The 115,343-nt window shown below is 71.8% G+C and carries 93 protein-coding genes, 3 tRNA genes and 1 pseudogene (2 of these 97 running past the window's edge); 25 read left to right on the top strand and 72 right to left on the bottom strand.

Annotation, left to right across the window (positions count from 1 at the left end; translation table 11 throughout):
- The 19 genes and pseudogenes from IE95_RS0111165 to IE95_RS0111070 all read right to left on the bottom strand — a co-directional run.
- Positions 1–227, bottom strand: the 5' end (the start) of a protein-coding gene (locus IE95_RS0111165; protein ID WP_030151708.1) for a Nif3-like dinuclear metal center hexameric protein. Its footprint begins 670 nt before the window's first position; only the first 227 of its 897 coding nucleotides appear in the window; the start codon lies at positions 225–227; the stop codon falls past the left edge of the window.
- A 34-nt stretch (positions 228–261) separates the two neighbouring features.
- A complete protein-coding gene (locus IE95_RS0111160) occupies positions 262–2,034 on the bottom strand; it encodes a bifunctional 3'-5' exonuclease/DNA polymerase (RefSeq protein WP_051703007.1) in 1,773 nt (590 codons plus the stop codon).
- Positions 2,035–2,270: 236 nt separating this feature from the next.
- A complete protein-coding gene (locus IE95_RS0111155) occupies positions 2,271–3,125 on the bottom strand; it encodes a carbonic anhydrase (RefSeq protein ID WP_030151706.1) in 855 nt (284 codons plus the stop codon).
- A gap of 287 nt (positions 3,126–3,412) precedes the next feature.
- Positions 3,413–5,521 (bottom strand): SWIM zinc finger family protein, encoded by a 2,109-nt coding sequence (locus IE95_RS0111150; protein ID WP_030151705.1) that lies wholly within the window; start codon positions 5,519–5,521, stop codon positions 3,413–3,415.
- Positions 5,518–6,702 (bottom strand): VWA domain-containing protein, encoded by a 1,185-nt coding sequence (locus IE95_RS21080; protein WP_030151704.1) that lies wholly within the window; start codon positions 6,700–6,702, stop codon positions 5,518–5,520. Before IE95_RS21080 ends, IE95_RS0111150 begins: the two co-directional genes overlap by 4 nt.
- Positions 6,699–9,317, bottom strand: a complete 2,619-nt coding sequence (locus IE95_RS21075) for a DUF5682 family protein (protein ID WP_051703006.1) — start codon at positions 9,315–9,317, stop codon at positions 6,699–6,701. Before IE95_RS21075 ends, IE95_RS21080 begins: the two co-directional genes overlap by 4 nt.
- 53 nt (positions 9,318–9,370) lie before the next feature.
- The gene (locus IE95_RS0111135; RefSeq protein WP_084690133.1) at positions 9,371–10,528 is read right to left on the bottom strand and encodes an AAA family ATPase; all 1,158 of its coding nucleotides are present in this window, start codon (positions 10,526–10,528) and stop codon (positions 9,371–9,373) included.
- Positions 10,522–14,319: a DUF4132 domain-containing protein gene (locus IE95_RS0111130; RefSeq protein WP_030151702.1), complete on the bottom strand. Its 3,798-nt coding sequence runs from the start codon at positions 14,317–14,319 to the stop codon at positions 10,522–10,524. Before IE95_RS0111130 ends, IE95_RS0111135 begins: the two co-directional genes overlap by 7 nt.
- A gap of 248 nt (positions 14,320–14,567) precedes the next feature.
- Positions 14,568–15,116 (bottom strand): putative immunity protein, encoded by a 549-nt coding sequence (locus IE95_RS0111120; protein ID WP_030151701.1) that lies wholly within the window; start codon positions 15,114–15,116, stop codon positions 14,568–14,570.
- A 1,298-nt stretch (positions 15,117–16,414) separates the two neighbouring features.
- The gene (locus IE95_RS0111115) at positions 16,415–17,599 is read right to left on the bottom strand and encodes an ApeA N-terminal domain 1-containing protein (protein WP_030151700.1); all 1,185 of its coding nucleotides are present in this window, start codon (positions 17,597–17,599) and stop codon (positions 16,415–16,417) included.
- Positions 17,596–18,297: a TatD family hydrolase gene (locus IE95_RS19625; protein WP_206053258.1), complete on the bottom strand. Its 702-nt coding sequence runs from the start codon at positions 18,295–18,297 to the stop codon at positions 17,596–17,598. The genes IE95_RS0111115 and IE95_RS19625 overlap by 4 nt, the downstream gene beginning before the upstream one ends.
- 86 nt (positions 18,298–18,383) lie before the next feature.
- Entirely contained in the window at positions 18,384–19,682 is a 1,299-nt protein-coding gene (locus IE95_RS0111105) for an adenine nucleotide alpha hydrolase family protein (RefSeq protein WP_030151698.1), read from the bottom strand.
- The gene (locus IE95_RS0111100) at positions 19,679–20,311 is read right to left on the bottom strand and encodes a hypothetical protein (protein ID WP_206053259.1); all 633 of its coding nucleotides are present in this window, start codon (positions 20,309–20,311) and stop codon (positions 19,679–19,681) included. Before IE95_RS0111100 ends, IE95_RS0111105 begins: the two co-directional genes overlap by 4 nt.
- A 202-nt stretch (positions 20,312–20,513) precedes the next feature.
- The gene (locus tag IE95_RS0111095) at positions 20,514–22,397 is read right to left on the bottom strand and encodes a KAP family P-loop NTPase fold protein (protein ID WP_030151696.1); all 1,884 of its coding nucleotides are present in this window, start codon (positions 22,395–22,397) and stop codon (positions 20,514–20,516) included.
- Positions 22,394–23,104: a Hachiman antiphage defense system protein HamA gene (locus IE95_RS0111090; protein ID WP_051703005.1), complete on the bottom strand. Its 711-nt coding sequence runs from the start codon at positions 23,102–23,104 to the stop codon at positions 22,394–22,396. The genes IE95_RS0111095 and IE95_RS0111090 overlap by 4 nt, the downstream gene beginning before the upstream one ends.
- A gap of 66 nt (positions 23,105–23,170) precedes the next feature.
- A pseudogene (locus IE95_RS20155) lies at positions 23,171–23,356 on the bottom strand (transposase); the annotation flags it as partial.
- Positions 23,357–23,911: 555 nt separating this feature from the next.
- Positions 23,912–23,988, bottom strand: a tRNA-Val gene (locus IE95_RS0111080).
- Between the two features lie 174 nt (positions 23,989–24,162).
- Positions 24,163–24,645 (bottom strand): peroxiredoxin, encoded by a 483-nt coding sequence (locus IE95_RS0111075; RefSeq protein WP_428829409.1) that lies wholly within the window; start codon positions 24,643–24,645, stop codon positions 24,163–24,165.
- Complete coding sequence (locus IE95_RS0111070) at positions 24,629–25,042, bottom strand: DUF3052 domain-containing protein (protein ID WP_030151692.1); 414 nt, start codon at positions 25,040–25,042, stop codon at positions 24,629–24,631. The genes IE95_RS0111075 and IE95_RS0111070 overlap by 17 nt, the downstream gene beginning before the upstream one ends.
- Before the next feature lie 519 nt (positions 25,043–25,561).
- Between IE95_RS0111070 and aceE the strand changes: the two genes are divergently transcribed.
- Positions 25,562–28,324: a pyruvate dehydrogenase (acetyl-transferring), homodimeric type gene (aceE, locus tag IE95_RS0111065; protein WP_030151691.1), complete on the top strand. Its 2,763-nt coding sequence runs from the start codon at positions 25,562–25,564 to the stop codon at positions 28,322–28,324.
- Positions 28,325–28,465: 141 nt separating this feature from the next.
- On the opposite strand, the gene IE95_RS0111060 is transcribed toward aceE, so the two are convergent.
- On the bottom strand, positions 28,466–29,152 hold the full coding sequence (locus tag IE95_RS0111060; RefSeq protein WP_030151690.1) for a hypothetical protein: 687 nt from the start codon (positions 29,150–29,152) through the stop codon (positions 28,466–28,468).
- A 166-nt stretch (positions 29,153–29,318) separates the two neighbouring features.
- Between IE95_RS0111060 and IE95_RS0111055 the strand changes: the two genes are divergently transcribed.
- The 7 genes from IE95_RS0111055 to IE95_RS0111025 all read left to right on the top strand — a co-directional run bounded on the left by IE95_RS0111055 (position 29,319) and on the right by IE95_RS0111025 (position 36,525).
- Positions 29,319–30,431, top strand: a complete 1,113-nt coding sequence (locus IE95_RS0111055; protein ID WP_084690151.1) for a PucR family transcriptional regulator — start codon at positions 29,319–29,321, stop codon at positions 30,429–30,431.
- A gap of 161 nt (positions 30,432–30,592) precedes the next feature.
- Positions 30,593–31,633 carry an ACP S-malonyltransferase gene (locus IE95_RS0111050; protein ID WP_051703004.1) on the top strand — a complete coding sequence of 347 codons (1,041 nt, stop codon included), beginning with the start codon at positions 30,593–30,595 and terminating at the stop codon, positions 31,631–31,633.
- The gene (locus IE95_RS0111045) at positions 31,630–32,637 is read left to right on the top strand and encodes a beta-ketoacyl-ACP synthase III (RefSeq protein ID WP_030151687.1); all 1,008 of its coding nucleotides are present in this window, start codon (positions 31,630–31,632) and stop codon (positions 32,635–32,637) included. The genes IE95_RS0111050 and IE95_RS0111045 overlap by 4 nt, the downstream gene beginning before the upstream one ends.
- A gap of 137 nt (positions 32,638–32,774) precedes the next feature.
- Positions 32,775–33,023, top strand: a complete 249-nt coding sequence (locus tag IE95_RS0111040) for an acyl carrier protein (RefSeq protein ID WP_030151686.1) — start codon at positions 32,775–32,777, stop codon at positions 33,021–33,023.
- Between the two features lie 109 nt (positions 33,024–33,132).
- Positions 33,133–34,377, top strand: coding sequence for a beta-ketoacyl-ACP synthase II (fabF, locus tag IE95_RS0111035; RefSeq protein ID WP_030151685.1), 1,245 nt, complete (start codon positions 33,133–33,135; stop codon positions 34,375–34,377).
- 205 nt (positions 34,378–34,582) lie between these two features.
- Positions 34,583–35,341, top strand: a complete 759-nt coding sequence (locus tag IE95_RS0111030; protein WP_129429466.1) for a DUF5819 family protein — start codon at positions 34,583–34,585, stop codon at positions 35,339–35,341.
- Entirely contained in the window at positions 35,338–36,525 is a 1,188-nt protein-coding gene (locus IE95_RS0111025) for an HTTM domain-containing protein (protein WP_129429467.1), read from the top strand. The genes IE95_RS0111030 and IE95_RS0111025 overlap by 4 nt, the downstream gene beginning before the upstream one ends.
- A 69-nt stretch (positions 36,526–36,594) precedes the next feature.
- On the opposite strand, the gene IE95_RS0111020 is transcribed toward IE95_RS0111025, so the two are convergent.
- The 5 genes from IE95_RS0111020 to IE95_RS0111000 all read right to left on the bottom strand — a co-directional run bounded on the left by IE95_RS0111020 (position 36,595) and on the right by IE95_RS0111000 (position 39,643).
- A complete protein-coding gene (locus IE95_RS0111020) occupies positions 36,595–37,095 on the bottom strand; it encodes a DUF3145 domain-containing protein (RefSeq protein WP_030151682.1) in 501 nt (166 codons plus the stop codon).
- A 310-nt stretch (positions 37,096–37,405) separates the two neighbouring features.
- Positions 37,406–37,891: a peptide deformylase gene (gene def, locus IE95_RS0111015; RefSeq protein WP_030151681.1), complete on the bottom strand. Its 486-nt coding sequence runs from the start codon at positions 37,889–37,891 to the stop codon at positions 37,406–37,408.
- Positions 37,892–37,924: 33 nt separating this feature from the next.
- Positions 37,925–38,740 carry a DUF1206 domain-containing protein gene (locus tag IE95_RS0111010; RefSeq protein WP_030151680.1) on the bottom strand — a complete coding sequence of 272 codons (816 nt, stop codon included), beginning with the start codon at positions 38,738–38,740 and terminating at the stop codon, positions 37,925–37,927.
- Positions 38,741–39,008: 268 nt separating this feature from the next.
- Positions 39,009–39,359 (bottom strand): DUF488 domain-containing protein, encoded by a 351-nt coding sequence (locus tag IE95_RS0111005; RefSeq protein ID WP_030151679.1) that lies wholly within the window; start codon positions 39,357–39,359, stop codon positions 39,009–39,011.
- A 210-nt stretch (positions 39,360–39,569) separates the two neighbouring features.
- Positions 39,570–39,643: transfer RNA gene (locus tag IE95_RS0111000), tRNA-Ile, on the bottom strand.
- A 63-nt stretch (positions 39,644–39,706) separates the two neighbouring features.
- Here IE95_RS0111000 and IE95_RS0110995 point away from each other — a divergent pair.
- Positions 39,707–40,213, top strand: coding sequence for a hypothetical protein (locus IE95_RS0110995; protein WP_030151678.1), 507 nt, complete (start codon positions 39,707–39,709; stop codon positions 40,211–40,213).
- Between the two features lie 54 nt (positions 40,214–40,267).
- Positions 40,268–40,340 (top strand) — tRNA-Asn (locus IE95_RS0110990).
- Positions 40,341–40,450: 110 nt separating this feature from the next.
- On the opposite strand, the gene IE95_RS0110985 is transcribed toward IE95_RS0110990, so the two are convergent.
- The 3 genes from IE95_RS0110985 to IE95_RS0110975 all read right to left on the bottom strand — a co-directional run bounded on the left by IE95_RS0110985 (position 40,451) and on the right by IE95_RS0110975 (position 43,932).
- Positions 40,451–40,834 carry a hypothetical protein gene (locus IE95_RS0110985; RefSeq protein WP_030151677.1) on the bottom strand — a complete coding sequence of 128 codons (384 nt, stop codon included), beginning with the start codon at positions 40,832–40,834 and terminating at the stop codon, positions 40,451–40,453.
- Between the two features lie 209 nt (positions 40,835–41,043).
- Positions 41,044–42,984 carry a DNA primase gene (gene dnaG / locus IE95_RS0110980; RefSeq protein ID WP_030151676.1) on the bottom strand — a complete coding sequence of 647 codons (1,941 nt, stop codon included), beginning with the start codon at positions 42,982–42,984 and terminating at the stop codon, positions 41,044–41,046.
- 66 nt (positions 42,985–43,050) lie between these two features.
- Positions 43,051–43,932 (bottom strand): helix-turn-helix domain-containing protein, encoded by an 882-nt coding sequence (locus IE95_RS0110975; RefSeq protein ID WP_164984099.1) that lies wholly within the window; start codon positions 43,930–43,932, stop codon positions 43,051–43,053.
- 88 nt (positions 43,933–44,020) lie between these two features.
- Between IE95_RS0110975 and IE95_RS0110970 the strand changes: the two genes are divergently transcribed.
- A complete protein-coding gene (locus IE95_RS0110970) occupies positions 44,021–44,476 on the top strand; it encodes a VOC family protein (RefSeq protein ID WP_129429471.1) in 456 nt (151 codons plus the stop codon).
- 68 nt (positions 44,477–44,544) lie between these two features.
- Here the strand turns inward: IE95_RS0110970 and IE95_RS0110965 are convergent, their stop codons facing one another.
- From IE95_RS0110965 to IE95_RS0110945, 5 genes are all read right to left on the bottom strand, one after another.
- Positions 44,545–45,810: a deoxyguanosinetriphosphate triphosphohydrolase gene (locus IE95_RS0110965; RefSeq protein WP_030151673.1), complete on the bottom strand. Its 1,266-nt coding sequence runs from the start codon at positions 45,808–45,810 to the stop codon at positions 44,545–44,547.
- An 84-nt stretch (positions 45,811–45,894) separates the two neighbouring features.
- Positions 45,895–47,787: a glycoside hydrolase family 13 protein gene (locus tag IE95_RS0110960; protein WP_084690131.1), complete on the bottom strand. Its 1,893-nt coding sequence runs from the start codon at positions 47,785–47,787 to the stop codon at positions 45,895–45,897.
- Between the two features lie 3 nt (positions 47,788–47,790).
- Positions 47,791–48,723, bottom strand: coding sequence for a sugar ABC transporter permease (locus IE95_RS0110955; RefSeq protein ID WP_030151671.1), 933 nt, complete (start codon positions 48,721–48,723; stop codon positions 47,791–47,793).
- A 1-nt stretch (position 48,724) separates the two neighbouring features.
- Positions 48,725–50,377 carry an ABC transporter permease subunit gene (locus IE95_RS0110950; RefSeq protein WP_030151670.1) on the bottom strand — a complete coding sequence of 551 codons (1,653 nt, stop codon included), beginning with the start codon at positions 50,375–50,377 and terminating at the stop codon, positions 48,725–48,727.
- 132 nt (positions 50,378–50,509) lie between these two features.
- Positions 50,510–51,739 (bottom strand): sugar ABC transporter substrate-binding protein, encoded by a 1,230-nt coding sequence (locus tag IE95_RS0110945; RefSeq protein WP_030151669.1) that lies wholly within the window; start codon positions 51,737–51,739, stop codon positions 50,510–50,512.
- Positions 51,740–51,977: 238 nt separating this feature from the next.
- Here IE95_RS0110945 and IE95_RS0110940 point away from each other — a divergent pair, with 238 nt between their 5' ends.
- Entirely contained in the window at positions 51,978–53,015 is a 1,038-nt protein-coding gene (locus IE95_RS0110940; protein WP_240666151.1) for a LacI family DNA-binding transcriptional regulator, read from the top strand.
- Positions 53,016–53,231: 216 nt separating this feature from the next.
- The gene (locus tag IE95_RS0110935; RefSeq protein ID WP_030151667.1) at positions 53,232–55,037 is read left to right on the top strand and encodes a glycoside hydrolase family 13 protein; all 1,806 of its coding nucleotides are present in this window, start codon (positions 53,232–53,234) and stop codon (positions 55,035–55,037) included.
- 95 nt (positions 55,038–55,132) lie between these two features.
- Here IE95_RS0110935 and dusB read toward each other — a convergent pair whose 3' ends face one another.
- Complete coding sequence (gene dusB / locus IE95_RS0110930; protein ID WP_030151666.1) at positions 55,133–56,344, bottom strand: tRNA dihydrouridine synthase DusB; 1,212 nt, start codon at positions 56,342–56,344, stop codon at positions 55,133–55,135.
- Between the two features lie 118 nt (positions 56,345–56,462).
- Positions 56,463–57,851, bottom strand: coding sequence for a glycine--tRNA ligase (locus IE95_RS0110925; protein WP_030151665.1), 1,389 nt, complete (start codon positions 57,849–57,851; stop codon positions 56,463–56,465).
- 289 nt (positions 57,852–58,140) lie between these two features.
- Here IE95_RS0110925 and IE95_RS0110920 point away from each other — a divergent pair, with 289 nt between their 5' ends.
- The 5 genes from IE95_RS0110920 to IE95_RS20150 are packed head-to-tail and all read left to right on the top strand — an operon-like array spanning position 58,141 to position 62,144.
- A complete protein-coding gene (locus tag IE95_RS0110920; protein ID WP_030151664.1) occupies positions 58,141–59,163 on the top strand; it encodes a metal ABC transporter substrate-binding protein in 1,023 nt (340 codons plus the stop codon).
- Positions 59,160–60,041, top strand: a complete 882-nt coding sequence (locus IE95_RS0110915; protein ID WP_084690127.1) for a metal ABC transporter ATP-binding protein — start codon at positions 59,160–59,162, stop codon at positions 60,039–60,041. The genes IE95_RS0110920 and IE95_RS0110915 overlap by 4 nt, the downstream gene beginning before the upstream one ends.
- The gene (locus IE95_RS0110910) at positions 60,038–60,970 is read left to right on the top strand and encodes a metal ABC transporter permease (RefSeq protein ID WP_420819378.1); all 933 of its coding nucleotides are present in this window, start codon (positions 60,038–60,040) and stop codon (positions 60,968–60,970) included. The genes IE95_RS0110915 and IE95_RS0110910 overlap by 4 nt, the downstream gene beginning before the upstream one ends.
- Positions 60,958–61,353 carry a Fur family transcriptional regulator gene (locus IE95_RS0110905; RefSeq protein ID WP_030151661.1) on the top strand — a complete coding sequence of 132 codons (396 nt, stop codon included), beginning with the start codon at positions 60,958–60,960 and terminating at the stop codon, positions 61,351–61,353. Before IE95_RS0110910 ends, IE95_RS0110905 begins: the two co-directional genes overlap by 13 nt.
- The gene (locus IE95_RS20150) at positions 61,350–62,144 is read left to right on the top strand and encodes a DedA family protein (protein ID WP_240666152.1); all 795 of its coding nucleotides are present in this window, start codon (positions 61,350–61,352) and stop codon (positions 62,142–62,144) included. Before IE95_RS0110905 ends, IE95_RS20150 begins: the two co-directional genes overlap by 4 nt.
- A 5-nt stretch (positions 62,145–62,149) precedes the next feature.
- On the opposite strand, the gene IE95_RS0110895 is transcribed toward IE95_RS20150, so the two are convergent.
- The 17 genes from IE95_RS0110895 to IE95_RS0110815 form a co-directional block, all read right to left on the bottom strand.
- Positions 62,150–62,527, bottom strand: coding sequence for a VOC family protein (locus IE95_RS0110895; protein WP_030151659.1), 378 nt, complete (start codon positions 62,525–62,527; stop codon positions 62,150–62,152).
- Positions 62,528–62,591: 64 nt separating this feature from the next.
- The gene (locus tag IE95_RS0110890) at positions 62,592–63,380 is read right to left on the bottom strand and encodes an isoprenyl transferase (protein WP_030151658.1); all 789 of its coding nucleotides are present in this window, start codon (positions 63,378–63,380) and stop codon (positions 62,592–62,594) included.
- Positions 63,380–64,144, bottom strand: coding sequence for a DNA repair protein RecO (gene recO / locus IE95_RS0110885; protein ID WP_051703001.1), 765 nt, complete (start codon positions 64,142–64,144; stop codon positions 63,380–63,382). The genes IE95_RS0110890 and recO overlap by 1 nt, the downstream gene beginning before the upstream one ends.
- Before the next feature lie 123 nt (positions 64,145–64,267).
- Positions 64,268–66,043, bottom strand: a complete 1,776-nt coding sequence (gene leuA, locus IE95_RS0110880; RefSeq protein ID WP_420819379.1) for a 2-isopropylmalate synthase — start codon at positions 66,041–66,043, stop codon at positions 64,268–64,270.
- 248 nt (positions 66,044–66,291) lie between these two features.
- Positions 66,292–68,310 carry a DUF7937 domain-containing protein gene (locus IE95_RS19620; RefSeq protein WP_030151655.1) on the bottom strand — a complete coding sequence of 673 codons (2,019 nt, stop codon included), beginning with the start codon at positions 68,308–68,310 and terminating at the stop codon, positions 66,292–66,294.
- Positions 68,311–68,397: 87 nt separating this feature from the next.
- Positions 68,398–69,987: an outer membrane protein assembly factor BamB family protein gene (locus IE95_RS0110870; protein WP_030151654.1), complete on the bottom strand. Its 1,590-nt coding sequence runs from the start codon at positions 69,985–69,987 to the stop codon at positions 68,398–68,400.
- A gap of 87 nt (positions 69,988–70,074) precedes the next feature.
- Positions 70,075–71,658: an outer membrane protein assembly factor BamB family protein gene (locus IE95_RS0110865; RefSeq protein ID WP_129429472.1), complete on the bottom strand. Its 1,584-nt coding sequence runs from the start codon at positions 71,656–71,658 to the stop codon at positions 70,075–70,077.
- 23 nt (positions 71,659–71,681) lie between these two features.
- Entirely contained in the window at positions 71,682–73,226 is a 1,545-nt protein-coding gene (locus IE95_RS0110860) for an alpha/beta hydrolase family protein (RefSeq protein ID WP_030151652.1), read from the bottom strand.
- A gap of 69 nt (positions 73,227–73,295) precedes the next feature.
- Entirely contained in the window at positions 73,296–74,243 is a 948-nt protein-coding gene (gene era / locus IE95_RS0110855; RefSeq protein ID WP_030151651.1) for a GTPase Era, read from the bottom strand.
- Positions 74,240–75,715, bottom strand: a complete 1,476-nt coding sequence (locus tag IE95_RS0110850; protein ID WP_084690125.1) for a hemolysin family protein — start codon at positions 75,713–75,715, stop codon at positions 74,240–74,242. The genes era and IE95_RS0110850 overlap by 4 nt, the downstream gene beginning before the upstream one ends.
- Entirely contained in the window at positions 75,712–76,164 is a 453-nt protein-coding gene (gene ybeY, locus IE95_RS0110845) for an rRNA maturation RNase YbeY (protein ID WP_030151649.1), read from the bottom strand. Before ybeY ends, IE95_RS0110850 begins: the two co-directional genes overlap by 4 nt.
- Positions 76,164–77,291 carry a PhoH family protein gene (locus IE95_RS0110840; protein WP_051703000.1) on the bottom strand — a complete coding sequence of 376 codons (1,128 nt, stop codon included), beginning with the start codon at positions 77,289–77,291 and terminating at the stop codon, positions 76,164–76,166. Before IE95_RS0110840 ends, ybeY begins: the two co-directional genes overlap by 1 nt.
- 142 nt (positions 77,292–77,433) lie before the next feature.
- On the bottom strand, positions 77,434–77,802 hold the full coding sequence (locus IE95_RS0110835) for a histidine triad nucleotide-binding protein (RefSeq protein ID WP_030151647.1): 369 nt from the start codon (positions 77,800–77,802) through the stop codon (positions 77,434–77,436).
- A 70-nt stretch (positions 77,803–77,872) separates the two neighbouring features.
- Entirely contained in the window at positions 77,873–78,709 is an 837-nt protein-coding gene (locus IE95_RS0110830; protein ID WP_030151646.1) for a 16S rRNA (uracil(1498)-N(3))-methyltransferase, read from the bottom strand.
- A gap of 2 nt (positions 78,710–78,711) precedes the next feature.
- Positions 78,712–79,824, bottom strand: coding sequence for a molecular chaperone DnaJ (dnaJ, locus tag IE95_RS0110825; RefSeq protein WP_030151645.1), 1,113 nt, complete (start codon positions 79,822–79,824; stop codon positions 78,712–78,714).
- A gap of 115 nt (positions 79,825–79,939) precedes the next feature.
- Positions 79,940–80,956, bottom strand: a complete 1,017-nt coding sequence (gene hrcA, locus IE95_RS0110820) for a heat-inducible transcriptional repressor HrcA (RefSeq protein ID WP_030151644.1) — start codon at positions 80,954–80,956, stop codon at positions 79,940–79,942.
- Positions 80,957–81,080: 124 nt separating this feature from the next.
- The gene (locus IE95_RS0110815; RefSeq protein WP_129429473.1) at positions 81,081–82,541 is read right to left on the bottom strand and encodes an MFS transporter; all 1,461 of its coding nucleotides are present in this window, start codon (positions 82,539–82,541) and stop codon (positions 81,081–81,083) included.
- Positions 82,542–82,686: 145 nt separating this feature from the next.
- Here IE95_RS0110815 and IE95_RS0110810 point away from each other — a divergent pair, with 145 nt between their 5' ends.
- Entirely contained in the window at positions 82,687–83,553 is an 867-nt protein-coding gene (locus IE95_RS0110810; RefSeq protein WP_030151642.1) for a DUF3097 domain-containing protein, read from the top strand.
- Positions 83,554–83,658: 105 nt separating this feature from the next.
- Here the strand turns inward: IE95_RS0110810 and IE95_RS19615 are convergent, their stop codons facing one another.
- The 5 genes from IE95_RS19615 to lepA form a co-directional block, all read right to left on the bottom strand.
- Positions 83,659–84,210 (bottom strand): DUF4870 domain-containing protein, encoded by a 552-nt coding sequence (locus IE95_RS19615; RefSeq protein ID WP_051702999.1) that lies wholly within the window; start codon positions 84,208–84,210, stop codon positions 83,659–83,661.
- A 237-nt stretch (positions 84,211–84,447) separates the two neighbouring features.
- The gene (locus IE95_RS0110800; RefSeq protein ID WP_030151640.1) at positions 84,448–85,467 is read right to left on the bottom strand and encodes a DUF2189 domain-containing protein; all 1,020 of its coding nucleotides are present in this window, start codon (positions 85,465–85,467) and stop codon (positions 84,448–84,450) included.
- A 161-nt stretch (positions 85,468–85,628) separates the two neighbouring features.
- A complete protein-coding gene (locus IE95_RS0110795) occupies positions 85,629–87,521 on the bottom strand; it encodes an acyltransferase family protein (protein ID WP_051702998.1) in 1,893 nt (630 codons plus the stop codon).
- Positions 87,522–87,700: 179 nt separating this feature from the next.
- A complete protein-coding gene (hemW, locus tag IE95_RS18910; protein WP_036571809.1) occupies positions 87,701–89,116 on the bottom strand; it encodes a radical SAM family heme chaperone HemW in 1,416 nt (471 codons plus the stop codon).
- A 76-nt stretch (positions 89,117–89,192) separates the two neighbouring features.
- Positions 89,193–91,115 (bottom strand): translation elongation factor 4, encoded by a 1,923-nt coding sequence (gene lepA / locus IE95_RS0110785; protein ID WP_030151637.1) that lies wholly within the window; start codon positions 91,113–91,115, stop codon positions 89,193–89,195.
- Between the two features lie 251 nt (positions 91,116–91,366).
- Here lepA and IE95_RS0110780 point away from each other — a divergent pair, with 251 nt between their 5' ends.
- Positions 91,367–92,044, top strand: coding sequence for a type II toxin-antitoxin system PemK/MazF family toxin (locus IE95_RS0110780; protein WP_030151636.1), 678 nt, complete (start codon positions 91,367–91,369; stop codon positions 92,042–92,044).
- Between the two features lie 268 nt (positions 92,045–92,312).
- Positions 92,313–92,573: a 30S ribosomal protein S20 gene (gene rpsT / locus IE95_RS0110775; protein ID WP_030151635.1), complete on the top strand. Its 261-nt coding sequence runs from the start codon at positions 92,313–92,315 to the stop codon at positions 92,571–92,573.
- 166 nt (positions 92,574–92,739) lie between these two features.
- On the opposite strand, the gene holA is transcribed toward rpsT, so the two are convergent.
- From holA to IE95_RS0110745, 5 genes are all read right to left on the bottom strand, one after another.
- Positions 92,740–93,756, bottom strand: a complete 1,017-nt coding sequence (holA, locus tag IE95_RS0110770; protein WP_051702997.1) for a DNA polymerase III subunit delta — start codon at positions 93,754–93,756, stop codon at positions 92,740–92,742.
- Between the two features lie 201 nt (positions 93,757–93,957).
- Positions 93,958–94,428, bottom strand: coding sequence for an NUDIX hydrolase (locus tag IE95_RS19610; protein ID WP_051702996.1), 471 nt, complete (start codon positions 94,426–94,428; stop codon positions 93,958–93,960).
- Between the two features lie 181 nt (positions 94,429–94,609).
- Positions 94,610–97,339: a ComEC/Rec2 family competence protein gene (locus IE95_RS0110755; protein ID WP_248700176.1), complete on the bottom strand. Its 2,730-nt coding sequence runs from the start codon at positions 97,337–97,339 to the stop codon at positions 94,610–94,612.
- Positions 97,340–97,343: 4 nt separating this feature from the next.
- Positions 97,344–98,339, bottom strand: coding sequence for a ComEA family DNA-binding protein (locus IE95_RS21070; RefSeq protein ID WP_240666155.1), 996 nt, complete (start codon positions 98,337–98,339; stop codon positions 97,344–97,346).
- Between the two features lie 108 nt (positions 98,340–98,447).
- Positions 98,448–99,302 (bottom strand): DegV family protein, encoded by an 855-nt coding sequence (locus IE95_RS0110745; RefSeq protein WP_030151630.1) that lies wholly within the window; start codon positions 99,300–99,302, stop codon positions 98,448–98,450.
- 83 nt (positions 99,303–99,385) lie between these two features.
- Between IE95_RS0110745 and IE95_RS0110740 the strand changes: the two genes are divergently transcribed.
- The gene (locus IE95_RS0110740) at positions 99,386–101,269 is read left to right on the top strand and encodes a helicase HerA-like domain-containing protein (protein ID WP_030151629.1); all 1,884 of its coding nucleotides are present in this window, start codon (positions 99,386–99,388) and stop codon (positions 101,267–101,269) included.
- Between the two features lie 141 nt (positions 101,270–101,410).
- Positions 101,411–102,100 carry an endonuclease domain-containing protein gene (locus IE95_RS0110735; protein ID WP_157283426.1) on the top strand — a complete coding sequence of 230 codons (690 nt, stop codon included), beginning with the start codon at positions 101,411–101,413 and terminating at the stop codon, positions 102,098–102,100.
- Between the two features lie 66 nt (positions 102,101–102,166).
- Here the strand turns inward: IE95_RS0110735 and leuS are convergent, their stop codons facing one another.
- Positions 102,167–105,121, bottom strand: coding sequence for a leucine--tRNA ligase (gene leuS / locus IE95_RS0110730; protein ID WP_084690123.1), 2,955 nt, complete (start codon positions 105,119–105,121; stop codon positions 102,167–102,169).
- A gap of 162 nt (positions 105,122–105,283) precedes the next feature.
- Positions 105,284–105,994 carry a vitamin K epoxide reductase family protein gene (locus IE95_RS0110725; RefSeq protein ID WP_164984100.1) on the bottom strand — a complete coding sequence of 237 codons (711 nt, stop codon included), beginning with the start codon at positions 105,992–105,994 and terminating at the stop codon, positions 105,284–105,286.
- A gap of 184 nt (positions 105,995–106,178) precedes the next feature.
- On the opposite strand from IE95_RS0110725, the gene IE95_RS0110720 reads away from it, so the two are divergent.
- Positions 106,179–106,415, top strand: coding sequence for a PLD nuclease N-terminal domain-containing protein (locus IE95_RS0110720; protein WP_030151625.1), 237 nt, complete (start codon positions 106,179–106,181; stop codon positions 106,413–106,415).
- 55 nt (positions 106,416–106,470) lie between these two features.
- Here IE95_RS0110720 and IE95_RS0110715 read toward each other — a convergent pair whose 3' ends face one another.
- The 7 genes from IE95_RS0110715 to IE95_RS0110685 form a co-directional block, all read right to left on the bottom strand.
- Positions 106,471–107,772 carry an MFS transporter gene (locus IE95_RS0110715; RefSeq protein WP_084690120.1) on the bottom strand — a complete coding sequence of 434 codons (1,302 nt, stop codon included), beginning with the start codon at positions 107,770–107,772 and terminating at the stop codon, positions 106,471–106,473.
- Between the two features lie 99 nt (positions 107,773–107,871).
- Complete coding sequence (locus IE95_RS0110710) at positions 107,872–108,591, bottom strand: metal-dependent transcriptional regulator (protein WP_051702994.1); 720 nt, start codon at positions 108,589–108,591, stop codon at positions 107,872–107,874.
- A 96-nt stretch (positions 108,592–108,687) separates the two neighbouring features.
- On the bottom strand, positions 108,688–109,590 hold the full coding sequence (locus tag IE95_RS0110705; protein WP_036571807.1) for a metal ABC transporter permease: 903 nt from the start codon (positions 109,588–109,590) through the stop codon (positions 108,688–108,690).
- A complete protein-coding gene (locus IE95_RS0110700) occupies positions 109,587–110,369 on the bottom strand; it encodes a metal ABC transporter ATP-binding protein (protein ID WP_030151621.1) in 783 nt (260 codons plus the stop codon). The genes IE95_RS0110705 and IE95_RS0110700 overlap by 4 nt, the downstream gene beginning before the upstream one ends.
- 110 nt (positions 110,370–110,479) lie before the next feature.
- On the bottom strand, positions 110,480–111,448 hold the full coding sequence (locus tag IE95_RS0110695; RefSeq protein ID WP_030151620.1) for a metal ABC transporter substrate-binding protein: 969 nt from the start codon (positions 111,446–111,448) through the stop codon (positions 110,480–110,482).
- Between the two features lie 113 nt (positions 111,449–111,561).
- Positions 111,562–112,278: a YceI family protein gene (locus IE95_RS0110690; protein ID WP_030151619.1), complete on the bottom strand. Its 717-nt coding sequence runs from the start codon at positions 112,276–112,278 to the stop codon at positions 111,562–111,564.
- A 300-nt stretch (positions 112,279–112,578) separates the two neighbouring features.
- On the bottom strand, positions 112,579–114,153 hold the full coding sequence (locus IE95_RS0110685) for an MFS transporter (protein WP_420819380.1): 1,575 nt from the start codon (positions 114,151–114,153) through the stop codon (positions 112,579–112,581).
- Between the two features lie 104 nt (positions 114,154–114,257).
- On the opposite strand from IE95_RS0110685, the gene IE95_RS0110680 reads away from it, so the two are divergent.
- Entirely contained in the window at positions 114,258–114,827 is a 570-nt protein-coding gene (locus tag IE95_RS0110680) for a TetR/AcrR family transcriptional regulator (RefSeq protein WP_030151617.1), read from the top strand.
- Between the two features lie 347 nt (positions 114,828–115,174).
- Here IE95_RS0110680 and IE95_RS0110675 read toward each other — a convergent pair whose 3' ends face one another.
- Positions 115,175–115,343, bottom strand: partial view of an SGNH/GDSL hydrolase family protein gene (locus tag IE95_RS0110675; RefSeq protein ID WP_084690117.1) — the 3' end only. Its footprint extends 464 nt past the window's final position; 169 of the gene's 633 nt are visible here — the last part of the coding sequence; the start codon falls outside the window, past its right edge; it ends in the stop codon at positions 115,175–115,177.

Here is a 115,343-nt window from a genome sequence, read left to right as displayed (position 1 = left end):
ACGGGCCGCAGGAAGAGCGGGTGGTGGGTCACGATCAGGTCGGCGCCCCACTCGATCGCCTCGTCGGCGACGGTCGCGACGGGGTCGACCGCGAAGAGGATCTTGCGCACGGGCTGGGCCGGGTCCCCGGCGACGAGCCCGACGGCGTCCCACCCCTCCGCGGTCGACGGCGGGTAGAGGGCTTCGAGGGTCCGGACGACGTCGGCTAGCGTGGGGGGTGCGGTCACGGGACCAGGCTATCCGCCGCGCGGTGACGGGCGCCTACTTCGCCTGCGAGTAGTCGTCGACGATCGCGACCGTGAGCGGGAAGTCGACCGGGAAGTCGCCGAAGAGCAGCTTCCCGGCCTCTGCGCCCGCGGCCCGGATCTCGTCCGCGACCTGCTCGGCGAGCTCCGCGGGGGTGTGCACGATGATCTCGTCGTGCAGGAAGAAGACCATGTGCGGCTGCTCGGTGAAAGGGGCGGGGGCCAGCCCGGGTGTCGCCGCCCGGGGCATCGCGGCGAGGCGCCCGCGCAGCGACGCCATCCAGCACAGCGCCCACTCGGCGGCCGTCCCCTGCACCACGAAGTTCCGGGTGAACCGGCCCCAGGCGCGGGTCTGGCTGCGGGCGCGGGACTGGGCGTCGCTCGACGCGGACTCGTCGTACGCGCTGCCCTGCGTCTCGTCCCAGCCAGACCCGGGCGGGGGCGAGCTCCGGCCGAGGCGCGTGGTGACGATCTCGCCGCGCTCGCCCGCCCGCGCGGCCTGCTCGACGAGGTCGAGCGCGCGCGGGAACGCCTTCGCAAGCCGTGGGAGCATGCGCCCGCTCTCGCCCGTCGTCCCGCCGTACATGGCGCCGAGCATGCCGATCTTGGCCTGGGCGCGGGTCTCGACCGCACCCGTGTCGACGATGCCCTGGTACATGTCACCGCCGCGGCCCGCCTCGGCCATGACGAGGTCGCCCGCGAGGCCCGCGAGCACCCGGGGTTCGAGCTGTGCGGCGTCGGCGACGACAAGCTTCCACCCGGGGTCCGCGACGACGGCCGAGCGGACCTGGTGCGGGAGCTGGAGGGCTCCCCCGCCGTTCGCGGCCCAGCGCCCGGTCACGACTCCCCCGACGACGTACTCGGGCCGGAAGCGGCCGTCCCGCACCCAGGTGTCGAGCCAGTTCCAGCCGTTGGCGGTCAGGAGTCGGCTGAGCTTCTTGTACTCGAGGAGCGGCGCGACGACGGGGTGGTCGACGCGTTCGAGGTCCCACTTGCGGGTCGACTTCACACCGACGCCCGCGTACTCGAGGGCTTTGAGGAGCTCGGGCGCCGAGTCGGGGTTGAGCGCAGGCGCGTCGAGCGCCGCACGCACGCGCTCGGCCAGGGCCTCGAGCCGCGCGGGCCGCAGCCCGAGCGGCGGCCGTGCCCCCAGGATGCCGGTGAGCATCGCGTCGTGCAGGTCCTCGCGCCACGGCAGTCCGGCGTGGCTCATCTCGGCGGCCACGAGCGCACCCGCGGACTCGGCGGCGATCAGCAGCCGCAGCCGCCCCGGGCCCGACGACGTCGCGACCGCCTCGAGCTGTCGGCGCAGCTCCCCCACGGGGTCGGGTGGGGTGACTGCCCGCCGGTCGCCGAGGTCGAAGAGCGCGTCCGGGCGTTCGACACCTGGGACGGGGGCCGTGGGGACCGGGTGCATGTCGTCCCAGGCGTCGCGCGGCCCCTGCGTCAGGGGCGTGCCCGTCGTGAGGACCGATCGTCGCAGGATGGCCCGGGTCAGGCGCAGGTCGTGCGCACGCTCGACGCGCAGGCCCGCTGCGAGGGCGGCCGGGTACCAGAGGTTGGTGTCGTCCCAGACCCAGCGGGTCGTGGGTGTCTCGGCCTGGGGCGCACCGGTGGTGGTCGCGGCCACCGCAGGGCTCGGGGTCGGGGGGACGGTCTGCTCGCGGACGGCTCCCGGCCAGGTTGTGCGGCGCGGGGCGGGGTGCAGCCGACCGCCCTGGGGGTCGAGGTCCTCGACGTCGACGACGCCCGGGTCGGCGGACGACGTGCGGAGCGGGACCGAGTACACGCCTCGGAGTCTGCCGTGAGGGTCTGACATCGGGGGCTTCCCACGTGCCGTCTGGCGTGACCGCCGACGCGCGCCGTCATCGTCACGGATATTGTCGGCAATTCCTGAACGATGGAACCAGAAATCCGGCCCCTTGTGAGAGAGTTCTCATTCTCACCTCCGGATCCGGCAAAAGAAGGACGTCCGGCCGCCGACCAGAAGTCGGCGACCGGACGCCTTTTCGGCCGGGCGAGGCGTCAGTCCACGTCGACCTCGAACAGGCTCCTGCCGTTGAGCGGCTGCACCGGACGGCTGTTCTCCGGGTGCACCGCGGTGAAGGCGCCGAGCTGGGCCTTCGAGATCATCCGGGGACGCTCGTAGACGCTCCAGTGCACGCCCTCGCTGCACGGCGGCGTCGTCAGCGACCCGTCGTAGCGGATCAGGTCCGACCACGCGGGCACCAGGTTGGCCGGGTTGATCCGGACCGGCTGGGGCGCGACCGACGACGTCGCGGCGGCAGCCGCCGGGATCGCGTCGAAGAAGCCGGCGAGAGCCGTGTTCTCCCGGCCGAGGTCGAGCAGCACCCCGATCACCGCAAGCTTGCCCTCGGCGCTCTGGTGCACCAGATGGAGCTCCATCGCAGCCGGCTCGCCGTCGATCGTGTGCTCGCTCGGGGTGTGCAGGTGGAACTGCCGGAGCTCGTAGCGGGTCCCGTCGAGCGTGATGGCGTTGGTCCCGACCGCGGTCAGGTCGGCCTGGATGGTCTCCCCGGTGTCGCGGACCGTGAACGCGGCGCGCTCGTAGTCGAGCACGGGCGCATTGACCTTGCGGCTCTCCGTGAGGGAGCGCAGCGGGATGTCGACGGGCGACTGCTTGCTCGTCGGCGTCGATGCGCAGGTCGAGGCGATCTCGCCCCAGTGCTCGGGGCCGGTCGCCCCTTCGTAGGACCACCCTCCGCCCGGCGTGGCGAGCTCGAGAGCGCCCGTCGAGATGCCCGCCGGGGCGACCGTGCTCGTGGGCGCGCTCGCAGGCGCCGCCCACGCGGAGACGCCGCCTGTCAGGGCGAGCGCCGCGGCGGTCAGCGGAACGTAGAAAGTTGCGTACTTCGTCATACGGAACTCCGATCACAGGTATCGGTCACACATGGCAGAAGAATCGGTGGTGCCGAATCCTTCCGGCCGGATACGTCTTCCCCCGTCCGGCCCGCAGGACACTATGCGCACAATTCGTCGACCATTGAGGCGCAAACAGAACATCGACAGGTCCACCACGCCATCTTCACATCGCCTCGGGCAACAAAGAATGCGCTTCACAACACCGACGACACCGTGACGAAAATGACCAGAACTCTGCGAGGTGCGGATTCACCACCCTCGAACCTGGCTGTGACCGCCCTGCGCTAGGTGTCCGCGAGCGCCGCCGCTCGTCCGAGCACGAACCGCGCTCGCAGGAGCGTCGAGGTCGTCACGTCGGCGGCCAGCGACTCGATCGTGCGGCCCACGGTCACCATGCCGAGGTCGTGAGCGAGGCGCGCACGGTCGCTGAGCACGCCCTGCTGGTGCGCGGTGAGCCGGCGGCGTCCGGTCGCGCCGAGCGAGTCCACGACCTCGAGCGCGGGTTCGCCCACGCGGGCCACCGGGCCACGGGCGACCGGTTCGGCCACGTGGACGGTCGAGCCCCGGTGCAGCGCCGCGATCCGTGCCCTCAGTCGACGCAGCGCCGTCCAGCTCACCGCACGGAACACCGGGGACATCGACGGTGAGAAGAGCTCGACGCTCCCCTGGCCCGTCCGCAGGAACACCCCGACGGGCTCGTCCGCCCCCGACGAGGCGTCGCGCTCGACGAGCACCGCGACCACCTGCTTGCGCGACGCCACGACCGACAGCAGCGCCTCGACGCTGCGCTCGTGCTCGACGCCCACGCGCAGGACGTGCGTGACGCCGTCGGCGGACGTGACCGGCCAGGTGACGTCACGGCGGACCTCGTCGACCCCGACGGCCCCGGTCTCGCGCACCATCACGAGCCGGACGCGGCGCCGAGCCCGGCCGAAACCGACCGTCCCCGTCGTCACGCCGTCCAGGTGCTGCGCGATCTCCTGCAGGTCACGGACGTCGAAGCCCCCGCCGGGCACGAGGCTCGTGCGTGAGGTCGTGCTGAGCGACCCGTCCGGCCGCAACTCTGCCTCGGCGAGCTCGAACGGACCTGCGCACACCGCGGCGACCGACGCCTTCCAGAGCAGCGGCAGGTCGACGTCACGGCGGAAGCTCGGGTCCGCGCCCGAGGGCCGCGCGACCGTCGCGGTCCGCAGAGTCCGGTGACGCGTGTCCCAGGCCGTGAGCGTCAGGCCGCGCGCCCCGCTGGGCGCCTGCCACCACCGCACGCCGAGCGGGACGAGGCGGCCGGGGAGGTCGTCGCCGGGTTCCACGTCGGTGGCGCGCCGCACCGGCGCCCCCAGGAGGTCGGGGAGCGCCCCGCCGGGGGCGTCCCGCAGCGCCGCCGCGAGCGCCCACGCCTCGGCGAGTGCGCCGAGCGCGTCGGCCTCGTTCACGTCGTCGTCACGCGACGCGAGGCCGTCGACGAGGCCTGCCGCGACGAGCAGCAGCCGGTGGAGCAGCAGCAGGCCGACGAGCCGTGCGCGAGCAGCAGCTCCGCGCAGCGTGTCGGCGGCGTCGGCACCGAGGTGGGACAGCCCGGCGTCGACCACGTGCCCGACGACGGCGCTCGCCTCCTCGATCCCGGCACGCTGGGCCGTGGTCAGCTCGCCCGATCGTTCGGCCTCGATCTCGCGGGGCCACGGCCACGACCGGCCCTCGCGGGCGAAGACCCGGACGACGGCCTCGAGGCGTGCTGCGGCCTGGTCGCCGGCCGAGCGCGCACCGGCGACGACCATGCCCGCGAACCCCGCGGGGGCCACGAAGACGACCTGGGTCAGGGCGCCGGTGCCGTCCGTCCACGTGATCGTGAGCCGCGCACCGTCGGCCGCGACCTCGCACGCGGTCGGCTCCCCCGGGCCTTCCTGCGCGAGCCCGGCGAGCAGCGCCGCCGGGAGCCGTTCGACGACCCGGCGCAGCGCGGGCCTGCCCGCGGCCCGGCACACAACGCCGGGTTCGAGCGCGAGGAGGTCGGCCAGGGCGTCCGGGGCGGTCGCACGGTCGGTGGCGGGGGCCCGGCCCGTGGTGGACGCCCCGTCGACGACCGCATCGGTCGGCTTCGGCTCCCCCGGCGTCCCACCGGTCATCCGTTCCCGGGCCCACAGGCACGCCGCGACCACGTGCTGGCACACGCCCGCCGTCGGGCACGAGCACGACGCCGCCACCGGACCCTTGGGCCCGAGCCGCACCACCGCGCTCCCGCACGCGACCACGACCTCGGCCGCGGACTCCGACGCGAGCGACACGTCGCCCGCCGCGAGGTCCTTGCGGGCGCGACGCAGCAGTCCGGCGTTGGCGAGCGCGACGAGCGCGGCGTCGTCGTACCCCGCGAAGACCGCGAGCCAGTCCGGCGTCATACGAGCACCTCCCCGAGCCACTCGGCGAACCGGTCCGGCGTGAGGGCGGCGACGTGCATGCCGCACTCGGCGAGGCGGCGGGCCGTCCCGTGGTCGTAGACGGGCTCGGCAGCCTCGTCGAGGGCCGCCAACCCCACCATCCTGACCCCGGACTCCGCGAGGCGCCGCACGCCCGCGAGGAGCTGGGTGACCGAGCCGCCCTCCTCGAAGTCGCTCACGAGCACCACGACCGTGCGGCTCGGGTTCGTGACCTGCTGCTCGGCGTAGCGCACCGCCTTGGCGATGTCGGTACCACCACCCAGCTGTGCGGTCAGCAGGACCGCGACCGGGTCGTGCGCGAGGTGCGAGAGGTCGACCACGTTCGTGTCGAAGACCGCGAGCCTGACCGTGATCCCCGGCAGCGCCGACATGATCCCCGCGCACACCGCGCTGTAGAGCAACGAGGCCGCCATGGAGCCCGACTGGTCGACGAGCAGCACGACCTCCCAGGTGAGCGTGCGCCGCGCCCTGGACACGAACCGCACGTCCTGCACGATCAGCCGCCCGGACTCCGGGTCGTAGCGCGAGAGGTTGGCCTGGAGGGTGCGTTTGCCGTCGAAGTTCTGGCTGACCTTGTGCATCGAGCGTCGCGACCTGTCCTTGCGGCCGGTGAGCGCGGTCGCGAACTGCGGGCGCAGCCGTCGCACGATGTCTTCCACGACGCGCGCGATGACCGTGCGGAGCCCGGCGGCGGCACGCTCGTCGAGGCGTCCGCGCACCTGCAGGAGCGCGGTCGCGAGCTCCCGGCTGGGCTCGAGGGCCTCGGCCGCTTCCGGGTCGGCGAGCAGGTCCGTGAGCCGGTACCGGCTGACGGCGTCGACCTGCATGCGCTCGAACGTCTCGCGCGGGAACAGCGTGCGCGCCTGGCCGAGCCAGTCGAGCGCCTTGAGCGCCGACGGGTCGAGACTCCCGCCGCCGCCGCGCCCGCCCGGCCCCTTGCCCAGGCGGTGCCCGCGCTCGACGTACTCGCGGTCGTAGAGGTACTGCAGCGCGCGCTCGACACCGGCGTCGGACGGGTCCTGCGGGAGCTCCTGGGCGGCGTAGCGGCCCAGGACGAGCCGCCAGCGGCGCGCGGCCTCGAGCTCTTCGGCGGTCGCCGCCGGGGCGGCGCTCGCCCCTGGGCGGGCGGTCGGGACGGTCACGGCAGGTTCTCCTGGTCGGGCAGAGGGGTGGTAGGGGTCCGCTGCGACGCGCCGAAGGCCCACGCTCCGAGCCCGTCGCGCGCGAGCATCGCGGTGAGCTCGCGTTCGAGCGCGAGCCCCGCGTGGAGGTCCTGCTCGGTCGCGGCCAGGTGCACGTCGATCCGTTCGGCCCGGGAGCCCGTGCGTGTCGCGACCTGCTGCGCGAGCCGGTGCGTCTCGGCGGGCTTGAGCCACGTGAACGCGCGGCGCAGGTCCGGCAGGACGGCCAGGAACGCGTCCCCGTCGAGGTCCCGCAGACCTGCGTGGACGGCGTCGAAGAGCTCGGGGGTGTGCAGCAGGAGGTCGGGGGCGACGCGCAGCAGCCCGCCCAGGAAGCGGACGGCGGCGACCGGGTCGGCGCCCGGGCTGAGCTGGGCACGCACCTCGGCGACCAGGACGTCGTCGTCGAGAGCGTCCTCGGTCGCGGCGAGAGCCACGAGCGCACCCCGGACGCCGGGGGCAGCGCCACGGTCCTCGCGGAGCCGGGCGAGCTCGCGGAGCACGGGTTCCGTCCGACCCGTCGTGCGCGTGGGGGCGCCGCCGGGCGGGGGCGCGTCCTCGCGGGGGTGTGCGCCGCCGTCGGGCACTGCTGGGAGCGTGGCGCGGCTCGCCTCCCGCAGGAGGTCGCGCAAGGCGACGAGCGTCCCGACGGCGGCGGGTTCCGCGTCCGCGTCGACCGCACCGATGCCCGGGACGAGGTAGGCGACCGTTGCGAGGCCGTGGTCGAGCAGGTCCAGCAGGTCGTCCGCGTGGTCCTCCAGGCCCAGCTCGACGCGCGCGTCCCACAGGTCCACGAGGCGGTGCAGCCCGCCCACGACGGACTCGAGCGACGGGTCGACGTCGAGCGTCGAGCGCAGGAGCGCGACCAGGCGGTCGAGGTGCTCCGACAGTCCCGCGACGACGGCCTGGGCCACGAGGCGCGCCACGCCGAGCGCCGAGCGTCCCGTCGTGGCGAGCTCGTGCTCGAGGCGGTGGAGGCGGTACACCGCGACGGCCTGGAGAGTCGCCCCCTGGTGCGACAGCTCGACCAGGGAAGCCTCGACGAGCGGCGTCCAGGCGTACTCCCACTCCTCGATCAGGAGGCCCAGGCCGCGCCCCGCGACGTGGTCGGGTCCCGAGACCTGGTGCGCGAACCCGCTGCCGACGAAGTCCATGAGCGCCAGGAACGCCCGGCGCTCCCGGTGGCGTGGCGTGCGGCGGGCGTCGAGACGCGTGCGACGCGGCGTCGAGTCCGTCACCACGAGGCGCAGCTCCTCGGCCCGTTCCCTCGCGCGCTGCACGAGCGGCGGCGTCGCGGTGCCGGGCGGCACCTCCCCGAGCGCGCGCCCGCCGAACACCTCGGCGACCGCCTGCCCGAGCGGGCGTCCGATACCCACGTCGAGCCCGCCGTCGTCCTTGACGAAGCACGACGTGAGCGCGTCGAGGAGGTCCGTGCGTCCCGGCCAGGGGCGCTCGCGCAGGTCCGCGAGCCGGGCCGCCTGCTCGGCCGCCGACGCGATCTCGGCCAGGCTCACCTGCGCCCCGCGCGCGGTCGCGGCCGCGGCGACGTCGACCAGCAGCGACGTGCCCAGCGCGCCCGGCCCACCCGGCTCCCGGTGCGCGGCCCAGAGGCGCTCGTAGAAGCCGGGCGACGGAATACCCGCGCCGTAGCCCCGCAGCCCGTCGAGCCGCTCGTGGTCGTAGCGGATGAGCCAGGCGTCGGCCGACGCCGGCGGGCCGTAGCCCCCGGCAGGACGGCGGCTCACGACGGCCTCGCCCTCGGGCGTGCCCGTGAGCGCCTCGACGAGCGCGAGCGTGTGGAACGCACCGGTCACCACGACCACGGGCCCCTCGACCCTGGCCCGGTGCTCGGCGACCCGGGCCGACATGAGGGCCTCGCGCGCGAGCGACCCGTCGGCGTCGAGCACCTCCTCCTCGTAGTCGAGGCGCGCGAGCCCCGCCCATGCGAACACGTCGTCGAAGAGCTCGCGCCAGTCCGCGAGCCGCTCGCTCGTACGCGCCTCGAAGAGGTGGTCCCACACCTCGTCGTGGTCGCGGCACCCCAGCCGCTCGGCGACCGCTGCGATCGTCCGGGAGTGCGCGAGGTTGCGCTCGGACTGGAGCGTGCGGGCGAACGCGTCGTCGACCGCTCCCTCCGGGCCGTCACCGGCGCCGCTGGGCGCGTCCTCGACGTTCGTGCCGTCGTCGGGCGCACCTCGTCCGGCCGCGTCGCCGGACCGCTCGCCCGCCGCACGCGCGAGCCACGACCGGTCGACGAACGCGACCTCCGCGCCCAGCCGGGCCCCGGTGCGCAGCGCGACCCACTCGGGCGAGAACTCGGCGAGCGGGTAGAAGCCCGCGCCGCCGCCCTCGGTCCCCAGGCTCAGGACCGCGACGGGCGGGCGCGTGCGGGGGTCGAGCAGCGCGGGCAGCAGTCGCCCGTACTCCTCGGGCCCCTCGACGAGCACGACGGCGGGCCGCACCTCCTCGATGAGCGCCCCGACCGCGAGCGCGCACGCCGGGCTGTGGTGCCTGACAGGCGCGAGATAGACCCCGTCGGCCCGCAGACGCTCGACCGAAGCGGCGGCACGCTGCATGCGCGCGGGCGCCCGTCCCCACGCCGCTCGTGCCACCGGTGCCGAGGCCCGCGCTACCGCCACAGGGACTCTGCCGCCGAGAGGAAGGACTTCCAGCGGGGGTCGCGTCGCGCCCGTTCGCGCACCACGTTGTCGACGTAGTGCCGCAGCCGCCGGGCGTCCTCCTCGTCGCCCTTGGAGGCCACGCCCGCGAGCTGGCGCGCGACCTCGGCCGGGGTCACGGTGCCGTCGCCCAGGTAGCGGGCCTCGAGCGACGCGGCGAACGCGACGTTCACGGCCTCGGCCGTCGACATGACGGTCTCGGGGCGCTTGACGGGCGCGCCGTTGCTCGTGGCCCCGGTCCGCAGGTCCTGGAACGCCGTGACGAGGACGTCCAGGACGTCTCGCGCGAGCGGCGGGCGCTCGCTCGCCGGGCCGAGCTCGGCCGTGAGCTGGGCCTCGATGAGGTCGATCTCGAACTGGCGGTCCGTGAGGGGCCTGATGGTCTCGAAGTTGAACCGTCGCTTGAGCGCCGCCGACATCTCGTGGACTCCCCGGTCCTTGAGGTTCGCGGTCGCGAGCACGTTGAACCCGGGGCGGGCCGAGACCCGCGCCTCGCTGCCGAGCTCGGGGATCATGAGCTGCTTCTCGGAGAGGATCGAGACGAGGGTGTCCTGGATCTCGGGCGCGCAGCGCGTGATCTCCTCGAACCGGACGACCTTGCCCGCGCTCATCGCCTGCTGGACGGCCGACGGGACGAGCGAGCGTTCGCTGGGCCCCTCGGCGATGAGCAGCGCGTAGTTCCACGAGTAGCGGACGTGGTCCTCGGTCGTGCCCGCGGTGCCCTGGACGGTGAGGTTCGACGTCCCGCTCACCGCGGCCGCGAGCAGCTCGGACAGCATCGACTTCGCGGTGCCGGGCTCCCCCACGAGCATGAGTCCCTGACGTCCCAGCAGGGACACGACGGCGCGGTCCACGAGGGGGTCGTCGCCGTAGAACTTCCGGCGCACCCCGAGCTCCGCGTCGCCCACGACGAAGGCACGCACGGCCCGCGGGCTGAGCCGCCAGCCGGGGGGAAGGTCGGAGCCCTTCGCCCGGTCGGCTGCTTCGAGGACCGCGAGCTCGTCCGCGAAGCGCACCTCGGCGGGCGGGCGGATCTCCCGAGCGGGTCCGCGGTCGAGGACTGCTGCCTCTTCGTGGGTGCTCACTGAGGTGGTCGGTGTGGTCACCATGCGCTCTTCTTCTCCCAGGCGGCGTCGAAGCTGCCACCGGCAGCGACGGTCAGGTAGTCGCGGTAGGACTCCGCGACGAGCACGGACGGCAGGTCCGCGAGGCGCGCCTCGGCGCTCTGCCCGTAGGCCCGGGTCGAGCGGCGGAACACGAGGTCGGTGATCGCCGCGGGGATGTTCTCCTCGGGCAGGAACGCGCCCGTGAACTCGATGACCGCGGTGATCCCGACGCTCGGGTACGCCTTCTCGTAGCCCGAGAACCAGCCGCCGTCCTCGGCCTGGCTGCGCGCGTAGCCGAGCTTGGTCGCCCGCCCGCGGACCGTGAAGCTGTCCGTGAGCCAGCCCTTGCGGTCGCTGATCGCGGTCGCGGTCCGGTCTGTCACGGGCATCGTCACCTGGAGCTGGTCGAACAGCGGCCGGATCTCGTAGTCGGCGAGGTGCTCGCGCCAGCGGCCGGCCTGGTCCGCGCCGAGCAGCACGCCGTGCGCGACCGAGATCGTCGCTCCCTGCGCGAGGGTCACGTCCTCGTCGTCGACGTCGATGAGCGCTCCGGCGTCCCCCGGGCGGAACGCCCGCTGGTCCGGTCCGGGGTTCTCGAGCCACACGAGCCCGGCCGCGAGGCGGGACATGACGGGGTGCCCGGCCACGAACTCGAGCCAGTCGGCGACGGGCCACTCGCGCCCCGTGCACATGGCCTCGTAGAGGCGCTGGGTCTGGAGCGCGACGACGGCCTTGAGCACCTTGCGGCTCGTCGAGAGCCGCGACTTGGCGGCCTTGACCTGGTCGGGGTCGTCGTCCGCGCGGGGCGCGGGCAGCGCCTTGACGACCTTGCCCGCCTCGTTGGTGAGCTCGAGCGTGAACGTGGGCGTGATGCGCCCCGTGTACTCGCGCGACCCGAGGTCGAGGTGCAGGATCCCGTCGTCCTCGAAGCCCGCCGTCTGCACCGTGCGGTCGGCGAGCTCCTCGGCGGACCAGCCCCGTCGCTCGGCCAGGTCCTCGGCGAGCTGCTGCGCGACGGCCTGCACCGTGGCCTGGCGGTGACGCCGCGCCACGGACAGCAGGAGCTGGATCGACGCGGGGTCGCCGTTCGCCGCGAGCGCCCGGACGAGGGCCTCGATCTGGGCGCGGCGCGTGATGTGCGCCTTGAGGTACTGCTGCACGGCGCGCGTCAGCTCGGCGCCCGGCATGCCGACGGTCAGCGCGAGCAGCCCCTTGTCGGCGATGGCCGAGCCGAGGTAGTTCGCCTGGTGCTCGCGGAACGCGTCCTGGTGGTGCTGGTCGACGGTCCGCGAGGCCTCGGCCTCGTAGTACTGGGGGTGCTGCTTGTACCAGTGCTGGTAGCGGTCGTACCGCTGCTGGGCCTCGCCGTCCGCGTAGGCCCGGCTCTCCGCGGCCGTGGGGCCCTGGGTGTCCTTGCCGATCCACGCGTCGAGCACGTACCGGCCGAGCGCCGCGCGGCTCTCGTCGTCGAGCAGGGACTCGTAGCGCGCGATCAGGCCCAGCCCGCTGGGGTCCTTGAGCTTGACCGCGAGCACGACCCACCACCGCACGACGTCGACCGGCACGGGTGCGCCGTCGGCGGCCCAGCGGAGCGCGGGCAGACCGTCGAGCGGGAACCAGGCCATGCTCGCAGGTGCCTTGGCCTTGAGGCCCTTGGTCGCCTCGGCGAGCAGCGTCGCGGGTGCGAGGTCGGCGGAGATGTCGTCGCCGAGCGACTCGAGGGCCCCGAGGAGCGCGGCGCGGGCCACCTCTCGACGTTCTGTGGCGAGCGCGGCCCGCAACGCCGGGATCGCGGCCGGGTCGCCGAGGCGCTGGAGCCAGACAGCGGCCGTGACGCGGATCTCGGCCTTCCCGTCGCGCAGGCCCTGCTCGGCCAGCTCGCGGGCCCCGGCGTGCGACTCGAGCACCTTCTGCGCCGCGACGCGGTGCGTCTTGCCCTCGCCCAGCGCGAGCTCGGCCAGCCGAGGCAGGTAGCGGGTCGGGATCGTCGGGAAGGCGCCGAGGATCGCGAGGGCGACCTCGAGCCGCTCCGAGCGGCTGTAGCTGTCGACCTTCGTCGGGGGGCGCAGGCCGAGGTGCGTCTCCAGCGCGGCCGGGTGCTCGGCGTAGTAAGGCCACAGGTGCTCGGGGGCGAACGTCCCGCGGGCGAACCAGGAGTCAAACACGAGCTCGGCGACGGCCGCCTCGGAGTCCTGGACGCCGGACCGCTCGACCCCGTCGGCGAGGACCCGGAGGTCGACGGCCATGTCGGTCGTCGCGTTGAGCTGGTACCAGGGGTAACGCTGCCGGCCGCCGCCGTGCGAGCGCGCGAAGCGGATGTCGTGCAGCATTGTCAGGCCGTCGAGCCGGCTCCGGATCGCGGGTGCCTGGAGCTCGACGAGAACGGTGCGTGGCGGCACCTTGGTCAGGGCGCCCGAGAGGTACTGCGCGACCTGCGTGAGGTGGTCGTCGGTGATGGCCGCGAGGTCCTTGACGGTTCCCCGGGCGTGCGACAGGCGCCAGCTCTGGGCCTCGGCCTTCGGGAGCGCCTCGAGCGCGGCGAGCTCGTCGCGGGACGCGGCGAGCTTACGGTCGACGGCGTCGCGGGCCGAGCGTACGAACGGCTCTCCGAGGGCGACCTCGGGCAGGGGCGTGAACGGCGGGACGTCGAGGGGCTCGTCGCCGACGACCGTCGCGACGTCGAGGGCCGTGGCCCGCTCGATCGCGTTCGACAGCAGCGTGCCGCGAGCGCCACGGTCGTCGGCGGCGTGCGCGCGCCGCAGGGCGTCGACGCCGCCCTCGACCCCGACGAGGTGGGTCACGAGTCCCCCGAGCCGGCTCGCGGGCATCGTGGTGAGCAGGGGTTCGAGGAGCTCGACCTGGCGCTCGGCGGGCAGGGCGGCGAGGTTCCCGGCGGCCTGCTCGCGCACGGACTTCGCGCTGTCGGTCGCGAGCTGGGCGACGAGCCCGACGAACGCGTCGAGCGCAGCGGGCCGGGTCCGCAGGAACTGCAGGAGCTCGACCTTGCCGGTCGCGCGCAGCGCCACGGCCACGTCGCTGGTCTCCTGGACGTGCGCGACCAGGTACTCCTCGACGCCGGGCTGCGCCGCGAACACTGCTAGCGGGTCGCCGTAGTAGTCCGCGGTGACGGGGCGGTCGAAGATCCCGGCCACGACGGCGGTCGGGATGCTCTCCTGCGCGACGCCGCCGTCGCGCAGGATCGCGGTCAGGAGCTCGGGGGTCCACTGGCTGCGCACGCCCGGCTTGCCGTTCTTACCGGTGGTGCGGCGGTCGCCGCACGTCTTGGCGACGTCGGTCAGGAGGGCCGCGAACCAGGCCGGGAGCCGGTCGGAGGCGCGTGAGACGTCGGGCGAGACGGCCGCGAGCAGGCGGCCCAGGCGCACGAGCACGTCGATGCCTACGGGCTCGGTCAGCGTGTAGAGGTTGCTGCGGGCGGTGGCACCCTTGTCGACGTTCCAGCCGGGCACGCGCTCCTTGATGGCCTTGTCCTCGGCCTGGGTCGTGTACGTCCAGGCGCCGAGCGTCGCGGGCCGGTTGAGCAGCCGGTCCGGCGCGTCGTCGCCGCGCTGCGACAGCTCGGTCACGAGCTCCGGCCCGTCGCCCGTGTGGACGTAGGCGATGGCACGGGCCGCGAGACCTTCGGTGGCCGCGTCCAGGATCTTCAGCCCGTCGACCAGCCGGCCCGAGGGCTCGGCGCGCCGCCGACCCTCTGCGCGGGCACCGGGCGCCGTGCCGCCGCCCTCGACCGCACCGTCGTGGTCTCCCTGGAGCCAACCCTTGATCTTGTCGAACACGCGTGCCCACCGTCTCCTCCGGGCCGCCGGACCGCGTCCGGAGGCCGCCGCGCTCCGTCGGCGCGGCGTCGTCGGTCACAGTAGGAGAAGCCACCGACACGCACCGTTGCTGTCAGTGGAGGACCGTCGCGGCAGCCGCCTCGCCGGTGTCCCGGGACCGGCGGTACCCGTCGGTGGCACGCTCGCCGCTCGACCGCGGGAGCTCCCGCGGCACTGCGGGTCGAGGGCGCACAGCGCGGGAGGGCGCGTCAGGCCGAGGAAGGGGGCCGCGACAGATCGGCCTGGATCTCGCGGATGGTCGTGGCGAGCACTCCTGACGCCAGCAACCCGGAACCCAGCGGTCCGGACGCGTCCTCCCCGAGCGCGGGCAGGCTCGCCAGGGCGGCGCGGACGTCCGTGGGCAGGTGAGCCAGCTGCCAGCGGACCTCGTCACGGCGGCCGGCTTCCTGGTCGGGCGCGGCGAGGGCAGCGGCCTTCGCCGCATAGGCGGCCGCTCCGAGAGCATGTGCGCCCATGTGCGCGACCCCCGAGGCCTGGCCGGCCGCCCGCGCGGCCGCGACGGCGGCCGGAGCCTTCACCGAGTGAGCCGCCCGCCCAGCGACGAACCGGCGGCGAATCTCGTCGGCAGTCCCGAGGTCACCGCGTCCGAACGCCCGGGCACGCTCGACCCCGTCCCGCGCACGGTCGTCTCCCGAGGCCTCGGCCTCGAACAGGGGAAGGACCCGCTCCGCGCAGTCGGCCGCCCACAGGGCGACCAGGCGGCGGTCGGCCTCGTCGAGGGTCTGCCGAGATGCCATGTGCCCACTCTGACACAGGCACGACGCGCCGCGTCGGCGGGACGTGGTCCCGGTACCAGGAGCACTGCCGACGTCTGAGATGGTGGGGCTCCTACGGACTTACTGCAATCAAAACGAGACAGTCCGTCAACTCGATGGGCCGGAGGCAGAAGCCCGAGGTCAGATCAGAGGTGCAGCGCCGCGACGCATGCCGCGGCTTCCGCGATCGGCGCGCAAAGGGAACCAGTTGCCTACTGAGACGGAGCGGACCATCGTGGCCGAGTACCAGGCAGGGCAGACGATGAAAGCGATCGCAACGAAGAACGGCATTCATCGCGCCACGGTCAACGAGGTACTCGATAGGACGGGCACGGCGAAGCGGCCGAAAGACATGAGTCCGAGCCAAGTCGACATGGCCGCACGTCTCTATAGTCTGGCCTCTCGCTTGCGAGTATCGGCGCGCAGCTCAAGTTCGATGCCACAACGATTCGCACGATGCTTCTACGAAGCGGCATAACGATGCGTGACTCACATGGACGGTACTGACCGAAACTCACGCTAGAACCCGTAAAGATGCTATCGGGCATTGAAGGCTGCTGGCCCACCCTCAAGGACATTCTCGACGTGGGAACGTATGGCCACATCATCCAGGGAGCCGATCCCGTCCGCTGCAGCCCGGCCGTTCTGGCCATCTGCTTCGAGAGCCACGATCAACTCGGCATGCGGAGTCAACCTTCCAGTGATCCGTGACAGCGAACAGCTCGATGTCCTGCGCCTCGCACTCGTCGAGTAGCGCCTTATTGTAGTCAGCCACCGTACTGTACGTAGCCGACGGCACGTTCTTCCCTTGGTACTCGTAGGGGTTCACCTGGAGTGCGGCCCGCACCTATCGTGCCACGGGGCCAGTCTTATCGTTCATCTCGTCTCCCAACCCTTCTCGGAGCTGACGGGCATCGTTGCCCGCGCACGCGCTACCTGTCCATCTCTGACAGCAGACACCAACCGATCGGTCGGCTGAATCCTGCGGCATGAAGCCGTCTCCATCCCCTCAGCGCTCCCCCTTCTTGGCCGCACGCTTCTGCACGCTGAGCGGAGCGCCAAGCAACCGGATAGCTTCAGAACGCACCGCCCGCTCGAGGATGTCAGCCACGACTGCCAGGTGCTCGGGATCGAACGATCCTGAGCCGTGAGACAGCGTGTTCCTTGCTCTCGTGAGCGCGGTTGAAGTGGCAGTGTGTCCTTGCCGTTGTGCTGCGCGCGGACGGCCCTGACCAGTTCGCTCTTCGCGAGTGCATCGGAGGCCTCATCCGGCAACCGTTTCAACAGATCAGCAAGCGCTGAATCGAGACCCTGGTGCGTTTCCTTGCGGAGGTGCTTGTTGATGAAGGAAAATCTGTCTTCTCCAGCAGTTCCTGAGCTCGCGCGATCACACCCTCTCGTTTCGCCCCGAACTTCTCCTTATCCGCCTCGTGCTTGGCTCGATTCTCAAATCCATACGATCCCTCGAGCGCCTGCAGTAGGAGCAGGAACCGCGAGCGGGGATGTTGGTCGCTGGCCGTCGCCATTGCGCCGTAGGTCTCAAAGAGTGGGTGCCTGGCGGCGACCTGGCGCTGCCAGGCATGCAACAGGTCGAGCAAGCTCACGCCGTCGCCCGCGAGACTTACTGCCGAGCGGATCTCCTCAACTGCCGCCCGCGTCGAGTTCACGGGTACGTGGGTGATATCCCAACCGAACACCTGGTCGCGGTGAGAGCGGGGTGCTGCCTCAGTAGCGACTGAGAGAAGGTATCGAACCTCGCGCGGCGCGGCGGTCAGGAGCGAGATGAGTTGTCGGAGTGGTCGAACCCACTCGAGCCACCAATCGACAACCGTCATAGGTTCCTCCGAAGTCAGACGCAGGACAGGACCGAAGGCCATCCGAAATTCGTAGCCGTCGACCGCGCGAACGGTGTAGTCAAACCCGAAGGTCATCGACTGTCTGCCCGCCCTCCAGGCGAACTTCGCCTCCTTGTTTACAGTGGCTGTCCAGACTGGCTCATCGCCGGCCGTCATCGGCATCTTCACGTGCGAGATGGGGGCTACTCCTGCAACCGACTCCAACCCCTCAATCTGAAGTTCGATTGAGACATACTTCCGATGCGCCAAGGAGTCGAAACTATCGAGGGACAGGACAGCGAATGCACCGATCGCCAGACCGTTTCCGGCGAAGCTGTAGCTGAGTTCTCCATTCATCAGCGCCACGTAGGCGCCACTGGACAGCCGACCGGTGAGGATGTCGAAACGATGGCGCTGCGGGAAGGATGCGACGCCGGTCATTCCCTCAGACACCCATTCGATTGGCAGGTCGCCATAGAGGACGCCAGTCGGGTATTTTCCCTGATCAACAGTGAGAAGACCCGGGATCCCGATGCGGCCACCTTTGCGATCCGGCACCTGCCATGTGATGAGGTACTCGCCGGCCTCGAATGGGAGCTTGACCGCTGAGGTCTCCTTGGGGGGTTTCATCGCATCACCCCATTCGTCCGCGCAAACGCGATCATCCGTTGCACAGCAGCCGGAAGAAGCCCGACAACATCTGTCTCGTCCACAAGGCCAACCAGGTTCGTCCAGACCTTTCCGCGAACGGCTCGCGCATCGATCTTGTAGACCTCCGCGAGAGCCTTCTCAACATCATCGACAGCCCCAGGCTGTCGCGGCGCAGCCGACGTTCGGTCGCCAGAGGGATGGTCAGTCTCGGTAATGATCCGCTCGAGTTGGATCAGGGCGACGTCCGCCGGATATTTCACACCTGCCGCGTTGATTGAGAACCAGCAGCCAAGCTCGACTGCTCGGCGCGTCTGCGCCTCGTCGCCGCGCCACCAGTGGAGGACCGCACCCCTGATTGGCGTCCGCTCGAGCGCGTCTAGTACGCGTCCTGGGGCACCGGAACTGTGAATGGATGCGATGCGGGGTGTGCCCTGCAGTGTGCTGAGGATTGAAGCGAACACCCGCTCCTGCTCCTCAAGCGGCACTTTGGAGCGCCTATCCACCCCAATCTCGCTCACAAAGGCCGTTGAGGCAAGCAGTGACGCGAACCTCCCGATGTCGAAGCCCTGCTGCGCCTGCACCACGCCCGGATGACAGCCCACGCCCCAGATCGTGACCTGGTCACGACGGCCCCTGACGGACTCGTACTCATCCAGGGACCTGGTGGCTGCGAACACGACCGCTCCAAGCCGTTCGAGGTCGGCTGCTCCGGTCTTCGCGCTAATGTGTGCGTGCAGATCGAGAGGCGGAAGCTGGGGTGCCATCAGAAGAGACCCCGCAGTTCCTCGACTCCCCGCTGCGACAGAGCAAGGGCATCCTGTGCCGCGTAGCCCTCGGGTAGTGACATGGCCATCACGTCGCGTGCACGAATACCCCGGTCGACGAAGTCCCGGAGAGGCTCAACGATCGACTTCTGCCGGACGAACGTGTTGTAACGACCACCCTGATCGTTCACGAGGTAGATGGTTGTATCGGGGACACCAGAAGCAATGAAAGCTGCACGGCGGACTAGGCACCCGAAGCACACGCCACAGGACGACCCCACGGGAGCGCCGCTGTAGCGCGCATCCGTGTGCGAGCAGGAGTTGGTGTTGCTGAGGTAGGTCGAGGCGGCTTCGACGCCAACTGCGTCCGCCACGCGGCAGAACATCTCTCCCTTCGTGAGGTTCTCGAACGGGTTCTCAATAAGGCCATGTCCGCCGACGCTCTGCATCAGGGTGGATAGTTCGCGCAGGAAGCGCGGATGGGTTGTGTGCGTTGACAGGCTGCCGCGACGATCGGGACCGAGCGGCGGGTTGAGCGAGGCGAAGCCATTCTCGGCAATCCAGAGAGTCGAGCCAGCACGCTCAGCGAGGGCGAGCCCCAGAGCCAGGAAGAGCAGCGAGCGGGAACGAGTCGATGTCTCGCTGCGGAACGAAGGGCCGTCCAAACGCTTCGATCCGCGATGAAGATGGAACTGGTGATGCACCTGCCAGATGCCAGGTACCAGTTCAAAGATCGCGGCGACGACACCCTGCTGCACCGGGGAGATCGCGGTTGAGCTGTACTGCGACACCAGTGATTGTGAGCGACCCTTGCCCAGTTCAACCGCTGACACAAGCGCACCAGCGGCAGAGTCGGCACCGCCGCTCAGGAGTACCGTCCGGTCGTGGTGCTGTTCCTCGATCGGCAGCCCGGTCTCCTCGGCTTCAGGCGCCTGTGTAAAACGGAACGTCCAGTGGTCGCCCGACAGGAAGCCGACCGTGCTGGCCAGCTGCTCGCCGTGCGACGCCCAGACACTGGGATCACCTACCTCCACAGTGAGCTCGAACTCCCTCGCGTTCCAGCTCGAGCCACCGCTCTTTCGAAGTACGGAGCGATCGGCGGCAAGTACTCCCAGGGCGATTCGGACAAGGTCGACGTTGCGCGGATTCACCACGCCGAAGTCGGTCAGGTGCGGATCGACGCCGCCAGTGAAGGTCGTCCGGCCGTTGCGCGTCCAGAGGAACACCTCGTCGAAGGTGCCGCCCAGCAGGGCAGCATCAGCGGTGGCCTCGGAAAGCGTGAGTAGTAGCCGACTCATGACGTAACTCCGAAGATCTGCCCGATGTCCCGGATACCGTTCTCGATAGCCTGCGCCATCTGCTGCTCGGTAGCTCCGCCTGGGTTCAGGGTCGCCTGGGCCGCGTACTCCGCCGCGACGTCACGAATCTGACGCTCCAGGCTGCGGCGCTTCTCGAAGCTGGCCTCCTTCGCGTAGACCGTCGCGGATACCTCGGTCAGCGCGGTCTCTGCGATCGTCGTCTCGATCGACTTCCTGACGACGTCTTCCGGCGTCGGCGGCTGATCCGTTGGCTGCTCCAGGATCCATTCGACGACGGTTGCAACGATGTCGCGTTCCTCAGCATCTGCCAGTGTGCTGTCGGCCTGGGCTTCGAAGGCGGTCTCGATGATCTTGAGCCCGATGGCAACGGGATCGCCGAGCGCCTGCAACTCGTCGTAATTGAGCCCGGCCTCGCTCAGTGCCTCGCGGTTACCGGACGAATAGGCAAGCGCCAGTCGCCCGGCCCGTCCGGCTGCCCTCGATACCCGTCCGACGGATCGGGTCGCACCGCCTGATGAGCGACCACCGCTTCCACCTCGGGAACCACCACCTCCGCCACCGCCAGGGCCATCACTACCGCCGCCGCGTCCGCGCGAGTTGAGCAGCACGCGGAGCGCCGGCCCGAGGTCAACCTTCGGAGGTTGACCGGGAGTGCCCGGACGTGTCGGTTCGGAGGGCCGGTCAGAGCCGTCGGCACTGCCTGCGTCAGTCCCATCGGCGCCACCGGTGTCTCCGGTCGCGTCGAGCCATGCCGTGATGTTGTCGCGGAGATCCCCGGCGTCTCTACCGCCGCTGCCGCCGAAAGAGCCGCTAGTTCCCATTGCCGCTCCACGCTTTCTCGACGATGCTCACGGCTTGCTGGAGTTGCTGGTCGTCGGATCCTGTCCTCCATGCCTCAAGCACCGGCCGATAGATCGTCTGATCCAGCGGTCGAAGTTTGATGATCGTGGCTGGTTCAACGCTCGCCGCAGGAAGCCCCCGGAGCGCCACCACGACGTTCGGCTGGGTAGTTGGCTGCTGAGCCGCGAGGCGGAGCAGGCTCTCTACCGTAAACTTCTGCAGAGTGGGCTGGTCGCGAGAACGGCGTCCAAGATGGCCGACCATAACCTGGGCGTCGCCCTCGGGCAGTAGCCTCAGCGTCTCATCGGTGACACCCGCTCGGTCGAGCTTCAGGCTCGACGTCAGCGCGACTGCCAGGTCGCGAAGACGCTCAGGTAGCCCAGTGTCGATGACCTCGATCTTGGCGAATGAGGCTGCCAGATAGAGGTAGCCCGATATAGCAGAGGTGTCGAGTGCAGGCGGGAGCTTCGCCCAGCGCCGGAGCGTGTCACTGAAGTCGTCGTCGCGAGCTGGCTCCTGTTCCGGCGCCGGAGTGACCGCCTTCTTCTTGGCGCGTCCCTCGTCTGGCTCCTCACCCTCGGATGCCTCTGGTGTCGTCTCCTCGATCTCCTCAACGCGACCGTTAGCGGCAACATCGAGCGCGTCGAGCTTGTCGCGTAGCTGGTTGGATGCAAGCCAGCCAAGTACCGTCTCGAAGTCATCGGTGAGAATACGCTCCAGCACCATGAGCTTCGCGACCTCGTCTGCCTCCAGCTCGAACCCACGACGTCGTGCAACTGCTTGGCGCACATTCAGATCGTTCAGGAATCGCTTGATCCGTCGCGGATTGCCGTGGAACTTCTCGTAGAGGATCGGTGTCAGGCGTGTGGCTGTGACTAGATGCTCAGCCAGATCGGTGCCATCATCGATCTCCAGATCGTCCAGGCTGCCGCCAGCAATGCGCAGTTCATCGCACTTGGTAACGAAGGCCGCATATGCCGCCTCGTCATCGCCGAGCTCGACCTTCGAGAGCAATAGGAAAAGGTACGCCTCGGTGTCGAACCGGCTCAGCGCAGGGAGCGGGATGGTCGTCTGGACGATCTTGTGCAAGTAGAGCTTGGCGGGATCCTCGTCCTCGTTCTTCGGAGCCGCTGTCTTGAGCTTCTGCTGGATAGCTTCCGCTACACGGTCCTCATCGGCAGCGATGACGAAAGACATGCCCTCGGCCGAAAGAAACAGCCGGATCGCCTCAAGGGTCTCGACCACGGTGTCCGGCAGACAGCGATCGAGATCATCGACGAGCACAACAACACGCGACAAGTGGGCCAGTGCAGGATCAGCCAACAACGCCTCGAACTCCTCACGGAAGGCAGCCATGCCTTTCTCGCTGTCGAGGCTGTCGGGCTCGTCGCTAACCAGGCCAAAGACGTCATCGATGTTCGGCAGCTGCATCGTGATAGCGGTCTTAGCGGCCATCTTGACCGCCTTCGACCAGTTCACCTTGCGGACGAGCTTCTTGAAGGCTTCGAGACCGGCCTGACCAACCGGATCCGTCTCGTCGAACTCCTTGCTGAGCGCGCCCAGTACCTCAGCGATGAGACTCTCCTTGGGGCCAACTGCCGGGTCGTAGAGCCAGGGCTGCGTCGGGATGACCAGCACCTCACGCTCACTAACCGAAGAACGCTCTTTGATCTCGGACTTGATCAGTTCGAGGACGCTCGTCTTACCGCTACCCCAAGTACCGGAAAGGCCGATTGCCACGGGATCGAGTCCGTCATCGAAGATCGCATCTGCAGCCGTCTCTGCAACTGCACGAAAGGCCAGCAGGTCTTGGGTTGCCGGTTCATCTGACCATAGCGGGTAGGACGACGTCACGACACACCTCCATCGGCGTTGCTGTCGACTCCGCCGATCAGCAGCCCGGCTTTGTCGGTCGTGTAGTTGTAGTCAACCGGCCCGATTAGTGCCGCATCGAAGTGATGCTCGGCGAAACGAATGCGCATTGCCTCGTCCCAGTCGGGATCAGCAAGCGTCCCTTGGATGGCGAGTTCCTTTAGCCAGTTGAGCGTCTTGTCGAGTCGTCCACTGCGGTCAGTCTCGGAACCTTTGAGAGTAGAGACGATTGGCTTGGAGTTGCCGCTGCTGGGCTTCGACTTCACCTCGGCGCACTCGGCGTGGTCCTCTTCCGAGGCCTCCGGCCATGCTGGCAGGAAGAAGCGCACGACGTCCGACGTCGGGGCCGACTTGTTCCGGTCGTTCTTGAACCGCCACTTTAGTGGATCGATGGCCCCGTCCTGCTTCGACGCTAGGTAGAAGGCCGCGATCATCTCGCCGAAGTCTCCGGACATCACCGAGGGGTTGTCAGGCACGTAGGTTCCCGCCAACGCCCCCGGCTCTATGCCCTGGGCCGCACGCGCCTCAAGGTGCTCGTCGGCGACGTAGCGCCGTCGCACCGGCACCCCCAGTAGGGCCGCCCACGCTTCAACGCTCTCCGGTGAGACCTCTACGAGGAAGTGCTTATCCTTGTCCGTCTCCACCAGGAGTGCCGTCAGTTCGTCGAAGTCAAGGCCGAGCGCGTCCATGGCCCTCCATCTGCCTGTGCCTCGTGTCCGGTGTGATCAGGGCAGACTAGCCGAAACCGGCTCTTCCTACCGGAGGTGGGTGTGGGCGAGTCCGCCGCCGATGAGGAGGATGCGTGGGCGGTGCTGTTCGCGGTTGCGCAGGCCGCGGGCGATGCGGCAGTGGGGTTCGATCAGTCCGTTGATCGCTTCGGTGCCACCGTTGTTCGCGCGGCAGGTGTCGAAGGAGGCCAGGAACGCCTGCCTGGCACGACGGCGCAGGTCCGCCTTGAGCTGTGCGTGCCAGGTCGAGACGTCGGTCACCGTCACGTCGTCGAGGTATTTGCGCCCTATCGTCGGGTCGACGCACCGCGCCACCATCCGGGTGTGGTTGCAGTACGTCCCAGGAGCCAGCGTCCGCGACTCGACGTACTCGGCCGCCCACTGCGACACCGTGATCCGGCGGACCGCCTCCCAATGGTCCGGCGTCCGCCATACGCCCCGGTCGATCAGCTTGCGCTCCTCGACGAGCCACATCTGCGCCGAGAGCTTGTCCCCGAACGTCTGGGAATACCGCTTGCCGTCCGGCCCGCGGTAGCAAGCCCGCGCGCTCACGTTCCGATTTGTCGTCTTGCTCCGCGAGACTCGACCGAGCCGAAACTCTCCCTACCGTCCATCGCGACCACCGCCCCTCAGGCGGGAGGTGTACGACGTGCGCCACCGCCGTGGGGCTCTGGCGGGGCCCGCGGGGCCCAATTCGGTCCCCTCGCGTCCGATTCAGTCCACGACGACGATCGACAAAATCGCAGGTCAGGGCATCATTCTCCCTGATGGTGGGCCCGGAGGGACTCGAACCCCCGACATCCACGGTGTAAGCGTGGCGCTCTAACCAACTGAGCTACAGGCCCCAGAACAGCGGTGCACAGCCTACCGGGTCACCGGCCCTGCCTCGCACATCCGCCGCAGATCGGGCATCCCGTGCCCGACGGCGTGCGGCCGCCACGGGTGCAGTCGGGCCAGAGACGACCGACGGGCGCACCACGGCACGAGGCCACGGCACGCCCGTCGAGAGAGCTGCGGGGTCAGAGCTCCGCGAGCGCCGCCCGGTACCCCGCGAGGTCCCGGCGCTGCCCGCGCGGGTTCACGACGGACCACCGCACGACGCCTTCTGCGTCGATCAGGAAGCTGCCGCGGATCGCGAGGCCGCGCTCGTCGTCGAACACCCCGTACTGGCGGGCGACCTCGCCGTGCGGCCAGAAGTCCGAGAGGAGGTCGAACGTGTACCCCTCCTGCGCGGCCCAGGCCTTGAGCGAGAAGACGGGGTCGCACGAGATCGCGTAGAGCGAGACGCCCGCGGTCTCGAAGTCCGCGATGTTGTCGCGGAGCTCGCACAGCTCGCTCGTGCACGTGCCCGAGAAGGCGAACGGCACGAACACGAGCAGGACGGGCCGGCCGCGCAGGTCCGCGAGGCGGACCGGGGTGCCGTGCGTGTCGGTGAGCGTGAAGTCGGGGGCGAGGTCGCCCGGCCGGATCGTCAGCTCGGGGGCCTCAGCGGCCACGGCCACGCGTGCCGAGCTTGGTCGCGGACCAGTCCGGTGCGATCGCGAACGTGCTCGTGGCGTGCAGGCCGGCCGTGGTCGCGGCCTCCTGGAGGTCGTTGTGACCCACGTGGCCGTCGCGGCCCGCCTTGGGCGTGAAGATCCAGATGAGACCGCCGTCGTCGAGGACCGTCTGGACGTCGACGAGCATGTCGGTCAGGTCGCCGTCGTCCTCGCGCCACCAGACCACGACACCGTCGGTGACGTCTCCGTAGTCCTCGTCCACCAGCTCGGAGCCGACGAGCTCCTCGATCTCGGCGCGGAGGTCGTCGTCGACGTCCTCACCCCAACCGAACTCCTGCACCACATGGCCAGAGAGGAACCCCAGGCGTCCTGCACCCTGGGGGTCCGGCGTCGCTCCCACTTGTGTCTCTTTCCCTTCTTCGTACTGCTCGATGATCTGTGACCTGCTTGGCAAAGGTAGCCCACACCACTCCCGCGTGCCTCAGCAGGGGCGGGTGCGTCGCTCGGGCCTCTTCACCGTGCAGTTGCACCAGTGTTGCGGTGTTCGGCACTCGGCACAACGTCGGCGCGCCTCGGAAGGTGCCCGGAGCGCCTGGCGGGTGCTGCGCCGTCGGGCACGACGACGCCAGATCGTGCCCCCGCGGCGGACACCGCGAAGGACCGCCGCAGCCTCTCCTCCACCCTCTGCGCACCGGACGCACACACTCCTGTGTCGTGGAGATCACGCTCTCTTGACCCCCTTGTGGTGTGACTTCCAGGCCGCGGGGTAACAGAATGGTTCGACCACCCGAGAGTGTGGAGGCACAGTCGCCACCAGCGGCTGCTACCGCCGCGCAGGAGTGGCTGGAGGTGAGCGGGCACGGTGTACCGCGCCGTGATTCAATCCGAATACCGCTCCGAACAAGATATGAGGTTGCTGGTGGCTTCGTTTGACGAGACCGGACCGCTGATCAACGGTCTGCTCAGCCAAGTACCGGACATCGACCCCGCTGAGACGAGCGAGTGGGTCGAGTCCCTGGACGGACTGATCGACGACCGTGGCGGCCCCCGCGCCCGCTACGTCCTGCTCAACATGCTCAAGCGAGCACGCGAGCGCAACGTGGCGATCCCGACGTCGGTGAACACCCCCTACGTCAACACCATCGGTGTGCACGAAGAGCCGTACTTCCCCGGTGACGAGGCCATGGAGCGTCGTTACCGCAGCTGGAACCGGTGGAACGCGGCCGTCATGGTCACGCGCGCGCAGCGTCCCGGGATCGGGGTCGGCGGGCACATCTCGTCCTACGCGTCCGTCGCGACGCTGTACGAGGTGGGCCTGAACCACTTCTTCCGCGGCAAGGACCACCCGGGCGGCGGTGACCAGGTCTACTTCCAGGGTCACGCGAGCCCCGGCGTCTACGCCCGCGCGTTCCTCGAGGGCCGCCTCTCGGCGGACCAGCTCGACGGGTTCCGCCAGGAGAAGTCGCACGCTGGCGGCGGTCTGCCGTCCTACCCGCACCCGCGCCTCATGCCGGACTTCTGGGAGTTCCCCACGGTCTCCATGGGCCTCGGCCCGGCCTCGGCGATCTACCAGGCGTGGACCAACCGCTACCTGCACAACCGCGGCATCAAGGACACGAGCCAGCAGAACGTCTGGGCCTTCCTCGGCGACGGTGAGATGGACGAGCCGGAGAGCCGTGGCATGCTGCAGCTCGCCGCGCAGCAGGGTCTGGACAACCTGAACTTCGTGGTCAACTGCAACCTGCAGCGCCTCGACGGCCCGGTCCGCGGCAACGGCAAGATCATCCAGGAGCTCGAGGCGCAGTTCCGCGGCGCCGGCTGGAACGTCATCAAGGTCATCTGGGGCCGCGAGTGGGACACCCTGCTCAACGCCGACAAGGACCGTGCGCTCGTCAACCTGATGAACGTCACGCCCGACGGCGACTACCAGACGTACCGTGCCGAGAGCGGCGCGTTCATCCGCGAGCACTTCTTCGGGCGCGACCCGCGCACCAAGGCGCTCGTCGAGAACATGTCGGACGACGACATCTGGGCCCTCAGGCGTGGCGGCCACGACTACCGCAAGCTCTACGCGGCGTACGCGGCGGCCACGGCCCACACGGGCCAGCCGACGGTCATCCTGGCGCACACGGTCAAGGGCTACGGCCTGGGCTCGGGCTTCGCGGGGCGCAACTCGACGCACCAGATGAAGAAGGTCGGCCTGGCGGACCTCAAGACGCTGCGCGACTCGCTGCGCATCCCGATCACGGACGAGGAGCTCGACGCCAACCCGTACGAGCCCCCGTACTACCACCCGGGCGCCGACGCGCCGGAGATCCAGTACATGCAGGAGCGCCGCCGCCAGCTCGGCGGGTACGTGCCCGAGCGTCGTGCGGAGCCGGCACCTGTCACGCTGCCGGGCGACAAGACGTACGAGATCCTCAAGAAGGGCTCGGGCAACCAGGAGATCGCCTCCACCATGGCGTTCGTCCGTCTGCTCAAGGACCTCATCAAGGACAAGGAGATCGGCAAGCGCATCGTGCCGATCATCCCGGACGAGGCCCGGACCTTCGGTCTGGACTCGATCTTCCCGTCCGCGAAGATCTTCAACACGCAGGGCCAGAACTACCTCGCCGTGGACCGCGAGCTCATGCTGAGCTACAAGGAGTCCGAGGCCGGGCAGATCATGCACACCGGCATCAACGAGGCCGGTTCCGCGGCCGCGTTCCAGTCGGTCGGCACCTCGTACGCCACGCAGGGCGAGGTGATGATCCCGTTCTACATCTTCTACTCGATGTTCGGGTTCCAGCGCACGGGCGACCAGTTCTGGGCCGCGGGCGACCAGCTCACGCGCGGTTTCATCATCGGCGCGACGGCCGGACGCACCACGCTCACCGGTGAGGGCCTGCAGCACGCGGACGGTCACTCGCCGCTGCTCGCGGGCACCAACTCGGCGATCGTCCAGTACGACCCGATCTACGGCTACGAGATCCGCCACATCGTGCGCGACGGCATCGAGCGCATGTACGGACCGGGCAAGGACGGTCACGGCGAGGACGGGCGCGACCAGAACGTCATGTACTACCTGACGGTCTACAACGAGCCCATGCAGCAGCCGGTCGAGCCCGAGGACGTCGACGTAGAGGGCATCCTGCGCGGCATCCACCGCATCAAGGTCTCCGAGGCCTCGGGGCCCAAGGCGCAGATCCTCGCCTCGGGCGTGGGCGTGCCGTGGGCGCTGGAGGCGCAGGAGCTCCTCGAGAAGGACTGGGGTGTCTCCGCGGACGTCTGGAGCGTCACGAGCTGGAACGAGCTGCGCCGCGACGGCCTGGCCGCCGAGCAGGACGCGTTCCTCAACCCGGCCGCGACGCCGCGCGTGCCGTACCTGACGGCCAAGCTCCAGGGCGCCGAGGGTCCGTTCGTCGCGACGAGCGACTACGACCACCTCGTCCCCGACCAGGTCCGCCAGTGGATCCCGGGCGACTACGCGGTGCTCGGCGCGGACGGCTTCGGCTTCTCCGACACGCGTGCCGCGGCCCGTCGTCACTTCAAGATCGACGGCCCCTCGGTCGTGGTCCGCGTGCTGCAGCAGCTCGCGAAGCAGGGCAAGGTCCCCGCGGAGGCCTCGGCCCAGGCGATCGAGAAGTACCGTCTGATGGACGTCACGGCCGGCACGTCCGGCAACGCGGGCGGCGACTCCTGACCGTCCCCCGCCCGTAGTGCCCGACGGCGCCGCTCACCTGGCGAGGTGAGCGGCGCCGTCGGCGTTCGTGGGGTCGGGTGACGCGGCTGCCCCAGGGGCCGCCGGGCGCTCGGGCGAGCGGCGCCGTCGGGCGTGCGCGGGCTACGTGCCCGACCGGTGCTGCTCGGCCTGCGCGATCGCGAGCTTCAGCTCGGACTGCAGCGGCGCGACGAGAGCCGCGTCCGGGTGCATCGTGAGCGACGCGAGGTGGTGCTTGGCCTCGAAGATGCGGTCGGCCTCGATCGCGGCCAGGACGAGCTGGCGGCCCGCCGCGGGCGTGTGCTCCTTGGCCCGCCAGTGCCCCACCCCCAGCCCCAGCGCCTCGACCGGCAGGCCCGCCTCGCGCAGGATCTCCATGCTCTCGGCGAGCGCCAGGCCCGACGGGTCGCGCTCGGCGGCCGTCGCGAACCGGCGCAGCGCCGCCTCCTGGTCGTCCTCGAGCGAGAGCCTGCCCAGCTCGACGAGCGGGTACCACCCGCGCGGGTGACCCGCGAGCTCCTCCGCGAGCGCCCAGACGGCGAGGTCGGCGGCGCGCTGCTTCTCGCTCTCGTCGGCGGGGGCCGCGAGCGGGTCGGCCGACACGTGCGACTCGGCCGCACGCCGTCGGACGATCTCCGCGAGCGCCTGGAAGGCGCGCTCGTCGTTGGGGTCGTCGACGAGCATCGCGCGCAGGGCGTCCTCGTGCACGGTGTCGCCGCGGCGGTCGGCGCTGGTGGGACGGCGCGCGCCCACGGTCGACGCCGAGGACGGGCGGCGCATGAGCTGTCGGAGTCGGGGCATCAAGGCCATGGATCGACACTAGCGGCTCCGGTGCGCCTCGCCCCCGGAAGGTCGCACCGCGCGGTACCCGGCTTTGTGGACTCCCCACAACGAAGCCGACCGGACGCCGTATGCTCGGGGCGTGCCGATCACGGGGAACACCGACAACCTGCAGCGACTTCGGGACGGCAGCGGGATGCTCGCCGCCGCCGCCCTGCGGCGTCTCGACGAGGACCTCCCGTGGTACCGGGCGCTGCCCGCCGAGGACCGCTCGTACGTGGGTCTCGTCGCCCAGTCGGGCATCACGGCGTTCGTGACCTGGTACGCGAACCCGGCCTCGCCGCCGCACGGCGTCAGCGAGATCTTCGCCGCGGCGCCCTCGGAGCTGACCCGGTCGATCTCGTTGCAGCACACCCTGCAGCTCGTGCGCATCGTCGTCGAGGTCGTCGAGGCGTACTCCGACCGCCTCGCGATCCCCGGCGGCGAGCGTGACCTGCGCGAGGCCGTGCTGCGCTACTCGCGCGAGGTCGCGTTCTCGGCCGCCGAGGTCTACGCGCGCGCGGCCGAGGTCCGCGGCGCGTGGGACGCCCGCCTCGAGGCCCTGATCGTGGACGCGCTCATCCGCGGCGACGGCGACGACTCGCTGCGTTCGCGCGTCTCGGCCCTCGGCTGGGGCGGGCAGGGATCCACACTGGTCATGGTGGGCACCGCGACGTCGGCCCTCGACGACCTGCGCACGGCCGAGCTGCGCCGCGCGACCCGGCGCGCCGCCGGGGACGCGCTCGTCGGGATCCACGGCGACCGGCTCGTCCTCGTGCTCGGCGGGGCGGGCGACCTGCAGGCCGCGGCCGCGTCGCTGCTCCCCCGGTTCGGTCCGGGCCCCGTCGTGATCGGTCCCACGGTTCCCTCGCTCGACGACGCCGCCCGCTCGGCCCAGGCCGCGCTCGCGGGACTGGCCGCGGCGCCGGCGTGGCCCCAGGCCCCGCGGCCGGTCCTCGCGGACGACCTGCTGCCCGAGCGCGTCCTGACGGGCGACACCACGGCCCGCCGCACCCTCGTCGTCCAGGCGTACCGCCCGCTGCTCGAGAGCACGGGTGCGATCCTCGAGACCTTGTCCGCGTACCTCGGCACGGGCCGCTCGCTCGAGGCCGCCTCGCGCAGCCTCTACGTGCACCCCAACACGGTCCGCTACCGCCTGCGCAAGGTCGCCGAGATCACGGGCTGGGACCCGCTCGACGCGCGCGAGTCGTTCGTGCTCCAGGTCGCGCTCGCCCTCGGGCAGCTCTCCGCGGGGCCGTCGGGTCGCTGAACGCGCCGCGGGGCGCCCGCCGGCCCGCCCGCGTGCCGCGCCTGCCTGCCATGGTGAGCGGCGCCGTCGGGCGTCTGTTGTAGGTTCGGCACAAACGGCCCGGACAAGGTTGGTGCGCGTCGTGACGTCCCGGCGGGCGACCGGGTTGACACAGTTGACGGGTGCTAGCCGTCTTGTGCCCTGGACAGGGCTCCCAGTCCCCCGGAATGCTCGCCCCCTGGCTCGAGCTGCCCGGGGTCCCCGCGCAGCTCGACGCGTTCTCCGCCGCGTCCGGCCTCGACCTGCGTGCCCACGGCACCACGTCGGACGCCGAGACCATCCGTGACACCGCGGTGGCTCAGCCGCTCATCGTGTCGGCCTCGCTGGTCGCGCTGCGCGCGATCCTCGACGGCCGCGACACGTGCGAGGTCGCCGACGTGACCGCGGGCCACTCGGTCGGCGAGTTCGCAGCCGCGGCAGTCGCGGGCGTGTTCGAGGACGCCGCCGCGGTGGGCCTCGTGACGGCCCGCGCCCGCTTCATGGCCGAGGCCGCCGCCGCGACCCCGACCGGCATGGCCGCGGTCGTGGGCGGCGACGCCGAGGAGGTCCTCGCCGCGATCGAGGCCGCAGGCCTGTGGCCGGCGAACGTCAACGGCGGCGGGCAGGTCGTCGCCGCAGGATCGCTCGAGGGCATCACGGCCCTGGGCGCGAACCCGCCTGCCAAGGCGCGCGTGATCCCGCTCCAGGTCGCGGGCGCGTTCCACACACCGTTCATGCAGCCCGCGCTCGACGCGTTCGCCCCGGTCGCCGCCGGGTGGGACGCCACGGACCCGCGCCTGCCGTTCCTCTCGAACGCCGACGGCGCCTCGTACGCGAGCATCTCGGGTGCGGAGTCCGGTGGCCTGTTCGGGGTCAAGGACGACGTGCTCTCGCGCCTCACGGCCCAGATCGCGGCCCCGGTCCGCTGGGACCTGTGCCAGGAGACGCTCGCGGCGCTCGGCGTAACCGCGATCCTCGAGCTCGCCCCGGGCGGGGTCCTCACGGGCCTCGCACGCCGCACGCTTCCCGGTGTCGAGACGGTCGCGGTCAAGTCGACCGCGGACATCGACAAGGCCCGCGACCTCGTCGCGCATCACAGCGACGCCGCAGGCGCCTCGGCGCAGACCGGTGCCGAGAATGCCGCCGACGGTGCGGTCGCCCCCGCCGGGGAGACCACCGCGTGAGCGCGCTGACCATCCGTCAGGCCGCAGGGGCCGAGTACTCGCGCGTCCTCGGCATCGGCGGGGTCCGCGGCGAGAACGTCGTGACGAACGACGACCTCGCCGGGCCGATCGACTCGTCCGACGAGTGGATCCGCCAGCGGACCGGCATCGTCACACGCCGTCGTGCCGGCGCCGGGGTCGACGTGATCGACCTGGCGGAGACCGCAGCGCTCAAGGCGGTCGCGTCCGCAGGCCTGACAGGTGCCGACATCGACGCGGTGCTGTTCGCGACCACGACCTACTTCCACCAGACGCCCGCCGCCGCGGCGGTGCTCGCGGACCGGATCGGCGCGACCCCCGCGGCCGCGTTCGACGTCTCGGCCGCGTGCGCAGGCTACACCTACGGCATCGCGCAGGCCGACGCCCTGGTGCGCTCGGGCGCCGCCCAGCACGTCCTCGTGGTGGGCGCGGAGAAGATGAGCGACTTCGTCGACCCGACGGACCGCACCATCTCGTTCCTGCTGGGCGACGGCGCGGGCGCCGCGGTCGTCGGCCCGTCGGACACCCCCGGCATCGGCCCGACGATCTGGGGCTCGGACGGTGGCAAGGCTCCCGCGATCCGCCAGACCCACGCGTGGTCGGACCTGCGCGAGCACCCCGAGCTCGGGTGGCCGACCCTGCGCCAGGACGGGCAGACCGTCTTCAAGTGGGCCGCGTTCCAGATGGCGCCGATCGCCGAGAAGGCCCTCGCCGCCGCCGGGGTCACCGCCCAGGACGTCCAGGCCTTCATCCCGCACCAGGCCAACATGCGGATCATCGACCAGATGATCAAGCAGCTCGGCCTGCCCGAGTCCGTCGCGGTCGCCCGCGACATCGCGGAGACCGGCAACACCTCGGCCGCCTCGATCCCGCTCGCAACCGAGCGCCTGCTCGCCGAGGGGCTCGCGAGGTCGGGAGACCTCGCGCTCCAGATCGGGTTCGGCGCCGGGCTCGTCTACGCGGCGCAGGTGATCGTCCTCCCGTAGGGGAGAATCATCCTGTCCGTCCCCCGGCCCGTGCTCCCCACGGTCCGACCAGGGCGGGCGACGCACGACCTTTCCACCGTTCCACAGCTAGTTCCCGGTGCCGGACGGCCCCGGCACCCATCACAAGGAGAAACCCCATGGCTTACACCGAGCAGGAAGTCCTCGCTGGTCTCGCGGAGATCGTCAGCGAAGAGACCGGCCTCCCCACGGACGCCGTCCTCGCCGAGAAGTCCTTCACGGACGACCTCGACATCGACTCGCTGTCGATGATGACGATCGTCACGCACGCCGAGGACAAGTTCGGCGTCCGCATCCCCGACGAAGAGGTCAAGAACCTCGCGACCGTCGGCGACGCCGTGTCCTTCATCACGGGCGCGCAGGCCTGATCTTCTGATCTGCGCCAGGTCCCGTGGACCTGGCCGGTGCGGGCCGGCGGTCGACGAACCGCCGGCCTGCCCGCCCCCCTCTCTTCCCTCTCAGACACCTGGAGCTGCCATGACCTCCCTCCGCGACGTCGTCGTCACCGGCCTCGGCGCCACCACGCCGCTCGGTGGGGACGTGGCCTCCACGTGGGCCGCCGCCCTCGCCGGGCAGTCCGGCGCCCGCCCGCTCGAGAACGACTGGGCCGAGCGCTACGAGATCCCGGTGACGTTCGCCGCCCAGATCAAGGTCAAGCCCGAGGACGTCCTCCCGCGCCCCGAGATCAAGCGCATGGACCCCTCGACGCAGTACGCGATGATCGCGGCGCGCGAGGCCTGGGCCGACGCGGGCAGTCCTGAGGTCGACGGCGACCGCCTGGGGGCGGTCGTGTCGTCGGGCATCGGTGGCATCTGGACCACGCTCGACGGCTGGGACACCCTCAAGGAGCGCGGCGCACGGCGCATGCTGCCCATGACGGTCCCCATGCTCATGCCCAACTCCCCCGCCGCGTACGTCTCGCTCGAGTTCGGGGCCCGTGCAGGTGCGCACGCGCTCGTCTCGGCCTGCGCGTCGGGCGCCGAGGCCATCGGCTACGGCATCGACATGATCCGCGCGGGTCGTGCCGACGTCGTCGTGGCCGGTGGCACCGAGGCCACGATCCACCCCATGCCGATCGCCGCGTTCGCGGCCTCGCGCACGCTGTCGCTGCGCAACGACGACCCGCAGGGCGCCTCGCGCCCCTACGACGTCGACCGTGACGGCTTCGTCATCGGTGAGGGTGCGGGCGTCGTCGTGCTGGAGAGCGCCGAGCACGCCGCGGCGCGCGGCGCACGCGTCTACGCCCGGATCGGTGGCGTGGGCCTGTCGGCCGACGCCTACCACATCACGTCACCGGACCCCGAGGGTCGCGGCCAGGTCGCGGCGATGACCCGCGCTCTCGCCGAGGCGCAGGTCGAGGCGCGCGACGTCGTGCACGTCAACGCCCACGCGACCTCGACCAAGGTCGGCGACCTCACGGAGACCCGCTCGATCCGGACCGTGCTGGGCGACGACGCGGACCACGTCCTGCTCTCGGCGACCAAGTCCATGACCGGTCACCTGCTGGGTGGTGCGGGCGCGCTCGAGACCATCTTCACGGTCAAGGCCGTGCACGAGCGCCTGGCTCCCCCGACGATCAACGTCGCGCAGCCGGACCCCGAGCTCCAGGTCCCCCTGGTGCGCGACGTCCCGGCCGAGCTCCCCGCGGGCGACATCGCCGCGATCAACAACTCGTTCGGGTTCGGCGGGCACAACGTGGCCCTCGTGGTGACGAACGCCTGACCCCTTCCGGGGCGTGAGCCCGGAGACGTGACGACGCCCGGGGGTGGACCGCGGTCCGCCCCCGGGCGTCGTCGTGCTCTGGTCGTGCGCGGTGTGTCGTGCTCGCGTCGTCCGCGAGGTCGCCCGGGATTCCGTGGGATCGTTAGCACCGGTTATCATTCCCCGAACGCGGTCGTTCGGACCGTCCTCGATGTGGAGGTACACGGTGAGCTCCGCGGGTTCCCGCACGGTCGTGCAACGCACCGCCCTGGTCGTCGTGGCCGCACTGGTCGCGTTCCACATGTTCTCGACCTTCCTCTGGGCCGCGCCCACGTCGGCGATCAACGACAAGGCCTCCCCGGTCACGTCCAAGCACATGTACCCCCTGTTCGCGCAGAACTGGCAGATCTTCGCGCCGGACCCGCAGTCGGTCGACCTGCGCGTGTGGGTGCGTGCGACCACCCAGGACGCGGCAGGAGTCGAGACCGTCTCCGAGTGGGCCAACCTGGGGGACGTCTTCAACGAGCAGGTCCGGCACCAGATCCTGCCGACGCGCACCTGGCGCATCCCGGTCAGCATGAACCGCTTCTACACGACGTCGTACAGCGCCCTCGAGGGCCAGCAGCAGGCCGTGGTCCACTCGGACCACGTCTCGGACGACGGGACCAGGGGGCGGCAGGACCTCACGCGGGCGCTCCTGGGCACGGGCATGAGCGTCAGCGGCATGGACTCGTACCTGCTGTCCGAGGACTCGCTCTACGAGTTCGGCACCCTCGCCGCGATGGACCTGTGGCCGGACGACGAGCTCGTCGCGATCCAGATGAGCACGTCCACGCAAGGCGTCGTGCCGTTCGAGCAGCGGCTCACGCCCGGCATCCAGCGCCCGGAGGAACAGTTCACCCGGCTGGGGTGGCGCGACCCGTCGCCGGTCACCCCCGAGGCCCGGGCGGGCTTCAGCGGCGTCTTCGGAGAGTGGGTCTCATGAGCAACGACACCGGTGCCGCCGGCATGACGGGTCTGTGGGCGGGCGCGACCGGGTGGCTGCGCAGCACCTGGGCGGCCGGCGAGTCCTGGATGCTCGACTCCCGCAAAGCGTCCTACGGCGTCGCGGTGCTGCGCATCGGCTTCGGTCTGGTCATCGCCGTGCAGCTCGTGGCCAACTGGGGCGACCGCAGCCTGGCGTGGGGTGCGGGGCGCTCGTTCGCGCAGGGTCGCGTCGAGGTCGACGAGTTCCCGTCGTGGCTCGACACGTTCTTCAACGGCTCGGCCCCGCCGTGGGCGTTCGACCTGCAGTACCTCGCGCTCATCGCGCTCTCGGTGCTGCTGGTGCTGGGCTGGCGCTCGCGCATCGTCATCCCGGTGCTGCTGGTGCTGTACATCGCGCTGTTCCGCACCAACGCGTACATCGGTGACGGCGGCATACAGCTCATGCGCATGGTGCTGCTGTACATGGTCTTCGTGGACACGTCGGGCCGGTGGTCCCTCGACGCCCGACGGCGGCGCGCGGCCGAGGCGGCCGGCAAGCCCTCGCGGTCCGCGTCCTGGGCATGGCTCGCCACTCTGCTGCACAACGGAGCCGTGGTGCTCATCGCGTTCCAGATCTTCGTGGTCTACGTGGCCTCGGCCATGTACAAGATCCAGGGAGGGATGTGGCAGCACGGCACCGCGATCTACTACGTGTTCCAGCTCGACGAGTTCTCGACCTGGCCCGCCCTGACCGAGGTCATGGGGCGTTCGGGCGTGCTGATCGCGATCCTCAGCTACAGCGCGGTGTTCGTGCAGCTCTTCTTCCCGTTCCTGCTGCTTCGTCGCTCGACCCGCATCCTCGCCCTCGTCGCGATCACGGGCATGCACCTGGGGATCGGTGTGCTCATGGGTCTCATGTACTTCTCGATGACGATGATCGCCATCGACGCCATCTTCATCCGGGACGTGACGTACCAGGCGGTGGAACGTCGTCTGGCACCGGTGCTGCGGCGCGGGTGGGACCGAGTGCGGCGGCGCCCCGCCACGCCGTCGGCTCCTGCCTCGCCGGGCGGTGACGGCGTCCTCCAGCCGGTCGGTGCCGTCACGGGCCCTGGCTCGGACGGGACGGACGAGGCGGAGGAGTCGTCGACGTCCCACCCGTCGGCGACTCCCCCACGAACGACGATGCCTGCCGGTTCCTAGTTGCCGGCAGGCATCGGGCGACGGTGAGGTCGCCGGGTCCCCCGTGGGGGTGAAGGCGGTGAGGCAGGGTCAGCCCACGCGGTGGAGCCAGCGCACGTTCGAGCCCTCGCCCGCGTGGCGGAAGGGCTCGAGCTCGTCGTCCCACGCCTTGCCGAGGGCCAGGTGCAGGGCGTCACGCATGGCACGGTTGTCGTGCGCGACCTCGAGGGCGGCACGCACCCGGTCCTCAGGGATCACGACGTTGCCGTGCACGTCGGTCACCGCGTGGAAGATCCCGAGGTCGGGAGTGTGGGACCAGCGGGCGCCATCGGCCCCGTGGCTGGCGTCCTCGGTGACCTCGTAGCGCAGGTGGGACCACCCGCGCAGCGCCGAGGCGAGGCGGGCACCGGTCCCCTGCGCTCCCTGCCAGGCGAGCTCGGCCCGGTAGAGGTCGCGAGCGGCAGGCTGCTCGGTCCAGTCCAGCGTGACACGCACGCCCAGGACGTTCCCAGCAGCCCACTCGAGGTGCGGGCTCAGCGCCCGGGGCGCCGAGTGCACGAAAAGAACACCGCGTGTGATGGCACCGGTCATGTCGTTCCTCCCTAGGTCGAGGTTTCGTCTTCCCCAACGTCCTCACCAGGGGTGGATCATCATGCCTGATCAACCAGCGGTATACGAGCCATATCTTGCCTGAGAGTCGACCGAATCGCGAGGGGAGGACTCCCCATGGCAATTCTCGTTCGACTGCGGTAGAGCTCCCCGGTGCGTTGCTCCCCCTATGCGGTCACGTCGCACGACAGTCGTGCTCGCTCGGGTGGACGCGACGTCCCCCTCGCCGCCGGGGCCCCGGGGGCAGGCCCGGGGAGGCCCCGGGTCGGGAGGGGGAACGTCGTCGTGCATCTCAGAGCTGGGCGCGCATCTCCCGCATGGCCTTCTTGCGGACCGCGCGGTCCAGCCGGTCGAGGTAGAGCATGCCGTCCAGGTGGTCCGTCTCGTGCTGGAGGCAACGAGCCATGAGCTCGGTCCCCTCGACCGTGATCTCGTTGCCGTCGAGGTCCATGCCCACGACCCTTGCGTACCAGGCGCGACGCGTGGGGTACCAGAGCCCGGGGACCGACAGGCAGCCCTCGTCACCGTCCTGGATCTCGTCCGAGAGCTCGACGATCTTCGGGTTGAGGACGTACCCGATCTCGTCCTCGATGTTCCACGAGAAGGCGCGCAGGTTGACACCGATCTGGTTGGCGGCCAGGCCGGCCCGGCCCTCGTGGTCGACGGTCTCGACCAGGTCAGCGACGAGCGAGCGCACCCGGTCGTCGATGGTGGTGATCTCGTCGCACGGTGTGCGGAGCACGGGGTCCGGGATCACACGGATCTCTCTCATCGCCATGGGCGCCATTCTTCCATGGCGCCCATGGCCGTCTCACATCCGTGCGTACCGGGCTCGGGCGAACGAGTACACGCCGTAGGCGGCGAAGCCGACGCCTGTGGCGGCCAGCAGGAAGGCACCGAAGGGCTGATCGCCGATGGTTCGCAGCGCCGCGTCGAGGCCGCTCGCCTTCGCCGGGTCGGCCGTCACCGCGGCGGCCACCACGAGCGCTCCGAGCACACCGAGCGCGATCCCCTTGGCGATGTACCCGACCCGCCCGAGGACGACGACGGCGTGACCGACCTGACCGCCGGCGTTGCCCTCGAGGTCCTGGAGGAAGCGCTTCTTCCAGCCCTTGACCACGTGGTAGACGCCCGCGACGACGATGCCGACCCCGACAGCACCGACGAGCAGCCGGCCTGCGCCGTTCGCGAGGAGCGACGCCGTGAGCGTGTCCTGCTGCCCACCGCTGCCCGAGCCGCTCACGACCTGGAACGTCAGTGCCCCCAGCGCCAGGTAGACGACGGCCTTGCCTGCGGACTTCGCGCGGAAAGCGGACCGCTCCTTCGCGTCGCCGCTCGTCCCCGCGATCGCCTCGAGGATCTGCCAGAGCCCGAGTGCGACGAAGGCGACGACCGCGAACCACAGCACGAACGCGCCACCGGTCGTCTCGGCGATCTCCCGGAGCGCGCCGGTCTGGTCGGCCTCTCCGCCGCCCGATCCGGTCGCGATCCGCACCGCGATGATCCCGATCATGATGTGCAGCAGACCGCTCACGGCGTACCCGGCGCGGGCCAGGACCCGCAGGCCCGTGCTCTGCTGGAGCCGCTGGGCGGTCCCTGACGTGGTGTGGTTGGTACCGGTGGGCACGATGCGTCTCCTTCTTGTCGAGCGGACGTGGCATCGTGTCACGACCCGGCGCGACTCGCTCGCCGAACGGGACGATCCAGGCCTCCGGGAGGTATGGGACGTTTCGAGACGAGTCGGCTGCTGGTGAGGCTCTGAAGCCGGCCGAGAAGGCCCGCGGCGTCTGGTCCTCGATGTCGAGAACGGGGTTGAGGTCGCCCTACCGCCCGAGGCGCTCTCTACCTCGTTCTCGACCGCACGGAACCTCGTGCTCGGCATGGACCGGCACCTGTCAGCCCGTCGTCGCCAGGTAGTCGCGCAGCACCACTGCCTGGTTGTCCTGCTCGTCCTTGGCCCCGTACAGCAGGGTCACGACCGACTGCTCGGCGACGATCGCCCGCAGGTCGGCGATCGCGGGGTTCTGGTCGAGCTCGGCACGGTAGCGCGCGACGAACTCGTCGAACAGCGCGTGGTCGTGGTGGAACCAGGTGCGCAGCGCGGTCGACGGCGCGACCTCCTTGAGCCACACGTCCACCTGGGCCCGTTCCTTGCTCAACCCCCGCGGCCACAGCCGGTCGACCAGGACGCGGCAGCCGTCCTCGGGCGTGGGGTCCGCGTAGACGCGGCGGATCTGGAGGACCATGCTTCCCATGGAACGCCGAGGAGCGACGCCCCGCACGACAAGACCGGGGACGCTGGACGGGCCGTTTCGTCGGACGTGCAGTCCGGGCTGTCGACCGCCATCCGTGCACGACCCGAACGGCACACTCGGTGTCAGCCGTCTGGTCGGACCCGGCAACCCCGGGAGAACGACCCGCGACGCAGCGCGTGGGGCACGGGTCGTTCCCGGAGGTAGGGCAGGTGGGGCTTGAACCCACGACCGGCGGATTATGAGTCCGATGCTCTGACCGACTGAGCTACTGCCCCTCGGCGGACAAGCGTACCGGCAGGCGGGCGCCGCACGGGCGTGCGGGCAGTACCGTGTCTGGCATGGCTCTGTTCGCCCGCACATCCCTGCCCGACGACGCCCGCAGGTCCCTGCGCCTCGCCCCGAAGGACGCCGTGCTCGCCTCCGCACGGCTCGTCGACGGCTCGTGGGCGGTCGCGACCCGAACCGTCCTGGCCACGACGGGGGGCGCCACGACCTCGCGCCCGTGGTGCGACGTGGACAAGGCGGGCTACGATCCGGCCACCGCGTCGATCACGATCGAGTGGGTCGACGGCGCCACTCCCCTGGTCCTGCACCTCGCCGACGTCAAGCGCACGGCGCTGGCCCAGACGGTCCGAGAGCGGGTGCAGTCGTCGGTGGTCCTCGCGGAGGTCGTGACCCTCGGTGGCGGGCGGACCGCCAAGGTCGCCGTACGCCGCGACAGCGACGGCTCGCTCTTCTCCCAGGTCGTCGCCGAGGCGGGCGTGGACCTGGAAGATGCCCGGACGCGGGCTGTGATCGACGCCGCGGAGGACCGCGTCCGATCGATGTCCGGACTACCCCTCTGATGCTGATAGAGTTTTCTCCGGTCGCCCAACCGGAGCACTTCGGAGGGTGAACGGTCCCGCGTAGCTCAGCTGGCAGAGCATCCGACTGTTAATCGGACGGTCGTAGGTTCAAGTCCTACCGCGGGAGCAGGACACGAGGCCCCTGGTCTGCGGAAACGCAGACCAGGGGCCTTCTGCATCTCTCCAGGCCCGGACTGATCTGGGGCGCCCGGCCCCCCTGCTGCAGAGGTGTGACCTTCATCGCATGGCGCCGGACGCGCGCTCGATACCCGCCGGGCTCACCTCAGGACCTGCCTCTCCAGGAGTGGGCGGCTCGACCCGTCGGGGCAAGATCGCGACGCGGAACGCGAGGTAGCGGTCCATGTTGGCGACGGCGCGGCAAGCGCCCAGCAGGAAGGCCACCGCCCCGCACAGGGCTCCGAGCCCACTGACGGCGGCGAGCGCGGCGGCCGCGACCGCGTCACCCGGGGTCGCGCCGTAGAACGAGGCGTAGTCGGATCCTCCCAGCCCGACGGCGAGGGACGCGCAGAACAGGATCAGCGCGGTGACAAGACCAGCGAGCCCCGCGACGATCAGGGCGGCACTTCGGTCGACGACGGGCACAGCGACGGCACGGGACATGGTTGATCTCCTCGGATGAGCTGACGGTGCGGGATCTCCCGCGTGGTGCCGGCCGGCGGACACCATCCTGGTCCGCGCCTGGCGCCTGTGCCGGTCGTCCACAGGTTCGTTCTCGCGTTCGCGTCGCGCGACCAGGCCACACCCGCGCCAGCGTCACCCTCGGCGGGCGGGCACGTCACCCTCGGCGGGCGGGCGCAAACCTCAGGTCCTCAGACCCTTTCGCGCAGCTCCCGGCGCTCCTTCTCGACCGACAGCAGCTCGGCGAACGCCGCACCGTAGGCGTCGGGGTCGGCGGCCGGGTCGAGGCGTTGCAGGCGGCTCTTGGCGTCCGCGACGCGCCGCGTGAGGCCCAGGTCCACGAACGCCTTGACCACGCCCTGGACGTATCCCTGGATGACGTTCTCGCGGTCCTCGGGCAGCGGCGCGACCGCGAGCTGGTTGACGATGCCCCGCACGGTCTCGGGGGCCTGCTCGATCACGTGCTCGACCCACTGCCCGGCAGGGTGCGCGGCAGCGCCCGCCATGCCCCCGGCAGCCCGGATCGCGTCGTGCACGGCCCGCCAGGCGGGTGTCGCGAAGGCCGTCTCGGAGAACTTGTCGAACTCCTCGGCTGGGACGAAGTGCGGGTATTGGAGCGCGACGACGAGCGCCTGCCGCTCAAGACGGGCCACGGGGTCGCGCGGGTCAGGCGGGGAGAAGACCGGACCCGACGGCGCCGCGGGGGCTGCGTCGTCGGGCCCGGGAGGCGCGGGGCGGGCTGGCGCCGGGAGCGTCTGGGGGACGCCCGCCTTTCCCGCTGCGGCGACCGCGCGGCGCACCGACTCGGAGTCCATGCCGATCCAGCCGGCGAGCATGCGCGCGTACTCGGGGCGCAGGGCCGTGTCACGGATGCCCGCGACGACCGGGGCCGCGGCGCGCAGCGCGGCCACCCGCCCCTCGGCGGTGTCGAGGTCGAACGTGGCGAGCGTGGTGCGGATGACGAACTCGAACAGGGGCTGTCGCCCGTCCACGAGCGCCCGCACGCCCTCGGGGCCGCGCGCCATGCGCAGCTCGCACGGGTCCATGCCGCTGGGCTCGACCGCGACGAACGTCTGGGCGTAGAAGCGCTGGTCCTCGCCGAACGCGCGGACGGCGGCCTTCTGACCGGCGGCGTCGCCGTCGAACGTGAAGACGACCTCTCCCCCGAGCGACGCGCCCGACGCGAGCTGGAGCCCGCCGCCTGCGGTCGTGTCCCCGAGGAGGCGGCGCACGATGCGCGCGTGGTCCGAGCCGAACGCCGTGCCGCACGTCGCGACGGCCGTCGTGACGCCCGACAGGTGCGCGGCCATGACGTCGGTGTACCCCTCGACGACCACGACGCGCTTGTTCTTGGCGATCTCACGCTTGGCGAGGTCGATCCCGTAGAGCACCTGGGACTTCTTGTAGAGCGTGGTCTCGGGGGTGTTGAGGTACTTGGGGCCCTGGTCCTCGTCGAAGAGCTTGCGCGCCCCGAACCCGATGGTCTCGCCCGTGACGTCGCGGATGGGCCACACGAGGCGGCCGCGGAAGCGGTCGTAGATGCCGCGCTGTCCCTGGCTCATGAGGCCCGACGCGATGAGCTCCGCCTCGGTGAAGCCGCGCCCGCGCAGGTGCCGCAGGAGCGCGTCCCAGCCGGTCGGGGCGAAGCCGACGCCGAAGCGCTCGGCGTCCGCGCGGTCGAAGCTGCGCTCGGCGAGAAAGGCGCGCGCGACCGCGGCGCCCGGTCCGAAGAGCTGCTCGGAGAAGAACTGCGAGGCCACGCGGTGCGCCTCCAGGAGCCGCTGGCGCTTGCCGGGCTCCTCGCGCGGGCGCTGCGGGCCGCCCGACTCCTCGTACCGGAGCTGGATGCCGACGCGGTCGGCCAGGTACTCGACGGCCTCCGTGAAGGTCATGCCGTCGATCTTCTGCACGAACGAGATGACGTCGCCGCCCTCGTTGCAGCCGAAGCAGTGCCAGCGCCCGACCTGGGGGCGGACGTGGAAGGACGGCGAGCGCTCGTCGTGGAAGGGGCACAACCCCTTGAGGGAGCCCACGCCAGCGGGCTTGAGAGTCACGTGCGAGGACACGATCTCGTCGATCCTCGCGCGTTCGCGCACCGCGTCGACGTCCTCGCGTCGGATCAGACCTGCCACGTGACGAGTGTAGGTGTCTTCGCGCCCCCTCGGGGCGGGCCTCGCTCTCGCGTTCCTCCCTCGTCGTCAGGCCAACAGGAGCGCCAGCGCCCTGGCCTGCGAGGCCGCGCACCGGCGCGCGTACGCGCTCGGCGTGTGACCTGTCGTGGAGACGAAGTCCACAGCGAGGTGCGCCTGGTCGTAGTACCCGACGTCGACCGCGAGCGCCGCGAGGTCCTGCCCGGGGTCGGTCGCCAGGCGCTCGGCGGCGAGGTGGACGCGGTGGCGTTGCAGGACCCACTTGGGCCCGACGCCGAGCCGCTCTCCCAGGAGGCGTTGCAGGCTGCGGGTGCTCGTCCCCGCGACGCGCGCGAGGTCGCTGACGCGGGCGTGCGGGCCGAGGTCTCCCGAGGTCACGGCGTCGAGCGCGCGGGAGACCTGGGGCAGCGCGGGGTCCGGGGCGAGCCGGTCGCGCAGGAGGTCCGCGAGGACACCGACCGCGGCCTGGTGCTGGCCGCGCTCGGCGAGCGCGAGGGCGCGCTCCCCCGCCTCGTCCGCCCCCGGACCCAGGACGTCCGACGCCGGCACGGACGTCCCGCGCGGGACGGCGAGCGCGCCGGGGCGCAGCTTGGCGGCGACGACGACGCCCGCCCCGGTGAGGGTGCGGTCGAACAGGGCGTCGGGGATGCCGTGCGCCGCGAAGCCGCTCGGCTCGGCGACGAGGTTGACGCAGGGGTGCGGGATCACGGTCTGGGTGAACGACTCCCCGACCGGCAGGTCCCAGCGCACGAGCCAGAACCAGTCGACGCGGTCCGCGAGGTCGACCGGTGCGGGCAGTCGCTCGAGCGCGAACGCCCGGCGCGCGGCCGCCGGGTCCACCACGCCGTACGTGGTGGACGGGACGCCGGGAGCGCCCGCGCCGGCGGGACTGCTCGGGGCTCCGGGTGCGCCCCCAGGTTCGTGTCGCATTCCTCCAAGACTGCCACCGAGCACCGACAGGACGATGGATCCGACGCACCACGAACCGGCAACACCCACCACTGGAGGAACCATGGACATGTCAGCCCTGCACCCGAACCTTGCCGTCTCCGACGCGCGGGCCGCGATCGACTTCTACGTCGCGGCGTTCGGCGCCGAGGTCGACGACGTCATCTCGGCCGGGGACGCGGTCATTCACTCGGACCTGCGGCTGCCCACCGCGTCGGGGTTCTCGACGTTCACGGTCGCCCAGGAGTTCCCGGGCGCGGGTTCGGTGGCACCGGATCCCGAGGGGCCGACGCCTGTGTCGTTCACGCTGCCCGTCCCCGACACCGACGCCGCCTACGCCCGGGCCATCGCGGCGGGGGCGGTGAGCACCGCTGAGCCCGCGGACTGGTTCGAGGGCTTCCGACAGGCCTCGGTACGCTGCCCCTTCGGGCACCGGTGGTACTTCACGACGGTCGCCGACTCGGTCACGGCCGAGGACGTGCAGCGCGCGAGCGACGTCTGGATGAGCGAGCAACCCGCGGGCTGAGCCTGACCCGCACGAAGCCGACGGCCGACGCCGTTGACGCCGTGATGGCCCTGACCTCTGGACGGGACTCAACGCGTCCTGCCGACCCACCTCTCGTGGAGCTGGTAGGCGCTCACGTCGGTGAGCGACGCGACCTGGTCGACGACGACCCGGAGGCGAGCGGCGTCGTCGGGCGCCTCGACCCAGTCCGCCGCGAACGGCGCCTCGAGCGCGTCCGGCGCCTTGTCGACCAGGACCTCGACGAGGTTCGCCAGGACCTCGCGCTGACGGTGGTGCAGCGGCTCCTCCTCGCGCGGGGCCATGACGTACGCGACCGCCATGCCCTTGAGCGCGAGGATCTCGGCGGACGTCGCCTCCGGGACGACCAGGCGCGCCGAGTAGCGCGTGAGGGGACCGTCGCCGTACTCCTCGCGCGTCGCGGCCTGCGCCGACCCGCTGAAGCGCCCGATGAGCTGGCTCGTCGAGTCCTTGAGGGCCGCGAGCGCCCGGCGCGACCCGTCGAACCCGCGCATCAGGTGGCCGGTGGACTCGAGCCGGGAGATCGCTGCGTCGAGCTCGTCCGCGGTGTACGCGTCGCCGTACCAGGCGCGGACCGCAGCCACGACCCGCGCCCGCTCGTCGGGGTCCGCGAGGACCGCGAGGTCGAGCTTGCCGCCCACGATCGCGTCCTCGACGTCGTGCACCGAGTAGGAGATGTCGTCGGCCAGGTCCATGACCTGCGCCTCCATGCACTTGACGTGCTCGGGGGCCCCTTCGCGCAGCCACGTGTAGACGGGCACGTCGTCGGGGTAGACGCCGAACTTGTGCGTCGTGGAGCCGTCCGCGCGCAGCGGCCCCTCGCCCCGGCGCCACGGGTACTTGACGCTCGCGTCGAGGCTCGCACGGGTCAGGTTGAGGCCTACCGGGGTACCGTCCGCGGCGAAGACCTTGGGCTCGAGACGCGTCAGGAGCCGCAGCGTCTGGGCGTTGCCCTCGAAGCCGCCGTGGTCCGCCATGATCTCCGCGAGCGCCCGCTCACCGTTGTGCCCGAACGGCGGGTGCCCCAGGTCGTGGGCCAGGCACGCGGTGTCGACGACGTCCGGGTCGCACCCGAGCGCACGCCCCATCTCCCGGCCCACCTGCGCGACCTCGAGGCTGTGCGTCAGGCGCGTGCGCACGAAGTCGTCGGAGCCCGGCCCCAGCACCTGGGTCTTGGCGCCGAGCCGACGCAGCGCCGAGGAGTGGACCACACGCGCCCGGTCGCGCTCGAAGGGCGTGCGGGCCTTGCTCTTGGGCGGCTCGGGAACCCATCGCTCGACGTCGTGGGCCGAGTATCCGAGGGCGCTTCCTGGCATCGTGTGGGGCACGGGTCCCACCCTATCGACGCGGCGGGTCACCGTGGTGCTCGTCCCCAGGGCTCCGTCGCGGGCCGCTGCGGCTCAGGCCAGCCGCCACACCCCGACGCCCGGGCCGTCGCCCGCCACGTCAAGGCCCGCGGCCGAGACGTCGAGGCCCAGGTCGCCGTACAGCCGCTCGGCGTCGGCCCCGTCGAGCAGGTGGCGCGGCAGGCGCGCCCCGGCCCAGTCGTCCCGCGCGACGACGACGAGCACGCGCTCGTCGGTCGTCTCGCGCAGGTAGGCCACGGCGTCGTCGTCGACCACGAGCCAGCGCAGTCCGCCCTCGCGCAGCGCCCGGCTCCCCCGGCGCAGCGCGACGAGCCGCCGGTAGACCTCGAACGTGCCGGGGTCCCAGCGGTCGGGGCGGTCCCACGGCATGGTCGCGCGCGCGTGCTCGCCGTTGGTGCCCGTGAGCCCCACCTCGTCGCCCGCGAACATCACGGGCGTGCCGGGGTAGGTCAGCAGGAGCGTCGCGGCGACCTCGACCATCTCGGCCGAGCCCACGATCGAGCGCAGGCGAGGGGTGTCGTGCGACCCGAGCATGTTCCACTGTCGCGACGTGACCGACCACGGCAGCACGGCGTCGAAGTCGCGCATGGTCTCGACCATGCTGCGCCCGCCGCGACGCGGCGTCGTGACGGGCAGCCCGAGGAACGGGACGGTCGAGCCGTGCGGCGCGAGCCACGTCCAGATCGGGCGCGTGAACGCCGAGTAGTTCATGTTGGCGTGCCAGCCGTCGCCCGCGAGGTCGAGCGAGGCGTCGTGGAAGTGCTCGCTCACCAGGACCGCGTCGGGGTTGATCGCGGCCATGGTCGCGCGGATCCGGCGCGCGATCTCGAGCGTGCGGTCCTCGTCGGCGTAGCGCCCCGTCATGTTCGCGACGTCGATGCGCCACCCGTCGAGCGCGAAGGGCTCCCCCAGGTAGCGCCCGACGACGGAGCCCGGCCCGTCGATCATCCTCGCCCCGAGCGTGGGCGAGCCGTAGTTGAGCTTGGGCAGCGACGCGTGCTCGAGCCAGCCCACGTACCCGGGCTCGCCCGGCGTCCAGTAGAACCAGTCGCGTTCGACGCTCGACTCGTCGGCGTGCGCGCGCTCGAACCACTCGTGGCCCGCGCCCGTGTGGTTGGTCGTGAGGTCACCGAGCAGCCGCATCCCGCGCGCGTGCACGGCCCGCGAGAGCGACGCGTACGCCTCGTCGCCGCCCAGCAGCGGGTCGACGTGGTCGAACGTGCTCGCGTCGTAGCGGTGGTTGGAGCGCCCCGGGAAGACCGGGGTCAGGTAGACCGTCCCGACGCCGAGCGCCTCGAGGTGGTCCAGGCGCTCCTCGATGCCCCGCAGGTCACCGCCGTAGTACTGCGTCCCGACGCCGGGGCCGGCCGCGAGCGGCTCGTCGTCCCAGTCGGCCGGCTGGGCCCAGTCCGGGAGCGGCCGCGCGTCAGCCTCGGCCGAGCGGGCGAACCGGTCCGGGAAGACCTGGTACACGACGCCGTCGCCCATCCACGACGGGGCAGGCGGGTGGACCGTGAGCCGGAAGTCCGCGGCGTCCGGCACGTCACGGTCGAAGAGCCCGCGGCCGTTGAGCCACCGGTACCCGCCCGGGACGTCCAGGAAGAACCGGTAGCTCGTGACCGGGTTGTGGACCAGGACGTCGGCCACGTACCAGGACTCGTGCTCGTCCTGCCGTTCGAGGCGAGCCTCCGAGAGCCGCGGCTCGCCGTCGCGCACGGTCCGCAGCCACACGGCCCGGACCTGCGCGTCGGCACCGCCGGGAACCCGTGGCACACGGACCCGGACCGGGACCACGTCCCCCAGGGCAGGCGTACCGCCGGGGACGTAGACCTCGGAGCCGTCGTGGTGCGCGGCCAGGGCGACCACCTCGCGGGGCGAGGTGGTCCTCCCGGCGGGCGTGACGTCGTCGGGCACGGTGGTGCTCATGCCTCAGCCCTTGACCGAGCCGGCCGTCAGGCCGCCCACGATGTACTTCTGCAGGTAGAGGAACAGCGCCAGCACCGGGAGCGTCGAGATGACCGCGCCCGCGGTGAACAGGCCCCAGTTCGCCTCGCGTAGCGACGAGACCCACCCGTACAGGCCGACCGCGAGCGTCCAGTTCGACTCCGAGGTCAGGATGATGCGCGCGATCATGAACTCGCCGTACGTGCTGATGAAGGACAGCAGCGCCACGACGGCCAGGATCGGTGCCACGAGACGCAGGATGATCGTCCAGTAGATCTGGGCGTGCGTCGCGCCGTCGAGCTTCGCGGCCTCGTCGAGCTCGCGCGGGACCGTGTTGAAGAACCCGTACATGAGGAACGTGTTCACGCCCAGCGCGCCACCGAGGTACACGCAGATCAGCGCCAGCTTGCTGTCCAGGCCGAGAGCCGGGACCACGTCGCCGAGGCTCAGGAGCAGCAGGAAGATCGCGATGAACGCGAGCATCTGCGGGAACATCTGGATGATGAGCAGCGACGTCAGGCCCGTGCGGCGACCCGTGAAGCGGAACCGTGAGAACGCGTACGCCGCGGCGGCACCCATGAGGACGGTGCCGACCGACGTCGCGACCGCGATCACGAGCGTGTTGAGCATCCACGTCCAGAACAGCGAGTCGCCGAGCTCCGCGTAGTTCGCCGAGCTGACGTCGGCGAAGAGCGTGTTGGAGCCCGTGAGGGTGCCGTTCTCGGACAGCGACGCCGACAGGACGTAGACCAGCGGGAACCCCGCGAACACGACCGCGACGACGCCCACGAGGTGACGCCAGCCGAGCTCGCTGAACCAGCGGCCGGGCTTCATGCGCGTGCGGCCCCCAGGAACGGACGCGCCACCGGAGGACGAGCCCGCCGAGCCGACGGGAGCGGAGACAGAGGTGGTCGCCATGTCAGTTGATCTCCTCGAACTTGCGGGTGCTCCGGAAGGCCAGGGCAGAGATGGTGCCGACGATCACGAAGATGACGATCGACAGCGCGCTCGCGAGCCCGAAGTTCTTCGGAGCCGACCCGTCGACCCCGGAGATCTGGTAGACCATCGAGATCAGGATGTCGGTGTGCCCCAGCGGCACCGAGGCGTCCCCGAACCGTGGACCACCCCCGGTGAGCATGTAGATGAGCGTGAAGTTGTTGAAGTTGAACGCGAACGACGAGATCAGCAGGGGCGCGGTCGAGATGAGCAGCAGCGGCAGCGTGACCGAGCGCCACGTGCGCCAGCGGCCGGCGCCGTCGATCTTCGCGGCCTCCATGACGTCCGACGGCAGCGACTGCAGGGCACCCGTGCAGATCAGGAACATGTAGGGGAAGCCCAGCCACAGGTTCACGAACAGCACCGAGAGCTTCGCGAGCACCGGGTCCGTGAGCCACTGGATCTCCGCCCCGCCCAGCAGGACCTCGTTGACGAAGCCGAACCGCGTGTTGAGCAGACCCGACCACAGCAGCGCCGCGAGGAAGCCCGGGATCGCGTACGGCAGGATCATGAGCACGCGGTAGATCTTGCGACCGCGCATGCGCACGTCGTTGAACGTGATCGCGAGGAACAGGCCCAGCAGGAACGTGGTCGCCACGGACCCGATCGCGAACACGAACGTCCACGCGAGGATCTTGACGAAGGGCTGCGCGTAGCGCCCGTCGGAGAAGGCGGTGACGAAGTTGTCGAACCCGACCGCCACGCGCCACCCGACGGCGAGCGTCGTGCCGTCCGCGGCCTCGAACTGGCCGTCGTCGTTGGGGGTGTAGACGGTGCCGGTCGTCGTGTCCGTCATGGTGTCGGCCGCGTCGTCGTACTCGAGCGTCGACGTGTACACGAACCCGGTCATCGCGTCCGGGGTACGGATGGACCCGGCCTCCGGGTCGTCGGACACAGGAACGCGGAGGTTCGTGACCTCCTCCTGGCGCTGGAGCACCTGACCGCGCTCGAGGACCGTGTACCCGGGGACCTCCGTCGCGCGGCCGGCCTCGACCGTCGCGTCGTCGACCACGGTCAGGGGCTGCTCGGCCGAGCCGACCTCGACGTCGCCGTCGGGCGTGACGATCGCGAAGGCGAGGGTGCCGCCGTCCTCGACGACCGTGAGCGGGGCCGACTCGGAGCCTTCGACGCGGCGCTCGTTCTGGACGAGCAGGGCCTCGATCGCCTGCTCCTTGGTCGAGTTGTGACCCGTGCCGTAGTTGGTGAAGGCGATGTAACCCGTGTAGGCCACCACGAAGATCTGGTAGGCCAGCAGGAAGATCAGGCCAGGCAGGATGTACTTGAGCGGCAGCGCGCGCTTGGAGAAGTAGACCCAGTTGGCCGCGACCAGCATGGCCGCCGACGCGGCGAGGATGCCGTACGACTCGGCCGTCCACGCGGACCAGACCACGTACACGCCCAGCGCGTCGATGACCGCCATGAGGGCGAGCTTGGCGAAGAACCCGGGGCTGTAGTTCCGGGCGTGCGACCCGTCGCGGTCCCGGCGCGGGCGCGCCCTGCGCGGCCCCTCGGGCGGCCCGGAGTCCTCCGGAGCGCCGACGGCGGTGTCGGTGGGCGTGATCTGTGGGGCGGACATCGAGCCTCCGTAGTCGTGCGACACGGGTACCGGCCCGCGTCATGGGGCTGGCGCAGCGCCGCTCGTGCGGGGTGCGCCGACGACCCGCGGCCGTGGCGCCCGGTGGGGCGCCACGGCCAGGGTGTCAGGTGATCAGGAACCGATCGCTGCCTGGATGTCGGCGATCATCTTGTCCCAGGTGGTGATCGGGTCGGCGCCGCCGACGATCGCTGCCTCGGTCACGCCCCAGAAGCTCCACACGGACGCCATCTCGGGGATGGAGGGCATGGGCAGGGCGTCGGCACCGACGGCACGGAAGCCGGCGATGATCGGGTCCTCCGCGGCGGCCTTGTCGGCCGAGACGGTGAGGGCCGGCGAACGGTTGCCCGCCTTGTACAGGGCCGTCTGGGCCTCCTCGGTCGAGAGGAAGTTGACGAGGAAGTCGTTGGCGACGAGCGCGTTCTTGCTCTGGTTGCTCAGGTAGAAGCCCTGGACGCCCACGAACGGCTGGGCGGCCTGGCCACCGGCACTGGGGATCGGGTCGATCGCGAGGTTCAGACCCTCGAACGACTCGATCATCCACGGGCCGCCGACGATGAAGGGCGACTCGCCGTTCTTGAAGGCCTCGACCGCGATGTCGTACGTCGTGTCCTGGCTGAGCGTGCCGGCTGCGCCCTGCGCGCCGAGCCACGTCGCGAAGGCCTGCCCCTCGGGGCCGCCCATCGCGAGCTCGGAGCTGTAGGAGCCGTCGTCGTTCTGCGTGAACACCGGGGCGCCGAACGAGGTCTGCAGGGGGTAGTGGGTGTAGGGGTCCCCGTCGGCGCCGTCCGACTGGACGAGGATGGGGAACCTGGTCCCGGCGGCCTGACCGGCGGCGACGGCCTCGTCCCACGTGGCGGGTGCTGCCGGTGCGAGCGCGGTGTTGCGGATGAGGGCGATGTTCTCGGTCGCGTAGGGCAGGCCGTAGACCTGTCCGTCCTGCGTGAAGGCCTCGATCGAGACCTTCTCGAACTCGGCGGCCTTGTCGCCCAGCTCGAGCGGTGCGACGACACCGTTGGTCGTGAACTCGCCGAGCCAGTCGTGCGCGCCGACCGTGATGTCGGGGCCCTTGCCCGTGGGGACCTGCGCGAGGAAGTCCGCGCGGATGTCGTCGAAGTTCTTGAGGACGACCTCGACCGTGGTGCCGGTCTCGGTCTCGAAGGCCTTCGCCGCGTCGGTGACCGCGGCCTGGCGGGTCTCGTCGACCCAGACCGTCAGCGCACCGGTCGAGCCGGCCGTGTCCTCGGACCCCGTGGTCGGGTCGTCTCCGCTACCGCCGCCGGAGCAGGCTGTGAGCGCCAGCGTGGTGCCGAGCGCTGCGGCAAGAAGGATGCTCCGTCGCATCTGAGTCACTCCCAAGCATTCGAGATGTCAGCCGAGGGTGGCGAACCTGCCGTCCTCGGCCCTGATGGGGACGACCGTACGATGCCGGGTAGCCATGATGCAAGCGCTTGCGGTAACTTTCATGCAACGCATTGCACATCACGGTGAAACAGCTCATCGCGCACCGCCTCCGGGACTGCGACATCCAGCCCGCGAGCAACCAGGACGAGGAGGTCCGGTGTCCCCTACACTCCCCCACGTGCGTACCCGTCTCACAGATCTGGCCGAGCAGGCCGGCGTCAGCACTGCGACGGTCTCGCGCGTCCTCAACGGCAAGGTCGGCGTCGCGAGCGAGACGCGCCAGGCCGTCCTCGCCGCACTCGACCTCCTCGGGTACGAACGCCCGGAGAAGCTCCGCAACCGGTCGGCCGGCCTGGTGGGACTGATCGTCCCGGAGCTCACGAACCCCGTCTTCCCCGCGTTCGCCCAGGTCGTCGAGTCGCTGCTCTCGGAGCACGGATACACGCCCCTGCTGTGCACGCAGTCACCGGGCGGCACCACCGAGGACGAGTACGTCGAGATGCTGCTCGACCACGCGGTCGACGGCATCGTCTTCATCTCGGGCCTGCACGCCGACACCCAGGCGAGCCACGAGCGCTACGAGCGCCTGCGCAGCCGCGGCATGCCCATCGTGCTGGTCAACGGCTACGCGCCGGGCGTGGACGCCCCGTTCGTCTCGCCCGACGACGTCGCGAGCGTCGAGCTCTCGGTCCGTCACCTGCAGTCGCTGGGCCACCGCAGGATCGGTCTCGCGATCGGTCCGGGACGCTTCGTCCCGGCTCAGCGCAAGCTCGCGAGCTTCGCGGACGCCCTCGTGCGGCACGGGCTGATCGAGGACACCGACCGGGCCTCCGAGCACATCGTGGTCACGCTCTTCACGGTCGAGGGCGGGCAGGCCGCGGCCGGTGAGCTCATCGACTCGGGGCACACCGCGATCGTGTGCGGCTCGGACCTCATGGCGCTCGGCGCCATCCGTGCCGCACGGTCGCGCGGGCTGCGCGTCCCCGAGGACGTGTCGGTCGTCGGCTACGACGACTCCCCGCTCATCGCGTTCACCGACCCGCCGCTCACGACCGTGCGCCAGCCGGTCGCCGCGATGGGACAGGCGGCCATCAGCGCGCTGCTCACGGAGATCTCCGGAGAGCGGGCCCCGCGCTCGGAGCTGCTGTTCCAGCCGGAGCTGATCGTGCGCGGATCGACGGGCGCCGCGCCGAGCGCTCGACTCGACAACCCCTAGCCGTAAGCGCTTACACTCGGACGACGGCTCGACGCGGCAGTCCTCCTGTCGCACCCCGGTCGCCGTTCCGGTGCCTCGTCGCCGTTCCGGTGTTCCCGGGGCGCCTCGCGCCCGGATCCCCGCTCGGACCGTCGCACCGCAGCCGGTGCGACGCCCCGGCGGCACCCAGAGCTCGCAGCACCCCGCCACACCCCGCACAGTGAGGACCTGTACTCCATGTCTCGTATCGATTCGACCGCGCCGACCGAGGTCGACTCCGCCACGGCGCTCACCGCCACCCAGCTCGTCCACGCGGCCCACGAAGGCCCCGGCGAGTGGTGGCGCGACGCCGTGATCTACCAGGTCTACCCGCGCTCCTTCGCGGACGGCAACGGTGACGGGATCGGCGACCTGCCCGGGGTGACCGCCCGCCTGCCGCACCTCAAGGCCCTGGGGATCGACGCCGTCTGGCTCTCGCCCTTCTACCGGTCCCCGCAGAAGGACGCCGGCTACGACGTGTCCGACTACCGCGACGTCGACCCGCTGTTCGGCACGCTCGCCGACTTCGACGAGATGCTCGCGACGGCGCACGGCATGGGCATCCGCGTGATCGTCGACGTCGTCCCGAACCACACCTCGGACCAGCACGCCTGGTTCGTCGAAGCCCTCGCCGCGCCCGAGGGCTCCCCCGCACGTGCTCGCTACCTCTTCCGCGAGGGCAAGGGCGAGAACGGCGAGCTGCCCCCCAACAACTGGCAGTCCATCTTCGGCGGCCCGGCCTGGACCCGCGTGACCGCGGGCGCCGACGCGCACGTCGTGACCGGCGCCGAGGGCGAGGTGCCCGGTCAGTGGTACCTGCACATGTTCGACTCGACCCAGCCCGACCTCGACTGGACCAACCCCGAGGTCCGCGCCGAGTTCGAGGACGTCCTGCGCTTCTGGCTCGACAAGGGCGTGGACGGCTTCCGCATCGACGTCGCGCACGGCATGGTCAAGGCCGACGGCCTGCCCGACTGGGACGGCACCGTCTCGATGGTCGAGGGCACCGACACGGGCGCCCCCGAGGACGGCTCGACCGGCGCCGGCAACTCGGGCCCCATGTTCGACCAGGACGGCGTGCACGACATCTACCGCGCGTGGCACAAGGTCCTCGCCGAGTACGACGGCGACCGCGCCCTCGTGGCCGAGGCCTGGGTCGAGCCGCTCTCGCGCCTCGCCCGCTACGTGCGCCCCGACGAGATGCACCAGGCCTTCAACTTCTCGTTCCTCACCACGGCCTGGGACGCGGCCCCGCTGCGTGCGGTCGTCGCGGCCTCGCTCGACGCGTCCGACGAGGTCGGCGCACCCACGACGTGGGTCCTGTCGAACCACGACGTCGTGCGCCACCCCTCGCGCCTGGGCCTCGCCGAGCCGGGCCTGCGCCCCAACGGGATCTTCGCGCACGAGCCCCAGCCCGACGAGGAGCTCGGTCTGCGCCGCGCCCGCGCCGCGAGCCTGCTCATGCTCGGCCTGCCGGGCAGCTCGTACCTGTACCAGGGCGAGGAGCTCGGCCTGCCCGAGCACACCTCGCTCCCGAACGAGGTCCGCGAGGACCCCGCATTCTTCCGCACCGAGGGCGCCGAGGCGGGTCGCGACGGCTGCCGCGTGCCGCTCCCCTGGGAGGCAGAGGCCCCGGGTCTCGGGTTCGGCCCCACGGGCAAGACCTGGCTCCCCCAGCCCGAGTCGTACAGGACCCTCGCGGCCGACGCGCAGTACGGCGTCGCCGGCTCGACGTTCGAGATGTACAAGGCCGCGCTCGAGATCCGCAAGGCCGAGAACCTCGGCGCGGGCTCGCTCGCCTGGGTCGACGCCTACGCGAACTCCACGGACGTCATCGCGTTCCGCAACGGTGACGTGGTCGTCCTGGCGAACCTGGGCTCCGAGCCCGTCGTCCTGCCCCGCGGCACGCAGGTCCTGGTCGAGAGCGGCCCGACGGTCACCGACCGCAGCGCCGACCCGCAGGTCCGCGTCCCAGCGGACACCACGGTGTGGTTCCGCGCGTGACCCGGTAGCACTGGCGGCTCGACGGCCCGCATGACGACGGCCCGGTGCCGGAGGACGTCCTCCGGCACCGGGCCGTCGTCATGACTGCCGGGTCGTCAGCCGCCGGAGACGCTCAGCTCGGCCTCGCGCAGCTTCTCCTCGAACTCCTCGGAGAGCTCGCGCGAGTCGAGCCAGCCGTACGGCAGGTGGGGCTTCTTGGGCGACCCCGCGCGTCCGCGCTGCCCCTCGGCGGCCTCGCCCGGGTAGGGCTGGTCGAGGTCGAGCGCGTCGAGCTTGCCGCGCAGCTCCTCGAGGGTCGAGACCATCGCGAGGCCCTGACGCGCCTCGCCACCCACCGCGTATCCCTTGAGGTACCAGGCCATGTGCTTGCGCAGGTCGCGCATGCCCTTGCCCTCGTCCCCGCCGAAGTACTCGATCATGAGCTCGCCGTGGCGGTAGACGGTCTCGGCGACCTCACGCAGCCCGGGCGTCACGCGCGCGTCCGAGCCGGAGAAGGCCGCGGCCAGGTCCGCGAAGAGCCAGGGCCGCCCCTGGCACCCGCGCCCGACGACGACGCCGTCGCACCCCGTCTCTCGCACCATGCGCACGGCGTCCTCGGCCGACCAGATGTCACCGTTGCCGAGGACCGGGATCTCGGTCACGGTCTCCTTGAGGCGCGCGATGGCCGACCAGTCCGCGGTGCCGCTGTAGTAGTCGGCGGCGGTCCGCGCGTGCAGGGCCACGGCCGCGACACCCTCGCGCTGGGCGATGAGTCCGGCCTCGAGGTACGTCAGGTGGTCCTCGTCGATGCCCTTGCGCATCTTGATCGTGACGGGCACGCCGTACGGCTCGGCGGCCTTGACCGCGGCACGCACGATCGAGGTGAACAGGTCCCGCTTCCACGGCAGCGCCGAGCCGCCGCCCTTGCGCGTGACCTTGGGCACGGGGCAACCGAAGTTGAGGTCGACGTGGTCAGCCCGGTCCTCGCCCGCGATGATCGTGACCGCGGCGCCGACCGTCGCGGGGTCCACGCCGTAGACCTGGGCCGAGCGGGTCTTCTCGTCGTCCTCGAACGTGACGATGCGCAGCGACTCCTCGTTGCGCTCGACGAGCGCGCGGCTGGTCACCATCTCGGCGACGTACAGGCCCGCGCCGTGCTCGCGGCACAGCCGGCGGAAGGCGGCGTTGGTCACGCCCGCCATGGGGGCCAGGACCACGGGGGTCTCGACGACGTGGGGCCCGATCCGCAGGGGCGGCAGCACGTGTCCGGTTGCGGGCGCCGGGGTCTCGGGCGCACGCGTGGCGTCGGAAAGGGTGGGGAGGGTCACCGGCCCATCCTCCCACCATCACCCCGGATGCCGAAAAACGCTGAGTGCGGAGTTCTTGCGCGACACGCCGGGCGTGTCGCGCAAGAACTCCGCACTCAGCGGTAGATCAGTCCGTGCGTCAGGCGCCGAGGAGGCGCGCTGCCAGGTACGCGGTGACCTGGTCGAGCGCGACGCGCTCCTGCGCCATGGTGTCGCGGTGGCGGATCGTCACGGCCTGGTCGTCGAGCGTGTCGAAGTCGACCGTGATGCAGAACGGCGTGCCGATCTCGTCCTGACGGCGGTAGCGGCGGCCGATCGCCCCGGCGTCGTCGAAGTCGACGTTCCAGAACGTGCGCAGCTCGGCGGCCAGGTCGCGCGCCTTGGGCGAGAGCTGCTCGTTGCGGCTGAGCGGAAGGACCGCGGCCTTGACGGGCGCGAGGCGCGGGTCGAGCCTGAGCACCGTGCGGACGTCGGTGCCGCCCTTCGCGTTGGGCGCCTCCTCCTCGTGGTAGGACTCGACGAGGAAGGCCATGAGCGAACGCGTCAGGCCCGCGGCGGGCTCGATGACGTACGGCACGTACTTCTCGTTCGTGACCGGGTCACGGTAGGTGAGGTCCTTGCCGGAGTGCTCGGAGTGCGTCTTGAGGTCGAAGTCGGTGCGGTTCGCGACGCCCTCGAGCTCGCCCCACTCGGAGCCCTTGAAGCCGAAGCGGTACTCGATGTCCACCGTGCGGGTCGAGTAGTGCGACAGCTTCTCCTTCGGGTGCTCGTAGAGACGCAGGTTGTCGCGGTCGATGCCGAGGTCGACGTACCAGTTGGTGCGCAGGTCGATCCAGTACTGGTGCCACTCCTCGTCCGTCCCGGGCTCGACGAAGAACTCCATCTCCATCTGCTCGAACTCGCGCGTGCGGAAGATGAAGTTGCCCGGCGTGATCTCGTTGCGGAACGACTTGCCGATCTGGCCGATGCCGAACGGCGGCTTCTTGCGGGCCGCGCCGACGACGTTCTGGAAGTTCACGAAGATGCCCTGCGCGGTCTCGGGGCGCAGGTAGTGCATCCCGGACTCGTCCTCGACGGGGCCGAGGTACGTCTTGAGCATCATGTTGAAGTCGCGGGGCTCGGTCCACTGGCCGCGCGTGCCGCAGTTGGGGCACACGATCTCGGCGAGGCCGCCCTCGGGGGCGCGGCCCTTCTTCTCCTCGAACTCCTCGATCATCTGGTCCTCGCGGAACCGCTTGTGGCACGAGAGGCACTCGGTGAGCGGGTCGGTGAAGACGCCGACGTGGCCCGAGGCGACCCAGACCTCGCGCGGGAGGATCACCGAGGAGTCGAGGCCCACCACGTCGTCACGGCTCGTGACCATGGTGCGCCACCACTGCTTCTTGATGTTCTCCTTGAGCTCGGTCCCGAGCGGCCCGTAGTCCCAGGCGGACCGGGTACCGCCGTAGATCTCGCCCGAGGGGAAGACGAACCCGCGCCGCTTGGCGAGGGAGACGACGGCATCGAGTCGAGAAGGCGCAGTGGCCACAGTTGATCACTCCAGGGAATCGTGCGTACCCCGCACGTGGCTTCGTGCGGGACGTTGCGGGACGCCGGTGCCCCGGTCGTCGCTGCGAGGAGGACGGGCCCTGGGCACCAACGTCCCAGGCTACTCGGTCTTTCCCGGCGCGGCGGCGCGCGGCGGGCGGCACGGGGTGAGACGCCGGCCCGACGGCGAGCGGCGCCGTCGGGCCGGCGGGTGCGGCCGGTCGGGGTGTCGGCCAGGCCACACCGACCCTTGTTGACATTCGTTATCAATATCAGTGACGATGGATGCCATGCCCCGCAACCTCTCCCGCTCCCGCGCTGCCCTCGCCACGTCCGTCGCCCTCGCGGCGGCCCTCACCCTGACGGCCTGCGGCTCCGGGGGCGCGTCGGGCGGCGGCGGGTCCGACGACACCGCGGGCGGCGACGCCACGGGCGACACGCAGGTGCTCGCCTCGTTCTACCCCCTGCAGTTCGTGGCCGAGCGCGTGGGCGGCGACCGGGTCTCGGTCTCCAACCTCACGCCGCCCGCCGCGGAACCCCACGACCTCGAGCTCTCCCCCGCCCAGGCCCGCTCGATCGGCACGGCCGACCTCGTGGTCTACCAGTCCGGCTTCCAGGCAGCGGTCGACGAGGCCGTCGAGGCGCGCGACCCGGCGCACCTCGTCGACGCGACCCAGGCCGCGGGTCTCGAGGAGCACCCGGGCGAGTCAACCACCGCCGGAAGCGGCGACGCCGAGGACGAGCACGCCACGCACGACGACCACGCCGACGACGGTCACGACCACTCCTCGGAGGGGGGCCTCGACCCGCACTTCTGGCTCGACCCCGCCCGCCTGGTCCCGGTCGCCGAGCAGGTCGCGGCCGAGCTGACCGCGGTCGACCCCGACGGCGCCGACGAGTACGCGGCCAACCTGGACGCCCTCACGGCCGACCTGACCGCGCTCGACGCCGAGTACGAGGCCGGCCTCGCGAGCTGCGCGAGCCCCTACCTCGTCACGTCGCACGAGGCGTTCGGGTACCTCGCCGAGCGCTACGGGCTCGAGCAGGTCGGGATCACGGGGATCGACCCCGAGGCAGAGCCCTCCCCCGCCCGGCTGCGCGAGGTCGCCGACATCATCCGCGACCACGGAGTGACCACGATCTTCTTCGAGACCCTCACGAGCCCCAAGGTCACCCAGACCCTCGCGCAGGACGTCGGCGTCCAGGCCGCGGTGCTCGACCCGCTCGAGGGCCTGAGCACGGACGGGACCGACTACCTTGGCGTCATGCAGACCAACCTGGAGGCGCTGCGCACCGGCCTGACCTGCGCATGAGCACCTCACCCCTGACGTCTCCGGAAACCCCCACGGCTCCCCCGGCGGTGCCGCCGGCGATCGAGGCCCGCGGCGTGCACGTGCGCCTCGGCAGCAGCGACATCCTGCGCGGCGTCGACCTCACGGTCGCCCGTGGCGAGGTCGTCGCGCTGCTCGGCGCGAACGGCTCGGGCAAGTCGACGCTCGTGAAGTCGCTCGTGGGCATCGTCCCGCTCGCGGCGGGCCACGTCCGGCTGCTCGGCTCCGACCTCGGCCCACGGGTCCCCTGGGCGCACCTGGGCTACGTCCCGCAGCGCGTCTCGGCGCAGACAGGCGTCCCGTCGACCGCCGAGGAGGTCGTCGCCTCAGGACTGCTCCACGGCCGCCGCATCCGCCTGCCGCGCGGCTGGCGTGCCACGGCGCGCGAGGCGCTCGACCGTGTCGGCCTCGCCGACCGGGCGCAGAGCGCCGTGCACGAGCTCTCGGGCGGCCAGCAGCAGCGGGTGCTCATCGCCCGCGCGCTGGCACGCAGCCCCGAGCTGCTCATCCTCGACGAGCCCGTCGCGGGGGTCGACCAGCCCAGCCAGGAGGCGTTCGCCGCGACGCTCACCGAGCTCACGCGCGGTGGCATGACGGTCCTGGTCGTCCTGCACGAGCTGGGCGCGCTCGCGCCCCTCATCCAGCGGTGCGTGGTCCTGCGCCACGGCCTCGTGGTGCACGACGGCGAACCGCCGCACGCCACGGCCGCGCACGCCGGACCGGACCACGAGCACCTGCACCCGCACGGGGACGACGCCGAACGCGGCACCTCCACCGGGATCGACATGGGCCTGACCGACGCCCCGCTCACGCACCACACCCCGACCCCCGCCCGCATCGACCGTGGAGCCGCCTCGTGAACGCCCTCGACGAGCTGGTCGTGATGCTCACCGACCCCTTCATGCAGCGCGCGCTGATCGCGGCCGTGCTGGTGGGCGTGACCGCGCCGGTCATGGGGACCTACCTCGTGCAGCGCAAGCTGTCGCTGCTCGGCGACGGGATCGGGCACGTCGCCCTCACGGGCGTGGCCCTGGGCTGGCTCGTCGGCGGCGCCATGGGCGTCGTGCCCGACGACGCGCTCGCTATCCCCGGCGCGGTCGTCGCTGCCGTGATCGGCTCGGTGGTCATCGAGATCGTGCGTGAGCGCGGCCGCACGAGCGGCGACGTGGCGCTGGCCCTGATGTTCTACGGCGGCATCGCGGGCGGCGTGCTGCTGATCGGCGTCGCCGGGGGCAGCTCGGGCAACCTCATGCAGTACCTGTTCGGCTCGATCTCGAGCGTCTCCCCGACCGACCTGTGGCTGACCCTGGTCCTGGGCGTGCTCATCCTCGCGGTCGGCATGGGGCTGCGCGCCGCGCTGTTCGCCGTGAGCTACGACGAGGAGTTCTCGCGGGCCTCGGGACTGCCCGTGCGGGCCCTGAACATCGCGATCGCCGTCATCGCGGCCCTGACCGTGACCGTGGCCATGCGCGTGGTGGGTCTGCTGCTCGTGAGCGCGCTCATGATCGTGCCCGTCGCGATCGCGCAGCTCGTGACGATCTCGTTCCGGCGGACCATGGCGCTGGCCATGGTGATCGGCGTCGTGGTCTGCGTGGTCGGGCTGTCCGTCACGTACTGGCAGACTCTGTCCCCGGGGGCCACGATCGTCGTCCTGGCGATCGCCCTCTACGCGGTCGTGGCGGTCGCGCGACCCGTGCTCGTGCGGCGCAGGCCGCGCACGGCGCACGACCCGCACCCCGACATCCCCGACGACGTCCACGTGGAAGGTGGCGAGCGATGCAGCGCATGACCCGTCAACGGGCAGCGGTCTCCGAGGCTCTGGAGGACCTGCCCGACTTCCGCAGCGCGCAACAGCTCCACGAGCTGCTGCGCGCTCGCGGCGATGCCGTGGGTCTGGCGACGGTCTACCGGACCCTGCAGACCATGGCCGACGGCGGCGACGTCGACGTCCTGCGCACCGAGGACGGCGAGAACCTGTACCGCAAGTGCGAGCGCACCGAGCACCACCACCACCTGGTGTGCCGCTCGTGCGGCACGGCGGTCGAGATCGACGGCCCGACCGTCGAGACCTGGGCCTCCCAGGTGGGCGCCGTCCACGGCTTCACGGACATCCAGCACACGATCGAGCTGTTCGGCACGTGCGAGGCGTGCCGCTCCCAGCAGACGTCGTGAGCACCCCCCTCCTCCTGGGCCCGACGGCGTCGCTCGCCTCCGCGCCGCACCTCGCGCAGGAGGTCGTCACGGCAGCCGACGGGTCGACGGGGATCTTCACGATCGACGGGGTCCCGTACTGGATCATCTACGCCGCGGCCTTCGCGATCGTGTTCGTCCGCGCGCAGGCCACGTACTGGGTCGGTCGCGGCGTGGCCCGCGGCACGGGCAACACCCGTTGGGCCCAGCGCCTCGAGGGCGAACGTGCTCAGCGGGCGATCGCCACGATCAACAGGTGGGGGCCCATCGCGGTCACGTTGTCGTTCTTCACGGTCGGGGTCCAGACCGTCATCAACCTGACGGCGGGCTACACCCGCATGCGGCTCCCGCGCTACCTCGCGGCGCTGCTCCCGGGGTGCGCCATCTGGGCCGCCATCTGGACGACCGTCGGGATCGCGGCGTTCAACACGGCCGTGCTGCTCGCAGCCGGGAGCCCCGTCGGCCTGGCCGTGCTCGTGCTGCTCGTCGTCGGGCTCGTGGCGTGGATCCTCGTCGCCTCACGGCGTCGCCGTGCCCGTGCCGCGCAGGGCGACCAGGACGCCGCGACCCTCGCGTCGCCGTCGGGCCGCGACGACGGCCCGGCCGCGACCGAGGCGACGGACGCACCGCCCCGGACGACCGGGAGCAACCCGTTCGGCGACGTGGCGGACCTGCTGCTCGAGGCGCCCGACGAGGACACGAACGTGCGTCGCACGCATGGCGACACCACACCGGACCCCTCGGCCACGCCCACCGACACCGAGCGCGGCTGACCCTCTCAGGAGATCTCGGTCGCGCTCTCGTCGGGCTCGCCCACGCAGAACTGGTTGCCCTGCGGGTCCGCGAGCACCGACCACCGGTAGCCGGGGATCGTGTGCTCGGCGACCAGCGAGGCACCGTCGGCCAGCAGTCGCGAGACCTCTGCCGCGCGGTCTGCGGTCGACGCGTCGAGGTGGATCTTGTTCTTGCCGGGCGTCGGGTCCTCGACCTTCTGGAAGCCCAGGACAGGCCCCTTGCCCTCCTGCGGGGGGACGACCTCGAGGAACCAGCCGTCGGCCTCGTCGATCACCTTCCCGCCCGTCTGCCGGGCCCACCACTGCGCCAGAGGGCGCGGGTCGGTCGAGTCCACCGTGACCATACCGATCGAAAGTGTCATACCCGGCAGGGTAGCGAGGGACACCGACACGCGCAGACCGTCGAGGCCCGCGCGTCAGAGGGTGTCAGGGGATCTCGGTCGACTTGTCGATCGCCCCGCCGTAGCGCCGGTCACGACTCGCGTACTCCTCGACCGCGCGCCACAGGCTGCGCCGGTCGACGTCCGGCCAGTGCTCGGGCAGGAAGACCATCTCGGCGTACGCGGCCTGCCAGATCATGAAGTTCGACGTGCGCTGCTCCCCCGAGGACCGCACGAACAGGTCCACGTCCGGCAGGTCCGGCTCGTCGAGGTACTTCGCGACCGTCTTCTCGGAGACCTTCCTCGGGTCGAGCCGGCCCGCCGCGACCTCCTGGGCGATCGCCTGCGCCGCGTCCGCGATCTCGGCACGCCCGCCGTAGTTCACGCACATCGTCAGGGTGCACGTGTCGTTGTCCTTGGTCAGCCGCTCAGCGTCCTCGAGCTCCTTGATGACCGAGCCCCACAGGCGCGGGCGACGCCCCGCCCAGCGCATGCGCACGCCCCAGCTGCTCATCTCGTCGCGGCGGCGGCGGATCACGTCCCGGTTGAACTGCATGAGGAAGCGGACCTCCTCGGGCGAACGCTTCCAGTTCTCGGTCGAGAACGCGTACGCCGAGACGTGCTTGACACCGATCTCGATCGCGCCCGCCACGACGTCGAGCAGCGCGGCCTCGCCCGCCTTGTGCCCCTCGGTGCGCGGGAGCCCCCGCTCGTTGGCCCACCGGCCGTTGCCGTCCATGACGATCGCGACGTGGTTCGGCACGAACCGGGCCGGGATGTTCGGCGCCGTGGCCCCCGACGGGTGCGGCGGCGGCGGTTGGATCGGTCGCCCCATCAGGCCTCTCCCCCGGCCCGCGAGGTACCCGCGTCGTCTCGTTCCACCATCCGCAGTGATCGCAACGTTCTCTCCAGGTGATATTGGCTGTAGGCGGCCACAAGGCCGCTGGCTTCCTTGCGGTGGCGCACGTCCGAGGCGTCCGCCACGTCCCACTCGCCCGCGAGCAGCGCCGCGAGCAGGGAGAAGGTCTCGGGAGCCGGGGACGTCGATCCCGGCGGCCTGCACCGCGAGCAGACCGCCCCGCCCAGGGCCACCGCGAACGACCGGTGCGGGCCGGGCTCGCCGCAGCGCGAGCAGTCGGTGAAGCTCGGTGCCCACCCCGCGACCGCGAAGGCGCGCAGGAGGTACGAGTCGAGCACGAGGCCGGGTGCGTGCACGTGCCCGGCGAGCGACCGCAGGGCTCCGGCGAGCAGCCAGAACTGCTGGACGGCGGGCTCCCTCTCGGCCTCGACGAGGCGCTCGGCCGTCTCCAGCATCGCGGCTCCCGCGGTGTACAGACCGTAGTCCTCGCAGATCGCACGCGCGTAGGGCCCCACCGTCTCCGCCTGCGTCACGACGTCGAGCGACCTGCCCACGTGGAGCTGGACGTCGACGAACATGAACGGCTCGAGGCGCGCCCCGAAACGCGAGGACGTGCGGCGCACCCCCTTGCCCACGGCCCGGACCTTGCCGTTCTCGCGCGTGAGCAGGGTGACGATGCGGTCCGCCTCACCCAGCTTCTGGGCGCGCAGGACGATCGCTTCGTCTCGGTAGAGGACCACACCCCCATTGTCCGTCATGCCACCGACGTCCCGGTGCACGTCTCGTGCCCGCTGAGTGCGGAGTTCTTGCGCGACACGCCCGGCGTGTCGCGCAAGAACTCCGCACTCAGCGGAAGGGCAGGGTCAGACCGCGGAGCGCTCCGCACGGTTCACGGCCGAGACGATCGCCTTGAGCGAGGCCGTGGTGATCGACGGGTCGATGCCGACCCCCCACAGGACGTCGTCGCCCACCTGGCACTCGACGTACGCGGCAGCCGTCGCGTCGCCGCCCTCCGAGAGCGCGTGCTCGGCGTAGTCCAGCACGCGGACCTCGACGCCGACGTGCGCGATCGCGTCGACGAACGCCGCGACCGGTCCGTTGCCCGACCCCTCGAGCGTCAGGAGCTCGCCACGGTCCAGCACGTCGACGGCCAGGGTGTCCGGGCCGTCCTCCGACGACACCGCACGGGTCCCGCGCAGCGCCAGCCGGCCCCACTGCTCCAGGCCCGACTCGGGGGCGGCCGGCAGGTACTCGTCCGAGAAGATCCGCCAGATGTCGTCGCCCGTGACCTCCTGCCCGCCCGCGTCCGTGAACGCCTGGACGACGCGCGAGAACTCGATCTGCAGCCGGCGCGGCAGGTCCAGGTGACGCTCGGACTGCAGCAGGTACGAGATGCCGCCCTTGCCCGACTGCGAGTTGACGCGGATCACGGCCTCGTACGACCGGCCCACGTCCTTGGGGTCGATCGGCAGGTACGGCACGCCCCACACCAGGTCGTCGACGCCCTTGCCCGCAGCCTCGGCCTCCGCGGCCATGGCGTCGAGGCCCTTCTTGATCGCGTCCTGGTGCGAGCCCGAGAACGCGGTGAAGACCAGGTCCCCCGCGTACGGGTGCCGCTCGTGCACGGCGATCTGGTTGCAGTGCTCGACCGTGCGACGGATGCGGTCCATGTCGGAGAAGTCGATCTCGGGGTCGATGCCCTGGCTGAACAGGTTCATGCCGAGAGTCACCAGGCAGACGTTGCCCGTGCGCTCGCCGTTGCCGAACAGGCAGCCCTCGATGCGGTCCGCACCGGCCTGGTAGCCCAGCTCCGCAGCGGCCACGGCCGTCCCGCGGTCGTTGTGCGGGTGCAGCGACAGGACGACGTTCTCACGGTGGGCGAGGTGGCGGTTCATCCACTCGATCGAGTCGGCGTAGACGTTGGGCGTCGCCATCTCGACCGTCGCGGGCAGGTTGATGATGACCTTGCGGTCGGGCGTCGGCTCGAAGACCTCGATGACCTCGTTGCAGATCTCGACCGCGAACTCGAGCTCCGTGCCCGTGTACGACTCGGGCGAGTACTCGTAGAAGACCGTGGTCTCCGGGATGGTCTCCTCGAACTTGCGGCACAGCTTCGCACCGTTCACCGCGATCGCGACGATGCCCTCACGGTCCGTGCGGAAGACCACGTCACGCTGGAGCCGCGACGTCGAGTTGTACAGGTGCACGATCGCCTGCTTCGCCCCGCGCAGCGACTCGTACGTGCGGGCGATCAGGTGCTCGCGGGACTGCGTCAGGACCTGGATCACGACGTCGTCCGGGATGTGCCCCTCCTCGATGAGCAGGCGCACGAAGTCGAAGTCCGTCTGCGAGGCGGACGGGAAACCGACCTCGATCTCCTTGTAGCCCATGTCGACGAGCAGCTGGAACATCTTCAGCTTGCGCTCGGCGTTCATGGGCTCGATCAGCGCCTGGTTGCCGTCACGCAGATCCACCGCGCACCAGCGCGGGGCCTTCTCGATGCGCTTGTCCGGCCACGTCCGGTCCGGCAGCGACACGTCGAACTGCTGGTGGAAAGGCTCGTACTTGTGCACGGGCATACCGGACGGCTGCTGTGCCGAACGGGTGCTGGTCTCGGGAGTCTGGGCCGTGGTGCTCATCATGTCCTTCGCGATCTCTTCGTCGGTGCTGTTCAGCCGGCACACCAGACCACCGCGACGAGGATGCGGCCTAGAGGGCCTCGTCGCGGCAACGAAGGAGGAGCAGCTGAGTCACGTGCACGCTGCCACTGTACTCCCGTCCGGCGCGATGGTCAGGGACGTCCCGGTGGACGACACGCGAGAGGCGAGCCGACGGCGTCACTCGCGTGGCGCCGTCGGCCCGCCTCAGCGCGGGACCACCAGAGCGGTCAGCGGCGCGAACGCAGCGCCGCGTCGACCGCGGGGTCGCCCAGGTTGCCGAGCCACTCGAGCAGCGCGGGGTACGTCGACGGGTTCGCAGCGACCTGGGGCCGCAGGTGCGGCGCCTCCTGGACGATCTGCGCGAGCACCTCGAGCGGCGTGGACGGGTCCAACGCCTGCGCTGCGCTGAAGCCGGCCGGCTGCGGGTCCTGGTACGGCGGCAGGACCGCGGTGTCCCCCACGGACTGGGCCGCGTAGCCGGGGCGGGCCGCGTAGCCCGAGCGCTCGGGCACGACCGGCTGCACCGGGTGCGAGGACGAGCCTCCCTGCGCGGGCAGGACCTGCGTCGGCTGGTACTGCTCGACCGGGCGGACCGTCTGCGGCCGAGGGTCCTGCCGGACCGGTTGCGTCGGCTCCTGGCTCGGCTGGTACCGGACCTGCTGCACGGGCTGGGACTGCTGCGCCTGGGCCGGTGCCTGGGCGGGCGTAGGGCGCGACGGGGCAGCGAGCGGGTCGGGCTCGTGCTCGCCCGCCTCGGGACCGTAGCCGTCCGGACCGGTCGCGTAGCTGCCGCTGCCGTACGGACCCGCGACCGGCTCGCGCGCGGGCTTGGGGCGGGCCGGGCGCGGCGCGGGCGGCTGCCAGACGTACGCGCTCGGGGCGGCGTCCGACCCGATCGGCGACGCGGGCCGGTTCTCCGCGAAGTGAGTCCTGACCTCGGCCGGGACCGTGAGCGCGAACACCACGAGGAGGGGCAGCCCGTAGGCGAGCAGCAGGAGCGACGTCCCGAACCCCGCACCGGGCTGGTTCGTCGCGACGATCAGCAGGACGATGCCGAGGATCGCGACGACGCCCGCCGCCCCCAGCGCGAGCGTCCGCCCGGACACCGCGTCCCGCGCGAGCGACCGACGGGCCACGAACGCTGCACCCGCGGAGAGCAGCCCGAACACGATCGACAGGATCAGGACCGACCCTCGACCGCCGTCCGCGAGCGTGAGGACGCCGGACAGCGCGGTCCCGACCGCGACGACCACCACGAGGTCGAGCGTGTGCACCGCGACCGCGACCCAGGTCGAGACGGGCGACGACGGCGAGGCCGTGGTGCGGGCGAGAGCGGGCGACGACGCGACCGCTGCCGCGGCCGGGACCAGCAGCAGCCCGAACTGCCCGAGCGCGAAGGAGTCGAAGCTGACCAGCACGTTGCTGGTGTTGAGCACGAACAGGACCACCAGGGCGACCCCCAGCCCGACGAGCACCAGACGCCAGGCCTCGTCACGTCGCACGATCCCCCACACCGGCCACCCGACGAGCGCCACGGTCACGGCCCCGGCGACGAGGAACCGGAGCGTCAGCAGGGCGGACACCCCCAGGGAGAAGGTCAGGAGGAAGGCGATCAGGGCACCGACGACCGCCACGCCGGCGATCACCGTCAGGATCGACGACCACAGTCGTGACGCCGCACCGTCCTGCTCGACCGGACCGAGCTCTGCCTGCCGCGGCTGAGCCGCGAGGAGCGCGCCCGCGAGGCCGAGCGAGAGCGCCGTCCCGACGCCGCCCCACCCGTTGTCGACCGACCGGTTCACCAGGTCCAGGACGACGTAGACCGCAGCCAGGAGCACGTACGGGGCGTTCGCGACGAGGCGCGCGAGGCGGGTCGTGTGCACCGTCCACGTCGTGGGGAGAGCGCCGGTCCGCGCCAGGTACGGCAGGGCGAGCGAGAGGAGCGAGACGACCGTGACGAGGATGACCTCGAGCTTGTCCGACGCCTTGTGCCCGGCGTCCCACGGCATGGTGAGCGAGACGAAGAGGAGCAGTGCCGCCACGCCGTCCCGCACGTAGTCGCTCACAGGGATGCCGACGAACGGGTTGCTCCCGGCAGCCGGTCCCGGCCCCTGCGCGGCACCACCCGCCGGCTCGGCGACGGACACCTTCGCGGCCCCGCCCGACGACGGGGCCTCCTCGGCCCCTTCCGCAGGAGTCCGTGGCAGCTGATCGGGGCCGGGCCCGGGGTCGGTCTCGTTGGTCATCGCGCTCTCCCTACAGATCACCCCGGGCTCGGTGGCGGTCGAGCACCGGATCAGGCCACGACGGCCCCGTCAGTTTCTACCGGTAGATCACCGATGGCTCAAGTCTCCCACTCTGCCCCTGCGCGTCCCGCGCCCCAGTCGCACGACCTCGGTCCTCGTCACGGCGAACAGCACCCCCTGCGCGGAGACGACCTCGTAGTAGTCCCCGTCGAGCGTCGTGCGCCACTCGGTGCGTCCGTCGAAGAGACTCACCGACAGGATGCTCGTCGAGGCGCCGTCCGTCTCGCCGAGCTCGTCGCCGACGGTCGCCAGCAGCACGGAGTCCCCGTCGGTGAACGCCCGGACGATCTCCGCGGGCAGCCAGCGCTGCCACACCTCGCGGCCCGTCCTGGTCTCGAGCGCGATCAACCGCGACCCCGACTCCATCACGACGACGTCGTCCGTCTGGAGCCAGAGGACCTCGGGCCACTCCTCCCGGTGCCACAGCCGGTGCCCTGTGCTCGCGTCGTACCCCGTGAAGCCGGGCATCCGGACCACGAGCACCCGAGGAGGCCCCCCGTCGGCGACGTGGGGCACGAACGGCTCCCCAGCCATGCTGAACCGCGGCCGACCGTCCGGCCCGACCACGTCCACCCGGTCCTCCTGCCCGGCCTGTCGGTCGTCGACCACCCTGGCCGTCGACCCTCCCGGGAGCCCGCCCTCGCGCAACCAGCCGGGTGCCTGCGCACCGGCGTGCTCGGCGGACGGCTCCCCCTCCGTTCCGAAGGTCTCCGACGCGTCACCGGAGCGGACGTGCAGCCGCCCGCGCGTCGCGACCAGGCCGAGACCTTCGACGGGTGTGTCTCCCGAGGAGGTCTCCACCCCCGTCGACCGGACCGCGTCCCCGGGAGCCGGCGCCGTGTCGACGGTGCGGACCCGCTCGACGGCCCCGTCGAGCGCGCCCTCCCACGTCACGACCACGCCGTCCGGCCCGCGGCCCGCGGTCGCGACGCGCCCTCCCGCGAGCGGCGTGGCCGCCTCGACACCGTCGGGCAGCACCCGGGTCCCGACGACCTGCCCGGCCCGGTCGAGAACCGTCACGAGGAAACCGAACCCGTCGTCGTGGGGGCCGACCCCGCCCGACGCGCCCCGGTCCGTGACGCACACGAGCGGCGCACCGCGCACGGCAGGGTCGAGGAGGTCGGGCCCGCACACCGTCGTCCCGGGTGGGAGGCGGGCGGTCCACAGCTCGTCGCCCGTGGCGACGTCCCGCGCCGTCACCGTCCCCTCGGGTCCGGTGAGCACCACCTGCCCGTCGACGGCCGCGGGAATCCCCCCTCCTGTCGGGGCCCGCCACAGGGTCGTGGGCTCGGAGGCCACGGGCCAGAGCCCGCCGACCTGCGCGGCCACCCGGTCGGCGCGCACCCGTTCCACGACCACCCCGACCGCGAACGACGCTCCCACGCCGCCGACCAGGAGGGCCACGGCGAGGACCACGCGACCCGTCGGGCGTCTCGCGCGGACGCGCTCGCCGGGTGTTCCAGACCCTGCGGCGGCCGTGTCCCCTCGGTCCGCTCCGGCGCCCCTCGTCGCCCGTCCGACGGCGTCCGTCCGCCCCGCGTCGAAGTCGTCGTCGAGCTCGGCCACCTCGACCAGCTCGACGGCGTGGGCGTCATGCTCACGACGTCGTGGAGCCACGTCTCCACGGTAGTCCCGATGCGCCGACCGGGCGGGGCGGGAGGCGCCTCAGAACACGGGGTGGGCCGCACAGGACGACGGGACCGGTCAGCCGATGCCGAGCACGTCGCCGTCGGAGGTCCCGACGACGAGCGTCCCGTCGACGCCGGCCGCCCAGACCACGGAGTCCGCGAAGTCCTTCACCCACACCTCGTGCCCGGAGCCCACGGCGATCGCCGTGAGTCGCATCCCACCCGTCGGGCTGCTCTCGACGAGGTACAGGTCCGTGCCGTCCGTGTGTGCCGAGGCGAAGCTCCGTACGCCGGGGGCCTCCCAGAGCTGGGCTCCCGACCGCAGGTCGACCGCTCGCAGGCGACCGGCGTCCGACAGGATGCCGACGTCACCCACCCGGGCGAGCGGGGCGTCGAGCCTCCCCTCGCTCTCCCACAGGATCCGACCGGTCTCCGCGTCGAGCGCCGCCAGCCGCGGCGCGTCGATCGCACCGGAGCTGTCCATGACTCCTCCACCGGCGGCCACGAGGAGGGCGCCTGCCGGCGTGCCGTCCGTCGCTCCGAACTCCTGGACCCGTCCCTGAGCGACGAAGGCCTCGTTCCCGTCGGGGTCGAGGACGGACGACGTGCCGTCGAGCCGGTGGACGACCGACCGGCCGTCCCCCAGCACCGTGGTCCACGAGTCGCGCACGCCCTCCGGCTGCACGTCTCCCTCGGCATCGAGCGTCGTGCTGACACCCGCGCCGTCCAGCAAGAGCAGGTCCCCGGTTCCCCACAACCCCACGTGGTCGCCGTGCTCGCCGTCCTGGTCACGGACCGCCGCGACCTCCCTCGACCAGCGCGGCTCCCCCGTGGCCAGGTCCTGCAGGTCCACCACGACCTGGTCGCCCTTCCCCCACCGCACCGTGACCAGCCCGTCCGCGAAGACCTCGGCCCCCAAGGTCCCCTCTCCGAACACGTGGGACGACGTGACGTCACCGGTCGTCGTGTCCAGCACCTCGAGGCCCACGAGATGTTCCTCGAAGGCCGTCTCGCTGAAGAGCGAGGTCTGTCGGAGCACGAACGTCGTACAGATCAAAGGCCCCGTCATGCTCGGCCACTGACCGCTGCCCGCGCACTCCGTCCGCCTCGTCCCCGGGGCCACCGACCCGAACGACGACGAGGCGCGCCACAGCTCCTCGCCCGTCACCGGGTCGAAACCCGTCACGTCGGGACCCGCCACCACGATGGTCCCGTCGACCACGACGGGCGGGGACCATGGCGTCACCGACGCATCCGATCCGACCGCGCCCGGTTCAATTCTCCACAGCACGCTCGCGTCCGGACCCAGCGGCCTGACGCCCCCTGCGACGACGACCCGTTCGAGGCGCGCGGACTCGTTCATCGAGCCACGGACGAAGCCGACGACGAGGAGGACGACGACCGCGAGGCCGGTCCCCACGAGGAGACGAGTCCGGTTCGACCACGGTCGACGCACGAGCGGCTCCTCCGTGGGCGGCGCGTCACCTGCCGAGCCCTGCGGCGCCAGACCGTCGGCCGACCGCCGGGCGTACGCTCCGCCGTCGGGCACCTCACGACGGACCGGCGGGCCGGACGGCCCCGGCTCCTCCAGGTCGTCGACCTCCTCGATCGCGAGGACGCGCACGCGCGAAGCCGCTGAGTCCCGCGAACGTCGTCCCATGGGACGACCCTAGACGGCGGGCGTCAGATGCCGAGCTGGTACACGCCCCAGTACGCGAGCGTCACGAGCAGGATCGTCGACCCCGCGACGGTCGCCCACAGCGTCGTGCGGGCGCCGACACCGGTCGCCGGGCGCACCACGACGCCCCCGCCCGAGGCGTCGACCGCCTTGCGCGCCGTCCGCAGGTCCGACAGGCGGTTGAGGAGGAACGCGGCCGCGACGACGGTCGCCAGGCCCAGCAGGCGCACCGCGACCCATCCGCCCTGGACCACCCACGCGTCCGTCTGGTAGTCGAGCGCGAGCCTCGCGACCGAGACCAGGTACACGACGAGGCCCACCATGGTCGCGACGGACCCGACCGCGAGGCCCACGAGCGGCCACCGAAGACCCCCGGCGAGCCGTCCCGCCGGGCGCGGCGTGCGGTGCAGCCTGCGCGCCACGCCCGTCACGAGCCACACGAGCGGACCGACCACGAGGAGCGCACCACCCACGATCACGAAACCGATGACGATGTCACCGTTCCCGTACCACCGCGGGTTGGGCACGGCCGAGGCGAGATAGAGCTGGTTCGGCTGCCCCCCGGCCACGGTCGGGGCGGCGTCCGCCGTACCCATGAGCCCCTGGACCCACGCCGAGACGTCGCGCGCGAACTCCGGCACGAGGACGTCGTCGATCTTGATGCCGTGGTTCGCACCCTCGTAGTAGCGCACCGTCACGTCGTGGTTCCCGTTCGCACCGGCCTCCGCGATGATGCGCAGCGCACCCTGCTCGATCGGCATCGACGGGTCGGCCGTGCCGTAGACCACGAGGGTCGGGACGTCGAGGCGCGCGAGATAGGGCGTGACGTCGAAGTCGGCGTACTCGAACCCTCCCCCCGGCATCTCCATGCCCACGGCCCGCGGGATCGCCCGGAAGACGCCCTGCGGCACCCCCGTGTTGCGCAGGTAGGAGTCGACGGCGAAGCCCGCCTGCTGCCGTGGCGGCACGACGGGCGCCGAGACCATGACGAGGAACGAGACGTCCGGGTCCTGGTCCACCAGGACCGGCGCGATCCACGTGCCCTCCGACTCGGCGTACAGCCCCACCCGGCCGGGGTCCACCGCGGGCCGGGTCCGCAGGAGCTCCACCGAGTGCTGGTAGTCCGACGCCATGTCGACGTAGTCGCGGTGCCGCGTCGTGTACGTGTCGAGCCGCTTGGAGGGCACGAGGGTCACGACGCCGGCGCTCGCCATCTCGGTCGCGACCTCGACGAACGCCTCGTCCGCCGCCCCCGTCCCCGCACCATGGACGAACACCACGCCGGGGCGCCCCTCGGGGGCGTCGACCGGCTCGCGCACGATCCCGTCGACGCTCGTCCCGTCGAGCCGGATGACGACCGGGGTCTCCGTGACCTCGTAGGTCCCCACGGGCTGGACGTCGGGCCCCTGCCCGCCGATCGTCGTGTCCGACGTCGTGGGTTCGAGATGTTCGGTGACCGGCACGGGCGACCACTGGGGTCCGGTGACGGCCCCCACGAGGGCCAGGCCGATCGCGAGAGCGGCGCTCGTCGCCGCGGTACGGAAGATCACGACGGCATCGTCTCTCGCGAACGAGGCCACCCACCCTGGGGATGGCCCGACGTCGGGCGGGGGTACACCCTAGAACCCGAGCCGGCGCAGCTGCTTGGGGTCGCGCTGCCAGTCCTTGGCGACCTTGACGTGCAGGTCGAGGTACACGCGCGCGCCGAGCAGCGCCTCGATGCCCTTGCGGGCCTCTGTCCCGACATGGCGAAGGCGTGAGCCTCCGCGGCCGATGATGATCGCCTTCTGGCTGTCGCGCTCCACGAAGAGGTTGACGCGCACGTCCAGGAGCGGCGGCCGGCCGGTCTCCGGGTTGCCGGACCCCTCGCGCGGCACGATCTCGTCGACGACCACGGCCAGGCTGTGCGGCAGCTCGTCACGCACACCCTCCAGGGCCGCCTCACGGACGAGCTCGGCGACCATCACGGCCTCGGGCTCGTCGGTCAGCTCGCCACCGGGGTACAGCTCGGGGCCCGGCGGCAGGTGCTTGATCAGCACCTCCTCCAGGGTCTCGACCTGGAAGCCGTCCTTGGCCGAGACCGGCACGATGTCCTGCCACTCGCCGAGCTGGTCCACCGCGAGAAGGTGCTTCGTCAGGGTCTCCCGGTCCACCAGGTCGGCCTTGGTCACGACCGCGACGACCGGGGTCGGCCGCCGGCCCTTCATCAGGTCCGCGAGCTGGGCCGCGATGTACTTGTCCCCCGGGCCCACCTTCTGGTCCGCGGGGAGGCAGAACGCGATGACGTCGACCTGCGCGAGGGTCTCTCGGACCAGGTCGTTGAGCCGCTCGCCGAGGAGCGTGCGCGGACGGTGGAGCCCGGGCGTGTCGACGAGGATGAGCTGTGCGTCGGGCCGGTGCACGATGCCACGGATCGTGTGGCGGGTCGTCTGCGGCCGCCCGGACGTGATCGCGACCTTCTGCCCGACCAGGGCGTTCGTGAGCGTGGACTTGCCCGCGTTGGGCCGTCCGACGAAGCACGCGAAGCCTGCCTTGTGCTCTGCTGCTGCGTGGTCGTTCTGGGTCACCGGTGTGCTTCTCTCTCGTTCGACTCTCCCGCGCGACGCGGGGTGTCACTGGTCCGCCCGGCACGCTCCGCGCGCTCGGGGGGCTTCTGGTGGTCTCGGTGGCCGCGCTCGCGCGGGTCGGTGCGTTCGCTCATCTCGGTGCTCGACGACGCCGCCGGCTCGTCCCGGTCCTCACGGTCGGCGACGGCGGCGCACACGAGCACGGTCGAGAGCTGCTTGCGGCGCCCCTCGACCCGTTCACCCGTCATGTGCACGCCCTGAGCCTCGGCGGTCGACCCGGGCAGCGGGACCTTGCCGAGCGCCTTGGACAGCAGGCCCCCGACGGTGTCGACGTCGTCGTCCTCGATGTCGCGGCCGAAGAGCTCTCCGAGCTCGTCGAGGGGAAGGCGAGCGGGCACCCTGAAGGTCCCGTCCCCCAGGTCCTCGACCTCGGGACCGGTCCGGTCGTGCTCGTCGGTCAGCTCCCCGACGATCTCCTCGAGCGCGTCCTCGATCGTCACGAGACCCGCGACTCCCCCGTACTCGTCGACCACCATCGCGATGTGCGACGCCGAGGCCTGCATCTCGCGCAGGAGGTCGTCGACCGGCTTCGACTCGGGCACGAAGATCGCCGGACGGGCGACGTCCTCGACGCGTCGCGACGCCGCGTCCGGCGAGGCGTGCACGACCTTGACGACGTCCTTGAAGTAGACGACGCCCACGAGGTCGTCGACCGACGTCCCCGTGACCGGCAGCCGCGAGAACCCCGATCGCAGGAACAGGGCGAGCGCCTTCGACAGGGGCGTCGACGCGGGGGTCGTGATCATGTCGGTGCGCGGCACCATGACCTCGCGCGTGAGGGTGTCGCCGAGCTCGAAGACGGAGCGGATCATCTCGCGCTCCTCCTCCTCGATGATCTCGGACTCGTTGACGCGATCGACCATGTCCCGCAGCTCGCGCTCGTACGGCCCGTCGGCCTCGTCCCGCGAGGCCGAGGCCCGTACCAGCCAGCCCGTCAGGGCGACCGCCGGCTTCAGGACTCCCGACAGGGCCACGAGCACCCGCACCGGGTGCTGACGCCCCAGGGCACGCGGCGCGACCCGCGCGAAGCCCAGCGCGACGAGGACCGAGAACAGCAGAGCTGCGAGCAGCGCCTGCCACCAGTCGTCGAGCCACGCCAGGACGAGCAGCGTCACGCAGGCGGCCGCCAGCATCTCGGCGACCACGCGCACGAACGCGAGCGACGCCGCGGTGCGGGGAGGGTCCTCGGTCAGCGCCTGGACCCGTCGCACCCGGGCCACGCGCGGCGGGAGCGGGCCGGCCGCCCCACCGCCGTGCGCGCCGGACGCGGCTCCCTCGACCTCTGCGGCCACCTCGCCCACCGCCGCACGCGTGACACGCATGACCGCCGCCTCGCCCGCACCGAGCGCCCCCGCGAGGACGACCGCGACGACCGCGAGGACCAGCAGCAGCGCGACGGGGACCTCGGTCATCGGCTGGCGAGGAAGGTCAGGAGCAGCTTGCGCTGCAGCGCGAACATCTCCTTCTCCTCCTCGGGCTCGGCGTGGTCGTAGCCGAGCAGGTGGAGGATGCCGTGCGTCGTGAGCAGGAGCATCTCCTCGGCCGTCGAGTGGCCGGCCGTGACCGCCTGCTGCGCGGCGACCTCGGGGCACAGCACGATGTCGCCCAGCTCGCCCGCGGGCGTCACGTCCCCGTCGCGCCCGGGACGCAGCTCGTCCATGGGGAACGACAGGACGTCCGTGGGTCCGGGCTCGTCCATCCAGCGCACGTGCAGCTCTGCCATGACATCGGACTCGACGAACCGGATGCCGAGCTCGCTCTGGGGGTGGACGTGCATCGCGTCCAGGACGTAGCGCGCGAGGGCCGCGAACTCCGCCTCGTCGACCTCGTAGCCGGACTCGTTGTTGATCTCGACGCTCATCAGCGTGCCCCTTGCTCTCGTTGGTCTCGTGTGTCTCGTGGTCGCTCCCGGCGGGAGGCCCCGCCGCGCCCGGCACCGTGCGCGTGGCCTCCGCCGTCGCGCGCAGGTCGCGCGGTGCTCACGTCCCAGCGCGCGTACGCGTCGATGATGTCGCTCACGAGGCGGTGCCGCACGACGTCCGTGGAGGTCAGGCGGCAGAACTCGATGTCGTCGACGCCGGTCAGGACGTCCTCGATGACCCGCAGGCCCGACGGCGTCCCACCCGGCAGGTCGACCTGCGTCACGTCACCCGTGATGACCATCTTGGAACCGAAGCCGAGTCGGGTCAGGAACATCTTCATCTGCTCGGTCGAGGTGTTCTGCGCCTCGTCGAGGATGATGAACGCGTCGTTCAGCGTGCGGCCGCGCATGTACCCCAGCGGCGCGACCTCGATGGTCCCGGCCTCGATGAGCTTGGGGATCGACTCGGGGTCGATCATGTCGTGCAGCGCGTCGTACAGGGGACGCAGGTACGGGTCGATCTTCTCGGAGAGCGAGCCGGGCAGGAACCCGAGCCGCTCCCCTGCCTCGACGGCCGGGCGGGTCAGCACGATCCTGCTGACCTGCTTGGCCTGGAGCGCCTGGACGGCCTTGGCCATCGCGAGGTACGTCTTGCCCGTCCCGGCGGGGCCGATCCCGAACGTCACGGTGCTCGCGTCGATCGCGTCGACGTAGCGCTTCTGCCCGACCGTCTTGGGCCGGATCGTCCGGCCACGGCTCGAGAGGATGTTGAACGTCAGGACCTCGGCCGGGCGCGTCGCGGTCGCCGCGGTGAGCATCGCGACGGAGCGCGTCACGACGTCGGGCGTGAGGCGGGTGCCGGACTCGACGACCTCGACGAGCTCGTCGAGCAGCCGGGAGGCGAGCGCGACGTCGCCGACGGGGCCGGTCACCGCGATCTCGTTGCCGCGGGCGTGGACGTCGATCGTAGGGAACCCCGACTCGATGGCTCGCAGGACCACGTCACCGCTGCCGAGCAGGTCCACCATCGGCACGTGGGGCGGCACGACGACACGGTGCTCGACCCTGGTCCCGGAGGGGTGCGCGGCCGCCGGGCCGTTCGGTGTGGGTGGTGTCGAAGATGGCATGAGCCGGCTTGCGCCGCGGCACTCCTTCAGCAGGTCTGGTCGTTCGTGGTGCGTCCATGATATCGAGCGCGCCCGCCCGGGTCAGGGCGAATACCGGCCGCACCGGGCGGCCCGCAGGACCAGGCGGACGAGCGTGCGGCGGTCAGGCCGGGTTCCACCCCAGCGCGGTGCCGCCGATGACGTGCCCGTGGACGTGGAACACGCTCTGCCCTGCGCGCGGCCCGGAGTTGAAGATGAGCCTGAACTGTCCGTCGGCCTGCTCGCTCGCGACCTCGTCGGCCAGGGCCACGACCCCCGCGAGGAGGTCCGGGTCCGCGGCCGCGAGCTGCGCGATGTCGCCGTGGTGCGCACGGGGCACCACGAGCACGTGGAGCGGGGCCTGCGGGTTGATGTCCTTGAACGCCACGGCCTGGTCGGTGGTCGCCACGATCGTCGCGGGGATCTCTCCGGCGACGATCTTGCAGAACAGGCAGTCCGGGTCGGTCGGGCGCGAGGTGTCGTTGCTGGTCATGACGGCAGGCTACCCCCGGCTCGTCGGCTCGGCCCGGGAGGAGGGGCGTGCGCCGGCACCTGGTCCGGGGTCACCGCTCGTCGTCCGCCCCGCCCCACCGGCCGAGCCGCTGGACGAGCATCGCGATCGCGACCGGGCCCGCCGTCGAGGTCCGCAGCACGTGCGGGCCCAGGCGTGCGGTGCGTGCACCGGCACCGGTCAGTGCTTCGACCTCACGCTCGGAGATCCCGCCCTCCGGCCCGACGACGACGAGCACCTCGGGCGCTCGTCCCGCCGCGGCCGCGTCCTGCGACGCGGGGACGGGCAGGGCCACCTCGGCGAGCGGGACGACTGCCTCCTCGTGCAGCACGACCACGGCGCCGCCCGCATCGACGACCTGGCGCGTGCGCTCGACGAGCCCCCGCGTGTCGATCGCGAGGTCGACCCGGGGAAGGCGGGCACGCCGCGCCTGCTTGGTCGCGGCGCGCACGGTCGCGAGCCAGCGCGCGCGCGACTTGGCTGCGCGGTCGCCGCGCCACACCACGATCGAGCGCTCGGCCTGCCACGGGACCACGGCGTCTGCGCCGACCTCGGTCGCCGCCTCGATCGCCATCTCGTCGCGGTCACCCTTCGCGAGGGCCTGGACCAGCGTCACGACGACGTCGGGGGCCGGCTCCTCGACGACCTCACGGACGCGCAGGTGGACCCCGGAGGGCTCGACGCCTTCGATGGTGCAGCGCAGGCGCAGGCCCTCGCCGTCGACGACGTCGACCGCCTCCCCGACCCCGCGCCGCTGAACGACGCCCGCGTGGCGCCCCTCGGCGCCGTCGAGCACGTAGAGCGACCCCGCCGGGAAGCCCGCGAGACCGCCCGCGGCCCCGCCGTCCGACGAGCTGCTCGCGTCCGCGAGGAAGACCGGCGCGCTCACGCTCAGCGCCCCGAGAGCTTGTCGCGCAGGCGGGAGAACACTCCCGGGTGCGCGGCGGACAGGCGCGGGTCCGGGCGCTCCTCGCCACGAGCCTTCGCGAGCGAGCGCAGCAGCTCCTCCTGCTCCTCGTCGAGGCCCGTGGGGACCTGGACCTCGACGTGCACGTTGAGGTCGCCGCGGCCACCGGTGTGCAGGTGGCCGACGCCGAGGTTCTTGAGCGTGACGATCTGACCGGGCTGGGTCCCGGGGCGCAGGTCGATCTCCTGCGGGCCGTCGAGCGTCTCGAGCTCCAGCACCGTCCCGAGGGCCGCGGCCGTCATGGGCACCTGGAGCGTGCAGTGCAGGTCGTCGCCGCGGCGCACGAAGACCTCGTGGTTGCGCTCGCGGATCTCGACGTACAGGTCACCCGCGGGACCGCCGGCAGGACCGACCTCGCCCTGCGACGTGAGCTTGATGCGGGTACCCGTGTCGACGCCCGCGGGGACGTTGACGGTCAGGGTGCGGCGGCTGCGCACGCGACCCTCGCCTGCGCACTCGGCGCACGGCTCGGGGATCACGGTGCCGAAGCCCTGGCACGCGGCGCAGGGAGCGGTCGTCATGACCTGGCCGAGGAACGAACGCGCCACGCGCTGGACCGTGCCGCGGCCGTTGCACACGTCGCACGTGCGGGGCGACGTGCCGGGGCGGCAGCACGAGCCGGAGCACGTGCCGCAGATCACCGCGGTGTCGACCTGGAGCTCGCGGCGCGCCCCGAAGGTCGCTTCCGAGAGGTCGATGTCGAGACGCACCAGGGCGTCCTGGCCGCGGCGTGCGCGCGGGATGGGGCCCGACTGCGCCTGGCCTCCCCCGAAGAACGTCTCGAAGATGTCCTGGAAGCCGAAGCCTCCGCCCATGCCCCCTCCGGCGGCCGACGGGTCCGAGCCGAGGTCGTACTGCTGGCGCTTGTCCGGGCTGGACAGCACCTCGTAGGCGCGGGACACGTCCTTGAACTTGTCCTCGGCGGCTTCGCCCGCGACGTCAGGGTGCAGCTCACGGGCCAGCTTGCGGTAGGCCTTCTTGATCTGGTCCTGGCTCGCGTCCCGGGGCACGCCCAGGATCTCGTAGTAGTCGCTCACAGGTCACTCTCTACTCGCGCACGCCGATCCGGGGACCGGCGGCTTCCGACAACACCGTGCGGTGACGACCAGGGCCCGAGGACCCGTGCGGCACCCGCCGGCACAAGAACTGAACTCATGTGGTCAGGACGCGCGACAGGTAGCGCGCGACCGCGCGGACCGAGGCGATCGTCCCGGGGTAGTCCATACGGGTCGGTCCGATCGAGCCGATCAGCGCGACCGAGTCCCCCTCGTTACCGTATCCGCTCGTCACGACCGACGTTTCCACGAGGCCTTCGAGCTGCGTCTCGTGACCGATGCGCACGCTCACCCCGGACTCCGCGGCCATCTCGGTCAACAACCCGAGCAGCACGACTTGTTCCTCGAGCGCCTCGAGGACCGGTCGCAGCGCGTGCTCGAACCTCATGCCGACCCGGGCCAGGTTGGCGGTGCCGGCGAGCACGATGCGCTCCTCCGACTCCTCGGCCAGCGTCTCCTCGACGAGCAGCGCGAGGGAGCGCGCGAGGTCCTGGTGCTCGGGGCGGAACTCCTGCGCGACGTCCGCGAAGCCCTTGCCGAGCTCCGCGAGACGCTTGCCCGCCGCGACGGCGTTGAGCCGGGCCCGCACCTCCGCGAGCGTGGCCTCGTCCGGCGCCTGCGCGACCTCGAGGGTGCGCTGCTCGACGCGGCCCGTGTCCGTGATGATGACCACGAGCAGCCGCCGGTCGCCGACGGGCACGAGCTCGAGGTGCCGCAGGCCCGACCGACGCAGAGACGGGTACTGCACCACGGCGACCTGGCCCGTGAGCTGCGCGAGCAGACGCCCCGCGCGGGCCACGACGTCATCGAGGTCCACGGCCTCCGACAGGAACGTCTCGATCGCCCGCCGCTCGGGCGAGGACAGGGGCTTGACCGTCGAGAGCCTGTCCACGAACAGGCGGTAGCCCTTGTCCGTGGGGATGCGTCCGGCCGAGGTGTGGGGCTGGGCGATGTAGCCGTCCTCCTCGAGGGCGGCCATGTCGTTGCGGATCGTCGCCGGGGACACGCCCAGGCGGTGCCTCTCGGCCAGGACCCGTGAACCGACCGGCTCCCTCGTCAGGACGTAGTCCTCGACGATCGCACGGAGCACGTCGAGCCGTCGTTCCTCGCTCATGGCCACCTCCCGATCGTCGCGCGTTCTCGCACTCTCCACCGTCGAGTGCTAATTCTACGCGGTCGCCGGAGGCTCGGGGCGCGACGTGCACAGGGTCGTCACGGGGTCCTCCCGACGGCGGCGCTCACGCCGTGGACGCCACCTTGCCCTCGGGCGCGGCCTGCGCATGCCGTGCCCGCAGGTCCACGACCGCGACCACGAGCGAGACCGCGACCAGCGCGACCGTGATGAGCATCGCAGTGCTCGCCGCGACGGCTCCCGTCGATCCACCGGCCTTGAGCGAGTAGTACGTCGAGAGGACCACGGCGATGCCCATGGCCGACCCCACGCGCTGCCCGAGCTGGAGCATGCTGCCCGCGACGCCCGCGAGCTCGACCGGGACGCGGGCCAGGGTCAGGGTCTGGTTCGGGGAGATGACGGTCCCGCTGCCGATCCCCGTGACCATCATGGTCAGGGCGATGCCCCAGCCTGCGGCCGACGAGTCGTCCCCCGTGGCACGGATCGCGAGGATCACGCCGCCGAGCCCGACGAGCACCACCACGAGACCCGCGACGACGAGCGGACGGCCCCAGCGCGCGACCGCGCGGCCCGCGAGCCACGACGCCACGCCCGACGCGATCGCGAACGGCATCCCGATGAGCCCAGCGTGCAGCGGTGTGAACTGCAGGTCGTTCTGGAGGTACAGCGTCGCGACGAGGAAGATCCCCGTGAACCCCGCGAAGTACGTGACTCCGAGCAGCGTGCCGTTGCGGAACGACGTGAGCGACAGGACCCGCGGGTCCAGGACCGGGGCGCCCGTGGTGCGCTGGTAGCGACGCTCCCAGAACACCGCTGCGACGACCGCGGCCGCGCCGAGCGCGAGCCACCACCAGCGCCCGGGGTCGTCGTCCTGGCCCGACGTCGTGACGAACGGCAGCATGACCGCGACGGTCGCGACCGCGATGAGGACGAGGCCCACGGGGTCGAGCCTGCGCGGGCCGGGCCTGCGCACCGTCACGGGCAGGAACCTGACCGCCAGGGGCAGCACGACCGCGATGATCGGGACGTTGATCCCGAAGATCCACCGCCACCCGTTCTCCTCGCCCGCGACCTGGAGGATCACCCCGCCCAGGAGCGGCCCCAGCGCCGTCGACACGCCGATCGTCGCGCCGAACATGCCGAACGCCTTGCCACGCTCGTACCCGGAGAACATCTGCTGGATGAGGCCGATGACCTGCGGGTTGAGCATGCCCGCGCTGACGCCCTGCAGGAGCCGGGCGATCGCGAGCCACTGGTCGTTCGGCGCCAGACCCGCTGCGAGGCTCGTGAGGGCGAAGCCCACGAGGCCGACGATGAACAGCGTGCGGCGCCCGCCCGCGTCGCCCAGGCGACCGGCCGGGACGAGCGCGAGCCCGAACGCCAGGGTGTAGCCCGCGACGATGAGCTGCAGCTCGGTCGGGCCCGCGTCGAGCGCCCTGTCGATCGACGGGAGCGCGACGTTGACGATCGACACGTCGAGCATCGTGATGAACCCGACGGCGAGGCACAGCCCCAGGACGCGCCACCGCTGGGCGTCGGGCGCGGCGGGACCGGTCGAAGTGCTCACCGGCCAGTCGTACCACGGCACGTGCGTCGGCACCCGGCGAGCCTGGCCGGTGGCGGGCCCCGCCCCGGAGCGGTCCGTGACGACCTCGCGCGCCACCGCGCGCCCCTTCCGGGCGCGACGGCCACGAGCGCCTAGGGTGACGTCGGTGAGCTTCGATCGCTACGGTTCCGACGTCCTGTCCAGCGCGACCCCCGCCCCGGTCCCCCACCGCCGGCGACCGGTCTCCCGCCCGCAGCCCGCCGAGCGCGGCCTCGTCGTCGAGGACGTCGAGACCGGCTGGGTCGGCGCCGTGGTCCGGGTCGAGAAGTCCGGCGGTATGCACGTCGTCGTCCTCGAGGACCGTGACCGCCGCACGCGCACCTTCCCGCTCGGCCCGGGCTTCTGGGTCGACGGCGAGCCGGTCGAGCTGACCGCCCCCGTGACGTCGACAGCGCCCGTCGCCCCGACGCGCACCGCGTCGGGCTCGCGCGCGGTCGCGAACGTCCGGGCACGCGTCGCGCGCGGCAGCCGCATCTGGGTCGAGGGCAAGCACGACGCCGAGCTCGTCGAGAAGGTGTGGGGTGACGACCTGCGCATCGAGGGGGTCGTCGTCGAGCTGCTCGAGGGCGTCGACAACCTCAGCGAGGCCCTCAAGGACTTCGGCCCGACGGCGGAGCGCAAGGTGGGCGTCCTGGTGGACCACCTGGTCCCCGGCAGCAAGGAGACGCGCCTGGTCGCGGAGGCCCTGCGCGGCGTGCGCCCCGGCACGGTCATGGTGCTGGGGCACCCCTACGTCGACGTGTGGCAAGCCGTGCGGCCCGAGCGCGTGGGTCTCGACGCGTGGCCCGTGATCGAGCGGGGCACCGAGTGGAAGCGTGGCATCCTGCGCGAGCTCGGGTGGCCGGCGAGCGAGCAGGCAGACGTCGCCCGCGGCTGGCAGCGCATCCTCGGGACCGTGCGCACCTACGCCGACCTCGAGCCGTCGCTGCTCGGGCGCGTCGAGGAGCTCATCGACTTCGTGACCGCCGACTGAGGGTCCGCCCCCCGGTGACGCGCTGAGAGGCCCCGCGGTGACGCGCCGAGAGGGGGCGTTCCAGGTCTGCCTGGGACGTCCCCTCTCGACGTGCCGTGGTCCGGGCTACTTCACGATCTTCACGTCGATCGGGTAGCTCGCCGGACGGCCGTTGCTGACGGCCTGGAACGCGATGATGCCGAGCACGAGCGACGCCACCCAGACACCGAAGACCACCAGCCCCGACAGGAAGCCCGGGAGCACCCAGCTCGCGGCGAGCAGGACGAGGGCCACGGGGATCTGGAAGTTGAGCGCCTTCTTCGCCTCGACGTCCACGACGTGACTGCGTTCGCGGAAGACGAGCCAGATCACGAGCGGAGCGAGGAACCCGAGGATCCCACCCAGGAGGTGGGACAGGCTCGCCCAGGTCTTGGTGTCGGCGGGCGACAGCGGGGCGGCGGGACCACCCTGGTGGCCCTGGTGGCCCTGGTAGCCCGGCGGCGGGTACTGGCCCTGGGGCGCGTGCTGCCCCTGCTGCCCTGCAGGAGGGCCGTACGGAGCCTGCTGACCTGCCCACCCCTGCTGACCGGGCTGGCCGCCCGGCGTGCCGTGCTGATCCGTCGGGGGCACGTACTGCCCGTAGTCAGGGACCTGGTCGGAAGGGTTCTGGCTGCTCATCGGGGCCTCTCTACGGACGGACCGGACCGATCAGGACGGACCGGGCGCTCCACGCTAGCGGGTCCGGCACGCCCGCGGCCACCGCGTCCGTGCCCCGACCGGGCGGTTCACCCGGCGCGCACCCGGCGCGCACCCGTCACGTTCCCCGGCACGGTCCCGTGGACGCACGGCGACGGGCCGTCCCGCACACCCGGGGTGGGGGTGCGGAACAGCCCGTCGCCGGGAGAGGTGCGGAGATCAGACGGGCTGCTCGTCCACCAGACGGCGGTACGCGTACGCGACCGCGATGTAGGACAGCGGGATCGTGACCAGCAGGCCGACGAAGCAGACCAGGAAGCCCAGGATGTTGATCCCGAAAAGCGCCAGGAGCAGCAGGAAGACCGACCCGAAGTTCTTCGCGACGAGCGACCAGCTCGACTTGATCGCGGTGATCGCGTCCTGCTCCTTGTCGAGGGTGAAGTAGTAGACGAAGGCCGAGAAGATCATGACCGCGATGCCGGGCAGGACGCACAGGATCACACCGACGATCGTCATGACGGCCACGAGGAACGCGGCCAGCAGGACGTTGCCCACGTTGGTGATCCGGAAGAACGCCGAGACGTCGGGCTTGCGCCCCTGCGTCTCGTCGAGAGCACCCCGGGAGTAGAACGCGGCGATCAGATAGCTGATGATCACGCCGACGATCGTCAGCAGGATGCTGACGAAGCTCAGCCCGAGCGCCTCGGCCATGTCGGTGTCCGAGAACCCGTCGGTGCGGTAGTCCGTGAAGTTGTCGAAGCCGCCGGAGATCCAGCTGAAGATCGCGTTGACCACCAGGAAGATCAGGGCCGCGAGGATCCACGGCCCCGGGTTGGCCCAGAACTTCTTCCACCCGAAGCCGATCGCGTCACCCACCGAGAACGCCGGGGCGCCCGCGTACGCCGGCTGGCCGGGCGGCGGGTAGGCCCCGGCGGGCGGCGGGTACGGAGGCTGCTGCCCACCTGAAGGAGCACCGTAGGCCTGCGCAACCGGCGGTGGGGTCGGTGCGCCGTACGGGGGCGCGCCCGGGGGCGTCGGCTGGGCGGGCGGTGTCGGCTGGGCGGGCGGTGTCGGCTGAGCCGGGGGCTGCGTGGGCGGGGTGACCGGCGGCTCGCTCGGCGGCACCGGCTCGGAGGGCGGCTGCGCGGCGCCACCGGGGTCCGGCGTGCTCGCAGCGGGGTTCTGCGGGGTCGGCTCGTTCTCTTCCGGCGGCGGCCCGCCTGCGGTGTTGTCGCTCATCGTGATCCCTCGGGTCGTCGGGGTGCGGCAAGCCACACTGTGAACGGACTGTGACGATCGAACATTTCACAGATCACCCTCCACGATGGGGCGTACGGGCCCTTCCTGCCACAGGAAGCACGGCACGCACGGCGCCCCCTCAGGCAGACACCGTCGAGGCGTCAGGGACCGCGGAGCGCGACTGCCTGCGCGAGACCACCCGAGACGACCCCTGCGTAGAGCGACGTCCCCTCGGAGGTGGGGTGCACGCCGTCGGGCCCGAGCAGCGCGGGCTGGGCCGAGATCGCACCGCTCCAGTCCGCGACCACGACGTTCCCGGAGCGCTGGGACGCGCCGACCAGCTCCGCGTTCGTGACCGGCACCCACGACCGGTCGGCATACCCCGTGACGAGCACGACCGAGTGGTCGGGACCTATCGCGGCGAGGACCCTGTCCATCATCGCGGCATCGACCGTGCTGTTCGTGCCGAGCGAGAGCACGACGTAGGGCCGGAGGTTCCCGTTCGCGCGGACAGCATCGACGAGGTCGACGGCGTCCTTCATCTGCCGGGCCACCGCACCGTCGATCAGCACGCCCGGAAGCGTCGCGGTCAGCGCGGGCGCGCTCGCGAGCGTGACCGAGTCCCCGATGATCGTGACCTGGTCGCCGGGTGGAGGTGTCGGGGCAACGGCGGGGGTCTCCGGCGCGGGCTCCGCGGGCACGGGCGCCGCGTCGGGAGCCGGTGCCGCGGGCGCTCCACCGCCGGGCTGCTGAGTCAGCGCGGCGGCCTCCGCGCCCGCGCGGATCTGCGCCTCGACCGAGGACATCGCCGGGGCGCGCACGAAGCCCGTGACCGCGAGCCCGACGACCACCACGACCCCGCCGACCGTGAGCCACCCGCGGACCGGCAAGGGGTTGCGGCCCGACGCCCCCCGGCGGAGCCACGCCACGACGGTCCGCACGTACCCCCCGAGACCTCGCCCCATGACGGGACGCTCGACGTACCGGTACGACAGCGCTGCCGCACCGACCGTCACGACCGTCGCGGCGAGCGCGACCCACGGGCCGGGGCTCGCGTGCAGCCCGCCGCCTCCGGCGAGCGCTGCGGCCAGGACGAAGACGGGCCAGTGCCACAGGTACAGACCGTACGAGCGCGCGCCGACCCAGCCCACCGGCCCCCGGTCCAGCTGCTTGCCGAGGCCCGGTGCGTGCAGCACGAGGTTGACGACCCCGGCCGTCGCGAGCGACACACCGAACAGGCCACCGCGGTAGGTGAGGTCGTCGTCCCACGGCATCCAGAACATCGCGACCGCGAGGACGACCGCGCCCACGATCCCCGCCCCCACGACGAGCACCGCGCCCCTGCGCGTCGTCGTCCGAGGAGACTCCCGCACCAGGGTCGGACGCCCCGTGCGCAGGTGCCAGAACGCCAGGAAGGCACCGATCATGAGACCGAACAGGTGGGTGTCGGTGCCGAAGTAGACCCGGGTCGGGTCCGTGCCGGGCGAGTAGAGGACAGCCATCGCGACCGCGGAGACCACGGCGAGCACCCCCGCCAGGACCAGCGCCCTGCGCCGGGTGATCCGCAGCGCGAGCACCCCGACGACGACGAGCGGCCACACCAGGTAGAACTGCTCCTCGACGGCGAGCGACCACAGGTTCGCGAAGATCTGGGGCGCCAGCCCCCCGGAGTACGTGCTGCCCTGGGCGATGTAGACCCAGTTGCTCGTGAACGTGGCAGCCCCGGCCACCTGTGCACCGATCCCCACCAGCAGGTCGCCGCCGACCAGGCCTGCGGCGGCCGTGCCCACGAGCACGACCAGCCCCAGCGCGGGCAGGAGCCTGCGGGCTCGTCGGACCCAGAACCGGGACAGGGACACGGCCCGCCGCGCCCGGAACTCGCGGACCAGGAGCGTCGTGATGAGGAACCCGGAGAGCACGAAGAAGATGTCGACGCCCACGTACCCGCCGGGGAGGACCTGCGGGGCGAAGTGGAAGACCATGACCGAGAGCACGGCCAGCGCGCGCAGCCCGTCGAGCCCGGCGATTCGCCGGTACCGGACCGTGGGACGCACGGGCCGCGACGGACGTTGCCCACCGGGAACCGCGGGGCTCTCCGGCGGGGGCCCGACGAGGGACCTGTCGGGCGAGTCCAGGTCGAGGTCAGCAGGTCGCAGCCGCTGCCACACGTCGATGTGCGCGGTCGACGTCCTGGCCGCTCCGGCATCTGCCCGAGCCGACTGTCCTACCGTCGTCACCCGTCAGTCAGCTCCCGTACCACCGTGTCCGCCAGCAGCCGTCCCCGCAGGGTCAGCACCCCGCGCCCCCGGATCGCCGCTCTTCCGTCGAGGAGGCCCGCCGCGACCATGCCGGCCACGTTGCGCCGACCCACCTCGGTAAGGACGCTCAGGTCCAGTCCCTCACGCAGCCGCACACCGAGCATCACGCGCTCGAGGTGAGCCTCCGAGACGGTCAGGAGCTCTCGTCCGGCCGCCGGGCTGCTGCCCGCCTCGAGCAACGCCGCGTAGCGCCGCGGGTGCTTCACGTTCCACCATCGCACGCCCTCGCGGCCGCCCGGCGCAGGCGCGGCCGCGTCGTCGGACGCGACGTCCGGAGCGTCGCCCACCGTGTCGGAGACGTCGGAGGATTCCTCCGGATCGCCTGTACGGTTCGAGGCCCCTCCGATGTACGAGTGCGCCCCGGGGCCGATCCCCCACCAGTCCTCGCCACGCCAGTACGCCAGGTTGTGACGGCACACGAACGCCGGGTCCGGCACGGCGTCGCCCGGTGCCGAGCCGTCGCCGGACCGCGCCCGCCGCGCCCAGTTGCTCACCTCGTACCACTCGAGCCCAGCCGCGGTGAGCAGCTCGTCCGCGAGCTCGTACTTCTCGGCCTGATCGTCCTCGCTCGGCAGCGCGAGATCCCCGCGACGCACCTGCGCGGCCATCTTGGTCCCCTGCTCCACGACGAGCGCGTACGCCGACACATGGTCGACCCCCGTCTCGAGCGCGGCTTCGACGCTCGTCCGCCAGTCGTCCAGGCTCTCGCCCGGCGTCCCGTAGATGAGGTCGAGCGAGACCGCGAGCCCCGCCTCACGCGCCCAGCGCACCACGTCGGGGATGCGTCGCGGGTCGTGCGTCCGCTCGAGCGTCGCGAGCACGCGCGGCACCGCCGACTGCATCCCGAACGAGACGCGCGTGAAGCCCGCCGCCGCGAGCTCGGCGAGCGACTCCGGGGTCACCGAGTCGGGATTCGCCTCGGTCGTGACCTCGGCGCCCGGGGCGAGGCCCCACGCGTCACGCACACCCGCGAGCATGCGGCCCAGGTCGCCCGCCGGCAGCAGCGTCGGGGTGCCGCCACCCACGAACACGGTCGAGACCGGGCGCGAGGCCAACCCGGCACGCTCCATGACCCGCGCCGCGAGGTCGATCTCCCGCAGCGCAGTGTCCGCGTAGGACGCCTGGCTCGCGCCACCGCCCAGCTCGGAGGCCGTGTACGTGTTGAAGTCGCAGTAGCCGCATCGCACCGTGCAGAACGGCACGTGCAGGTACACGCCGAAGTCACGACCCGCGTGGTCGTCCGACCCCGCCCCGGTCGGACCCGCACCCACCCACGCGGGGAGAGCGCCGTCGTCGGGCACGGGGATGCCGTCCGGGAGAGCCGGGCTCATGCCCGCCCCCCGGACGCCGCGGAGCGCGCAGCCCCCAGCACATCGAGGACCACGCGCTCACGAGAAGAGCAGCACATCACTTCTTGGACTTGTCCTTCGCGTCCTTGCCGCCGCTGCTGCCCGCACCGTCGGAGGACAGCGCCGCGATGAAGGCGTCCTTGGGGACCTCGACCGTACCGATCGTCTTCATGCGCTTCTTGCCCTCCTTCTGCTTCTCGAGCAGCTTGCGCTTACGGCTGATGTCGCCGCCGTAGCACTTCGCGAGCACGTCCTTGCGGATCGCGCGGATCGTCTCGCGCGCGATCACGCGCGCGCCCACGGCCGCCTGGATGGGGACCTCGAACTGCTGACGCGGGATGAGCTCCTTGAGCTTGGCCGTCATCATGACGCCGTACGAGTACGCCTTGTCCTTGTGCACGATCGCGCTGAACGCGTCCACCTGCTCGCCCTGCAGCAGGATGTCGACCTTCACCAGGTCCGCGGCCTGCTCGCCCGAGGGCTCGTAGTCGAGCGAGGCGTACCCCCGCGTCTTGGACTTGAGCTGGTCGAAGAAGTCGAACACGATCTCCGCGAGCGGCAACGTGTAGCGCATCTCGACACGGTCCTGCGAAAGGTGGTCCATGCCGCCCAGCACGCCGCGCTTGCCCTGGCACAGCTCCATGACCGCACCGATGAACTCGGTCGGGCACAGGATCGTGGCCTTGACGATCGGCTCGCGGATCTCGCCGATCTTGCCGCCCGGGAACTCGCTCGGGTTCGTGACCGTGACGACCGAGCGGTCCTCGAGGGTCACCTCGTAGACGACGTTCGGGGCGGTCGAGATCAGGTCGAGGTCGAACTCGCGCTCGAGACGCTCGCGCACGATCTCCAGGTGCAGCAGGCCCAGGAAGCCCACGCGGAACCCGAAGCCGAGCGCGACCGAGGTCTCGGGCTCGTAGTTGAGCGCCGCGTCGTTGAGCTTGAGCTTGTCGAGCGCGTCACGCAGGACCGGGTAGTCCGAGCCGTCGATCGGGTACAGCCCCGAGAACACCATGGGCTTGGGGTCGCTGTACCCGCCCAGCGCGTCCTGCGCCGGCTTGGCCGCGTTGGTGACCGTGTCACCGACCTTCGACTGACGCACGTCCTTCACACCCGTGATGAGGTAGCCCACCTCACCCACGCCGAGCCCCTTGGTCGGGTGCGGCTCGGGCGCGCTCACACCGATCTCCAGGAGCTCGTGCGTCGCCCTGGTCGACATCATGACGATCTTCTCGCGCGGGTTCAGGTTGCCGTCGACCACGCGCACGTACGTCACGACGCCGCGGTACGTGTCGTACACCGAGTCGAAGATCATGGCGCGCGCCGGGGCGTCGGCGTCCCCCACGGGCGCCGGGACCTCCTCGACGATGCGGTCGAGCAGCTCGGTGACCCCCACACCCGTCTTGCCCGAGACCTTCAGGACGGTCGACGGGTCGACGCCCACGAGGCCCGCGATCTCCTCGGCGTACTTCTCGGGCTGCGCGGCCGGCAGGTCGATCTTGTTGAGCACCGGGATGATCGCGAGGTCGTTCTCCATCGCGAGGTACAGGTTCGCGAGGGTCTGCGCCTCGATGCCCTGCGCGGCGTCCACGAGCAGCACGGCACCCTCGCACGCGGCGAGCGAGCGCGAGACCTCGTACGTGAAGTCGACGTGCCCGGGCGTGTCGATCATGTTCAGCGCGTACGGCACCAGCGGCGCCGACGTGTCGTCCGGGTCGCCCCCCTCCCGCACCGCCCACGGCATGCGCACCGCCTGCGACTTGATCGTGATGCCACGCTCACGCTCGATGTCCATGCGGTCGAGGTACTGCGCACGCATGGCGCGCGAGTCGACGACGCCGGTGAGCTGCAGCATGCGATCGGCCAGCGTGGACTTGCCGTGATCGATGTGCGCGATGATGCAGAAGTTGCGCAGCAGCTCGGGCGGCGTCGCCGCGGGCTGGATGCGGGTGCTCAGCTGGGCGCTGGGGATCGGGGACAACGGGGGTGCGCTCCTGTGGTGGGTCAAGACGGGGCGGCGGACGGCGCCCGCCCCTGCGGATCGGTGCTCGACGACGGAGCGTGAGCCACCGGGACGGGCCCGGCAGGTCGCTGGTCGTCGCACGCAGGGTCGGACAGCAACCACCATTGTCCCACGACCCCGCACGCGCGAGGCTCACCCGCCCCGGGCGGCCGGACCCGCAGGGCCCGTACGCCGGACGGGGTCACGGGCGCTCCGGGTAGATTGCGGGCGTGGCTCAGAACAAGTGGATCTCCCTGCTCACGGACGCGGCGCGCGCGATCCTCGGCGCGCTCGGCGGCTCGTCCCGCCCGGCCGGCGGTCGGGAGTCGCCCCGCACCCCCTCCGGCCCGACGGCGTCAGGCGCCCCGCGCGCAGTGGCGCCCCGTCCGCGGACGGGAGCGACGGCGTCGGGCACGGGCGCACCGAAGCCCGGACCGCAGGCCGGCGCCCGCAGGCCCGACGGCGCGGGCACCGCGACCGCGCACGGAGCCCAGCCCCCGGGCACCTACCCCGGCGACTTCACAGGCCGCGTGCGGGCCGAGTACTCCCCGCAGCTCGACGGCGACCCGGACCCCGGCGAGATCGTGTGGACCTGGGTGCCCTACGAGGAGGACTTCTCCCAGGGCAAGGACCGGCCCGTGCTGCTCGTCGGACGCGACGGCGGCTGGCTGCTCGCGACCATGCTCACGAGCAAGGACCACTCGCGCGACGCCGCCGACGAGGCCCGATGGGGGCGACACTGGCTCGACATCGGCTCCGGCCCGTGGGACTCCCGCGGCCGCGACAGCGAGGTACGCCTCGACCGGGTGATCCGCGTCGACCCCGGCGCGGTGCGCCGCGAGGGCGCCGTCATGGACCGCCGCACGTTCGAGACGATCGTCCGCGAGATGGGCCGGATCCAGGGCTGACCGCTCGCACGCAGGTTCGTCCTCGCGTGCGGCTGCACGGCGGGATGACGGGCCTTGAGAGCCGGATGACACGGGCCATGGCGGGCCGGAGGTGAGCATTCTGGCCGATCTCGCGGTCGGCTGGTAGTCTTGGTGGCTGCGTGTCCGCCCAGGTCGGCGGGCACAGTTCCAGCTCCTCTCCAAGGGTTCCCCACCCCCAGTCCCGGAGCTGGAATCGCCCTCTACGACCTATTCGATCGCTTCGGCGAACACACCAGAAAGTCCACACGTGGCAAACATCAAGTCTCAGATCAAGCGCATCAAGACGAACGAGAAGGCTCGTCTGCGCAACAAGGCCGTCAAGTCGGAGCTCAAGACGAACGTTCGCCGCGTTCGCGAGGCCGTCGCCGCCGGTGACAAGGAGGCCGCTGCCAGCGCCCTCGCCACCGCGTCGAAGAAGCTCGACAAGGCAGTCTCCAAGGGTGTCATCCACCAGAACCAGGCTGCGAACCGCAAGTCGGCTCTGGCGAAGGCCGTCAACGCTCTCTGAGCGTGACACTCCCTTCCACGCGTGACCTTGTGCGTCGCCCCTGATCCACCTCGGGCCGCACGGTGAACGTCGAGAGGCGCTGCTCCCTCCACGGGGCAGCGCCTCTCGTGCGTCCGGGGACGGGCGCGGGAGGGCATCCAGGCCGGGCACCCACGTTCCTGGGGGCTCAGCGCCCCGAGCCGTGCGCCCCGGCGATCGTCAGCACCGCGCGCTCGACCGCGAACACCGGGTCGCGGCCACCGCCCTTGACCTCGGCATCCGCCTGCGCGACCGCGGTGATCGCGGCGGCCAGCCCCTCGGGGGTCCAGCTCGACAGGTCCTTCTTCGCACGGTCGATCTGCCAGGGGGCGAGACCCAGGTCCTTGGCCGACACTCCCCCGCGGCCGCGCATCGCGGCGACCTTGGCGAGCGTGCGGAGCTTGATCGCGAGCACCGCCACGAGCGGCACGGGGTCCACCCCGGTCGCCAGTGCGTGCCGCAGCAACGACACGGCCTCACCGGCCTTGCCCGCGACGGCCGCGTCGGCGACCCGGAACCCCGTGGCCTCGACCCTGCCCCCGTAGTACCGGTCGACGGTCGCGGCGCTGATGGTGCCCGTGGTGTCGGCGACGAGCTGGGCGCAGGCGCTCGCGAGCTCGCGCAGGTCGTTGCCGAGCGCCTCGACGAGCGCCTTGACCGCGCCGGCGTCCGCCCGACGTCCCGCGGCCTTGAACTCCGCGGCGACGAACGAGAGCTTGTCGGCATCCTTCTTGATCGCCTCGCACGCCACGACGGGGGCTCCGCTCGCCCGGATCGCGTCGAGCATCTTCTTGCCCCGCACCCCTCCGCCGTGCACGATCACGACGGTCGTGTCCGGGTCCGGCGAGGCCACGTAGTCCACGACGTCCGGGATGAGCGCGTCGGCCGCCGCCTCCGCTCCCCGCACGACCACGAACTTGGGCTCACCGAAGAGAGACGGGCTCGCCGCGACCGTCAGCATGCCGGACTCGTAGGTCGCGGCCTCGATCTCCGACTTCTCCGCCTCCGGGTCGCGGGCACGAGCCAGGTCGAGCAGCGAGTCGACGGCTCGCTCTGCGAGGAGTCCCTCAGGTCCCTGCACCAGCACCACGGGCGCGAGCTCGACCGCGTTCCAGGCGAGCGTCGCGGACGGGCGGGCAGAGGTACGGGAAGGAGCGGCAGCCATGGGCTCAACGATCCCACGGCCCACCCACCCGGAGCACATCCCGAGACGTGCCCGGTGCCCGGTGCCTGCCCCCGGTGCCTGCCCCCGGTGCCGAGCATGCGGTTGGCGTCGTGATCGGCCCGATTCCGGACGACAACCGCATGCTCGGGCAGCGTCACCGCATGCTCGGCGCCGGCCGGGGCTGGATCTGACCGGGTTCCCCTAGCCGGTGCCCCACGACGTGCTCGTCACCGAGCACCGCGGATCAGCAGCCAGATCGGCGATACCGGCTGGATAGAAGGGCACCCCGCTCGCCCTGAGATCGTCCAGGTCGTACCAGCCGACGGTCGTCTCGGCGTCGAGGACCGGCAGCCGCTGGTCGAGTCGCGTCGCCTCCAGGTCGGGGCACCGCACCGCGAAGACGTGGACGATCTCGTGGCCGCGTCGGCCGTCGATCTCGAAGTGGTTCTCCGTGACCGCGAGCGCCTCGACGTCGGTGAGCTCGGCGCCGAGCTCCTCACGAAGCTCGCGCCGGACGGCATCGACGGCGTGCTCGCCGAACTCGATGCCTCCGCCGACAGCACGCAGGTAGCGGGCCGACCTCGCCGTGGCGGGGTACTCCTCGGCGAGTACGTGCCCGTCGCGCACGAGGAGGGCGACGGCGACGTTGCGGATCCGTGGTTCGGCACTCACGACGCGAGCCTATCCAGGGACGCGGCGCGTCCGGGCAAGCCCCACCCCTCACGTCCCGGTGCCCGGTGCCCGGTGCCGAGCATGCGGTCGGCGTCACGATCGGCCCGATTCCGGACGACAACCGCATGGTCGAGCAGTAGCAACCGCATGCTCGGCGGCCGAGCGGCGCAGCCCGTCCCGGTCAGTCGTCGTCGCAGCCCGCGACGGCGAGCGCCCCGTCCCGCACGACGAGCGCGAACGTCCCGCACCGGTCGGTCCGCAGGACCGCAGCGCCGACGCTCTCGTAGAGGTCGAGCGCAGCGTCGGTCGGGTGGCCGTAGGTGTTCTCGCCCGAGCTCACGATCGCGGCCGCTGGGCTCAGGGTCGCCGCGAGCCTGGCCGACTGGACGCGGGACCCGTGGTGCGCGACCTTGACGACATCGACCGCGGCGCCACCTGCGCGGGCCCGCAGCGTCCGGTCGAGGGCCTCCTGCCCGGCGTCCTCGAGGTCGCCGAGCGCGGCGAGCGTGAGCTGGGGAGTCGTGACGAGCAGGGCGATGCTCGCGTCGTTCGCTCCTCCGTCGGCCTCGGCCAGTGCGGCGCGTCCCCGTCCGAGTCTCGGCGCCGTGTCGTGGGAGGCGGTACCGAGCCCGGCCTGCAGCACTTCCCACGACACGTCGCCGAGCACGCCGCCGGTCCCGGCCTGGGCGACCTCGACGGGTACCCCTCGGTCGCCCAGGTCGTCGAGGACCCGCCCGGCCTGGCCGGCGGGGTCCCCGAGGCCGGTTACGAGCGCCCGGTCGACCTGGCGCCCGTCGAGCACGGCGTCGAGCCCGCCGACGTGGTCGGCATGGAAGTGCGTGAGCACGAGCAGGTCGATGCGCTCGATCCCGAGCTCGTCGAGGCACCTTCCTCCGGCAGGCCCTGCGGGCCCGACGTCGACCATGAGGCCGCGCCCGGCACCGGTGCGGACGACCAACCCGTCGCCCTGACCGACGTCGCACGCCGCGACCACCCAGTCGGCCGGCACGTCACGACCTGCGGGGGCGATCCACCGCGGCCAGGCGGACGCCACGCACCCGGCGACCAGGGCGGCGAGCACCGCCCAGGCCACCAGCAGGCGCAGGGTCGCGCGGCGCCGTCGGGCAGCGAACGCCTCCCGAACGTTCGCTCGCACGGCCGTGCGCCACGCGTGCGGCCACCCGCTCCCGCGGCTCCACGGCACCCGCACCCCGACCAGGCCCGCGACCCACCGCCAGCGCCACACCAGGACCAGCCCGACGACGGTCAGCACCGCGAGCGCCGCCGCGCCACCGGTCCCGCCCGGCCACGGCAGCCGCGCCCCGGGAAGGTCGGCGAAGAAGCGCGCCACCGCGGCGATCCACCACGACGCCAACCCCGCAGGCCACGCCAGCACCACCCCGGCCCCCGGGAACCACGGCGCCACGAGGGTCGCGAGCACCCCGAGCACGGTCGCCGGGACGAGTGCCGGAGCGGCGACCAGATTGGCCGGTACCGCGTACGTCGCGACCGACGGATCCAGCAGGACGAGAACCGGCGCGCACGCGAGCTGCGCCGTCAGCGGGACGGCGAGCGCGAACGCGATGACCTTGCCGACCCACGGGGTGAGGCGCCGCGCGACGGGCTGGGTCCCGAGGACCAGGGCAGCCGTCGCGACGCTCGACAGCACGAACCCGTACGACCGCGCGAGCCACGGATCGAGCACGAGAAGCACCACGACGACGGCCGCGAGCGCCGGGAGCGCCCTGGACGGCCGCCCCAGCCCGATCCCCACGAGCCCGACCACACCCATCGCCGCCGCACGGAGCACGCTCGGGTCAGGGTGGACCAGGAGCACGAACCCCGCCATGACCGCGCCCGTCACGACCACACGCACCTGGCGCGGTGCACGGGCCGTGGCGCACAGCGCCGTCACGGTCGCGACGACGATCGCGAAGTGCCCGCCCGAGACCGCGGTCACGTGCGTCAGGCCCGTGGTCTTGAGCGCCTCGTCGAGCTCGTCGTCGATGCGCGACGTGTCGCCGACCGCGACACCCGGGAGCAGCGCCCGCGCGTCGGCAGGCAGCCCGTCCGAGACCGTGAGGAGATCGGCCCGGAGGGTGTTGACGACGCCCAGCGCGGGGGTGGGTGCACTGGTGACCGCGGGCGGCCCGGTCGCGACGAGCATCGCCACGGCCTTGTCCCCGGGGTCGGCAGGCAGCAGCGTGCCCGACGCCCGGACCTCGCTCCCGTAGGCCAGGTCACCCCAGGCGAGGCCTGCGAGGACGTCGATCTGCCCTCCAGCGGGGGTCGCGGCACCGCGACCTTCGAGCGCGTGCAGGGCCAGCGTGGTGCGGACCGAGTCCGCCGCCCCCGACCACGGGTTCGTGACCGTCTCCGGTTCGCTCACGACCCGCCCCACGACCTCGACCGTCGCGCCCTGGGCGGCGAGGTCGGCGCCACCTCCACGGTCCCGTTCGACGAGGTGCACCGTCCCGGTGAGCAGCACGGCCAGCACGCAGGCAGCGACCAGGGCACCCTGCGCGAGCCACCGGCGTCCCGGGGTACGGGGCCCCCGGGTACGCACTCTCGGTGGACCGAGCGCCGGGACACGCGTGGCCGGGACTCGGCGCGGACGCCGGTCGACGAGAAGCAGCGCCCCGAGAAGGGTCACCAGCGCCGTGCTCACGACGGTCCCCGTCACGACCGTCTCGGGTTCGGCCGCCGTGAGCCACCACGCGCTCCCCCAGGTCGCGAGAGCCGCGGGCACGAGCCGGAGGTCGGTCGCGGTCGCGCGTGGGGGACGCACCGGGGCAACCGGTGACAGCGGCCGGTCGGCCTGTCCGGCACCGTCGGCCTGTCCGGCACCGCCGGTCAGGCCGGAAGTCCGCTCGCTCGACGGGACAGCCGGGGAGTCCGGGTCGTCGCGCACCCTCTCAGACCTTCACCTGGTCGCGCAGCCTCGCGAGCAGCGCGTCCCCGATCCCGCTCACCTCCCCCAGCTCTTCGACGGTCGTGAACGGGCCGTTGGCCTCGCGCCACTCGACGATGCGGGCTGCGAGCACGGGACCGATCCCGGACAGCCCGTCGAGCGCAGCCTCGTCGGCGGCATTGAGGTCCACCGGGCCGTCCGGCGCCCCGCCCCCGGTCGCCGGTCCTGGGGCCGCGACCACGACCTCGCCCGGCCTCGGCACGACGATCTGCTCACCGTCCACGACCTCGCGTGCCAGGTTGACCCCTGCGAGGTCGGCGTCCGTCGTGGCGTCCCCGGCTGCGGTGAGCGCGTCCGCGACCCGGGATCCCTCGGGCACGGTCACGAGCCCCGGCGCGGCCACGGCCCCGACCACGTGCACGACGACGTCGCTCACCGCTGGCGCAGCGTCCCCAGCCCCGCCCCCGGCACCGGGAGCAGTGCCGGACGCAGCCCCGGAGACACCCTCGTCCGCACGCGCGACAGGGCCGTCGCCCTCCCCCAGAAGGTCCCCGGTCCCCGCCCCGGGACTCGCGGCACCGAGGGCCGCCACCGGCCGCAGGTCGTCACCGTCGGCGAGGGTCCACATCCCCATGCCCGCCGCGAGCAGCAGCACCGCGACCGCGCCGACCACCGCGGTCCTCGCCCCGACGGACCAGCGGCGCGGGCCGCCGTCGGGCACGTGCTCGAACCCCGAGTGCGTCGTGGGGTGACCGTTCGCCGCCGTGTACGCCTCGGCGACCGCATGCAACGGGCCGTGCCGGGGCACCGGCTCGTCCGGCACACCTTCCTCCTCCGCGGCGGTCGACCCTGAACGTGAGGTCGCGGGCTGAGGGGCGGCGTCGCCCGACACCTGGTCGAGTGTCGGGTCGACGCTGCGCAGCCGCCGCAGACGGTCCCCTCCGCCGGGGCGCGTCAGATCGTCGTCGGCGGTCGGTGGGCGCGTCCGGGAGAAGGTCACGCAGGCACGCTAGGCGCCGGGACGTGCCGCCCGCGGGGCAGCAGGCAAGCGCTGTGGACACGACGCACCGGAGGCCGGCCTGTGCACGGCCAACCACTGAGGAAGGGCCTAGGGTGCGCGGTCCGCGACGACGATCGCCAGCACACCCGGTCCCGCGTGCGCACCGACGACCGCGCTCACGGGCGTGACCGCCGCCCGCACGCCGGTCTCGTCCCACAGCCGGTCTGCCACGTCCCTCGCCGCGCCGTCGTCGCCCAGGTAGTGCACGGCGAGCTCGGGCTCGGTCCGGCGCTCGACCGAGTCGGCCGCCACCTGGATCAGCCGGTCGACCGCCGCCCCGCGCGTGCGGACCTTCTGGATCACCTCGATGCGCCCGTCGCGCACCGCGAGCAACGGCCGCACGCCGAGCACCGTGCCGAGCGTCGCGGCCGCCACGCCCAGCCGGCCACCGCGACGCAGGTGGTCGAGCGACTCGACCATGAAGATCGCGCGGCTCGAGTCCGCGACCGCGATCGCGCGGCGGGCCACCTCGTCGACCGTCCCGCCGGACGCCGCGACGTCGGCCGCCGCGAGCGCCGCGAACCCGAGGCCCATGGCGACGGTCCGCGAGTCCACGACCCGCACCGGCACCGGGGAGCGCGTCGCCGCGAGCGCCGCCGCGTGCACCGTGCCCGACAGGTCGCCCGACAGGTGGATCGACACGATCGCCCGCGCACCGGCCCGCGCCGCCGCCTCGTAGGCCGTGACCAGGGCGTGCGGCGTCGGCTGCGACGTCGTCACCCGCTCGCCCGCGCCGATCCGGTGCGCGACGTCGTCGGGCGACACGTCGATCCCCTCGAGGAACACCTCGTCCCCGGCCAGCACGTGCAGAGGCACCACGGACAGCGCCGGGTGGTCACCGGAGGGGAGGGAGGCGGTCGAGTCCGTGACGACGTGGACGGCCGGGGGCTTCGCAGGACTCATCTCCGGGACACCTTACGTGGCGCGCCCGGTCGGTCGCATCCTGCGCCGCGCGCTCCTCGGAGCCCCGCCCTAGTATCCGAGACATGCCCGACGACGCAGCCCCCTCCCCCGCAGAGCTCGCCGCCCTGAAGGCTGCCGCCGCGCAGGCGGCCGCCGAGGCAGCCGAAGCCAGGGCAGCCGCCGCGCAGGCCGCGCTCGAGGCCGCCCAGGCCGCGGCCGCCGGGGCCACGGACGCAGACTCCGCTGCCGAGCCCAATGACGACGTGCCCGACGCACCCGCCGACGCGGCGCCGTCGAGCACGCCCGACCCGGCCGTCCCGGACCCGGCAGCCGCACCGCCCACGCAGGCTCCGTCGTCGGGCCCCTTGGACGGCTACCCCGCCGAGGTCGCCGCGGGCTACGCCTACCGCGGCGCGACGCTCGCGCTCGGCGCGCTGCTCGAAGCACCCGAGGCCCCCGGCGACCCCGTGCCGCGCGCCGACGTCCAGGTCGGGTTCCCGCTCGCGATGCTCAACCGGCACGGGCTCGTCGCCGGGGCCACCGGGACAGGCAAGACCAAGACGCTGCAGGGCATGGTCGAAGGCCTCTCTGACGCGGGCGTGCCGACGTTCGTCGCCGACATCAAGGGGGACCTGTCGGGACTCGCGGCGCCCGGTACCAGCGGGGAGAAGATCCTCGAGCGCACCGCGAGCATCGGGCAGGACTGGGAACCGACCACCTACCCGGTCGAGTTCTACTCCCTCGGCGGGCTCGGCAAGGGCATCCCGATCCGCACGACCGTGAGCGACTTCGGGCCGCTGCTGCTCTCCAAGGTGCTGGGGCTCAACGGCACGCAGGAGTCGAGCCTGGGACTCATCTTCCACTGGGCCGACACGCAGGGGCTCGCACTGCTCGACCTCAAGGACCTGCAGGCGACCATCGCGTACCTCACCTCGGACGACGGCAAGGCCGAGCTCAAGGGCATCGGCGGGCTGTCCGCCGCCACGGCCGGGGTCATCCTGCGCGAGATCGTGACCCTCCAGGCGCAGGGGGCCGACGTGTTCTTCGGCGAACCCGCGTTCGACACGACCGAGCTCCTGCGCGTCGCGGCCGACGGGCGCGGCACCATCTCGGCGCTCGAGCTGCCCGCCGTCCAGGACCGCCCCGCGCTCTTCTCGACGTTCCTCATGTGGCTGCTCGCCGACCTGTTCCAGGACCTGCCCGAGGTCGGCGATCTCGACAAGCCCCGGCTCGTGTTCTTCTTCGACGAGGCGCACCTGCTGTTCACGGGAGCGACCAAGGAGTTCGTGGCGCAGGTCGTGCAGACCGTGCGCCTCATCCGGTCCAAGGGCGTGGGCGTGTTCTTCGTGACGCAGAGCCCCAAGGACGTGCCCGCCGACGTCCTGGCCCAGCTCGGCAACCGGGTCCAGCACGCGCTGCGCGCCTTCACGCCCGACGACGCCGCCGCCCTCCGCGCGGCCGTCCGGACGTTCCCGCGGTCCCCCTACGACCTGGAGCAGCTGCTGCAGTCGCTCGGGACGGGCGAGGCCGTGGTCACGGTGCTGACCGAGAAGGGCGCCCCGACACCGGTCGCGTGGACGCGGGTCCGCGCGCCGCAGTCGTCGATGGAACCCGCACCGGAGGCCGTGATCGACGGGATCGTCGCGGGCTCACCGCTCACCGCGCGGTACGCCGTGGCGGTCGACAACGAGTCGGCCCACGAGCTCCTCACCGCGCGCATCGCCGCGCAGCAGGCTGCTGCCGAGCAGGCCGAGCTCGCCGAGAAGCAGGCCGACGAGCTCGAGAGGATGCGCGCCAAGCTCGAGCAGGACGCGGCCCGCGCGGGGAACGGCTCGGGAGGTGGCTCAGGGAGCGGCACGGCCCGGCGGTCGACCGCGTCCTCAAGCCTCGACAAGCTCCTGGGGTCGATGGCGACGCAGCTCGGCCGGGAGATCACACGGACGGTGTTCGGGACGCGGCGGCGCTAGGCGCCCAGCCGTCGCTGAGTGCGGAGTAGTTGTCGTCAGATGTGCCGATCGACGACAACTACTCCGCACTCAGCGACGTGGTTGTCCACAGATTCCTCGGCAGGGCTCCGCGACCTCCTCCCCGTCAGCAGCATCGTGTCCGTGGATACTGACGCTTTCCGAACCTCCGACGCCCTTGCCGCGGGCGTGAGCCCCGGCGTTCTCCGTGGCCTGCGCTTCACCGCACCGACCCGCGGGGTCCGCTTGACCGATGCGACGCCCGACCTGACCGGGGCCTGTCGTGCCCTGTCGCTCGTCCTGCGGCCCGACACGGCCTTCAGCCACACGACGGCACTGCACCTCCTGGACGTCGAGGTTCCCTGGCGCATCGCGAAGGACCAGAGGATCCACGTCGTGTCCGCCTCACGGCAGGACCGCCCTGATCGCCGGGGTGTGGTCTCGCACTTCTGTGGTCAGCCGAACCTCACGACCGTGCGGCACCACGGGCTGCTCGTGACGTCCGCCGCCCAGACGTGGCTGCACCTGTCTCACCGGCTCACGACCGACGAGCTCGTCGTCCTGGGCGACGCGATGCTCCGGCGAAAGCACCGGACCACCACGCCCGAGGCGCTGCGCTCCCTCACGGACTCGACCCGCAAGATGAAGGGGCTGGCGATCGAGTACGACGGCGACGTCCACCGCACCGACCCCGCCACCTGGCGGCGCGACGTCGAACGCCGCCAACGCCTCGAGGCCGCAGGCTGGATCATCATCACCGCCACCGCCGACGACGTCCTGCGCCATCCAGAACGCTTCGTGGCCCGTGTCCGCGCAGCCCTCCAGAAACGCTGAGTGCGGAGTAGTTGTCGCCAATCGGCTCGATCGACGACAACTACTCCGCACTCAGCGACGCAGATGTCAGGCCGGGACCACGTTGACCAGCTTCGGGGCTCGGACGATCACCGTGCGGATCCCCCGCCCGTCGAGCGTGCGCTGCACGTTCGCGTCGGCCAGGGCGAGCTCGCGCAGCTCGTCGTCGCCGATCGACGGCGGGACCTCGAGCCTGCTGCGGACCTTGCCCTGGACCTGCACGACGCACGTCACGGTGTCCTCGACCAGATATTCGTCGAGCGCGACCGGGAAGGGCTCGTGGGCCAGCGACCGCGGGTGGCCGAGGCGCGACCACAGCTCTTCCGCGATGTGCGGGGCGATCGGCGCGACCATGAGGATCAGCGGCTCGATCGCCTCGCGCGGCACGCGGTCCAGCCCCGTGAGGTGGTTGTTGAGCGCGATGAGCTTGGCGATCGCGGTGTTGGAGCGCATGTGCTCCATCTCGACGCGCACGTCCGCGATGGTGCGGTGGACCAGGCGCAGGGTCGCGACCTCGGCGGGCTCGTCGGAGACCGTGGTCTCCCCCGTGTCCTCGCTGACGACGTTGCGCCACAGCCGCTGCAGGAACCGCTGGGATCCGACGACGGCGCGCGTGTCCCAGGGGCGCGACAGGTCGAGCGGCCCCATGGACATCTCGTACACGCGGAACGTGTCGGCGCCGTAGGCCTCGTACATGTCGTCGGGCGTCACGACGTTCTTGAGCGACTTGCCCATCTTCCCGTACTCGCGGTGGACGGGCTCGCCCTTCCACAGGTACCGGACCTCGTCGCCGCTGCCTTCTTCGACGACCTCCTCGGCCGGCACGTACGCGCCGCGCGCGTCGGTGTAGGCGTAGGCCTGCACGTAGCCCTGGTTGAAGAGCTTGTGGAACGGCTCGGTGCTGGTCACGTGCCCCAGGTCCAGGAGCACCTTGTGCCAGAACCGCGCGTAGAGCAGGTGCAGCACGGCGTGCTCGACGCCGCCCACGTACAGGTCGACGCCCCCCGCAGGGCCAGCCGTGGCGTTGTGCCCGGGGCCGGTCCAGTACGTCTCGAGCTCGGGGGCGGCCATGTGCTCGGTGTCCGCGGGGTCGAGGTAGCGCAGGTAGTACCAGCAGGACCCGGCCCAGTTGGGCATGGTGTTGGTGTCGCGACGGTAGGTCTTGGGGCCGTCGCCCAGGTCGAGCGTGACGTTGACCCAGTCCTCGTTGCGGCCGAGCGGCGGCTCGGGCGAGGAGTCGGCGTCGTCGGGCTCGTAGGTGCGCGGCGAGTAGTCGGGGACCTCGGGCAGGTTGACGGGCAGCAGCGCGTCGGGCAGCGCGATGGGCTGGTCGTTCTCGTCGTAGACGATGGGGAACGGCTCGCCCCAGTAGCGCTGGCGGCTGAAGAGCCAGTCGCGCAGGCGGTAGGTGATGGTGCCGGTGCCGATGCCCTTGGCCTCGAGCCACTCGATCATGGCGCGCTTGGCGTCGGGCACGCTGAGGCCGTCGAGCGAGATCTCGTCGCCCGACGAGTTGACGATCTCGCCGTCGCCGGTCCAGGCGCCCTCGTGGTCCTCGGGGGCTGCGACCGTGCGGATCACGGGCAGCTCGAAGGCCTCGGCGAACGCGTGGTCACGCTCGTCACCGCCGGGGACGGCCATGATGGCGCCCGTGCCGTAGCCCATGAGGACGTAGTCCGCGGTGAACACGGGGATGAGCGTGCCGTTGACGGGGTTCACGGCGAGGTGGCCCGTGAAGACGCCGGTCTTCTTGCCCGCGTCGGCCTGGCGCTCGACCGCGGTCTTGGCCGCGGCCTCCTTGCGGTAGGCGGCGACGGCGTCGATCGGGGTCGTGTGACCGCCGGTCCAGGCGTCGCGCGTGCCGTCGGGCCACTCGGCGGGGACCTCGTCGAGCAGGGGGTGCTCGGGCGAGACGACCATGAACGTCGCGCCGAACAGGGTGTCGGGGCGCGTGGTGAAGACCTCGACGTCCTGCGTCGCCGCCGCACCGAGGCCGGTGATCGCGAAGCGCACGTTCGCGCCCTCGCTGCGGCCGATCCAGTTGCGCTGCATCGACTTGACCTTCTCGGGCCAGTCGATGAGGTCGAGGTCGTCGGCCAGGCGGTCGGCGTACGCGGTGATGCGCATGTTCCACTGGCGCAGGCTGCGCTGGAAGACGGGGAAGTTGCCGCGCTCGGAGCGACCGTCGGACGTGACCTCCTCGTTGGCGAGCACGGTGCCCAGGCCCGGCGCCCAGTTCACGGGCGACTCGGACACGTAGGCCAGGCGCTGCGGGTCGATCACGGCGCGCTGCGCGACGCGGTCGAGGTCGGCCCAGCGGGTGCCCTCGGGGTGGCCGGGGATCGGGCGGGCGCCCGCGGCGTACTCGGCCTCGAGCTCGGTGACGGGGCGCGCGCGGCCCGTGCCGCCGTCGGGACGCGGGGCGTCCTCGTCGTACCAGGCCTCGAAGATCTGCAGGAAGATCCACTGGGTCCAGCGCACGTACTCGGGGTCGATGGTCGCGAACGAGCGGCGCGAGTCGTGTCCCAGGCCGAGCCGGCGCAGCTGGCGCTTCATGTTGGCCATGTTGGCCTCGGTCGTGACGCGCGGGTGCTGGCCGGTCTGCACCGCGAACTGCTCGGCGGGCAGGCCGAACGCGTCGTAGCCGAGCGCGTGCAGCACGTTGTCGCCGCACATGCGCCGGAAGCGCCCGACGACGTCGGTCGCGATGTACCCGAGGGGGTGCCCCACGTGCAGGCCCGCGCCCGAGGGGTACGGGAACATGTCCATGATGAAGTAGGGCGAGCGCCCGTCGGCGTGCTTGCCGTCGCCGTCGGTGAGGTGCCCCGAGGGGTTGGCCGCCCAGAACGTGCCGCGCTCCTCCCACGCGTCCTGCCACCGGAGCTCGATGTCCTGCGCGAGCGCGGGCGTGTAGCGGTGGGAGGTCGTCTCGTGCGGGGACGCGGGGGCGTCGTGCACGGGCTCGGCGGGGGTCTCGGGGGCGGGGTTCTCAGGCGTGCTCACCCGGCGAGTTTACCGTTCGGCGCGGCGTCGTCCGGCAGCTGGGCGCGGGCTGGGCGCCCACGTCCCGCCCGGCCCGACGGCGCCTCTCACCTGCGCCGCCGAGGGCCCCGTCCGCCCGGGGCGGGTCCGGGCGGACGGGCGGGTCGGTACGGTGGGTGCCGGTCAGATCGTCTGGAGGTACTCGACGATCGTGGGGCCCATCTCGAGGAAGACCCAGGCCACGAGGAGCACGTAGAGCACCGCGAGGAGCGTCCCCTTGTTGTCGACGATCACGCGGCGCACCCCCTCGGAGGCCTTGAGGTGTCCTTCCTGGACGGCGTGCACGACCTGGAACCAGAAGATCGGCAGCATCGCGGCCCACACGACCATGCAGAACGGGCAGAGCACGACGAGCACGTACAGGCTGGTCCAGACGAGGAACACGATGAGACCCATGGCGAGGGTCGTGACGGCGAGCAGGGTGAGCCAGAACCAGCGGGGCAGCCGCGCGCCGGTGAGGACCACGACGCCGATCGTCATGACGACGGGGAACGCGGCGACGCCGAGGAACGGGTTCGGGAACCCGAGGATCGCCCCCTGCCAGGACGCCATCGCTGGGCCGCAGTCGAGGAACGGGTTGAGCGAGCACGCCGCGACGTGGTTCGGGTCGATGAGCTTGAGGTAGCGCTCGATCGCGAGCCAGGCGGCGCCGACGAGCCCGACCGCGCCCGCGACCAGGAGCACCCACCCGAACGCGCGGGGGCTGAGGTTCTTGGCGTCGATGCCGGGGACCAGGTGACCTCCGTCGTCGTCCGGGGCGAGGAGGTCTGCGGCGTCGCCGGTGGTGCCCGGGGTGCGCCCGGTGCGGGAAGGACGGGTGGGGCTCTCGCTCACGAACCGCTCCTGAAGGGTCTGCGCGTGCACTTCCGGCACACAGGTGGGCCCAAGGTACCGGCGATGTCTGAGGCTTGGCTGAACGCGCCACGTACACGCGGGCTCGCTACCCCGCGCCGAGCGCTTCGGGTCGAGCACGCGTAGCGTCGTGGGCACAGGTCGTACCGACACGGGAGGGGTGCTCATGGCGCACAAGAAGCAGTCGTGGAGCGAGTTCAGCGGCGGCAAGAAGACGATGATGGTGGTGGCTTCGATCGTGCAGGTCTCGCTCACGGTCGCGGGCTACCGCGACCTGGCGAGGCGGTCCGCCGACGAGGTCGAGGGCTCGAAGCTCGCGTGGGGCGTGGCGATGCTCGCGAACTGGGTGGGGCCGATCGCCTACTTCGCGAAGGGGCGCAAGGGGCTGGGCCTCAACGCCTGAGCCGCCGCTCTCGGGTGAGCGACGCGCACGGCGGCCCGTCGACGGACCGGGCTGATCAGGCCGCGCCGGTCGGCGTCGGCTCGGTCTGCGCGTCGTCCCGGACGTGCGCGACGCGCTGACGCCCGAACAGGGCGATGATCGCGAGGCCGGCGAGCGTGAGCGCGAGGCCGGTCCACGCGAGGTCGAGGTAGCCCCAGCCCGCGGCGATGACGAGGCCGCCGAGGAACGCGCCGTTGGCGTTGCCGACGTTGAGCGCCGAGTGGCACAGCGCGGCCCCGAGCGACGGGGCACCGGGCGAGAGGTCCATGAGCCGGGTCTGGAGCGCGAGGCCCAGGATCTGTGACGTCACGCCCAGCAGGAAGAGGGACGCGACGGCCGGGACCGGGCTCTGGCCCGTGAGCGCGAAGGCGACGAGCGCCGCGGCCGTCGTCCCGAAGCCGATGCACACGGTCCGCAGCACGTCCTTGTCGGCGAGCCGTCCGCCGACGATCGTCCCGAGCGTCATGCCGAGGCCGAAGATCGCGAGGACCACGGGCACGACCCCGAGAGAGAGGCCCGTGACCTCGGTCATGGTGGGCGCGACGTAGGAGTAGACGGCGAACATGCCGCCGAAGCCGATCGCGCCGCCCACGAAGCTGATCCACAGCGGGCCGTTCCTCAGTGCGGCGACCTCCTGGCTCACGCTCGACCCGGTGTCGCCCGCGCCGGCGGGGACCCAGCGCCAGAGGGCCGCGAGCGTGATGCCGCCCAGGACGCCGATGAGGACGAACGCCGCGCGCCAGCCGAGCTGCTGGCCGGCGAACGTCGACAGGGGGACGCCGACGACGTTCGCGATCGTGAGTCCGGTCATCATCATGGCCACGGCGTGGCCACGCCGCCCGGGTCCGGCGACGGCTGCGCCGACGGCGGCCCCGACCCCGAAGAACGCGCCGTGCGGCAGTCCGGCGAGGAAGCGGCCCGCGATGAGCCACTCGATGCTGGGGGCCGCGGCCGAGAGCACGTTGCCGAGCGTGTAGGCGAGCATGAGCCCGATGAGGAGCTTCTTGCGGGAGACGCGCGCGGCGAGCACGGTGAGCAGGGGCGCGCCGACGACGACACCCACGGCGTAGGCCGTGATGGCGTGCCCGGTGAGCGGGATGGAGGCGTCGAACGCGGTGGCGATGTCGGGCAGCAGTCCCATGGTCGCGAACTCGGTCGTGCCGATCGTGAAGCCGCCCGCGGCGAGCGCGAGCAGCGCGAGCCCGGTGGTCCGGGTGCCGCGGGGTGCGCCGTCGCCTGCCCGACGACGTCGCGCGCCCGGGGCGGGCGCGTCGAGGGGGTCGGTCGGGCCGGGCAGGCGGGTGCTGTCGACGGTCAAGGCGGGACCCTTTCGAGGGTGTTCACTGGCGGGCTGCTGCGGATCGAATCGATTCGAGACGTTCGCTGGCGCCGTCGGCAGCAGGTCGTGGGAAGAACGTCAGTCTAGACCGGGAGCGCCGGCCGCGGCGAGGGCCCGTGGCACGACCCACACGCGAGACGCCGCCGGCAGCCCCAGGTGCACCGGGCTCTCGTCGCTCCCCCACGTGATGGCCATGGTGCCCGCGTACTCGCGCCGCTCCTGCACGCAGACCTCGGCATCGAGCCCCAGACCGAGCTCCGCGAGGTACCGCAGCACGTCCGGGTCCGCGTCGGAGATCCGCGCGACGACCGCGCACGCCCCCGCGTCGAGCTCCGAGAGCCGGACCGCCGCCGGTCGCGGGACGTGGCCCGAGGCCGTCGGGATCGGGTCACCGTGCGGGTCTCGCGTCGGGTGGCCGAGCAACGCGTCGATGCGGTCGAGCATGAGGTCCGACACCGCGTGCTCCAGGACCTCGGCCTCGTCGTGCACCTCGTCCCACGAGTACCCCAGCTCCGAGACCAGGTACGTCTCGAGGATGCGGTGCCGTCGCACCATGGCGACCGCGTGCGAACGCCCCAGGTCCGTGAGCTCGATCGCGCCGTAGCGCGCGTGCACCAGCAGACCCTGCGAGGACAGGCGCCGCACGGTCTCCGAGACCGTCGAGGCCCCGACGCCGAGGCGATCCGCGAGGAGCTTGGTGGTCACGGGCTCGTCGGACCACTCCTGCGCCGACCACACCACCTTGAGGTAGTCCTGGGCGACGGAGGTCAGGTCGAGGGGATGGTCCACGGCGCTCACTCTATTTCACGGCCCTCCCCGGTACCGGGCGGACCGCGGACCGGACGCCTTGCGCACCCCCGAGGACCGTCCCGCCGCCCCGCAGACCCGGCCCCCTCACCCGGCGACCGTCTCCGCCGGCCGGCGCTCCGCCGTCGGGCGTGCGGCCTGCACCACGCGCGGGCGGCGCGCCAGGTGCACCACGTACGCGACCGCGAACACCACACCCTGCGCGACCACGATCGTCGCGGCGCTCGCGGTGTCCAGGTAGTAGCTCGCGTAGATCCCCACGACCGCGCACCCGACCGCGACGAGCGGCGCGACCACGAGCATGCGGGACATGCGGTCCACCAGGAGGTAGGCCGTGGCCCCCGGCGTGATGACCAGCGCCACGACGAGGACGACCCCGACCGCCTGGAGCGCGACCACCACGGTCAGCGCGAGCGAACCCAGCAGCAGCGCGGACAGGCGCCGGGGCGAGATGCCGACCGCGTGCGCGTGCACGGGGTCGAACGCGAACAGCGTCAGGTCCCGGCGCTTGAGCACGAGCACCACGGTCGTCAGCGCACCGAGCACCACGACCTGCCACAGGTCGGTGTCCGTGATGCCGAGCATGTTGCCGAACAGGATGTGGCCCAGGTCGATCTGGCTCGGTGTGACCGAGACCAGCACGATCCCGATCGCGAACAGCGTCGTGAAGACGACGCCGATCGCCGCGTCCTCCTTGAGCCTGCTCGTGTCCCGGACCGTGCCGATCAGCGCGACCGCCCCGATCCCGAACACGAGCGCACCCACCGCGAACGGCACCCCGACGATGTAGGACAGCACCACGCCCGGCAGCACGGCGTGGGAGACCGCGTCCCCGAGCAGCGACCAGCCGATCATGATGAGCCAGCAGCTCAGGAGCGCGCACACGATGCTCGCGACGACCGCGACGAGCAGCGCGCGCTGCACGAACTCGTACTCGAGGGGCGCGGCGAGCCACGTCCCCGCGGCGGCGAGCAGGTCGAGCGGGTTCATCGGACGGCTCCTTCGGTCGTCGCGGGGCCCCGGCTCGCCGCGAGCGGGTCGATCCCGAACGTGCGGGCCAGGTTCTCGGGGCGCAGCACCACGTCGGGCGGCCCGGTCATGATCACGCGGCGTTGGAGCAGGATCGCGTCGTCGACGAGGTCCGGCAGGGAGGACAGGTCGTGCGTCGAGACCAGGACGGCGCAGCCGGCCGACGCCAGGCTCCGCAGGACCGCGGTGATCTGCGCCTCCGAGACCTTGTCGACCCCGGCGAACGGCTCGTCGAGCAGCAGCAGCCGCGCACCCTGGGCGATCGCCCGGGCGACGAAGACCCGCTTGCGCTGCCCGCCGGACAGCCGGCCGATCTGACGGTGCGCGAGGTCCGCGAGCCCCACCCGCTCCAGGGCGTCGGCCACGGCCCGGCGGTCCTCGGCCCGCGCCCGGCGCGCCGGGCCGAGCCCCCCGTAGCGGCCCATGGTCACGACGTCGCGCACGTCGACCGGGAACGACCAGTCGACGTCCTCCGACTGGGGTACGTAGCCGACGAGCCCGTCCTTGCGCGCCGCGTCCGCGTCCGTGCCGTAGATCCGCACGTCCCCGGCCTGGGTCACGCCGTTGCCGCGCGTCATGCCCATGACGGAACGGAACAGCGTCGACTTGCCCGACCCGTTCGCCCCGATCAGGCCGGTCACGGCGCCCGGCGCGAGCGACAGTCCCACGTCCTCGAGCGCGAGGACCTCGCGGTAGCGGACGGTGAGACCGCGGACGTCGAGGGCTGGTGTGGGGTCCATGTGCGGCTCCGGGGTATCGGGTCGGGTGGTGGGTCGAGCACCAGGTCGGGTGGTGGGTCGAGCACCGGGTCGGGCGGTGGCCTCCCTCGCCGGCGCGCGGCGGACGCTCGTCATTCCCCGCCCCGCAGGCCCGTGCCGATGACGCGCGCGTCGTGGGCGAGCAGGTCGAGGTAGGTGGGGACGGCGCCGTCGGGCAGGGACAGCGAGTCGACGTAGAGCGTGCCCGCGTACGTCGCGCCCGTCTCGGCCGCGACCTGCCGCTGGGCCGCGGCCGAGACCGTCGTCTCGCAGAACACGGCGCGCACGTCGTTCTGCCGGACGTAGTCGATGACGCGCGCGACCTGCTGCGGCGTGCCCTGCTGGTCGGCGTTGACGGGCCACAGGAACTGCTCGTCGAGCCCGACGTCGCGCGCCAGGTAGGAGAAGGCCCCCTCGCACGTGACGAGCGCGCGGGCACCGTCCGGGACCTGGTCGACCTCGGCCGTGAGCTCGCGGCCCACGGCCTCGATGCGCTCGGCGTAGCGGGCGGCGTTCGCGCGGTAGTCGGCTGCGTTCGCGGGGTCTGCCGCCGCGAAGGCCTCGCCGATGTTGCGCGCGTAGATCGCGCCGTTGACGGGTGACATCCAGGCGTGCGGGTTGGGGCGCCCGTCGTACGCCCCGGAGCCGATCTCGATCACGTCGACTCCCTCGGAGACCGTGACGTGCGGGGCGTCGAGCCGTGCGACGAAGGGCTCGAACCACTTCTCGAGGCCGAGGCCGTTGTCGAGGACCAGGTCCGCGCTGGCGGCGCGACGCAGGTCCGCGGGCGTGGGTTCGTACCCGTGGATCTCGGCGCCGACCTTGGTCAGGGACGCGACCTCGACGTGGTCCTGGCCGACCTCGCGGGCCATGTCTGCCAGGACGGTGAAGGTGGTCAGGACCTGCAGCGGCCCGACGGCGTCGCTCGTCCCGGCGACGAGCCTCTCCCCGGGCGCGGGCTCGCCCTGGGCGGGGGCGACCGTGCACCCGGCGGCGAGGAGCAGTGCGGCGAGTCCTCCGAGAAGAGGTTTCACCCCTGTGCGAAGTCGAAAGTTCGGCATACCGAACTTTAACCAGGAACAAGGCTCCACGTCGAGTGCCGGGAGGACGCTCGAGCCCACCTCCGCTGCGGACACGCAGGGCCGCCCGGGCGGGCGATGCCTGGAGGAGTCGTTCAGGGTGCGGGGGTCTGCACGGGCGCGCCGCGTTCGAGCTGGAGCAGCATCTCGACGGTTCCGGTCGGGTCGAGCGTCACGAACGGCAGCTCCGGCACGTGCACGCCGTAGTCGGCGAACGTGACCGGGATCGCACCGCTCACCTGGACCCCGTCGCCCGAGCGCCGGGCCTCGAGCGTCACGGTCACGGGTTCGGTCACGTCCCGGATCGTGAGGGTCCCCCGGGCCTTGACCGTCAGCGGCTCGTCCCGGTTCTCGACCCCCGTGAGATCGACCGGTTCGGAGAGGATGAACACCGCGTTCGGGAACACGTCGGTCTCCAGCAGGCGCCGGAACGCGTCGTCGCGCACCACGCTGTCGCTCGCGATCGAGGCGGTGTCCACCGTGACGTCGGCCCGGACGAGCTCACCGTCGGTGACCACGAGCGAGCCGCCGACCGCCTCGGTGCGGCCCACGACCGTGCCCTTCTCGCCGCTGAGGACCTCGTCGACCCGGTACCCGGCCTGCGAGCCGGGACTCACGACCCACGTGCCGTCCGGGTCGAAGGGTCCCGGGGAAGGGGACTCGGACGGCGGGGCACTCTCCCCCGGCGTCTGCAGGCCCAGCGGAGGAGGCGGGTTGCCCGCAGAGATACGGGTCACGACGTACGGCCCGGCGAGCACGATCACCAGCGCCGCGACGACCGCGACGAGGATCCACCGGGCACCTGTGCTCATGCCCCGTATTCTGCCGTGCCGCTCGGGACCGTCCGGACCGCGTCCGTCCGATTCACCCGGTCCGGCGGGATCGCTCACGTGTCCCTCACCTCTCCCCTCGTACCAGGAGGCCGCCACCAGCGCACGCGGGTGAGGCCCCACGGGCGACGAGGCCCTCGAGGGCCCGCACGAGCACGCGTCCGACCGGTGCGTGGCGGACCCGGCGGGGCGGGGTCGTGCAGGGGCGATCCATCACCTCCCACCCTTCCCGATCCGCCACCCGGATGCCAGCGGGCACGCTCGCCGGCATCCGGGTGATTGTCATGCCCGCGCGGAGCGCAGCGCCACGAGCGCGATCGTGGCCGCCACGAGCATGAGGCCGAACCCGATCCACGACGTCGTCCCCACGCCGCTGCCGAAGGCTTCGTGCGCCGAGGCGAGCAGAGCCTGGGCCTGATCGACCGGCAGGGTCTCCGCGACCTGCGTCGCACCGCCGAGGGTCTCGGCGGCCGCCGTCGCGTCCGCGACCGGTACACCGTCGGGCACGACGACGTTGCGGTGGTAGGACGCCGTGAGGATGCTGCCGAGGACTGCCGTGCCCAGCACCGCGCCGACCTCGTACGCGGTCTCCGAGATCGCCGAGGCGGCCCCGGCCTTGTCGGCCGGGACGGCCGAGACGATCAGGTCGTTCGACACGGTCTCGGCCGCGCCGATCCCGATCGCGAGGACCACGAACGCGACCACGAGCACCGTGAGCGTGCTCGCCCCCGCACTCAGGGCCACGATCGCGTAGCCCGCCGCGGCGAACAGCAGCGCGACGGCGACCACGTACGACGGGCGGACCCGGCGCACGACCCGCACGACGAGCAGCCCTGCGACGATCATCGCGGCCAGCCCCGGAAGCAGCGCGTAGCCGGCCTTCATGGGGCTCAGCCCGATCACGAGCTGGACGTCCTGCGACACGAAGAACAGGAAGCCCACGAGCGAGAAGACGGACAGGAGGTTGATCACGACCGCGCCCGAGAACTCTCCCCGGCGGAACAGTCGGACGTCGATCATGGGGTCGGGTCGCCCGAGCTGGCGACGCACGAACACCCACCCGGCGACGATCCCGAGGACGAGCGCACCCACGGCGAGCGCACCGGGCCCGGACTTGGCAAGGGTCTTGATGCCGAGCACGATCGGCGCCATGGTCGCCATCGAGAGCACGATCGACAGGACGTCGACCCGACCGGGGTTCGCGTCCTTCGACTCGGGCACGAAGATCGGCGCGAGAACCAGGAGGAGCGCCAGCACCGGGACCGCGAGCAGGAAGACCGAGCCCCACCACGCGTGCTCGAGCAGGAAGCCGCCCGCGATCGGGCCGATCGCGTTGCCGGCCGCGAAGCCCGCGGCCCAGATCGCGATCGCGAGCCGGCGCTCCTCGCGGTCGGTGAAGATGTTGCGCAGCAGCGAGAGCGTCGGCGGCATGATCATGGCGCCGAAGAAGCCGAGCCCCGCGCGCGACGCGACGAGCGCCTCGGCGCTGGGCGCGTACGCCGCGACGACCGAGATCGCGGCGAAGCCGACGGCTCCGACCAGCAGCAGCCTGCGCCGCCCGACGCGGTCGGCGAACGAGCCCATCGAGACGAGCAGCCCGGCGAGCACGAGCGGGTAGATGTCGATCATCCACAGCAGCTGGGTGCCCGTGGGGCGCAGCGCCTCGGAGATCTGCGGCAGCGCGAAGGTGAGGACCGTGTTGTCGATCGAGACGAGCAGCACGGGGAGCATGAGCACGGCGAGCGCGACCCACCGGCGGTTGCGGGTCAGCGGCGTACCGGAGGTCGCGGGGGGCGTCGGAGCACCCTGGGGGCCGTTCGGGTCCCGGGGCGTCCGGTGGTCCTGGACGAGAGTCACGGGAGCAGTCCTTTCACGTACGAGGACGGTCGGGGCGGCGCTGTGGCGCCGGACTGCCAACCGTCCAGACGGTACAGTAACCGACCGGACGGTACACTTTCAAGATGCCGCCGCCCCCTGCCGCTCGCGCCAAGGTCCTCGAGGCATTCGCCACCCTTCTCGTCACGCACGGGGAACGCGCGGCCACGCTCGACGCCGTCGCCGCGGAGGCCGGCGTCTCCAAGGGCGGCCTGCTCTACCACTTCGGCTCCAAGGTCGCGCTCGCCGAAGGGCTCATGGACCTCCTGCGCGAGCTGACCGCCGCGGACGTCGAGGCCATGCGCTCGTGGCCCGCCGGCCCGGTCGACTACTTCATCAGGACGTCCGCCGACTCCGACAGCGCCTTCGAGCTCGTCTACGTCGCCGTCTCACGACTCGCCCAGGGCAGCCACCCGCAGGCCCGCGCCGCACTCGACGACGCCCACGACGCCTGGACCGGCGCCGTGCTCGAGGTCGTCGGCGACCCCGTCCTCACCCGGGCGATCATGCTCAACGGCGACGGGCTCTACGCCCAGGCCAGCGAGCACTTCGCGAGCGGCGAAGCCCCCTCGACCACGAGCCAAGACCAGCCAGGCTCGATCGACGAGCTCCTGGCCCTGATCGACGAGATGATCGCCGTGCGCTCCTCGCGCTGACTCCCGCAGGCAGCGACCGCTCGACCGCCGCCCGGGTCCGCGAACCGGCGCGACGCCGTCGGGCACCGCGCGGGACCGGGCCGCGACCGACCACACCGAAGGACCCCGGACGTGCGGGAGGCGTCGGCCGCCCCCAGTGGCAACCGACGCCCCTCTTCCTCCCGCACACCTCATGCGGTCCCCCCGCGCTGCGAGCAGTGCGGGGGGATCCCGTACCTCGTCCCGGTCCCACGGTCCGTAGCGTGGGGGCATCCAGGACGACGACGGTCAGGGGGTGCCCCAGGGACACCCACCGACCAGTGTCCCCCCTCGGCCGCGCCTTCGCCAGACCGGGCGACGACCGCTCGTCACCCCAGACGCACCACGCCGGTCCACGCCTCCGCGAGCAGGTCGTGACCCGCCGGGGTGGGGTGCACGCCGTCGTACGCCCAGGCCTGCGGGCCCAGCCCGCTCGTCGCGACGGCCTGCGCGAACGGCCCGTCGGTCGCCACGAGCGGCAGCCCGTACTCCGCCGCG

It is taken from the genome of Oerskovia turbata (genome assembly GCF_000718325.1).
In the GTDB taxonomy this organism is placed as follows: domain Bacteria; phylum Actinomycetota; class Actinomycetes; order Actinomycetales; family Cellulomonadaceae; genus Oerskovia; species Oerskovia turbata.
Note: the sequence above shows the minus strand (reverse complement) of the source record. Positions and strands in the feature narration are given on the sequence as shown.

Coding starts and splice junctions, on each gene's coding strand:
- IE95_RS0111155 (WP_030151706.1), bottom strand. CDS start 3,125: ATGACGAAGTACGCAACTTTCTACGTTCCGCTGACCGCCGCGGCGCTC.
- IE95_RS0111150 (WP_030151705.1), bottom strand. CDS start 5,521: ATGACGCCGGACTGGCTCGCGGTCTTCGCGGGGTACGACGACGCCGCG.
- IE95_RS21075 (WP_051703006.1), bottom strand. CDS start 9,317: ATGCAGCGTGCCGCCGCTTCGGTCGAGCGTCTGCGGGCCGACGGGGTC.
- IE95_RS0111135 (WP_084690133.1), bottom strand. CDS start 10,528: ATGGTGACCACACCGACCACCTCAGTGAGCACCCACGAAGAGGCAGCA.
- IE95_RS0111120 (WP_030151701.1), bottom strand. CDS start 15,116: ATGGCATCTCGGCAGACCCTCGACGAGGCCGACCGCCGCCTGGTCGCC.
- IE95_RS0111115 (WP_030151700.1), bottom strand. CDS start 17,599: ATGAAACCCCCCAAGGAGACCTCAGCGGTCAAGCTCCCATTCGAGGCC.
- IE95_RS0111105 (WP_030151698.1), bottom strand. CDS start 19,682: ATGAGTCGGCTACTACTCACGCTTTCCGAGGCCACCGCTGATGCTGCC.
- IE95_RS0111090 (WP_051703005.1), bottom strand. CDS start 23,104: ATGGACGCGCTCGGCCTTGACTTCGACGAACTGACGGCACTCCTGGTG.
- IE95_RS0111060 (WP_030151690.1), bottom strand. CDS start 29,152: ATGGCCTTGATGCCCCGACTCCGACAGCTCATGCGCCGCCCGTCCTCG.
- IE95_RS0111055 (WP_084690151.1), top strand. CDS start 29,319: ATGCTCGCCGCCGCCGCCCTGCGGCGTCTCGACGAGGACCTCCCGTGG.
- IE95_RS0111040 (WP_030151686.1), top strand. CDS start 32,775: ATGGCTTACACCGAGCAGGAAGTCCTCGCTGGTCTCGCGGAGATCGTC.
- fabF (WP_030151685.1), top strand. CDS start 33,133: ATGACCTCCCTCCGCGACGTCGTCGTCACCGGCCTCGGCGCCACCACG.
- IE95_RS0111025 (WP_129429467.1), top strand. CDS start 35,338: ATGAGCAACGACACCGGTGCCGCCGGCATGACGGGTCTGTGGGCGGGC.
- IE95_RS0111020 (WP_030151682.1), bottom strand. CDS start 37,095: ATGACCGGTGCCATCACACGCGGTGTTCTTTTCGTGCACTCGGCGCCC.
- def (WP_030151681.1), bottom strand. CDS start 37,891: ATGGCGATGAGAGAGATCCGTGTGATCCCGGACCCCGTGCTCCGCACA.
- IE95_RS0111005 (WP_030151679.1), bottom strand. CDS start 39,359: ATGGTCCTCCAGATCCGCCGCGTCTACGCGGACCCCACGCCCGAGGAC.
- IE95_RS0110995 (WP_030151678.1), top strand. CDS start 39,707: ATGGCTCTGTTCGCCCGCACATCCCTGCCCGACGACGCCCGCAGGTCC.
- IE95_RS0110985 (WP_030151677.1), bottom strand. CDS start 40,834: ATGTCCCGTGCCGTCGCTGTGCCCGTCGTCGACCGAAGTGCCGCCCTG.
- IE95_RS0110975 (WP_164984099.1), bottom strand. CDS start 43,932: ATGCGACACGAACCTGGGGGCGCACCCGGAGCCCCGAGCAGTCCCGCC.
- IE95_RS0110970 (WP_129429471.1), top strand. CDS start 44,021: ATGTCAGCCCTGCACCCGAACCTTGCCGTCTCCGACGCGCGGGCCGCG.
- IE95_RS0110965 (WP_030151673.1), bottom strand. CDS start 45,810: ATGCCAGGAAGCGCCCTCGGATACTCGGCCCACGACGTCGAGCGATGG.
- IE95_RS0110960 (WP_084690131.1), bottom strand. CDS start 47,787: ATGAGCACCACCGTGCCCGACGACGTCACGCCCGCCGGGAGGACCACC.
- IE95_RS0110955 (WP_030151671.1), bottom strand. CDS start 48,723: ATGGCGACCACCTCTGTCTCCGCTCCCGTCGGCTCGGCGGGCTCGTCC.
- IE95_RS0110950 (WP_030151670.1), bottom strand. CDS start 50,377: ATGTCCGCCCCACAGATCACGCCCACCGACACCGCCGTCGGCGCTCCG.
- IE95_RS0110945 (WP_030151669.1), bottom strand. CDS start 51,739: ATGCGACGGAGCATCCTTCTTGCCGCAGCGCTCGGCACCACGCTGGCG.
- IE95_RS0110935 (WP_030151667.1), top strand. CDS start 53,232: ATGTCTCGTATCGATTCGACCGCGCCGACCGAGGTCGACTCCGCCACG.
- IE95_RS0110920 (WP_030151664.1), top strand. CDS start 58,141: ATGCCCCGCAACCTCTCCCGCTCCCGCGCTGCCCTCGCCACGTCCGTC.
- IE95_RS0110915 (WP_084690127.1), top strand. CDS start 59,160: ATGAGCACCTCACCCCTGACGTCTCCGGAAACCCCCACGGCTCCCCCG.
- IE95_RS0110905 (WP_030151661.1), top strand. CDS start 60,958: ATGCAGCGCATGACCCGTCAACGGGCAGCGGTCTCCGAGGCTCTGGAG.
- IE95_RS0110895 (WP_030151659.1), bottom strand. CDS start 62,527: ATGACACTTTCGATCGGTATGGTCACGGTGGACTCGACCGACCCGCGC.
- IE95_RS0110890 (WP_030151658.1), bottom strand. CDS start 63,380: ATGGGGCGACCGATCCAACCGCCGCCGCCGCACCCGTCGGGGGCCACG.
- leuA (WP_420819379.1), bottom strand. CDS start 66,043: ATGAGCACCACGGCCCAGACTCCCGAGACCAGCACCCGTTCGGCACAG.
- IE95_RS19620 (WP_030151655.1), bottom strand. CDS start 68,310: ATGACCAACGAGACCGACCCCGGGCCCGGCCCCGATCAGCTGCCACGG.
- IE95_RS0110865 (WP_129429472.1), bottom strand. CDS start 71,658: ATGGGACGACGTTCGCGGGACTCAGCGGCTTCGCGCGTGCGCGTCCTC.
- IE95_RS0110850 (WP_084690125.1), bottom strand. CDS start 75,715: ATGACCGAGGTCCCCGTCGCGCTGCTGCTGGTCCTCGCGGTCGTCGCG.
- ybeY (WP_030151649.1), bottom strand. CDS start 76,164: ATGAGCGTCGAGATCAACAACGAGTCCGGCTACGAGGTCGACGAGGCG.
- IE95_RS0110840 (WP_051703000.1), bottom strand. CDS start 77,291: ATGCCATCTTCGACACCACCCACACCGAACGGCCCGGCGGCCGCGCAC.
- IE95_RS0110835 (WP_030151647.1), bottom strand. CDS start 77,802: ATGACCAGCAACGACACCTCGCGCCCGACCGACCCGGACTGCCTGTTC.
- hrcA (WP_030151644.1), bottom strand. CDS start 80,956: ATGAGCGAGGAACGACGGCTCGACGTGCTCCGTGCGATCGTCGAGGAC.
- IE95_RS19615 (WP_051702999.1), bottom strand. CDS start 84,210: ATGAGCAGCCAGAACCCTTCCGACCAGGTCCCTGACTACGGGCAGTAC.
- IE95_RS0110800 (WP_030151640.1), bottom strand. CDS start 85,467: ATGAGCGACAACACCGCAGGCGGGCCGCCGCCGGAAGAGAACGAGCCG.
- hemW (WP_036571809.1), bottom strand. CDS start 89,116: ATGAGCCCGGCTCTCCCGGACGGCATCCCCGTGCCCGACGACGGCGCT.
- holA (WP_051702997.1), bottom strand. CDS start 93,756: ATGGCTGCCGCTCCTTCCCGTACCTCTGCCCGCCCGTCCGCGACGCTC.
- IE95_RS0110745 (WP_030151630.1), bottom strand. CDS start 99,302: ATGAGTCCTGCGAAGCCCCCGGCCGTCCACGTCGTCACGGACTCGACC.
- IE95_RS0110740 (WP_030151629.1), top strand. CDS start 99,386: ATGCCCGACGACGCAGCCCCCTCCCCCGCAGAGCTCGCCGCCCTGAAG.
- IE95_RS0110720 (WP_030151625.1), top strand. CDS start 106,179: ATGGCGCACAAGAAGCAGTCGTGGAGCGAGTTCAGCGGCGGCAAGAAG.
- IE95_RS0110705 (WP_036571807.1), bottom strand. CDS start 109,590: ATGAACCCGCTCGACCTGCTCGCCGCCGCGGGGACGTGGCTCGCCGCG.
- IE95_RS0110700 (WP_030151621.1), bottom strand. CDS start 110,369: ATGGACCCCACACCAGCCCTCGACGTCCGCGGTCTCACCGTCCGCTAC.
- IE95_RS0110695 (WP_030151620.1), bottom strand. CDS start 111,448: ATGCCGAACTTTCGACTTCGCACAGGGGTGAAACCTCTTCTCGGAGGA.
- IE95_RS0110690 (WP_030151619.1), bottom strand. CDS start 112,278: ATGAGCACAGGTGCCCGGTGGATCCTCGTCGCGGTCGTCGCGGCGCTG.
- IE95_RS0110680 (WP_030151617.1), top strand. CDS start 114,258: ATGCCGCCGCCCCCTGCCGCTCGCGCCAAGGTCCTCGAGGCATTCGCC.